The 114,425-nt window shown below is 71.3% G+C and carries 99 protein-coding genes and 4 tRNA genes (2 of these 103 cut by a window edge); 51 read left to right on the plus strand and 52 right to left on the minus strand.

Annotation, left to right across the window (positions count from 1 at the left end; genetic code table 11):
* Window positions 1–107, plus strand: partial view of a hypothetical protein gene (locus ACZ404_RS23345; protein ID WP_468442850.1) — the end only. 460 nt of this gene lie to the left of the window's left edge; only the last 107 of its 567 coding nucleotides appear in the window; its start codon lies off the left edge, out of view; it ends in the stop codon at window positions 105–107.
* Window positions 108–126: 19 nt separating this feature from the next.
* Here ACZ404_RS23345 and ACZ404_RS23350 read toward each other — a convergent pair whose 3' ends face one another.
* On the minus strand, window positions 127–324 hold the full coding sequence (locus tag ACZ404_RS23350; RefSeq protein ID WP_468442852.1) for a hypothetical protein: 198 nt from the start codon (window positions 322–324) through the stop codon (window positions 127–129).
* A 204-nt stretch (window positions 325–528) separates the two neighbouring features.
* On the opposite strand from ACZ404_RS23350, the gene ACZ404_RS23355 reads away from it, so the two are divergent.
* From ACZ404_RS23355 to ACZ404_RS23365, 3 genes are all read left to right on the plus strand, one after another.
* Window positions 529–1,032, plus strand: coding sequence for a MarR family winged helix-turn-helix transcriptional regulator (locus tag ACZ404_RS23355; RefSeq protein ID WP_468442854.1), 504 nt, complete (start codon window positions 529–531; stop codon window positions 1,030–1,032).
* Between the two features lie 87 nt (window positions 1,033–1,119).
* Window positions 1,120–3,576 carry an MFS transporter gene (locus ACZ404_RS23360; protein ID WP_468443199.1) on the plus strand — a complete coding sequence of 819 codons (2,457 nt, stop codon included), beginning with the start codon at window positions 1,120–1,122 and terminating at the stop codon, window positions 3,574–3,576.
* Between the two features lie 93 nt (window positions 3,577–3,669).
* Window positions 3,670–4,491 (plus strand): YceI family protein, encoded by an 822-nt coding sequence (locus ACZ404_RS23365; protein WP_468442856.1) that lies wholly within the window; start codon window positions 3,670–3,672, stop codon window positions 4,489–4,491.
* Between the two features lie 291 nt (window positions 4,492–4,782).
* Here the strand turns inward: ACZ404_RS23365 and ACZ404_RS23370 are convergent, their stop codons facing one another.
* Window positions 4,783–5,445, minus strand: coding sequence for a GAF and ANTAR domain-containing protein (locus ACZ404_RS23370; RefSeq protein ID WP_468442858.1), 663 nt, complete (start codon window positions 5,443–5,445; stop codon window positions 4,783–4,785).
* Window positions 5,446–5,680: 235 nt separating this feature from the next.
* Here ACZ404_RS23370 and ACZ404_RS23375 point away from each other — a divergent pair, with 235 nt between their 5' ends.
* Window positions 5,681–6,151 carry a PPOX class F420-dependent oxidoreductase gene (locus tag ACZ404_RS23375; protein ID WP_468442860.1) on the plus strand — a complete coding sequence of 157 codons (471 nt, stop codon included), beginning with the start codon at window positions 5,681–5,683 and terminating at the stop codon, window positions 6,149–6,151.
* Window positions 6,152–6,154: 3 nt separating this feature from the next.
* Here ACZ404_RS23375 and ACZ404_RS23380 read toward each other — a convergent pair whose 3' ends face one another.
* The 8 genes from ACZ404_RS23380 to ACZ404_RS23415 form a co-directional block, all read right to left on the minus strand.
* A complete protein-coding gene (locus ACZ404_RS23380; protein WP_468442863.1) occupies window positions 6,155–6,904 on the minus strand; it encodes a TetR/AcrR family transcriptional regulator in 750 nt (249 codons plus the stop codon).
* 165 nt (window positions 6,905–7,069) lie between these two features.
* Window positions 7,070–8,476: an MFS transporter gene (locus ACZ404_RS23385; protein WP_468442865.1), complete on the minus strand. Its 1,407-nt coding sequence runs from the start codon at window positions 8,474–8,476 to the stop codon at window positions 7,070–7,072.
* Between the two features lie 93 nt (window positions 8,477–8,569).
* Entirely contained in the window at window positions 8,570–10,777 is a 2,208-nt protein-coding gene (locus ACZ404_RS23390) for an ArnT family glycosyltransferase (RefSeq protein ID WP_468442867.1), read from the minus strand.
* The gene (locus ACZ404_RS23395) at window positions 10,774–12,300 is read right to left on the minus strand and encodes a bifunctional glycosyltransferase family 2/GtrA family protein (RefSeq protein ID WP_468442869.1); all 1,527 of its coding nucleotides are present in this window, start codon (window positions 12,298–12,300) and stop codon (window positions 10,774–10,776) included. Before ACZ404_RS23395 ends, ACZ404_RS23390 begins: the two co-directional genes overlap by 4 nt.
* Before the next feature lie 14 nt (window positions 12,301–12,314).
* Window positions 12,315–13,940 carry an ATP-binding protein gene (locus ACZ404_RS23400; protein ID WP_468442871.1) on the minus strand — a complete coding sequence of 542 codons (1,626 nt, stop codon included), beginning with the start codon at window positions 13,938–13,940 and terminating at the stop codon, window positions 12,315–12,317.
* A complete protein-coding gene (locus ACZ404_RS23405) occupies window positions 13,937–14,677 on the minus strand; it encodes a response regulator transcription factor (protein WP_468442873.1) in 741 nt (246 codons plus the stop codon). Before ACZ404_RS23405 ends, ACZ404_RS23400 begins: the two co-directional genes overlap by 4 nt.
* A gap of 120 nt (window positions 14,678–14,797) precedes the next feature.
* Window positions 14,798–15,670 (minus strand): DUF2797 domain-containing protein, encoded by an 873-nt coding sequence (locus ACZ404_RS23410; protein WP_468442875.1) that lies wholly within the window; start codon window positions 15,668–15,670, stop codon window positions 14,798–14,800.
* Window positions 15,671–15,722: 52 nt separating this feature from the next.
* Window positions 15,723–16,109 (minus strand): HGxxPAAW family protein, encoded by a 387-nt coding sequence (locus tag ACZ404_RS23415; RefSeq protein WP_468442877.1) that lies wholly within the window; start codon window positions 16,107–16,109, stop codon window positions 15,723–15,725.
* 80 nt (window positions 16,110–16,189) lie between these two features.
* Here ACZ404_RS23415 and ACZ404_RS23420 point away from each other — a divergent pair, with 80 nt between their 5' ends.
* Together ACZ404_RS23420 and ACZ404_RS23425 are read left to right on the plus strand one after the other, a co-directional pair.
* Window positions 16,190–16,681 carry a MarR family transcriptional regulator gene (locus ACZ404_RS23420; RefSeq protein ID WP_468442879.1) on the plus strand — a complete coding sequence of 164 codons (492 nt, stop codon included), beginning with the start codon at window positions 16,190–16,192 and terminating at the stop codon, window positions 16,679–16,681.
* 122 nt (window positions 16,682–16,803) lie between these two features.
* Window positions 16,804–17,340 carry a hypothetical protein gene (locus ACZ404_RS23425; protein WP_468442881.1) on the plus strand — a complete coding sequence of 179 codons (537 nt, stop codon included), beginning with the start codon at window positions 16,804–16,806 and terminating at the stop codon, window positions 17,338–17,340.
* A 51-nt stretch (window positions 17,341–17,391) separates the two neighbouring features.
* Here ACZ404_RS23425 and ACZ404_RS23430 read toward each other — a convergent pair whose 3' ends face one another.
* The 3 genes from ACZ404_RS23430 to ACZ404_RS23440 form a co-directional block, all read right to left on the minus strand.
* Entirely contained in the window at window positions 17,392–17,862 is a 471-nt protein-coding gene (locus ACZ404_RS23430) for a hypothetical protein (protein WP_468442883.1), read from the minus strand.
* 89 nt (window positions 17,863–17,951) lie between these two features.
* Window positions 17,952–18,024 (minus strand) — tRNA-Arg (locus ACZ404_RS23435).
* 186 nt (window positions 18,025–18,210) lie between these two features.
* Window positions 18,211–18,301: transfer RNA gene (locus ACZ404_RS23440), tRNA-Ser, on the minus strand.
* Window positions 18,302–18,515: 214 nt separating this feature from the next.
* On the opposite strand from ACZ404_RS23440, the gene ACZ404_RS23445 reads away from it, so the two are divergent.
* Both ACZ404_RS23445 and ACZ404_RS23450 read left to right on the plus strand, forming a co-directional pair.
* Window positions 18,516–19,019 carry an SSI family serine proteinase inhibitor gene (locus ACZ404_RS23445; RefSeq protein WP_468442885.1) on the plus strand — a complete coding sequence of 168 codons (504 nt, stop codon included), beginning with the start codon at window positions 18,516–18,518 and terminating at the stop codon, window positions 19,017–19,019.
* Between the two features lie 194 nt (window positions 19,020–19,213).
* Entirely contained in the window at window positions 19,214–23,806 is a 4,593-nt protein-coding gene (locus tag ACZ404_RS23450; RefSeq protein ID WP_468442887.1) for a PAS domain-containing protein, read from the plus strand.
* 57 nt (window positions 23,807–23,863) lie between these two features.
* Here the strand turns inward: ACZ404_RS23450 and ACZ404_RS23455 are convergent, their stop codons facing one another.
* The 6 genes from ACZ404_RS23455 to ACZ404_RS23480 form a co-directional block, all read right to left on the minus strand.
* Window positions 23,864–24,217: a VOC family protein gene (locus ACZ404_RS23455; protein ID WP_468442889.1), complete on the minus strand. Its 354-nt coding sequence runs from the start codon at window positions 24,215–24,217 to the stop codon at window positions 23,864–23,866.
* Window positions 24,218–24,331: 114 nt separating this feature from the next.
* Window positions 24,332–25,987, minus strand: coding sequence for a long-chain fatty acid--CoA ligase (locus tag ACZ404_RS23460; protein ID WP_468442892.1), 1,656 nt, complete (start codon window positions 25,985–25,987; stop codon window positions 24,332–24,334).
* 106 nt (window positions 25,988–26,093) lie between these two features.
* On the minus strand, window positions 26,094–26,651 hold the full coding sequence (locus ACZ404_RS23465; RefSeq protein WP_468442894.1) for a SigE family RNA polymerase sigma factor: 558 nt from the start codon (window positions 26,649–26,651) through the stop codon (window positions 26,094–26,096).
* A gap of 148 nt (window positions 26,652–26,799) precedes the next feature.
* Window positions 26,800–27,966, minus strand: coding sequence for a lipid-transfer protein (locus ACZ404_RS23470; RefSeq protein WP_468442896.1), 1,167 nt, complete (start codon window positions 27,964–27,966; stop codon window positions 26,800–26,802).
* Complete coding sequence (locus ACZ404_RS23475) at window positions 27,963–28,424, minus strand: MaoC family dehydratase (protein WP_468442898.1); 462 nt, start codon at window positions 28,422–28,424, stop codon at window positions 27,963–27,965. The genes ACZ404_RS23470 and ACZ404_RS23475 overlap by 4 nt, the downstream gene beginning before the upstream one ends.
* Window positions 28,417–29,376 carry a bifunctional MaoC family dehydratase N-terminal/OB-fold nucleic acid binding domain-containing protein gene (locus tag ACZ404_RS23480; protein ID WP_468442900.1) on the minus strand — a complete coding sequence of 320 codons (960 nt, stop codon included), beginning with the start codon at window positions 29,374–29,376 and terminating at the stop codon, window positions 28,417–28,419. Before ACZ404_RS23480 ends, ACZ404_RS23475 begins: the two co-directional genes overlap by 8 nt.
* A 400-nt stretch (window positions 29,377–29,776) precedes the next feature.
* On the opposite strand from ACZ404_RS23480, the gene ACZ404_RS23485 reads away from it, so the two are divergent.
* Window positions 29,777–30,655, plus strand: coding sequence for a bifunctional DNA primase/polymerase (locus ACZ404_RS23485; RefSeq protein ID WP_468442903.1), 879 nt, complete (start codon window positions 29,777–29,779; stop codon window positions 30,653–30,655).
* A 127-nt stretch (window positions 30,656–30,782) separates the two neighbouring features.
* Here ACZ404_RS23485 and ACZ404_RS23490 read toward each other — a convergent pair whose 3' ends face one another.
* The 4 genes from ACZ404_RS23490 to ACZ404_RS23505 form a co-directional block, all read right to left on the minus strand.
* Window positions 30,783–31,745: a CU044_5270 family protein gene (locus ACZ404_RS23490; protein ID WP_468442905.1), complete on the minus strand. Its 963-nt coding sequence runs from the start codon at window positions 31,743–31,745 to the stop codon at window positions 30,783–30,785.
* A gap of 2 nt (window positions 31,746–31,747) precedes the next feature.
* Window positions 31,748–32,353, minus strand: a complete 606-nt coding sequence (locus ACZ404_RS23495) for an RNA polymerase sigma factor (RefSeq protein ID WP_468442907.1) — start codon at window positions 32,351–32,353, stop codon at window positions 31,748–31,750.
* 153 nt (window positions 32,354–32,506) lie between these two features.
* Window positions 32,507–32,593, minus strand: a tRNA-Ser gene (locus tag ACZ404_RS23500).
* 120 nt (window positions 32,594–32,713) lie between these two features.
* Window positions 32,714–34,261, minus strand: a complete 1,548-nt coding sequence (locus tag ACZ404_RS23505) for a S1C family serine protease (RefSeq protein ID WP_468442909.1) — start codon at window positions 34,259–34,261, stop codon at window positions 32,714–32,716.
* 333 nt (window positions 34,262–34,594) lie between these two features.
* On the opposite strand from ACZ404_RS23505, the gene ACZ404_RS23510 reads away from it, so the two are divergent.
* From ACZ404_RS23510 to ACZ404_RS23520, 3 genes are all read left to right on the plus strand, one after another.
* On the plus strand, window positions 34,595–35,446 hold the full coding sequence (locus ACZ404_RS23510; RefSeq protein WP_468442911.1) for a glycerophosphodiester phosphodiesterase: 852 nt from the start codon (window positions 34,595–34,597) through the stop codon (window positions 35,444–35,446).
* A 204-nt stretch (window positions 35,447–35,650) separates the two neighbouring features.
* Window positions 35,651–36,289 carry an ATP-binding protein gene (locus tag ACZ404_RS23515; RefSeq protein WP_468442913.1) on the plus strand — a complete coding sequence of 213 codons (639 nt, stop codon included), beginning with the start codon at window positions 35,651–35,653 and terminating at the stop codon, window positions 36,287–36,289.
* A gap of 321 nt (window positions 36,290–36,610) precedes the next feature.
* The gene (locus tag ACZ404_RS23520; RefSeq protein ID WP_468442915.1) at window positions 36,611–37,576 is read left to right on the plus strand and encodes a DUF5926 family protein; all 966 of its coding nucleotides are present in this window, start codon (window positions 36,611–36,613) and stop codon (window positions 37,574–37,576) included.
* Window positions 37,577–37,820: 244 nt separating this feature from the next.
* Here ACZ404_RS23520 and ACZ404_RS23525 read toward each other — a convergent pair whose 3' ends face one another.
* Entirely contained in the window at window positions 37,821–38,429 is a 609-nt protein-coding gene (locus tag ACZ404_RS23525) for a hypothetical protein (RefSeq protein WP_468442917.1), read from the minus strand.
* A 55-nt stretch (window positions 38,430–38,484) separates the two neighbouring features.
* Window positions 38,485–39,150 (minus strand): bifunctional DNA primase/polymerase, encoded by a 666-nt coding sequence (locus tag ACZ404_RS23530; protein ID WP_468442919.1) that lies wholly within the window; start codon window positions 39,148–39,150, stop codon window positions 38,485–38,487.
* A 605-nt stretch (window positions 39,151–39,755) separates the two neighbouring features.
* Between ACZ404_RS23530 and ACZ404_RS23535 the strand changes: the two genes are divergently transcribed.
* Both ACZ404_RS23535 and ACZ404_RS23540 read left to right on the plus strand, forming a co-directional pair.
* Complete coding sequence (locus tag ACZ404_RS23535; RefSeq protein WP_468442921.1) at window positions 39,756–41,168, plus strand: PP2C family protein-serine/threonine phosphatase; 1,413 nt, start codon at window positions 39,756–39,758, stop codon at window positions 41,166–41,168.
* A gap of 148 nt (window positions 41,169–41,316) precedes the next feature.
* Complete coding sequence (locus ACZ404_RS23540) at window positions 41,317–42,822, plus strand: aminopeptidase P family protein (protein ID WP_468442923.1); 1,506 nt, start codon at window positions 41,317–41,319, stop codon at window positions 42,820–42,822.
* 66 nt (window positions 42,823–42,888) lie between these two features.
* Here ACZ404_RS23540 and ACZ404_RS23545 read toward each other — a convergent pair whose 3' ends face one another.
* Complete coding sequence (locus tag ACZ404_RS23545) at window positions 42,889–43,461, minus strand: GNAT family N-acetyltransferase (RefSeq protein WP_468442925.1); 573 nt, start codon at window positions 43,459–43,461, stop codon at window positions 42,889–42,891.
* Window positions 43,462–43,518: 57 nt separating this feature from the next.
* On the minus strand, window positions 43,519–43,965 hold the full coding sequence (locus ACZ404_RS23550; protein ID WP_468442927.1) for an ATP-binding protein: 447 nt from the start codon (window positions 43,963–43,965) through the stop codon (window positions 43,519–43,521).
* 299 nt (window positions 43,966–44,264) lie between these two features.
* Between ACZ404_RS23550 and ACZ404_RS23555 the strand changes: the two genes are divergently transcribed.
* From ACZ404_RS23555 to ACZ404_RS23595, 9 genes are all read left to right on the plus strand, one after another.
* Window positions 44,265–45,101: a hypothetical protein gene (locus tag ACZ404_RS23555; protein ID WP_468442929.1), complete on the plus strand. Its 837-nt coding sequence runs from the start codon at window positions 44,265–44,267 to the stop codon at window positions 45,099–45,101.
* A 130-nt stretch (window positions 45,102–45,231) separates the two neighbouring features.
* Complete coding sequence (locus ACZ404_RS23560) at window positions 45,232–45,984, plus strand: YcnI family copper-binding membrane protein (RefSeq protein ID WP_468442931.1); 753 nt, start codon at window positions 45,232–45,234, stop codon at window positions 45,982–45,984.
* A gap of 91 nt (window positions 45,985–46,075) precedes the next feature.
* Window positions 46,076–46,729, plus strand: a complete 654-nt coding sequence (locus tag ACZ404_RS23565) for an SCO family protein (RefSeq protein WP_468442933.1) — start codon at window positions 46,076–46,078, stop codon at window positions 46,727–46,729.
* Entirely contained in the window at window positions 46,726–47,181 is a 456-nt protein-coding gene (locus ACZ404_RS23570; RefSeq protein ID WP_468442935.1) for a copper chaperone PCu(A)C, read from the plus strand. The genes ACZ404_RS23565 and ACZ404_RS23570 overlap by 4 nt, the downstream gene beginning before the upstream one ends.
* A gap of 13 nt (window positions 47,182–47,194) precedes the next feature.
* Complete coding sequence (locus ACZ404_RS23575; protein ID WP_468442937.1) at window positions 47,195–49,174, plus strand: copper resistance CopC/CopD family protein; 1,980 nt, start codon at window positions 47,195–47,197, stop codon at window positions 49,172–49,174.
* An 8-nt stretch (window positions 49,175–49,182) separates the two neighbouring features.
* Window positions 49,183–50,466: an iron uptake transporter deferrochelatase/peroxidase subunit gene (gene efeB / locus ACZ404_RS23580; protein WP_468442939.1), complete on the plus strand. Its 1,284-nt coding sequence runs from the start codon at window positions 49,183–49,185 to the stop codon at window positions 50,464–50,466.
* A gap of 120 nt (window positions 50,467–50,586) precedes the next feature.
* Window positions 50,587–51,519: a prephenate dehydratase gene (pheA, locus tag ACZ404_RS23585; RefSeq protein ID WP_468442941.1), complete on the plus strand. Its 933-nt coding sequence runs from the start codon at window positions 50,587–50,589 to the stop codon at window positions 51,517–51,519.
* 515 nt (window positions 51,520–52,034) lie between these two features.
* A complete protein-coding gene (gene serS, locus ACZ404_RS23590) occupies window positions 52,035–53,312 on the plus strand; it encodes a serine--tRNA ligase (RefSeq protein WP_468442943.1) in 1,278 nt (425 codons plus the stop codon).
* Window positions 53,309–54,112, plus strand: coding sequence for an HAD family hydrolase (locus ACZ404_RS23595; protein WP_468442945.1), 804 nt, complete (start codon window positions 53,309–53,311; stop codon window positions 54,110–54,112). The genes serS and ACZ404_RS23595 overlap by 4 nt, the downstream gene beginning before the upstream one ends.
* Window positions 54,113–54,125: 13 nt before the next feature.
* Here the strand turns inward: ACZ404_RS23595 and ACZ404_RS23600 are convergent.
* From ACZ404_RS23600 to ACZ404_RS23625, 6 genes are all read right to left on the minus strand, one after another.
* Window positions 54,126–54,212 (minus strand) — tRNA-Ser (locus ACZ404_RS23600).
* A gap of 241 nt (window positions 54,213–54,453) precedes the next feature.
* The gene (locus ACZ404_RS23605) at window positions 54,454–54,813 is read right to left on the minus strand and encodes an SGM_3592 family protein (protein ID WP_468443200.1); all 360 of its coding nucleotides are present in this window, start codon (window positions 54,811–54,813) and stop codon (window positions 54,454–54,456) included.
* A gap of 91 nt (window positions 54,814–54,904) precedes the next feature.
* On the minus strand, window positions 54,905–55,624 hold the full coding sequence (locus ACZ404_RS23610; protein ID WP_468442947.1) for an ABC transporter permease subunit: 720 nt from the start codon (window positions 55,622–55,624) through the stop codon (window positions 54,905–54,907).
* A gap of 10 nt (window positions 55,625–55,634) precedes the next feature.
* Window positions 55,635–56,546, minus strand: a complete 912-nt coding sequence (locus ACZ404_RS23615) for an ABC transporter ATP-binding protein (RefSeq protein ID WP_468442949.1) — start codon at window positions 56,544–56,546, stop codon at window positions 55,635–55,637.
* Window positions 56,543–57,457 carry an ABC transporter permease subunit gene (locus ACZ404_RS23620; protein ID WP_468442951.1) on the minus strand — a complete coding sequence of 305 codons (915 nt, stop codon included), beginning with the start codon at window positions 57,455–57,457 and terminating at the stop codon, window positions 56,543–56,545. The genes ACZ404_RS23615 and ACZ404_RS23620 overlap by 4 nt, the downstream gene beginning before the upstream one ends.
* Window positions 57,447–58,412: an ABC transporter ATP-binding protein gene (locus ACZ404_RS23625; protein WP_468443202.1), complete on the minus strand. Its 966-nt coding sequence runs from the start codon at window positions 58,410–58,412 to the stop codon at window positions 57,447–57,449. Before ACZ404_RS23625 ends, ACZ404_RS23620 begins: the two co-directional genes overlap by 11 nt.
* A 237-nt stretch (window positions 58,413–58,649) precedes the next feature.
* Between ACZ404_RS23625 and ACZ404_RS23630 the strand changes: the two genes are divergently transcribed.
* From ACZ404_RS23630 to ACZ404_RS23645, 4 genes are all read left to right on the plus strand, one after another.
* On the plus strand, window positions 58,650–60,401 hold the full coding sequence (locus ACZ404_RS23630; RefSeq protein WP_468442953.1) for an SDR family oxidoreductase: 1,752 nt from the start codon (window positions 58,650–58,652) through the stop codon (window positions 60,399–60,401).
* 144 nt (window positions 60,402–60,545) lie between these two features.
* On the plus strand, window positions 60,546–61,094 hold the full coding sequence (locus ACZ404_RS23635; protein WP_468442955.1) for an RNA 2'-phosphotransferase: 549 nt from the start codon (window positions 60,546–60,548) through the stop codon (window positions 61,092–61,094).
* Window positions 61,095–61,197: 103 nt separating this feature from the next.
* Window positions 61,198–62,100 carry an LLM class flavin-dependent oxidoreductase gene (locus ACZ404_RS23640; RefSeq protein WP_468442957.1) on the plus strand — a complete coding sequence of 301 codons (903 nt, stop codon included), beginning with the start codon at window positions 61,198–61,200 and terminating at the stop codon, window positions 62,098–62,100.
* Between the two features lie 415 nt (window positions 62,101–62,515).
* Window positions 62,516–63,394, plus strand: coding sequence for a Cof-type HAD-IIB family hydrolase (locus ACZ404_RS23645; protein ID WP_468442959.1), 879 nt, complete (start codon window positions 62,516–62,518; stop codon window positions 63,392–63,394).
* Window positions 63,395–63,484: 90 nt separating this feature from the next.
* On the opposite strand, the gene cydD is transcribed toward ACZ404_RS23645, so the two are convergent.
* From cydD to hisC, 4 genes are all read right to left on the minus strand, one after another.
* A complete protein-coding gene (cydD, locus tag ACZ404_RS23650; protein ID WP_468442961.1) occupies window positions 63,485–66,985 on the minus strand; it encodes a thiol reductant ABC exporter subunit CydD in 3,501 nt (1,166 codons plus the stop codon).
* A 60-nt stretch (window positions 66,986–67,045) separates the two neighbouring features.
* Entirely contained in the window at window positions 67,046–68,059 is a 1,014-nt protein-coding gene (gene cydB / locus ACZ404_RS23655) for a cytochrome d ubiquinol oxidase subunit II (protein WP_468442963.1), read from the minus strand.
* 15 nt (window positions 68,060–68,074) lie between these two features.
* Complete coding sequence (locus ACZ404_RS23660) at window positions 68,075–69,583, minus strand: cytochrome ubiquinol oxidase subunit I (protein ID WP_468442965.1); 1,509 nt, start codon at window positions 69,581–69,583, stop codon at window positions 68,075–68,077.
* A 326-nt stretch (window positions 69,584–69,909) separates the two neighbouring features.
* Complete coding sequence (gene hisC, locus ACZ404_RS23665; protein ID WP_468442967.1) at window positions 69,910–70,989, minus strand: histidinol-phosphate transaminase; 1,080 nt, start codon at window positions 70,987–70,989, stop codon at window positions 69,910–69,912.
* 431 nt (window positions 70,990–71,420) lie between these two features.
* On the opposite strand from hisC, the gene ACZ404_RS23670 reads away from it, so the two are divergent.
* The 3 genes from ACZ404_RS23670 to ACZ404_RS23680 all read left to right on the plus strand — a co-directional run bounded on the left by ACZ404_RS23670 (window position 71,421) and on the right by ACZ404_RS23680 (window position 75,118).
* Window positions 71,421–72,533 carry a LacI family DNA-binding transcriptional regulator gene (locus ACZ404_RS23670; protein WP_468442969.1) on the plus strand — a complete coding sequence of 371 codons (1,113 nt, stop codon included), beginning with the start codon at window positions 71,421–71,423 and terminating at the stop codon, window positions 72,531–72,533.
* Between the two features lie 454 nt (window positions 72,534–72,987).
* Entirely contained in the window at window positions 72,988–74,064 is a 1,077-nt protein-coding gene (locus ACZ404_RS23675) for a metallophosphoesterase (protein WP_468442971.1), read from the plus strand.
* A gap of 181 nt (window positions 74,065–74,245) precedes the next feature.
* On the plus strand, window positions 74,246–75,118 hold the full coding sequence (locus ACZ404_RS23680) for a hypothetical protein (protein WP_468442973.1): 873 nt from the start codon (window positions 74,246–74,248) through the stop codon (window positions 75,116–75,118).
* 131 nt (window positions 75,119–75,249) lie between these two features.
* Here the strand turns inward: ACZ404_RS23680 and thiC are convergent, their stop codons facing one another.
* Window positions 75,250–77,052, minus strand: a complete 1,803-nt coding sequence (thiC, locus tag ACZ404_RS23685; protein WP_468442975.1) for a phosphomethylpyrimidine synthase ThiC — start codon at window positions 77,050–77,052, stop codon at window positions 75,250–75,252.
* 240 nt (window positions 77,053–77,292) lie between these two features.
* On the opposite strand from thiC, the gene ACZ404_RS23690 reads away from it, so the two are divergent.
* A complete protein-coding gene (locus tag ACZ404_RS23690; RefSeq protein WP_468442977.1) occupies window positions 77,293–78,774 on the plus strand; it encodes a YibE/F family protein in 1,482 nt (493 codons plus the stop codon).
* 149 nt (window positions 78,775–78,923) lie between these two features.
* Here ACZ404_RS23690 and ACZ404_RS23695 read toward each other — a convergent pair whose 3' ends face one another.
* From ACZ404_RS23695 to ACZ404_RS23710, 4 genes are all read right to left on the minus strand, one after another.
* Window positions 78,924–79,361, minus strand: coding sequence for an SsgA family sporulation/cell division regulator (locus ACZ404_RS23695; RefSeq protein ID WP_468442979.1), 438 nt, complete (start codon window positions 79,359–79,361; stop codon window positions 78,924–78,926).
* Window positions 79,362–79,460: 99 nt separating this feature from the next.
* Entirely contained in the window at window positions 79,461–80,318 is an 858-nt protein-coding gene (locus tag ACZ404_RS23700; protein WP_468442981.1) for an IclR family transcriptional regulator, read from the minus strand.
* Between the two features lie 202 nt (window positions 80,319–80,520).
* Window positions 80,521–80,733 (minus strand): DUF5326 family protein, encoded by a 213-nt coding sequence (locus ACZ404_RS23705; RefSeq protein WP_061922120.1) that lies wholly within the window; start codon window positions 80,731–80,733, stop codon window positions 80,521–80,523.
* A gap of 129 nt (window positions 80,734–80,862) precedes the next feature.
* Window positions 80,863–81,180 (minus strand): cupin domain-containing protein, encoded by a 318-nt coding sequence (locus ACZ404_RS23710; protein ID WP_468442983.1) that lies wholly within the window; start codon window positions 81,178–81,180, stop codon window positions 80,863–80,865.
* Between the two features lie 59 nt (window positions 81,181–81,239).
* Between ACZ404_RS23710 and ACZ404_RS23715 the strand changes: the two genes are divergently transcribed.
* From ACZ404_RS23715 to ACZ404_RS23740, 6 genes are all read left to right on the plus strand, one after another.
* The gene (locus ACZ404_RS23715; RefSeq protein ID WP_468442985.1) at window positions 81,240–81,617 is read left to right on the plus strand and encodes a phage holin family protein; all 378 of its coding nucleotides are present in this window, start codon (window positions 81,240–81,242) and stop codon (window positions 81,615–81,617) included.
* A gap of 2 nt (window positions 81,618–81,619) precedes the next feature.
* Window positions 81,620–82,159, plus strand: coding sequence for a low molecular weight protein-tyrosine-phosphatase (locus tag ACZ404_RS23720; protein WP_468442987.1), 540 nt, complete (start codon window positions 81,620–81,622; stop codon window positions 82,157–82,159).
* Window positions 82,156–83,304 (plus strand): cystathionine gamma-lyase, encoded by a 1,149-nt coding sequence (locus tag ACZ404_RS23725; RefSeq protein ID WP_468442989.1) that lies wholly within the window; start codon window positions 82,156–82,158, stop codon window positions 83,302–83,304. The genes ACZ404_RS23720 and ACZ404_RS23725 overlap by 4 nt, the downstream gene beginning before the upstream one ends.
* 216 nt (window positions 83,305–83,520) lie before the next feature.
* A complete protein-coding gene (locus ACZ404_RS23730; protein ID WP_468442991.1) occupies window positions 83,521–84,426 on the plus strand; it encodes a LysR family transcriptional regulator in 906 nt (301 codons plus the stop codon).
* An 87-nt stretch (window positions 84,427–84,513) separates the two neighbouring features.
* Complete coding sequence (locus ACZ404_RS23735; RefSeq protein ID WP_468442993.1) at window positions 84,514–84,996, plus strand: NUDIX domain-containing protein; 483 nt, start codon at window positions 84,514–84,516, stop codon at window positions 84,994–84,996.
* Window positions 84,997–85,149: 153 nt separating this feature from the next.
* Complete coding sequence (locus ACZ404_RS23740) at window positions 85,150–86,016, plus strand: GNAT family N-acetyltransferase (RefSeq protein ID WP_468442995.1); 867 nt, start codon at window positions 85,150–85,152, stop codon at window positions 86,014–86,016.
* Window positions 86,017–86,114: 98 nt separating this feature from the next.
* Here the strand turns inward: ACZ404_RS23740 and ACZ404_RS23745 are convergent, their stop codons facing one another.
* The gene (locus ACZ404_RS23745; RefSeq protein ID WP_468442997.1) at window positions 86,115–87,323 is read right to left on the minus strand and encodes an MFS transporter; all 1,209 of its coding nucleotides are present in this window, start codon (window positions 87,321–87,323) and stop codon (window positions 86,115–86,117) included.
* A gap of 149 nt (window positions 87,324–87,472) precedes the next feature.
* Between ACZ404_RS23745 and ACZ404_RS23750 the strand changes: the two genes are divergently transcribed.
* Window positions 87,473–87,931 carry a MarR family winged helix-turn-helix transcriptional regulator gene (locus tag ACZ404_RS23750; protein ID WP_468442999.1) on the plus strand — a complete coding sequence of 153 codons (459 nt, stop codon included), beginning with the start codon at window positions 87,473–87,475 and terminating at the stop codon, window positions 87,929–87,931.
* Window positions 87,932–87,941: 10 nt separating this feature from the next.
* On the plus strand, window positions 87,942–88,394 hold the full coding sequence (locus tag ACZ404_RS23755; RefSeq protein ID WP_468443001.1) for a GNAT family N-acetyltransferase: 453 nt from the start codon (window positions 87,942–87,944) through the stop codon (window positions 88,392–88,394).
* Window positions 88,395–88,458: 64 nt separating this feature from the next.
* Here ACZ404_RS23755 and ACZ404_RS23760 read toward each other — a convergent pair whose 3' ends face one another.
* Window positions 88,459–89,847 (minus strand): serine hydrolase domain-containing protein, encoded by a 1,389-nt coding sequence (locus tag ACZ404_RS23760; protein WP_468443003.1) that lies wholly within the window; start codon window positions 89,845–89,847, stop codon window positions 88,459–88,461.
* Between the two features lie 66 nt (window positions 89,848–89,913).
* Window positions 89,914–91,392 (minus strand): replicative DNA helicase, encoded by a 1,479-nt coding sequence (dnaB, locus tag ACZ404_RS23765; RefSeq protein WP_468443005.1) that lies wholly within the window; start codon window positions 91,390–91,392, stop codon window positions 89,914–89,916.
* Between the two features lie 458 nt (window positions 91,393–91,850).
* Between dnaB and ACZ404_RS23770 the strand changes: the two genes are divergently transcribed.
* The gene (locus ACZ404_RS23770) at window positions 91,851–93,188 is read left to right on the plus strand and encodes an MATE family efflux transporter (protein ID WP_468443007.1); all 1,338 of its coding nucleotides are present in this window, start codon (window positions 91,851–91,853) and stop codon (window positions 93,186–93,188) included.
* Between the two features lie 91 nt (window positions 93,189–93,279).
* On the opposite strand, the gene rplI is transcribed toward ACZ404_RS23770, so the two are convergent.
* From rplI to rpsF, 4 genes are all read right to left on the minus strand, one after another.
* Window positions 93,280–93,726: a 50S ribosomal protein L9 gene (gene rplI, locus ACZ404_RS23775; protein WP_189984877.1), complete on the minus strand. Its 447-nt coding sequence runs from the start codon at window positions 93,724–93,726 to the stop codon at window positions 93,280–93,282.
* Window positions 93,727–93,744: 18 nt separating this feature from the next.
* Entirely contained in the window at window positions 93,745–93,981 is a 237-nt protein-coding gene (rpsR, locus tag ACZ404_RS23780) for a 30S ribosomal protein S18 (protein WP_003949403.1), read from the minus strand.
* A gap of 42 nt (window positions 93,982–94,023) precedes the next feature.
* Window positions 94,024–94,599, minus strand: coding sequence for a single-stranded DNA-binding protein (locus ACZ404_RS23785; protein WP_468443009.1), 576 nt, complete (start codon window positions 94,597–94,599; stop codon window positions 94,024–94,026).
* Window positions 94,600–94,676: 77 nt separating this feature from the next.
* Window positions 94,677–94,967: a 30S ribosomal protein S6 gene (gene rpsF, locus ACZ404_RS23790; protein ID WP_004985983.1), complete on the minus strand. Its 291-nt coding sequence runs from the start codon at window positions 94,965–94,967 to the stop codon at window positions 94,677–94,679.
* Between the two features lie 285 nt (window positions 94,968–95,252).
* Here rpsF and ACZ404_RS23795 point away from each other — a divergent pair, with 285 nt between their 5' ends.
* The 3 genes from ACZ404_RS23795 to ACZ404_RS23805 all read left to right on the plus strand — a co-directional run bounded on the left by ACZ404_RS23795 (window position 95,253) and on the right by ACZ404_RS23805 (window position 97,981).
* On the plus strand, window positions 95,253–95,570 hold the full coding sequence (locus ACZ404_RS23795; protein ID WP_468443011.1) for a hypothetical protein: 318 nt from the start codon (window positions 95,253–95,255) through the stop codon (window positions 95,568–95,570).
* A 177-nt stretch (window positions 95,571–95,747) separates the two neighbouring features.
* Entirely contained in the window at window positions 95,748–96,866 is a 1,119-nt protein-coding gene (locus ACZ404_RS23800) for a lipid II:glycine glycyltransferase FemX (protein ID WP_468443013.1), read from the plus strand.
* Between the two features lie 83 nt (window positions 96,867–96,949).
* On the plus strand, window positions 96,950–97,981 hold the full coding sequence (locus ACZ404_RS23805) for an alanine racemase (RefSeq protein WP_468443015.1): 1,032 nt from the start codon (window positions 96,950–96,952) through the stop codon (window positions 97,979–97,981).
* A 103-nt stretch (window positions 97,982–98,084) separates the two neighbouring features.
* On the opposite strand, the gene ACZ404_RS23810 is transcribed toward ACZ404_RS23805, so the two are convergent.
* Entirely contained in the window at window positions 98,085–99,617 is a 1,533-nt protein-coding gene (locus ACZ404_RS23810; RefSeq protein ID WP_468443017.1) for a glycosyltransferase family 87 protein, read from the minus strand.
* 128 nt (window positions 99,618–99,745) lie between these two features.
* Complete coding sequence (locus ACZ404_RS23815) at window positions 99,746–102,400, minus strand: transglycosylase domain-containing protein (protein WP_468443019.1); 2,655 nt, start codon at window positions 102,398–102,400, stop codon at window positions 99,746–99,748.
* 363 nt (window positions 102,401–102,763) lie between these two features.
* On the opposite strand from ACZ404_RS23815, the gene ACZ404_RS23820 reads away from it, so the two are divergent.
* From ACZ404_RS23820 to ACZ404_RS23830, 3 genes are all read left to right on the plus strand, one after another.
* Window positions 102,764–103,447 (plus strand): PadR family transcriptional regulator, encoded by a 684-nt coding sequence (locus ACZ404_RS23820; RefSeq protein WP_468443020.1) that lies wholly within the window; start codon window positions 102,764–102,766, stop codon window positions 103,445–103,447.
* A 43-nt stretch (window positions 103,448–103,490) separates the two neighbouring features.
* Window positions 103,491–104,573, plus strand: coding sequence for an inositol-3-phosphate synthase (locus ACZ404_RS23825; RefSeq protein WP_366010320.1), 1,083 nt, complete (start codon window positions 103,491–103,493; stop codon window positions 104,571–104,573).
* Window positions 104,574–104,688: 115 nt separating this feature from the next.
* Window positions 104,689–105,999, plus strand: coding sequence for an MFS transporter (locus ACZ404_RS23830; protein ID WP_468443022.1), 1,311 nt, complete (start codon window positions 104,689–104,691; stop codon window positions 105,997–105,999).
* A gap of 71 nt (window positions 106,000–106,070) precedes the next feature.
* Here ACZ404_RS23830 and ACZ404_RS23835 read toward each other — a convergent pair whose 3' ends face one another.
* Entirely contained in the window at window positions 106,071–107,537 is a 1,467-nt protein-coding gene (locus ACZ404_RS23835) for a CCA tRNA nucleotidyltransferase (RefSeq protein ID WP_468443024.1), read from the minus strand.
* Between the two features lie 255 nt (window positions 107,538–107,792).
* On the opposite strand from ACZ404_RS23835, the gene ACZ404_RS23840 reads away from it, so the two are divergent.
* From ACZ404_RS23840 to sigM, 4 genes are all read left to right on the plus strand, one after another.
* Complete coding sequence (locus ACZ404_RS23840; RefSeq protein ID WP_468443026.1) at window positions 107,793–110,156, plus strand: DUF6049 family protein; 2,364 nt, start codon at window positions 107,793–107,795, stop codon at window positions 110,154–110,156.
* Between the two features lie 46 nt (window positions 110,157–110,202).
* On the plus strand, window positions 110,203–112,578 hold the full coding sequence (gene murJ, locus ACZ404_RS23845) for a murein biosynthesis integral membrane protein MurJ (RefSeq protein ID WP_468443028.1): 2,376 nt from the start codon (window positions 110,203–110,205) through the stop codon (window positions 112,576–112,578).
* A 118-nt stretch (window positions 112,579–112,696) separates the two neighbouring features.
* Window positions 112,697–114,394 (plus strand): protein kinase family protein, encoded by a 1,698-nt coding sequence (locus ACZ404_RS23850; RefSeq protein WP_468443029.1) that lies wholly within the window; start codon window positions 112,697–112,699, stop codon window positions 114,392–114,394.
* A gap of 22 nt (window positions 114,395–114,416) precedes the next feature.
* Window positions 114,417–114,425, plus strand: partial view of an RNA polymerase sigma factor SigM gene (gene sigM / locus ACZ404_RS23855; protein ID WP_468443031.1) — the start only. It continues 717 nt past the right edge of the window; the window shows 9 of its 726 coding nt (coding positions 1–9); it begins with the start codon at window positions 114,417–114,419; its stop codon lies beyond the right edge, outside the window.

A 114,425-nucleotide genomic window follows, 5' to 3' on the forward strand; every position in this document is an offset into this window, starting at 1 on the left:
GGCCCGGCGCCCACGAGGACCCCACCTGGACGGTGTGCGTCGACGCCTGGCGGGTGCCGGTCGGCATGCACATCGAGACGCGGGACGTCGCCGTCCGGTGGAAGTAGCCGTACGACCCGCGACGCCTTACTTGAGCGCCAGCCAGGCCACCGCCGCGACGACCGCCACGGCCACGACGATGCCGATGATCAGGCCGATGCGGGGGCCGCTGGAGGCCGCCGCCTGCTGCTGGCGTCCCTGGGGAGCCTCGTCGACGAACGCGCGGAACATCTGGGTGCTGCCTGCAGGGTCGTAGTTGCCCTGGGGGCCCTGGGTGTTAGCCATGGCCCGAGACACTAGCGAATCCGGTGGTGCGACCCAAGTGGGGGTCCACCGGGACAGACGTAGTGGCCACGACCACTCCGACCAGCGTATTTACGGTCGCAATACTTGCCTTTGCCAACTTTTTGCGCCGGGGACCGCCGATTTGTTTGCCTGCAGCAACCAACTCTTCTATGGTTGCCCGAAGCAACGAATACGGGAGGTGTGATGGCCGAGCAGGCGCAATACGAGGAGCTGGCACGCCAGCTCAGCGCCGTCGGAGCCGTGAAACGGGACATGGGGCGGATCCTGCCGTCCGACTGCCCGGCCGGCTCGGCCGCCGTCCTGACCCTGCTCGGCCGCGACGGCGACATGCGCATGAGCAAGCTCGCCGAGCTGCTCGCCGTGGACATGTCGGTCACCAGCCGCCATGTCGCCCACGTCGCCGCCCGCGGCTGGATCGAGCGGCACCCGGACCCCGCGGACAAGCGCTCGCGCATCCTGCGCCTGACGCCCGCGGGCCTGGCGGAGCTGGAGGAGCTGTCCCGGCGGACGACGCGACTGCTCGCCGAGCGGCTGAGCGACTGGTCCGACGACGAGGTCGGCCAGCTCATCCGGCTGATGACACGCCTGCGCGCCAGCTTCGGCGACTGCCGGTCCGTCCCGGCCCGGCACGCCTCCGCGGCCGCTCCCGTACTCGACACGACCACCCGTACACCCGCAAGCACGTAAGAGAAGGAAGCCACGCCCATGGCAACGACCACACCAGCCGGTGTGCGGGCTCACGCCAAGCACGGGGGAGGCCAGGGCCACGCCCCGATGACCCACCGGCAGATCATGGAGGCCCTGTCCGGGCTGCTGCTCGGCATGTTCGTGGCGATCCTGTCGTCCACGATCGTCTCCAACGCCCTGCCGCACATCATCAGCGACCTCGGCGGCGGCCAGTCCGCCTACACCTGGGTGGTCACCTCCGCCCTGCTGTCGATGACCGCGGCCACTCCCCTGTGGGGCAAGCTCGCCGACCTGTACAGCAAGAAGGCGCTCGTCCAGATAGCGCTGATCATCTACGTCGCCGCCTCGATGGCCGCCGGTCTGTCGCAGAACCCCGGCATGCTCATCACCTTCCGGGTGTTCCAGGGCATCGGCGTCGGCGGTCTGTCGGCCCTCGCCCAGATCGTCATGGCGGCGATGATCTCCCCGCGTGAGCGCGGCCGTTACTCCGGCTACCTGGGCGCCACCTTCGCCGTCGCCACCGTCGGCGGCCCGCTGCTCGGCGGTGTCATCACCGACACCTCCTGGCTGGGCTGGCGCTGGTGCTTCTACGTCGGTGTCCCCTTCGCCGTCATCGCGCTGATCGTGCTGCAGAAGACCCTGCACCTGCCCGTGGTCAAGCGGGAGGTCAAGGTCGACTGGGGCGGCGCGTTCCTGATCTCCGCCGCCGTCTCGCTGCTGCTGATCTGGGTCACCTTCGCCGGTGACAAGTACGACTGGCTGTCCTGGCAGACGTACGCGATGGTGGGCGGTTCGATCGTCCTCGGCGCGCTGTTCGTGCTCGTCGAGGCCAAGGCGAGCGAGCCGATCATCCCGCTGCGCCTGTTCCGCAACCGCACCATCACGCTCACCTCGCTCGCCTCGCTGTTCGTCGGTGTCGCGATGTTCACCGGCACGGTGTTCTTCAGCCAGTACTTCCAGCTCGCCCGGGACAAGTCCCCGACGATGTCGGGCATCATGACGATCCCGATGATCGGCGGCCTGTTCGTCTCCTCCACCGTCTCGGGGCAGTTCATCACCCGCACCGGCCGCTGGAAGGCGTGGCTGGTCAGCGGTGGCGTCCTGGTGACGGCCGGCCTGGTGCTGCTCGGCGGCATGCGGTACGACACCGAGTACTGGAAGCTGGCCGTCTTCATGGGCCTGCTGGGTCTCGGCATCGGCATGATGATGCAGAACCTGGTCCTGGCCACGCAGAACCAGGTGGCCCCCTCCGACCTCGGCTCGGCCAGCTCCACGGTGACCTTCTTCCGCTCGCTCGGCGGTGCGGTCGGCGTCTCGGCCCTCGGCGCGGTGATGTCGCACCGGATCACGCACTACGTCATGGACGGCGTCTGGGCCCTGAGCCCGAAGTACCAGAAGGCGCTGGCCGGTTCGAGCTCCACCGACACCATCCCGGACATGGGCAGGCTGCCGGCCCCGCTGCGCACGCTGCTGGAGAGCGCCTACGGCCACGGCATCGCCGACGTCTTCCTCATCGCCGGCGCTCTGGCCGCCGTCGCCTTCCTGATCACGCTGTTCATCAAGGAGGTCCCGCTGAAGACCAAGGGCGCGCTCGCCCAGGCCGCCGACGCCGAGGCCCCGGCCGCCGTCGCCACCACCGTCGAGGCGCAGGCCCCGGCCGCGGAGGCCGCCCCGGTCCCGGCCGCCGTCGCCACCGCCCCGGCCGGCACGGCCACCGGCACGGCCACCGTCACCGCCACCCGGCAGCTCACCGCCGTCGCCACGGCCGAGCCCGGCGCGGCCGGAGGCACCCCGGTGCACGGCTTCGTCCGCGGCGCCGAGAGCGCCCCGGTCCCGCAGGCCGCGATCACCCTGATCTCGCTCTCCGGCCGCCAGCTCGGCCGGGCGGTCGCCCAGTACGACGGCTCCTACGGGCTCAGCGCCCCGGGCACCGGCTCGTACGTGCTCATCGCCTCCGCCGACGGCTACCAGCCCCAGGCCTCCACCATCGTGGTGGGCGAGGAGCCGCTGGCGTACGACATCCTGCTCAGCGGCACCAGCGGGCTCACCGGTGTGGTCCGGGCGAGCGGCAGCGCACTGCCGGTCAAGGACGCGATGGTCATCGTCACCGACGTGCGCGGGGACCTGCTGGCCACCGCCGCCACCGGGGAGCAGGGCGAGTTCTCGTTCACCGACCTGGTGCCGGGCGCGGTGACCGTCGCGGTCAACGCGAGCGGGTTCCGGCCGCGCGCGCTGCCGGTCGAGGTCGCCGCCACCGGCATCACCCGGATCGAGGTCGACCTGGACGCCGGCGCCCGCCTCCAGGGTGTCGTACGGGCCCCGCACGGGCCGCTGGCCGACGCCCGGGTCACGCTGGTCGACCAGGCGGGCAACGTGATCGGCACCGCCACCACCGGGACGGACGGGGCGTACGCCTTCACCGACCTGGACAACGGCGATTACACCGTCATCGCCACGGGCTACCCGCCGGCGGCCACCGCGCTGACCGTCTCCGGCACCGGCGTGGACGGCCACGACATCGAACTCGCCCACCCCGGCGAGTAGTTCGGCCCCGGCCCGTGGTGCGCGCACCCGTGCGCGTGCCACGGGCCGGACTCTTGACGACCATTTCGCAAGGCTTTGCAGGGAGAAAACGGGATGGGACTGACCGCGAGGATCCGCACCCGGGACGGATGGGCCGTGTCGCACGCGGTCGTCACCGTGACCGACATGACGGGCACGCAGGTGCTGCGGGCCGAGGCGGACGCCGAAGGGGCCGTACGGGACGCCACCGAGCTGGCGCCGGGGGCGTACACGGTGATCGTGACCGCCGTCGGGTACGCGCCGGCCGCCTCCAGCGCGATCGTCACCGCGAGCGGGCGGGCCGAGGTGGGCACGGTGACGCTGGCCCGGCAGGGCGGCACCGAACTGCCGCCGCCCGGCCCGTGGACCATCGACCCGGTGCACTCCTCCGTCGCCGCCGTCGCCCAGCACCTGGGGATCTCCAGCGTGCACGGCCGGTTCACGGAGTTCGGCGGCACGATCGAGATCGCCCCGGACGACGTCACCAAGTCCCGTGTGGAGGCGGTGATCCGGGCCGCGTCCGTCGACACCGGCAACGGGATGCGCGACACGCACCTGCGGTCAGCGGACTTCCTGGACGTGGAGCGGTACCCGGAGATCGGCTACCGCTCCACCGGGCTCAGCCAGGCGGGTCCCGACCGCTGGACGGTCCACGGCGAGCTGTCGATGCACGGCGTCGTCCGCCCGGTCGAGCTGGACCTCGCCTACCTCGGCACCGGCGCCGACCCGTGGGGCGGCACCCGCGCCGCCTTCCGGGCGACCGCCGAACTGCGCCGCGAGGACTTCGCGATGAACTACAACCAGGTCCTGCAGGCGGGCATCGCCGCCATCGGCACGACCCTGAAGGTCGAGCTGGACATCCAGGCGGTCCAGGGCACCACCCCGCCGACCGCCTGACGACGGCGGGGCGCCGCGCGCCGACGCCGCATCCGTGCCGGGATGCGCGCCGCAATACCCGAACCCGCAGAACCCCGGACAGCCCGGGTCGCAGCCGGACCGGCCCGCCCGGAACCCGGGCCGGGGCCCGCGCCGCGGTCTCCGGACCGACGCGCGCCCGGAACTCGATCGGAGCCCGGGCCGGAGCGCCGACCGAAGCCCGGGCCGGCGACCGGACCCAAACCCGGACCGGCGACCGAACCCCAGCCCGGACCGCGGCCGTCGGTGCGGGCGGGGCCGGTCGGGTGGGCCTCAGTTCTCGGTCGCCCCCACGATCCGCCGGGCCAGGTCGCGCAGCTTGACGTTCTCCCGCTGGGAGGCGCGCACCAGGCTCTCGAAGGCCGCCCCCGCGTCGATGTCGAGGCGCTCCATGAGGATGCCGGTGGCCTGGCCGATCAGGTCCCGGGTGTGCATGGCCTCGGTGAGCTGTTCGCGGACGGTCACCGAGTTCAGGGCCAGACTGACGTGGGTGGTCAGCAGCCGGCCGAGCCGGGTGGCGGACTCGTCGAAGGCGTGCGGATCGCGGGAGTAGGCCGTCAGCACGGTGAGCCGGCGCTTGTCCGCGCGCAGCCGCAGCGACAGCACCGAGCGCAGCCCCAGGTCGGCCAGCTGGTCCTCCTGGCTCGCCGTGGCGTCGTCCGCCATGCGCACCACCGGGGAGGTCCACAGCTGCTCCCAGTGCGTCGGGCCCGGGGACTTGGCGTCGCGCACCAGGTCGTCGGTCCAGGCCAACGGGCGCAGGCTCTCGCCGCGTTCGAGTTCGGAGATGCCCGCGTGCTCGGCGCCGGGCAGCAGGTCCACGGCCAGCCGGACGGCGGTGCGGAGCGTGGCGTGCGGGGTGCTGCTCTCGTGCAGCTGACGCGCTGCCACCGTGATCGCCTCCGCCAGCTCGAGGCCGGCCGGAGAACGGGTCACATCGGAAAAGTCAGACGAAGCCACCACGAACCTCTCGAATGACACGGCCTCACGGCCATGCTCAGGAGAGCTCCGCAGCACATTCCCGACTGCGAGCACACGACACCTGCACTTTAGCTGCTCCATTGCGGTGAAGTGACGTCCGGCCGGACCGTGCCGGTCTCCCCCTCGACATCCCGAGCCTGAGCCCCACAGGGTCAGGCTGAGGGGGCAGAACTCGGCCTAGGCTGCGGGCATGGCACCGAACATCGCGACGAACACCCGTGTCTCCCTGGACGAACTGCTGAACTTCGTACGGCCCCGCCACCGCGCGATCCTGCTCACCCGGCGCGCCGACGGCGGCCCCCAGGGCTCCCCGCTGACCTGCGGGGTCGACGACTCCGGCCGGATCGTCGTCTCGACGTACCCGGAGCGCGCCAAGACCCGCAACGCCAAGCGGGACCCCCGCGTCAGCCTCCTCGTGCTGAGCGACGAGTGGGACGGGCCCTGGGTGCAGATCGACGGCACCGCCGAGGTCGTCGACGCCCCCGACTCGGTCGAGCCGCTCGTGGAGTACTACCGCAACATCGCCGGCGAGCACCCCGACTGGGACGAGTACCGGCAGGCGATGCTCCGTCAGGGCAAGTCGATCATCCGGTTGACGCCCGAGCGGTGGGGACCGGTGGCGACCGGCGGGTTCCCGGCCCGGCTGGTGGAGGGGCCGTAGCGGTCAGCCCCGCTCGACCATCGCCTCGATCCCGGCCACCAGGAGGTCCAGGGCGTAGTCGAACTCGCGGTTCATCATCTCGGCGACGGTGTCGCCGCCGCGGGCGTCCATGATCTCCTTGGACTCCTGGATGTAGTCCGCGGCCTGGGGATTGCGCTGGATCTCGCTCATGGCCTGTTCGTAGAAGGCGTCCGCGGTGAGGCCCGAGTCCGCGATCCGGGACAGGAACTGGCCCTCGAGGGTGCCGTAGCCGTAGACGTACTGGAACACGGCCGAGATGGCGCTGGTCACCCGGTACGCGGGCAGCCCGGCGCGGCGGATCACGCGCTGCAGGCTGCGGGAGAAGGCCAGCGCGTTCGGGCCGATGTTGAGATACCGGCCGGCCAGCGGCGACAGCCAGGGGTGGCGCACCAGCAGCGCCCGGTACTCGGTGGCCAGCGCCCGCAGCTGCGCCCGCCAGTCGGCCCCGTCCTCCTCGGCGTCCGGCAGCCGCAGCTCCCCGAACGCGGCGTCCAGGGCGAGTTCGAGCAGGTCGTCCTTGGTGTCGACGTACCAGTACAGGGACATCGCGGTGACGTTCAGCTCACCGGCCAGCCGCCGCATGGAGAACTTCACCAGCCCCTCGGCGTCCAGCAGCCGTACGCTCACCGCGGTGATGCGCTCCCGGTCCAGCCCCGAGGGCTGTCCGCTGCGCCCACCACGCCGGGCCCTGCCGTCCAGCCAGACACTGCCCCGCGCGGCTGCCTTGCCCATCGGCACACCTCTCTCGCACTCCGGTCCCTGATCACGATGCCAGAACCGCGGCCGTGCCGGGATGCGGGGCTGTGCGGGATGCGAGGCCCTACCGGCGCACGAGCGGGCCTGGTGGTCTGTGCTGCCGTGCGCCGGCCCGTGAACCGACCCTGCTGCCGGACGGCGTCAGGCGGTGACCCGTTCCGCGCGGCGCAGCAGCAACGCCGCCAGCAGGCCGCCCGCCAGCACGGCCGCGGCCCCCACCAGCTGGCCGGCGCCGAGCCCGGCCGACAGGGACCTGCCCGAGGCGACCGACGCGCTCAGCACGGCGCCCAGCACCGCCACGCCCAGCCCGTTGCCGAACTCGGCCAGCGTGCCGTTGATCCCGGCGCCCACCCCGGCCTTCTCCGGCGGGATCGAGCTCATGATGGCGTGGGCCATGGCCGGCGTGGCCACCGCCGTCCCCGCGCCGATCAGCAGCAGCCCGGCCAGCGTCCCGCCGTAGCCGCCGGAGTCCAGCCGGGCGATCGACACCAGCCCCAGCGACATCAGCAGCATGCCCAGCGCGATCGACACCGGCGTCCCCAGTCGCGCCGACCACTTCGCCGCGAGGCCCGAGAAGTTGAGCACCACGACGGCCAGGGCCAGCGGCGCGGTGCGCAGCCCGGCCTCCAGCGGCCCGTATCCGAGCACGAACTGCAGATGCTGGGTGAGCAGGAACAGCGAGCCGCCCATCCCGAAGGTGATCAGCACCGCTCCGGCGACCGCGCCCGTGAACCGGCGCTCGCGGAAGAAGTGCGGGTCGAGCATCGGCTCCTCGGCCCTGCTCTCCCAGTACGCGAAGAGCCCGAGCACCACCACCGCCACGGCCGCCGTGACCAGCACCCGCGGCGAGGTCCAGCCGTGCCGGGGGCCGGAGATGATCGCGTAGACCAGGGAGGTCATGCCGGCCGTGGACAGCAGCGCGCCGGGCAGGTCAGGCCGGTCGCCCCGCGGCTGCCTGGACTCCGGTACGAGGGCCACGACCGCGAACAGGGCCAGTACCGCGACCGGGATGTTGATCAGGAAGATCGCGCCCCACCAGAAGTGGCCCAGCACGAACCCCCCGATCAGCGGCCCCGTCGCGAAGCCGAGCGCGTTGACCGCGCTCCAGATGCCGATCGCCTTCGGCTGCTCCTCGGGGGCGAAGATCTGCATCGCCACGGCCAGTGTGGTGGTCATCAGCAGCGCTCCGCCGACGCCCATCCCGGCCCGTGCGGCGATCAACTGGCCGGTGGAGTCGGCGACTCCGGCGACCAGTGAGCCGATGCCGAACAGGGCGAGCCCGGTGATCAGCATCTTCTTGCGGCCGTACCGGTCGGCGGCGCTGCCCGCGGTGAGCAGCAGCCCCGACTGCACCAGGGAGTACGCGTTGATCATCCACTGGATGTCGGAGGTCGCCGCGTGCAGCTCGCGGGTGAGCGAGGGGATCGCCACGTTCAGCACGGTGTTGTCCAGCAGCACGGTGAGCTGGGCGAGACAGATGACACCGAGGATCAGCCAGCGCCGGGGATGGCCGGCGGGGGCGGCCTCGAGGCCGGGGGAAGCAGACATGCTGTACACCGTATAGCGAGGGCTATACGGTGTACAGCGAATATCCGGGGGGGGTGTACGGACCGGTGTCCGCGCCGGTGTCCGGAGCGGGCGTCAGCTGCTGCGCTGCGTCAGGTCGTAGAAGGTGGCCGAGCCGACCGTGACCTTCTTGAACGTGCTCTCCACCCAGGAGGTGATCCGGGACGAGGTGCCGCTGGTGCCGCCGCCGCCCATGCCGCCGCCGGCGATGAAGTAGTGGATCTTTCCTTCGGCCACGTACTTCTTGAACTGCGCGAGCGTCGGGGAGGGGTCGGTGCCGTTGAAGCCGCCGATCGCCATCACCGGGTCACCGGTGGCCAGCTGGTAGCTCGCGGCGTTCTGGGAGCCGATGGACGCGGCGACCCAGGTGTACTTCCCGGCGTCCTTCTCCAGCAGCGCCTTGGCCGCCGAGCTGACGTTCGCGCCGTTCAGCAGGCCGCCGACGCCACCGGCGCCGCCCATGCCACCGGCGCCCGCGCGGCCGGCGCCGGGGAACCCGTTGCCGTTCTGCCGGCCCTGCTGGCCCTGCTGCCCCTGCCGGCCCTGGGAGTTGCCGTTCTGGCCCGGCATGCCGCCACCGGGGAACCCGTTGCCGTTCTGCTGGTTCTGGCCCTGGCCCTGGTTCTGGCCCGGCATGCCGCCGCCCGGGAATCCGGTGCCGTTGCGCTGCCCCTGCTGCCCCGGCATGCCGCCGCCGGGACCACCGCCCCGGCCGCCCATCGTGCTCGCGCCCGCCGGACCCGCCGTGACGATCGAGCCGGTGTGGCCCTCCTGCACCGTGCTGAGCGTGTACGCGGTCGGTCCGGCCAGCGCGGCCACGAGACCCACCGCCGCGGCGCCGAGGGCCAGTTGACGGGAGATCCGGCCCGCGAAGACCAGGCCGAGCGCCGCGCCCAGGCCGCCGACCAGCACCAGCCACTTCAGCCACGGCAGATAGTCGGAGGTGCGGTTGAGCAGCACGTACCCCCAGGCCGCCGCCGCGACCACGGAGGCGGCGAGGGCGATCGACGCCCACGTCTCGCGCCGCTTCTCCCACAGCAGCCCGGCGCCCATGCCGATCACGGCGGCGGCGTAAGGGGCGAGAGCCACGGTGTAGTACTGGTGGAAGATGCCCGCCATGTAGCTGAAGACGGCCATGGTCGTCAGCAGGGAGCCGCCCCAGACCAGGAACGAGGCCCGGGTGACGGACGTCCTGCGCGCCTTGCGCGTGGCCACGAGACCGGCGGCGAGCAGGATCAGCGCGGCCGGCAGCAGCCAGGAGATCTGGCCGCCGACCTCGGAGTTGAACATCCGGTTCCAGCCGGTCTCGCCCCACATCCCGGTGCCGCCACCGCCACCGCCGCCACCACCGACGCTGCCGGTCTCGTCACCGCTCAGCCGGCCGAGGCCGTTGTAGCCGAAGGTCAGCTCCAGGAAGCTGTTGTTCTGCGAGCCGCCGACGTAGGGGCGGGACGAGGCCGGCCACAGCTCGACGATCGCGACCCACCAGCCACCGGAGACGACCAGGGCCAGCGTCGCCGCGGCGAGCTGCCCGAACCGCTTCTTCAGCGACACCGGCGCGCAGACCGCGTAGACGAACGCGAGGGCCGGCAGGATCAGGAACGCCTGCAGCGTCTTGGCCAGGAACGCGAAGCCGATCGCGGCACCGGCCCACACCAGCCACTTCGTCCGGCCGTCCTCCAGGGCCCGGACCACGAGGTAGCAGGCCACGGACATCAGCAGCGCCAGCATGGCGTCGGGGTTGTTGAACCGGAACATCAGCGCCGCGACGGGGGTGAGCGCGAGCACCGCACCCGCGATCAGACCGGCCGCGGGGCTGAACCGGCGGCGCACGGCGGCGTGGACGACGGCGACGGCCCCCACGCCCATCAGCACCTCGGGCACGAGAATCGCCCACGCGTTGAGGCCGAAGACGCGGACCGACAGCTCCATCGGCCACAGCGAGGCCGGCGGCTTGTCGACGGTGATGGCGTTGCCCGCGTCCAGCGAGCCGAAGAAGAACGCCTTCCAGGACGTGCTGCCCGCCTGCACGGCCGCCGAGTAGAAGGAGTTGGCGTAGCCGGAGGCGCTGAGGTCGTACAGGTAGAGGAGCAGGGTGGCGGCCAGCAGGCCGAGGAAGGCCGGGCGTACCCAGCGGGGGTCCTCGGGCCGCCCGCGCCACAGTCTGCGGCCGGCGGGCCGGCGGGGCTCGCCCGACTCGGGTGCCCGCGGGGGAGCGGTGGGCGGCGGCCCCCAGATGCTCGTGGCGTCCTGCTGCGTCGACCGGTCGTAGTGGGTGGTCATCGGGGCTCCCCCGGTTCGGTGTCGTGAGGGCGCACCGGCTGCAGGCGCATGGTGGCGTCCCTCCAGGTGCCGTCCGCGGCTTCACCGGCGCGGACCTGGGTGGTCTGGTACGGGTGCGGGTGCGTGCCCCCGTAGGAGCACTCGTACGACTGCTGCTCGTACGACTGCTCGTGGCGCTGTCGCTGGTGCGGGAGCGGTGCGTACGGGGCCGTCGTGCGGTACGTCGGCGAGGACGGGCTGTGTGAGGCGGCCACCGCCGTCGAGCGGTCGCGGGGCCAGGACTCGTCCCGGTCCGGGAACACCCACGCGCGAAAGAGCAGGAACCGCAGCACGGTCGCCGCGAGGTTGGCGGCGATGAGCACCGCCAGTTCGGTGGAGTGCGCCGGGTCGCCGGTGGCCGCGTTCAGGGCGGCCAGCGAGCCGCTGGTCAGGGCGAGCCCGATGCCGAAGACGACCAGCCCCTGCGCCTGGTGGCGTACGGCGCCGCCCCGGCCGCGCACCCCGAAGGTGAGCCGGCGGTTGGCGGCGGTGTTGGCGACCGCCGAGACGAGCAGGGCGAGCGCGTTGGCGATCTGGGAGCCGGAGAACTGCCGGAAGGCGCTGTAGAGCAGCAGGTAGAAGAGGGTGGACAGGCCGCCGACCACGCAGAACCCGACGAGCTGGCGGGCCAGCCCCTTGGGCACGTCCTGGATCTCGCGGTCGCGCGGGTCGTCACCGAAGGGTCGGGTGAGCCGGTCCAGCGGCAGCGAACCGGTGGCCAGGGCCCTGCCGATGCGCCAGACGCCCTTGAGGTCGTCGGTGGCCGTCTTCACGATGTGCACGGTCGAGTCGGGGTCGTCGACCCAGTCGACGGGCACCTCGTGGATGCGCAGCCCCGCCCGTTCGGCGAGCACCAGCATCTCGGTGTCGAAGAACCACCCGGTGTCCTCGACGAGGGGCAGCAGCACCTGTGCCACGTCCCGCCGGATGGCCTTGAAACCGCACTGGGCGTCCGAGAAGCGGGCCTGGAGCGAGCCGCGCAGGATCAGGTTGTAGGCCCGGCTGATGAACTCCCGCTTGGGGCCGCGCACGACCCGGGAGCTGCGGGCGAGCCGGGAGCCGATCGCCAGGTCCGAGTGGCCCGAGATCAGCGGCGCCACCAGCGGCAGCAGGGCGTTGAGGTCGGTGGACAGGTCGACGTCCATGTACGCGAGGATCGGCGCGTCGGAGGCGGACCACACGGTCCGCAGGGCGCGCCCGCGGCCCTTCTGCTCCAGGCGGAAGGTGGTGACCTCGGGGATCTCCGCCTCCAGCCGCGCCGCCACCAGCGGGGTGGTGTCCGTGGAGGCGTTGTCCGCGACGGTGATGCGGAACGCGTACGGGAAGGTGCGCGTGAGGTGCTCGTGCAGTCTGCGGACGCACGGCTGGAGGTCCTTCTCCTCGTTGTAGACGGGGATCACTACGTCCAGGACAGGCGTTCCGGCGGCTGCGGCCGGGAGGTGCTCCCGCGCCGGCAGGGTGCCGGGAGAAGAGTCGGTTCGCATGGAACCGACTTTGCTCAAGCGCCCTGTTGCACCGATGTGGTGGTGCTGTGCTGTGCCTGTGAGTGCGACTGCCAGTCGCTCGACGGGTCCGGCTGCGGCACGGCAGCGGTGAGGGCCGGCAGATGCACGGTGAACACCGTCCGCCCCGGCACGCTGTCCACGGTCACCGCACCACCGTGCGCGGCGGCGACGGCCTGCACGATGGCCAGGCCGAGCCCGGTGGACCCGGTGGCGCGGGAGCGCGCCGAGTCACCCCGGGCGAACCGCTCGAAGACGTGCGGGAGCAGCTCGGCCGGGATGCCCTGCCCGTTGTCCTCCACGTCGACGCACATCCACGGCCCGCGCCGCTGCACGCGCGCGGTGACGGTCGTGCCGGGCGGGGTGTGCTTGCGGGCGTTGCCGAGGAGGTTGACGAGGACCTGCTGCAGCCGGGCGGCGTCCGCGGACACGAGCGCGGGTTCGTCCGGCAGTTCGAGACGCCAGGTGTGGTCCATGCCGGCCGCGCGGGCGTCGCTGATGGTGTCCACGACCAGGGGGACGAGGTCGGTCTGCTCGAACTGCAGCGGCCGACCGGCGTCGAGCCGGGCGAGCAGCAGCAGGTCCTCCACGAGCAGGGTCATCCGTCCGGCCTCGGACTCGATCCGCCCGAGCGCGTGCCGGGTGTCGGGCCCGACCTGCTCGCGTCCGCGTCTGGTGAGCTCGGCGTAGCCACGGATGGAGGCGAGCGGGGTGCGCAGCTCATGACTGGCGTCGGCCACGAACTGCCGTACCCGCATCTCGCTCTGCTGCCGGGCGTGCAGGGCGCCGTGCACATGGTCGAGCATCCGGTTGAGCGCGGCACCGACCTGCCCGACCTCGGTGTGCGGGTCGCACTCCGACTCCGGCACCCGCTCGCTGAGGTTCACCTCGCCGGTGTGCAGGGGGAGTTCGGAGACCCGGGTGGCGGTGGCGGCGACCTTGCGCAGGGGGCGGGTGGCGAGGCCGACGAGCACGTACCCGGCGATGACGGCGGCCGCGAGACCGGCGGCGGTGACGCTGACCTCCGCGATGATCAGGGTGTTGATCGTGCTGTCGACGGGGGCGGTCGGGACGGCGACGTAGTAGGAGCCGTTGTCACCGCTCTTGTACTCGACCCGGTACCGGCCCGCGCCCGGGATGTCGACGGTGTACTGCCCTCCCTCGCTCCGCGGGACGGCGGCGAGGGCCGCGCGTTGCGCCTTGGCCAGCGGCTTCGGCTGCATCGAGAAGTCGCTGGTGGACTTCACGCCCCGCATGGCGCCGGTGACGACGCCGTTCTCCACCTTGGCCGCGATGGTGCCCGAGGGCTGCGGGCCGCCCTTGGTGACGAAGTCGCTGAGCGTCGGGGGGTGGGCCCTGGGCTTCTGCCCGCCCGGTGCCGTGCCGCCCACGGGCTGCCGGCCCGGCGGCCCGAAGGAGCCGGACGCGCGGGCGGCGATCTCGTCCAACTGGCCGTTCAGCTGCTGGTACAGATGCGACCGCAGGGCCAGTGTCGTCACGGTGCCGATCACCGCGCAGACCACCGCGATCAGCACCACCGACGCGACGACGAGCCGGGTCCGCAGGGTGCGCGGCTGCCCTGCTCGTCGCTTCTGCGGACGCGGCCGTCGTCGCCCGCTCATGACACAGCGGGCTTGATCAGGTAACCGGCCCCACGCCGGGTGTGGATCATCGGCTCCCGCCCGGCGTCGATCTTCCGCCGCAGGTACGAGATGTACAGCTCGACGACGTTGGCCTGCCCGCCGAAGTCGTACGACCAGACCCGGTCCAGGATCTGCGCCTTGCTGAGCACGCGCCGCGGATTGCGCATCAGGAACCGCAGCAACTCGAACTCGGTGGCGGTGAGGTGGATGGACTCCCCGGCCCGCGAGACCTCGTGGCTGTCCTCGTCCAGGGTGAGGTCACCGACGACGAGCACGGACTCCGACCGCCGGTCGGCGGCCCCGGACCGCCGGATGAGCCCGCGCAGCCGAGCGACGACCTCCTCCAGGCTGAACGGCTTGGTGACGTAGTCGTCGCCGCCGGCGGTGAGCCCGGCGATACGGTCCTCCACCGCGTCCTTCGCGGTCAGGAAGAGGACGGGCACATCGGGCAGCTCGCGGCGCAGCCGCCCGAGGACGGTGAGCCCGTCCATGTCGGGCAGCATCATGTCGAGCACGACGGCGTCGGGCCGGAACTCGCGGGCCGTCCGGACGGCCCCCTGTCCGTCACCCGCGCTCCTGATCTGCCAGCCCTCGTAACGAAGAGCCATGCTCAGCAGTTCGGTGATCGACAGCTCGTCGTCCACCACAAGCACTCGGACGGGGCTCCCGTCCGGCCTCAGCAGTTCGGTGCGCCCCTGGGGCGAGGTCGTGGTCATGGTGGACACCTTGTCGGGGTCCTCTGAGAAGAGGCTTTTCAGAATCTGTGATTTCCCTGAGAAACACACAGGCTCTTCTCAGGCAACACCTGGGAACGCCGGGCACCGCGCATCGGTGACTCAGAACAGCCCTTCCTGCTCCCTCCTCAACTCCCGTACGGGAACGGTGAACGAGCCGGCCGACGCCGGCAGCGGCATCAGCCCCCACCCGGTCATCAGCCGCGTGTCCAGCACCACGACGCCCCGCCCGGCGACCGCCAGATGCAGATCCGGCCCCGCGGCGGCGACCAGCTCCCCGCTCACCTCCCCACCCGCCACGAGCTCGACGACGTCCCCCACGACACCGGCCGCACCTTCGATCCCGAACTGCTCGGCGTGATCGACGGGTTGGCACGGTTCCCGCACCAACGACTCGGGCCACGCGTCCAGGACGACGGCCCGGGCATGCCACGCGCGGACCTCGGCGGCCCGTTCCCGCGCCGACCCCGGCAGCGCCGCCCGCACCGCCCGCTTCTCGGCGTACGGAATCCGGTCCGGCACCCGGAGGGCGGCCCGCAGCAGCTCCTCGGTGCGCCGGGCGGCCATCAGCGGGCCGGTGCCGAGCCAGCTGAAGCAGACGGCGCCCTGCTCCAGCAGCCGGGCCGAGCCGCGCTCGGCCGCCGTGATGCCGACCTTGACCATGCCGGGCCCGAACCAGGCCAGATAGACGCGGTACGGCCGGGGGTCGTCGGCGATCGTGTCGGCCGCCACGGAGTGCGCCCGGTCCAGCCGCGCGCACTCCTCGCACCGGGCCCCCGTACTCCGCCCCGGCACCACGGCCCGCACCGGACAGGCATGCCCCCGCGCCCCCAGGCACCTGCGGACCGAGTCCCCGGCGACTGCGAACGCGACCCGCTTCCCCCACGACAACGCACTACGCCGCCCCCCGTCCCAGACCAGCACAGGCCCCTGCGGGGTCCAGCGCAGTCCCGAGCATCTCCACGTCCGTGCCATCACTCGCGAGACTAGGCGGTGGCACTGACAGTGCCCGCCGACCTGCGCACCATCACTCGACGGAGGCGAGGGACCGGGAGTCGCCCCCGGCTTCGGCGGGCACGGCGGCGACGCCGGGAGCCACGCCCTTCCCGGTCTCCCTCCCGGCCCCCCGCCCCGCGAGCCGGCACGAGACGCACCCGGGATGTCCCGCCCGGGCACTCGCGTCCCGCAGGCGCATCCCCCACTGCTCCCGCGGCCGCACCCCCGGCGGCTTGCCCCAGCCGGCCAGGTGGAGGACCCAGGTCACCAGCACACTCACCCCCACGACCACCAGCCCGGCCACGACGCCCGGCAGGGAGCCGGCACACACCCCCCACCCCACCACCGCGCTCCCCGCGGTGGCGATGCCGGCGCCGGTCCAGCCGGCGATCGTGTGACCCTCGTCGTACAGACTCATGAAGCCACCCTCGGAACTAATCCCTCACGAACTAAGAATTCGACGACACCAACATCTCACGAACTAAGGAAAATCGAAAGATGGACGGCACGCCCCGCCCGCCCGCCACCCCGGCACAGGCACTGTCGGCGATGGACCACCTCATCGCCGCCCACCTGATCGGCCAGCAGGAACTGGCCCGGCGGCTGGGCCTGAACGTCACGGACCTCACCTGCTTCGGCTTCGTCCTGGAGGCGGGGGACGACCTGCTCACGGCGGGTGACCTGGCCGCGCGCGCCCACGTCACCACCGGCGCGGTGACCGGCATCCTCAACCGCCTCGAACGCGCGGGCTACGTCACCCGCCGCCCCGACCCCACCGACCGCCGCCGCGTCCGCGTGGCCGCCGTACCGGCCGCGGTGACCCGCGTCGAGGCGGTCTACGCCGGCCACTACCAACGCCTCACGGCCCTCTTCGCCGACTACTCCCCCGAGGAACTGGCCACGATCACCGACTGGTTCACCCGAGCCACGTCCCTGGCCCACGAATACCTGGAGAAACTCAACAGGAACGACGCGACCGAGGACTGCTGACTCCGCTGCCGCTGGACCGAAGATTCTTGGCGATGTCCTGACACGCGGTGGGTTGACCCGGCGTTCCGCACAGCGTTGGATCATCCATGCCCGTGCGGGTGTCCGGGCAGAGAGCTGGGAGCATGTCCAAGGACGCCAGACCCGGGCTGATCAGGGTCGTCTACTTCCAGCAGACGTGCGCGCTGATGATCGGCGTGGGCGTCCTGCTGTCCGAAGGGTCGCTGCTGGCTCTGCTGGCCCCGGCCTTCCGCCCGGAGTCCCTCCTGGTGGGAGTAGGTGCGGTCGCCGTCGTGTCCCTGGCGCTGCTCCTCATGCGCTCCCGCCTCCCGGCCCGCCTTCGCCGCACGTACGAGCATGCCGCGCGGATCGAGAGCGCCGGCGATCCGGGCGCGGGCCGGCACCGGGCACGACGACTGTCGCTACGCCACACAGCCGGATTCGTGGGCGCGACGGCCTGCTGCATGATGCTCATCGGTCTGATCTCGCACGAGGTGATGCCACCCCTCATGCTGGTCCCGGTGGCCGTGGCCCAATGGGCACAGTCCCGGGCCACCGCGCACTGGGAACGAGCAAACCGGACAGCCCTGTGGCAGAACCCACCCGGCCTCCTGGGCGTCCGGGGCCCGGTATTTCGTGCACCGGCGGATGCGGGGCCGTGAAGCGGAGCCGCTGCCGGCTGCCGTACGGCAACGGGGCAACGGGGCAACGGGTCAGAGTTCGAAGGTGGCCAGGTCCTGGCGCAGGACCACACGGGCTGCCCGGGTGGCGTCCCCGTGAGCCTGTCGGGCGGCGTGGTACTCGTCGGAGACGAGCGTGTGTCCGGCAGCGAGCGTCTCGCGGACCTCGCGCAGCGAGTGGTACGACGCGTCTATCGCCTCCGTCACCTCAGTGGCCGCCGTCAGCACGAGTCGTTCCCGTGCCTCGTCACACCCTGACGCCTGGAAGGCCAGCCTGATCCTGGCGGCCCTGCTCCGCGGATCCGCATGGTCCTCGTCGGCGGCCAGCCGCATGGCCTCGTGCGCCCGGCGAAGACTGACCAAGCAGTCCGCGTAGAGGGACCGACGGTCCTGCAGCCTGTTGTCCCTGACGGTCCGACGCCACCGCAGATGCTCACCGGCCAACGTCGCCCCGACCCCGAGCACCGCTCCCAGTACCGTCCCGATGAGAGTCACCCACTCCACGCGGTGGATCGTGCCACACGGAGGCGACTGCTGTTCCTCCCCGGTGAAATGCCAGAGGCCCCGGATCACTCCGGGGCCTCTGCTCTGTGCGCACTCGGCAGGATTCGAACCTGCAACCTTCTGATCCGTAGTCAGATGCTCTATCCGTTAAGCTACGAGTGCTTGTTTTCTTGTTTTTGTCTTCGCTTCCTTGGCCTTCCGGCCCGCTCGCGGCGACAGGAAGAACATTACATGACTGCCGCCGCCATGTGAAATCCGATTCGCACACCCCTTGTGACCTGCACAAACGCCGATCGAGGGGGAGAACGACGAAGCCCCGGTCCGGGGACCGGGGCTTCTCGTGAGGTGCGGAGGCGGAGGGATTTGAACCCTCGATGGGCTTTAAGGCCCAAACCGCATTAGCAGTGCGGCGCCATAGACCGGACTAGGCGACGCCTCCAGCACAGCCACTCGCGCGAGCGCGCGACTGGTGCGTTGCAGATGATGACACAGCCGAGCGCGGTGTCACCAATCGCCCCCCACGGTACTAGGCACCAGGCCCGCAGGGCAAAGGGCTTCGCCCGGCGGGGCGTGAGGGGTCGGGCCGTGGGCCGGTGGCGCAACGTCCGGGCGGTGGGCGCGTTGGGCAGGGCATGGTCCCTGTGCTGTCCGTCATGTCGCGGCGTGTCCGGGTGGCGGTTGCCGCCGGTGTGTCGCCGCTGGTCGTCGTGCCTGCCGTACCCGCCGTCGCCGTACCTGTCGTACCCGCCGTCGCTGTCGTACCCGCCGCCACCGAGGCAAGCGGTGATCACCTCACCGTGGTCGTGCGGCATGCCGGCGGTGGGCGGGGCGGGACGTACGAGGTGTTCTGTCATCCGGCGGGCGGGCGGCATCCGGATGTGGCCGGGGCCTGCCGGGTGCTGGACTCGCACACGCGGTGGGGGCGGGACGCCTTCGCCCCGGTGACTCCCGGGAGCACCTGCACCATGCTCCACGGCGGCCCCGCCACCGCCCGCGTCACCGGCACCTGGGCCGGGCGGCCGGTGGACGCCACGTTCGACCGGAGCAACGGATGCGAGATCGGACGGTGGGACCGGATGGTGCCGCTGCTGCCAAGGATGGGGGCGCCCGCACAGGCTTCTCCTGGCGCGGCCTCGGCGGAATCACCGGCCGCGTAAAGGTCCGGCGAAGGTCTCGCGGAGCAGAGGCGTACGGTCACATGTTCGTCGTCACTTCCTCGTGCGACCTCCCTCTCATCCGGCGTCGCGAGCGCAACCCGTGCCCTTAGACTCCCTCGCGTGACACGCCGCGGGCAGATTGGCAAGATGGCCCGAGCGGTCGGCAAGGTGCGGTAACAGGGAGGAAGCGTCTCGTGAGCAGCAGGCCATCCCGAGGCGCTGCTCGCCTCGCAGCCATACTCGACGCGCTGCCCGACGCGTTGGTGCTGGTCAACGCCAATGGCACCGTCGTCAACGCCAACACCATCGCCCTGGAGGCCTTCGAGGCGCCGGGCACCGCCCTCGTCGGGCGGGGGCTGCTCGATCTGCTGCCGGACTTCGACTCCCGGCTGATCCCCGGCTCCATGCGCCGGCCCGACCACATGGACCCGCGCGGGCGCACCAAGCCGACGCGGATGATTGCGCGCCGCACCGACGGCAGCGAGTTCCCGGTCGAGGTCACGAGCGCGAATCTCGAGAACGGCCAGCAGGCCTACGACGGTTACGGCTACACCGGCGACGAGCTGCTCATGCTGGTCGTACGGGACCTGTCGGGCACCGTGGACACCGAGGCGGAGCTGGCCCGCTCGCAGCGGCAGACCGAGATGATCCTGCGCGCGGCCTCCGAAGGCGTCGTGGGGACCGACACCGACGGGCGGATCGTGCTCGTCAACCCGGCCGCCGCGCAGATACTGGGCTACCGGGCCGGTGAGCTGGGCGGCAAGGAGCTGCACACGCTGGTGCTGCACTCGCGCGCCGACGGCTCCCCGTTCCCGTACGAGGAGTCACCGCTCGCCGACACCCTGCGCTCCGGGCGCAAGCACCGGGTGCGCGGGCAGGTGCTGTGGTCCAAGTCGGAGGAGAAGGTCTCCGTCGACCTCACCACCGCGCCCGTCCGCGACGGCGACCAGCTCGTCGGCGCGGTCATGACCTTCACCGACCGGCGGCCGTACGACACCCTCGCCGCGGAGAAGGAGGCGCTGGAGAAGGCGCACGCCGACGAGCTCGAGCGGCTCTCCGAGGAGCACGCCTCCGACCTGACCGCGCTGCGCCAGCAGCACGTCGCCGAGGTCGAGGAGCTGCGCGAGAAGCACGAGGAGGAGCTGGCGGCCGGCGAGGAGCGGTACGCCGCGCTCGGCGAGCGGGAGAAGGACCGGTACGAGGCCCTCGCCGGGCGGCACGAGCAGTTGCTCACCCTGCTCGGCCGGTCCCTGCGCGGTCCGCTGGACGAGCTGCGCCGCGAGCTGTCCGCCTTGGCCGCCGACGACGCCGGGCAGCTGTGGCCCGAGGCGAACCAGGTGCTCCACCACCTGTCCGCCGGTTACTCGCGGATCACCACCTTGATCGACAACGTGCTCGGCTACCAGCTCCTGGACACGGGCACCGAGCAGGTCAGCCGTACGAAGGTGATGCTGGACGCCGTCGTCGCCGCCGGTGTCGACGGCGCCGTCGAGCTGATCGGGCCGGGCCGGGTGCAGTTCGCCGTCCACGCGCCGCCCATCGAGGCCGAGGTCGACCCGCAGCGGCTCGCCACCGCCCTCGCGCACCTGGTCGCGGACGTGGCCGGCGTCGACGCCACCGGCAACGCGCCCGTCTCGGCGGGCGGGTACATGGACAACACCGTCGTGGTCGCGGCCGCGCAGCGCGGCGAGGTCGCGCGGATCGAGGTGCGCGGGCCGTACGCCGGGGGCGACCCGGTGCACGAGCCGATCGTGCGCGGGATCGTGCGCGCGCACGGCGGAGTGCTGCAGACGCACGAGGTGCCGGGCATGAGCGGCAGCGCGTACGTGCTCGAGGTACCGCTCGGCGGCGGGGCCGGAGCGGTCGCCGCGCAGGTCCAGGACAGCGCCGAGGACGCCGACGGCGCGGTGGCCGCGGTGCCTGCCCTCCCGGCCGAGCTGGGCGCCGGTGGCCGGCGGCGGGCCCGGCGGGCCTCCACGGACGCCTTCCTGGAGAGTGACGTCCCCGGCCCGGCCGAGCCCGGCGAGGGCGACAGTGACGGTGTCGGTGACGCGGAGGCGGCCGTGCCGACCGGGCGGCGCCGCAGGCGGGCGGCGGCTGCCGTCGAGGCGGGCACGCCGGCTTCGGCCGAGGAGGCTCCGGCGTCCGGCGGGACCGGGCGGCGGCGCGGCCGTCCCGCGGAGTTGAACCCGGCCGCCGGCACCGGTGGGGGTGCCGCCGAGGGCGCTGTGATGACCGCCGCCGAGCATGCCGCGGGGACCGCCGCCTCGGGCGCCGGCCTGGGTGGCACCGTGCCCCCTCAGGGCGTGCCCGCGCCCACGGGCCGCCGTGCCCGGCGGGACTCGGACGAACCGCAGGCCGCCCTGCCGGCCGCGCTGCCCGCGGCCGGTCCGGAGGCGGCTCAGCCCGTTCCGGCGGAGGGCTCGCAGCCGACCGGGCGGCGCCGGCGGGCGCTGGCCGCCGCCGCGGAGCGCGCCGCCGCGCAGGACGCGGGGGTTCGTACGGTCTTCGCGCTGCCCCCGGCGGAGGCCGACCGCTCGTCCGGCCCCGCCGAGGCGGCGCCGGGCGCGGAGGCTCACATTCCGGCTCAGGTACCGGCTCAGGTTCCCGGCCAGGCTCCGGTGCCCGGTGCCGTGGCTCCGGTGCCCGGTGCCGTGGCTCCCGTGCCCGGTGCCGTGGCTCCGGTCGAGGCCGCCGCGGGCGACGAGGGCCGGCATGACGCCGTACCGCTCGACGAGGCCGCGGACCACACCCCGCCCCAGCCGCACCCCACCGGCGCACCGACCGGCCGGCGCCGCCGGGTCGTGGCTCCGCCGGAGGAACAGCAGGTGGCGGACGCCGGCGTCCCGGCCCAGGTGCCCGCTCAGGTGCCCCCGGGGCAGTCCGTCGCCGTGCAGGTGCCCAACGGACAGCCCGTGCAGGTTCCAGCCGTGCAGCCCGTGCAGGTGCCGCCCGGCTTGCAGGTTCCGCAGGCGCAGGCTTCCCAGGTCGCCGCCGGTCAGCCGGTTCCCGGGCAGGGGATTCCGGCGCAGGGCACGGCGGCCGCGCCGGTCGCCCCCGCCGGAGAGCCCGGTGTCGCGGCTCAGCCCGGCACGGCAGTCCCGCAGCCCGGCGCCGCATCCGCCCAGGCCGTACCCGCTCCGGTCCCCGGCACCCCCGTGCCCGCCCAGGGCATCCCCGCCACCCCCGTCCAGGGAGCGCCCGCAGCGCCCGTCCCCGGGGCTCCTGCGCCCCAGGCCACCCCTCCGGCCGGCACCCCGGCGGCCCCTCAGCCCGCCCAGCCACTCCCGGCGGAGGCGACCCCCCACCAGGTACCGGCGCCCCGGACGGCGCAGGCCACCCCGGCCACCGGCACCCCCGTGGCCCCCGTCCCGCACCAGTGGCCCGGCACCGACACCCCCGGCACGGGCGTGCCCACCCCGGCCGAGGCCCCGGCCCAGGCACAGCCGCAAGCCCAGCCCGGCCCCGCCACCCCCGCCCCCGGCACCCCGCTGCCCCCGGAGCACACCGGTGCCCAGACGGCGCTGCCCGGGTCCCCCTTGCCCGCCGAGGCCCCGGGAGCCCCTGGAGCCCCGGTGGACCCGAATTCCACGCAGGGCCGCGCCATCAGCGTCCGTACGCTCGGCCAGGGTGTGCCGTTCTCCCGGCAGGCCGCGGTGGTGCAGCAGCCGACGGCGACCCCGCCGCCGCACATGCCCGGCGGTTCCGGCCGCCGGCGCAAGCTCGGCACGCCCCCCGACCCGGCCGCCCGCCAGGAGGCGCAGCCGGAGCAGGCGGCCCGGCCGCATCCGCCGGCCGAGCAGGCCCCCGTGCAGCCGTCACTCGGCGGACCGGCGCCGGTGCAGGCACCCGCGCAACTGCCCGGGCAGGCGGCCGTACCGCACCCCTCGCTCGCCGGACAGTCCCGGCTCGCCCCGGCCACGGAGGGTGCCGGACGGTCGTACGCCATAGGCGCCCCGGACGCGAACGCGGCCGAGGGGCCCGAGCCGCTGGACGGTCCGGGCGGGGCCGTCGAGGTCGCGGACACCCCGCGTCCGCAGCCGATGGACGACGAGCTGCCCCCGGAGCCGCTGGACAACCCGCGCCGGCTGCTGGTGTGGCCCGCGCCGGACGTGACGACCCAGCAGGCGCTGAGCGACCGCGGCTACCGGCCCGTCATCGTGCACTCCCGTGAGGAGGTCGACGCGCAGATCGCCGCGTTCCCGGCGGCGCTGTTCGTGGACCCGCTGACCGGGCCGATCACCCGCACCGCGCTGCAGTCGCTGCGTCAGGCGGCGGTCGCGGCCGAGGTGCCGGTGCTGGTCACGGCCGGGCTCGGGCAGGCGACGCGCGAGGCGGCGTACGGCGCCGATCCCGCCGTCCTGCTGAAGGCGCTGGCGCCGCGCGACAGCGAGCAGCACCCGCCGCGGGTGCTGCTGATCGAGGAGCACGCGGAGATCGCGCTGGCGCTGACGTCGACGCTGGAGCGACGCGGGATGCAGGTGGCACGGGCCGCGAACGACAACGACGCGGTGACACTGGCGGGGCAGTTCCGGCCGAACCTCGTGGTGATGGATCTGATGCAGGTGCACCGGCGGCAGGCCGGGTCCATCGGGATCATCGACTGGCTGCGGGCGAACAGCCTGCTCAACCGGACGCCGCTGGTCGTCTACACGGCCGCCGTCGACCAGGCCGACCTGCCGCGGCTGGCCTCGGGCGAGACGGTGCTGTTCCTCGCGGAACGGTCCACGAGCACCGACGTCCAGTCCCGGATCGTGGACCTGCTGGCCCGCATCGGCACCAACTGACCGGACTGTCCCGTCCGTCGGCGCAGCGGGCCGAGCAGGGCCGGCCGGACGCGGGTTCTACGGACGCCGTTGTCCGAGGACGCAGAACTCGTTGCCTTCGGGGTCCGCCAGGACGACCCACGACTGATCGCCCTGGCCGATGTCGACACGCTGTGCGCCGTGCGCCAGAAGGCGGGCCACCTCGGCGTCCTGGTCGTCGGGCCTGAAGTCGAGGTGCAGTCGGCTCTTGGCCTTCTTGCTCTCGTCGAGCCGGACGAAGTCCAGCCCCGGCAGGCGGTCCGGCTCCGGGCGGATCTCGAACTCCTCGTCGGAGGAGTGGACCACGACCCAGCCAAGAGCCTCGGCCCACCACTGCCCCAGCGCCACCGGATCTTCCGAGTGGACAATCACCTGTTCCCATTCCAAGGTCATTTGCTGAGCCTAGACGGGCCGGCCGACGGATGACAGGCGCTCAGGTCTCCCCGGCCGGGCCGGACCTGAGCGCCTTGTCCCTCGCGAAAGCCACCGCCACCGGCGGGTTCGGCACTACAGCCGGGTGACGTCCAGCTTGCCGTCCGCGTACTGCCTGCGCAGCACCTTCTTGTCGAACTTGCCCACGCTCGTCTTCGGCACCGCCTCGACCATCGTCCAGCGCTCGGGCAGCTGCCACCTGGCGATGTGGCCCTCGTCGGCGAGGAAGGCACGCAGGGTCTCGAAGTCGGCGGTCGAGCCCTCCTTCAGCACCACGGTCGCGAGGGGGCGCTCGCCCCACTTGTCGTCGGGTACGGCGACCACGGCGGCCTCGGCGACGTCCGGGTGGGACATCAACGCGTTCTCCAGCTCGACCGAGGAGATCCACTCGCCGCCGGACTTGATGACGTCCTTGGCGCGGTCGGTGAGGGTGAGGAAGCCGTCGGGGGAGATGGTGCCGACGTCGCCCGTCTTCAGCCAGCCGTCCTCGCTGAACTTGTCCGCGGGGCGCAGCGGTTCGGCGCCGGGGCCGTTGTAGTAGGCGCCCGCGATCCAGGGGCCGCGGACCTCCAGCTCGCCGGCCGACTCGCCGTCCCAGGGGAGGCGTTCGCCGCCGGGGCCGGTGAGGCGGGCCTCGACGCTCGTCGGGAAGCGGCCCTGGGTGAGGCGGTAGGCGAACTCCTCGTCGGTGCCGACGGCGTGCGCCGGGGGCCGGGCCACGGTGCCGAGCGGCGAGGTCTCCGTCATGCCCCAGGCGTGGCAGACGCGCATGCCGAGCCGGTCGAAGGCCTCCATGAGGGAGGGCGGGCAGGCGGAGCCGCCGATGGTGACCTGGGTGAGGGACTTCACGTCCCGGGGGCGGGCGGTCAGCTCGGCGAGCAGACCCTGCCAGATGGTGGGGACGGCGGCCGCGTGGGTCGGCCGCTCCCCCTCGATCATCTCGGCGAGCGGGGCGGGCTGCAGGAAGCGGTCGGGCATCAGCAGGTTGACGCCGGTCATGAAGGTGGCGTGCGGCAGGCCCCAGGCGTTGACGTGGAACTGGGGGACCACGACCAGCGAGGTGTCCTGGTCGGTCAGGCCCATCGACTGGGCCATGTTGACCTGCATGGAGTGCAGGTAGATCGAACGGTGGCTGTAGACCACGCCCTTGGGGTCGCCGGTGGTGCCGGAGGTGTAGCACATGGCGGCGGCCTGGCGTTCGTCCAGCTCGGGCCAGTCGTAGCCGGTCGGCCGGCCGGCGATCAGCTCCTCGTACTCGTGCACCTGGGCGGCGGCACCCTGGAGCGGGGTGCGGTCACCGGGTCCGGAGACGACGACGTGCTCGACCGTCGGGAGCCCCGGCAGCAGGGGCGCGAGCAGGGGGATCAGCGAGCCGTTGACGATGATCACGCGGTCGGCGGCGTGCTGCACGATCCAGGTGAGCTGCTCGGCGGGCAGCCGCAGGTTGAGCGTGTGCAGGACCGCGCCCATGGAGGGGATCGCGAAGTAGGCCTCGACGTGCTCGGCGTTGTTCCACATCAGGGTGGCGACCCGGTCGTCGCCGCGGATGCCGAGTTCGCTGTGCAGGGCGTGCGCGAGCTGGGCGGCCCGGGCGCCGATCTCGGCGTAGCTGCGCCGGTGCGGCTCGGCCTCGCCGGTCCAGGTGGTCACCTGCGACGATCCGTGGATCGTGGACCCGTGGGTCAGGATCCTGGAGATCAGCAGCGGTACGTCCTGCATGGTGCTCTGCACGGCGTCCTCCCGGGGCGACGTTGCCTGCGCGGTGGTAAGGGATGCGCTGATTCTGCGCACATACCGCGCGGTATGTCACTAGGGGAGGGAAAATCAGCGGGGTGGTCTAGCGCACCAGGCCCAGCTCCGGGTCCTCGCGCAGCTTGCCCAGGGCGCGGGAGACCGCCGACTTCACCGTGCCGACCGACACCCCGAGCACCTCGGCCGTCTGGGCCTCGCTGAGATCCTCGTAGTACCTGAGGACGACCATCGCCCGCTGTCGCGCGGGCAGCCGGGTGATCGCCCGCCACATGGCGTCGTGCAGCGCCTGTCGCTCCGCCGGGTCCCCGTGCTGCGGGACCGGCTCGGGCTCGGGCAGCTCGTCGCAGACGTACTCGTCGACTCTGCGCTTGCGCCACTGCGAGGTCCGCGTGTTCAGCAGCGCCCGGCGCACATAGCCGTCGAGCGCCCGGTGGTCCTCGATGCGCTCCCAGGCCACATAGGTCTTGGTCAGCGCGGTCTGCAGCAGGTCCTCGGCATCGCTGGGGTTCGCGGTCAGCGAGCGCGCGGTGCGCAGCAGGACCGGTCGGCGGGCCCGCACGTACGACGAGAACGACGGGTACGCCGGGGTCCGCGCAGGCGGTGCGGCGGCGTCCGAGGCGCTGGTGCAGACGGGTGTGGTCATGGCTCCACGCTAGGAGCGGGGCCCGCTCCGGCGGATCGGCCCCAGGTCCTGAAGGCGCGTCCGCCTCAGGTTGTACGGGTGGGGTCTGCTCCACCTCCTGTAGGTGGAGCGGGAGTCGGCGTCGCCTGCGGGTTCACCCCTGAGCGGCTCAGCCGTCCGCCGTCAGGACCAGCCCCGACGTGGGCACGCCGGTGCCGGCCGTGACCAGGGTGCGGGCGGCGCCGGGTATCTGGTTCACGGCCGTGCCGCGCAGTTGCCGTACGGCTTCCGCGATCCCGTTCATGCCGTGCAGGTACGCCTCCCCCAGCTGGCCCCCGTGCGTGTTCAGCGGCAGCCGCTCCCCGGCGACGAAGTCCGCGGCCTCGCCCCGCCCGCAGAAGCCGAGCTCCTCGAGCTGCATGAGCACGAACGGGGTGAAGTGGTCGTACAGGATGCCCACGTCGATGTCGGCCGGGCACAGTCCGGAGGTCCGCCACAGCCGGCGGGCCACCACGGCCGTCTCGGGCAGGCCGGTCAGGTCGTCCCGGTAGAAGCTCGTCATCTGCTCCTGCGCCCGGCCCGCGCCCTGTGCGGCGGCCGCGATCACGGCGGGCGGATGCGGCAGGTCCCGGGCCCGCTCCAGGGAGGTGACGACGATCGCCTGACCGCCGTCGGTCTCCTGGCAGCAGTCGAGCAGCCGCAGCGGCTCCACGATCCAGCGGGAGGCCGCGTGCTCGGCGAGAGTGAGGGGGCGGCCGTGGAAGTAGGCGGCGGGGTTGGTCGCCGCGTACTTCCGGCCGACCACGGCCACATGCCCGAACGCCTCCGGGGTCAGCCCGTACGCGTGCAGGTACCGCTGGGCCGCCATCGCCACCCAGGAGGCCGGGGTGAGCAGCCCGAACGGCAGCGCCCAGCCGAGCGCCACGCCCTCCGCCGACGGCTCGCGGTGCTGCACGCCCGCGCCGAACCTGCGACCCGAGCGCTCGTTGAAGGCGCGGTAGCAGACCACCACCTCGGCCACGCCCGTCGCGACCGCGAGCGCCGCCTGCTGGACGGTCGCGCAGGCCGCGCCGCCGCCGTAGTGGACCCGGGAGAAGAAGGACAGCTCGCCCATGCCGCAGGCCTGGGCCACGGTGATCTCGGGACTGGTGTCCATCGTGAAGGTCACCAGCCCGTCCACGTCCGCCGGCGCGAGCCCCGCGTCGTCCAGCGCCGCCCCGACCGCCTCCACGGCCAGCCGCAGCTCGCTGCGCCCGGAGTCCTTGGAGAACTCGGTGGCTCCGATGCCGACGACGGCGGCCCGTCCGCCGAGCGCGTCGGCCGGGCGCGGGCTCATGACGCACCCTCCCCGGCGGGGAGGGTGACGGTGACGGTGCCGGTCACGTGCGTGCCGATGCCGTTGGCGCCGACGACCCGTACCGTCGCCGTGTCCCCGTCGACCTCCTCGACGCGGCCCGTCAGCACCATCGTGTCCCCCGGGTAGTTGGGCGCCCCGAGCCGGATGGCGACCCGGCGCAGCACCGCCGCCGGGCCGAAGTGGTCGGTGATGTACCTGCCGACCAGGCCGTTCGTCGTGAGGATGTTCATGAACACGTCCGGGGAGCCCTTCTGCCGGGCCAGCTCCGGGTCGTGGTGCACGTCCTGGTAGTCACGGGAGGCGAGGGCCCCGGCCACGATGAGCGTGCGGGTGACCGGGATCTCGAGCGGCGGCAGTTCGGCGCCGACGCGCGCGTTGCCGTGTCCTCGCGGTGCGGCCGTACCGTCGGTGTCAGCGGTGCCGTCCGTGTCAGCCATCCGACCCCTCGCCTTCGACGGCCCGGAAGACGGGCAGCACCTGGGCGCCACCGCCACCCCCGGCACCCTCGGGGTCCTCATCGGCACAGGTCCGGAACTCGACCCGGACCGGCATCCCGATGCGCACCTTGTCGTACGGCACCCCGACCACGTTGCTCACCATCCGCACGCCCTCGGCGAGTTCGACCAGACCGACCGCGTAGGGAGGGTCGAAGGCCGGGAAGGGCGGGTGGTGCATCACCACGTACGAGTAGACGGTGCCGGCGCCGCTCGCCTCGACCGTGTCCCAGTCCAGGCAGCCACAGGCGTTGCAGCCCGGCAGCCAGGGGTGGCGCAGGGTGCCGCAGCCGGTGCAGCGCTGGATGAGGAGCCGGTGGGCGGCTACTCCCTCCCAGAAGCCGGCGTTGTCCCGGTTGACCACCGGGCGGGGGCGCCGTGCCGCCACGGCCGGCTTCCGGTGTGCGGGGGCGTACTTGAGGATGCGGAAGCGGTGCGTGCCCGCGAGCTCGCCGGCCACGCGCACGTCCGTGCGGGTCGTGACGAAGTATCCCGTGCCCAGCTTGGTCGTCTTGCGGTCGGAGACCGACTCGATGACGGTGTCGAAGGTGATCTCGTCGCCCGGGCGCAGGGGTCGCAGGTACTCCTGCTCGCAGTCGGTGGCCACCACGGCCGTACAGCCCGAGGAGGCGAGGAGACCGAGGAGTTCGTCGAAGGCGCCGGTACGCCCCGCGTGACCGGACAGGCCGCCCATCGTCCACGCCTGGAGCATCGTGGGCGGCGCCACGGCACCTGGCCCCCGGTACGCCGGACTGGTGTCGCCCATCGCCTCGCACCAGTGCCGGATCATCGGCAGGTTCACCGGGTCCTTGCCCGCTCCGGCGACGGCGGCGGGCAGCCCCTCGTACGCCTTGAGCCGCATCCCGACCTCGTCCACGCGTGCGCTCACCCCCATCGGAGTCGCCGTATTCTGACTGTCCGTCAGATACGGTCGGGTGTCAACGCCTCCGGACACGCCTGCGCGGCGGTACCGAAGCACCGCCGCGCGGACGCGTTACGACCCCGAAGCACACCCCCCGAGGACCCTCACCACGAGGGACCTCGGGCGAGGCTCACCACAGATCTCCCATGCCGTCTCCTCCAGAACCGAGCACTGGACCAAGGCGGTTGGCCGACCGCCCCGGCTGTCGTGAACGACGTCGTGCCTCCAGAGTTGCCCACGGAATCCCCGGCGAACCGTCCTGGATGCCGCGATTCGCACGCAAGCGTGACGACAAGGAGATAAACCCCCGTCGCGGCCCGCGCGAGAGCCGGACACCCTTCCCTTTTTCGAACGTAAGTACGAACATAGAGCCATGGCCACCACCGACCGGCAGGCCACGACGCTGGCCCTCGCCCACGCGCTGTCAGCCGCGGAACGCGGCCTGGCCGTCATTCCCCTGTCCCGGACGAAACTCCCGGCCCTGCGCTCCCCGCACCGCGCCGACGCCGGCCCCGACCCGGCCGGGCCGCCCTGCCACGGCACGTGCGGGCGCTTCGGCCACGGCGTGTACGACGCCTCCACCGACCCGGTCCGCATCCGCGAGCTGTTCGCCGCCGCCCCCTGGGCCACCGGCTACGGCATCGCCTGCGGCCTGCCCCCGCACCACCTCATCGGCGTCGACCTCGACACCAAGACCGGCACCGACTCCTCGGCCGCGCTGCGCGAACTGGCCCTGCGGCACCTGTTCACCATCCCCGAGACGGTCGTCGTCCTCACCCCGAGCGGCGGACGCCACCTGTGGCTGACCGGCCCGCCGGACGTGGTGGTGCCCAACTCGGCCGGCCGACTGGCCCCCGGCATCGACATCCGGGGCGCCGGCGGCTACCTCGTGGGCCCCGGCTCCCGCACCGACCACGGCGTCTACACCGCCGCGCCCGGCACCGCCCACCTCCCCCCGGCCATCTGCCCGCCGGCCCTGCTGCGCCTCCTCCTGCCTCCACCGCGCACCCCGCACGCGGCTCCGCCACCCGCCGGTGAGCACGGCCGCGGCCTGGTCCACTTCGTGCTCACCGCACACGAGGGCCAGCGCAACACCCGCCTCTTCTGGGCAGCGTGCCGCGCCTACGAGAACGGCATCGGCCCCGCCCTCCTCACCCCCCTCCTCGAGGCAGCCCGCAGCACCGGCCTACCGGACCAAGAGGCCCGAGCGACCATCGCGTCGGCGGCCCGGATGACGGGGCACGGGGTGTGAAGGGGCGCAGAGGCGGGCGGCCGACGGAGACTGCCGCGGAACGAGATCCGGGCACCGCACAGTGCCGGCCCGGACGCTCCCGCCCCCAGGCCCCTTCGTGGTGCGGGCCGCCGTGAAGCGTGGTCGGTCAGCCGGTCTCGCCCGCCTTGTCCACCACGGCCGTCGTGACGAGCGAGTTGCCGCCGATGACCTTGCCGCCCGAGACGATCCGCATGCCGACGAGCCGGTAGGTCTGCGGGTCGATCAGCCACTGGTCGTGCATCGATTCACCGGTCCTGGGGTTCTCCCCGCGGCTGTAGTCCAGGGCGATCACCCGGCGTCCGGCGGCGGTCCCGACCAGGTGGTCGGTGACCTTTCCGCCCGGCAGGAGTGCGAGGGCGCGGTAGAGAGAAGCCAAGCCCTTGGCCGGCATCACGCGGGCCGACATCAGGACGCTGATCTCGTCGTAGTCGTTGCGCGCCGGTGAGAATTCCTTGGAGTCGGCGATGGCGTCCTGCTCGCGCAGCGACTTCAGCGTCCCCTTGCCGTCGGCCGGCAGCGCGATGAGGACCCGGTACATCTCACGCGGCGAGCGGTCATCACCCGCGCCGCCGTTCTCCAGGTGCATCTTGGTGATGTCGAGCGGCTCGTCCGGCGTCCGGTAGGCGCTGGCGGAGCCGTCGTAGCGGATCCAGTTCTCCGTCTCGCCCAAAAGGCTGTGGGCCTTGTCCAAGGGCTCTTGCGCCGACTTGGTGTAGATCCACTGTTTCGCCGTCGGAACGGCGCCGTCCGGCTGTGTCCGGACCGCGTCGGCGGCCTGCCGCAGGAATTCGGCCGCGCTCACTCCCTTGAAGCGCACGCCCGGCGAGGCCGCGGGCTGCACCGTGCGTCCCGTGCCCTTGCCGCCCACCAACAGGGTGGCGGTGACGGCGACGGCGGTCACCGCGGCCACGACCGCGACGATCGCGAACTCCCGCCGTCGCCACAGCGCGCGGCGCGACTGCTTGGCCCGCGCGGCCTCGGTGAGCCGGGCCCGTCCCGGTGCGAGCCGGGCACGGTCGGGCACCGGCACGTGGGAGCGCAGCTCGCGCACTTCGGTCATCTCGTCCATGGCTACGCCACCTCTACCGCGTCGGTCACGAATGCAGGATCGGCACCCAGCGCCGTACGTACCTTGCGTCGCGCCCGGTTGAGCCGCGAACGAACCGTGCCGACCGGTACGTCCAGCGCCTCTGCGACCTCCTGGTAGGTGAGTTCGGCCCAGGCGACGAGCAGCAGGACGTGCCGGTCGGATGCCGACAGTCCTGCGAGGGCACCGGCCAGCGGGCCTTGCGCCGCGATCCGGCTGTCGGTGTCCTCGAGCCAGAACTCGCCCCCGGACGCGGCGAGCGGGTCGTGGCCGGTGCGGGCGAGCGCCCTGAGCGCCCGCACCTCGGCGCGGCGCTGCTTGCCGATGAGGTTTCCGGCGATGCCGTACAGCCAGGGACGCGCGTTGGCGCGCGTGCGGTCGTAGCGGGACCGGATCCGGAAAGCCACCAGGAAGGTGTCGGCGGTGATGTCGTCGGCGGCAGCGTCGCCCAGGCGGCGGGCCGCGTAGCGGTGGATGTCGGGAGCGTAACGGTCGTAGAGCAGGGCGAAGAGCTCCGACTGCTCCAACGACTGCGCGACTATCTCCGCGTCGTCCTCCGTCCGCGCCACAGACGGCGGTGGTCCGCTCACAGTGCTTCCCCTGACTCATCGGCGAGTGCGTGTCACCTGCTGTTCCCCGATGGACTGCGGAGAGTTCACGGTTTCGCGAAAGTCGTCGCACGCTCACGAGAACGGCCCCTGACCGAGGTACCGGGTCAGAGGCCGTTCTCACTGCTCATCGCGCGGAGGCGGTGGGATTTGAACCCACGGTGACATCGCTGCCACGACGGTTTTCAAGACCGTTCCCTTAGGCCGCTCGGGCACACCTCCCCGCTGCCGCCGCAGAGCGGTGGCAGCGGCGTACAGACTACCGGGACGGTGCGGGGGCGGGGGGCCTGCGGGGGTCTTGGGGGGGTGCCGGCTCCCTCACGGAGAGGGGCACCCCTGCCGTCAGCTGTCGCCCACTCGGGAGCCCAGGGTGACGGTGACCGTGTGTTCCTGGCCGCCGCGCTTGTACGTCAGGGTGACCTTGTCGCCGGGCTTGTGCGTCCAGATCTCGCCGATCAGGGTCGGGCCGCTGTCGATCACCGTGTCGTCCAGCTTGGTGATGACGTCGCCCGGCTTGAGGCCGGCCTTGTCGGCCGGGCCGCCCGACTCGACCGCGGCGGAGCCGGCCGCACCCGTGTCGGTGATCTTCGCCCCGGAGGTGGTGTCCTCCAGGGAGACCGACGCGCCGATCTTGGCGTACACCGGCTTGCCGGTCTTGATCAGCTGCTGGGCGACGTACTTCGCCTGGTTGATCGGGATCGCGAAGCCCAGGCCGATCGAGCCGGACTGGCCCGAGCCGAAGCCGCCGCTGCCCGTGGACTGGATCGCGGAGTTGATGCCGATCACCGCGCCGGAGGCGTCCAGCAGCGGGCCGCCCGAGTTGCCGGGGTTGATCGACGCGTCGGTCTGCAGCGCGCTCATGTACGACGCCTTGCTGCTGGAGCTGCCGTCGCTGGAGGCCACGGGGCGGTTCTTGGCACTGATGATGCCCGTGGTGACCGTGTTGGACAGGCCGAACGGCGCGCCGATGGCGATCGTCTCGTCGCCCACGGCCACCTTGTCGGAGTCGCCGAGGGCGAGCGGGTTGAGGTCCGACGGCGCGTTCTTCAGCTTGATGACCGCGACGTCGTAGCCCTGCGCGTGGCCCACGATCTCCGCGTCGTACTTCTTGCCGTTGGGGAAGGTGGCCGTGAGCTTGCCGCCGTCGACCGCGTCCGCCACCACGTGGTTGTTGGTGACGATGTGACCCTGCTTGTCGAAGACGAACCCGGTGCCCGTGCCGCCCTCGCCGCTGTTGCTCTCCGCCTCGATGGTGACGGTGCTGGGCAGCGCCCGGGCGGCCACGTTGGCGATCGTGCCGGGGGCGCGCTTGACCTGGGAGGCGCTGCTGTCGGAGGCGGAGACCGTGGTGGAGCCGCTGCTGTCGCTGTCCTTGGCCAGCGTGTAGCCGATGCCGCCGCCCAGGCCGCCCGCGACCAGCGCGGCCACCAGGACCGCGGCGACCAGCCCGCCGCGCCCGTTGCGGGGCTTGGGGGCGGGCTGCTGGTACGACGCTCCCCAGCCGCCGCCCGCGCCACCGGCGCCGCCGGCGCCGTACGAGGGCGTGCCCGGCGGCGGGGGCGGCCAGGAACCGTCGGAAGCCGGGCCGCCGCCGTACGGTGCCGACCCGCCGTACGGCTGGTGCGCGTCGGGGCCCGGGCCGCCGTGCGCCTGGTGGGCCTCCGGGCCGGGGCCGGCGGCGTGGGCCGCGTCGGCCGGGGCGGGGGCCCCTGCTGCGGGCGCCGTGCCCTGCTCCGGGGTGCCGGGGGCGTCGGGCACCGGCGGGAGCGGAGCCGTCGGCGCACTCCCGTCGGGCGCTGGGCCCTGCGGGGAAGCAGCGGGAGATGCCACCGGCACGGGAGGTGCGGACGGGGCCTGGGGTACCTCGTTGCCCTCGTTCTCGGTGCTCACAGCTCTTCTCCTCGATCCACGGCTGTTGTTCTGGGTCGCACTGGGTCACACTCGCTCATGCTCGTTCACGCTCGTCGCGGCGTGTACGTCGTCGCCCGTGAAACCGGGCCCCGCGCGATACAGCTGTGCATGCTTTCGTGTTCCTGTTGTATGCAGTCAGCTTTTCCCACGGGCCGTCAGAGCACCATAAGCGGTCGCTGTGGGTCCGGGACCACTCTTTATATAGGATCTTTCCGACAAACGTTATGTGAACGAGCAGCACGGGTGCCACCGTTCGCCGCGCGGGCGGACCGTGCCGCCCCGGGTGCCCGGCGGTGGTGGCACCATGACGCGGTGACCCACGCACCACAGCACCCCGTCGAGGCCGAGCACACCATCCAGGTCGTCGCCCACCGGGGGGCCTCCGAGGATGCGCCCGAGCACACCCTCGCCGCGTACCGGAAGGCGATCGAGGACGGGGCGGACGCCCTGGAGTGCGACGTCCGGCTGACCGCCGACGGCCACCTGGTCTGCGTGCACGACCGGCGGGTGAACCGTACCTCCAACGGCCGCGGAGCGGTCTCCGCCCTGGAGCTGGCCGACCTCGCCGCCCTGGACTTCGGGTCCTGGAAGACACGCGAGGCCTGGCGCGGGCGCGACGAGGAACCCGACTGGGAGCACCCGCCGGAGGACCCGGCGGCCACCTCCGTCCTCACCCTGGAGCGGCTGCTGGAGCTGGTCTCGGACGCCGGGCGGCGGGTGGAGCTGGCCATCGAGACCAAGCACCCCACGCGCTGGGCGGGGCAGGTCGAGGAGCGGCTGCTGCACCTGCTGAAGCGCTTCGGCCTGGACGCGCCGCGCTCGGCCGCCGAGTCCCAGGTGCGGATCATGAGCTTCTCGGCCCGCTCGCTGCACCGCGTGCACGCGGCCGCGCCGACGCTGCCGACGGTGTACCTGATGCAGTTCGTCTCGCCCCGGCTGCGCGACGGGCGGCTGCCGGCGGGCGTACGGATCGCGGGGCCCTCGCTCCGCATCGTGCGCAACCATCCGGCCTATGTGGAGCGGCTGAAAAGGGCCGGTCACCAGGTCCATGTCTGGACCGTGAACGAGCCCGAGGACGTCGCCCTCTGCGTCGGGCTGGGCGTCGACGCCATCATCACCAACCGCCCGCGCGCGGTGCTGCGGCAGCTCGGCCGCGGGGAGTGACACAAGGAAAAGGAGAGGCGGCGCACAGAGGAGTGACATAAAGAGCCGCGTAAGGACCGGCTCACACCTCTTGACCCGGGCGCCGCGCTCCAGCATTCTCCGTTCCGGCCACACCAACGAAATCCAGCCACACGATGACTGATCAGTGACAGGCCCGTCACAAGGAGTGCTCCGGCGCGTTCGCTCCGTAAGAGGGCGTTGCGAATGCGTCAGCGGAAGGGGATTGGCCGGTTTCCGGTACAGGCCAATGGGGCATCCACACCGTGGCGTGGGGCAAAGGAGGTCTCGGGGGTGGCGTTGGTGGTGGCACAGGAGGTGCCCACGTCGTCGAGCATGGCCGTACCCCATGGTCCTGCGGGCGTGGGGACGGCGCGGCACCGGATGCGGGCGCAACTGCGCAGCGGCGGGGTGTCGGAATCGGTCATCGACGACGCCGTACTGATCCTTTCCGAGCTCTTGAGCAACGCCTGCAAACACGGGCGGCCCCTCGGTGACGCTCCGGCCGGGGACGGCGATGTGCGGGCCGCGTGGCGGGTGGACCCGCGGGGGCGGCTGATCGTGGAGGTGACGGACGGCGGCGGCCCGACCCGCCCGGCTCCGGCCACTCCCTCGGTCACCGCGCACGGCGGTCGGGGGCTGAACATCATCACGGCACTCGCCGACGACTGGGGCGTCCGGGACGACGTCCAGGGCGAGGTGACGGTCTGGGTCGTGGTCCACGCGGACGTTCACGATCCCGATGCGGGGCGTCATCGCGGAGGTTTCGCTACGCGCGTCACGTCCGCCGCGGTCCCGGCCCTGGCCGAACTGGACTTCGCGGACGCACTGGACGAGCTGGGCTGAGGCGGCTTCCCTCCGGGACCGGGGCGCCCCTGCGAGCTGCGTCGCGCGGGCCGTGCCGGTCACCGGTGCGCGACAGGCATCGGACGGCGGCAGGGGCCACCGCCGGGCAATCGCCGGTGCACGGGCATCGGCAGGCAGCCTCAGCCTCGACCGACGCGGCGAGGAGGGCCGGCACGCCGCCCCTCCGGCATCCGCGCCCCCGCCCGACTCACCTCACCCGCCGCCCGCCACGTGTCCCTTCTCCACAGGTTCCCGCCGGTCATCGCGCGAGCGACTAGGCTCCCGCCCGTACGAGACGAGCCGTAACCGGGAGACCCCACGATGGCCAAGAAGCGACCCCAGACGAAGGCCAAGCGCCCGCAGCTCACGGACCAGGAGATCCCGGTGGTCGGCGCCCGCGAGCCCTGCCCCTGCGGCAGCGGCCGGCGTTACAAGGCGTGTCACGGCCGGGCCGCCGCGCACGCCGTGACCGAGCTGGTGCACCGCCCGTTCGAGGGGCTGCCCGGCGAGTGCGACTGGGTGGCGCTGCGCGAGCTGGTCCCGGCCGCCACGGTGGAGCTGGCGCTCCGCGGCGGCCTGCCCGAGGGCGTCCCGTCGGTCACGCTGGCGACGGTGCTGCCGATGGCCTGGCCGGCGCTGCGCCGGGACGACGGCTCGGTCCTGATCGGCCTGCAGAACGACACGTCCTCCGGTGACATCAGCCGGGACCTCGCCGACACGCTCCAGCGCGCGCTCGTCGCCGAACCCGGCACGCCGGTGCAGGGCCGCCGCGCCCCCGCCGACGGCCCGCGGCTGCAGGACCTGCTCGACCCGGAAGGCGCGTTCGAGCCAGTTGTGCACAGCGGCTTCGAATTCTGGGTGCCGGACGCGGAGAACGCCACGCCGGAGGTGGCCGCCTCCCTGGAGCGTGCCAACGCGGCCGCGATCCCGACCGCGAAGCTGTCCGGTGTGGACGCCGCGTACTGGTGCGAGACCCCGGAGAAGAACCACCTGCGCTGGGTCATGCCGCACGAGGAGGAGCAACTTCTGGACGCTCTCGCCCGGCTGCACGCGGCGGGCGGTGCCGGCCTCGGCGAGGGCACCCGGCTGGTGGGTTCCTTCCGTGCTCACGGGCTCACGGTGCCGGTCTGGGACCTGCCGCGCGGGGTCACGGCCGACGACGTGGAGAAGCCGGCCGCCGAGTTCGCCGAGCGGCTCGCCGCCGCCCTCGCGGTCACCGAACCGCTCACGCCCGAGGAGCGCCGGGCACGCGGCGGACTGACCAACCGGCAGGTCACGCTCAGCTGAGGACCGCTCGCGTGCGACTCGCGGCTGACTGACCGGTCAGCCGCGACGAACCCGCCCGAATCGGGTGACTCCGGTCACAACTCCCCGGCAGGGCAGGGAAATCGGTGTCCGAATAGCCGAGATCGAATTTGCGAACCGGCGATCTCTTGTTACGGTTCCAGTAGCCCGGTTGCTGGTGCATCCCCCGTCGCCAGCAACCGGGCCTTTCCATGCCCGCATGTGCTGTACAGGGCCGTGCGAGGCGTCAACTGCCCTTGGTCTGCGCGGAGTTGCTTCCGGAATGCAGCAGCAGCGGAGCGTCGCCCCCGTGCCGGGAGAACTCGGCGACGGCCGTGTAGGCGTCCATCGGGCCGCGGGTGCGCTCGCGGGGCGTCTCACAGGTGGCGGGCTCGTCGTCGGCGCCCGCGGGGCAGTGGATCTGAACGGTCCGGCCGCCCGGCCCCATCAGGGTCAGTACGGCGTCCACGGCCTCGCCGGTGGCGTTGCGGTAGTAGGTGCGCGCCCAGGTGTCGTCGCCCTGGGTCATCACACAGGTCTGCGCCTCGACGCCGTCCGGCGAGGACAGGTCGGGGCCGCACCGGGCGGCGGTGGCGAGGCCCAGGCCGAGCAGCAGCCCAGAGCGCGAGGGCGAGGCGGTGGGCGCCGCGGCGGACGGCTCCGGCCGTGCGGCCTCCCGCCCGTTCTTCTCCGTGAGCCCCGAGGACTCGCCCACCTGCCCCGCGGACGCCACGGCCCAGGGCAGCGCGACCGCGGCCGCCACGACACCGAACAGGGCGAGCAGCCGGAGCCTTCCGGGATCCGGAGCACCCCGGTGCGACGTCCGTGTGCGGTGACCCCCAGAGATGCGCAGCATGCAGCGGAAGATATCGGCCGGAAGCGGGCATCCGGCCCACCCGCGCCGGACACCCCTACAACTCGGGCGCGCTCACACCCGTACGAGTGAGGGCGTCGACCACCGCGTCGACGACGGCCTCCACGTCCGGCACCCAGGGGGCGGCCGAACCGGGCAGCGGGGCGCGCTCCCAGCGGACGGCGCCCTGGCCGGTCTCGGAGGGAGGCAGGGCGAGATAGCCGCCCTCGCCGTGGAAGCGGAGCGATCCGGGGACGAAGTCCTTGGCGTAGAGCAGTTCGCCGAGCTGCTCCATGGAGTACGGCTTGACGAGCACCGCCCAGCGGGACGGCGCGGCGATCACCGGGCCCAGGCGCATGCCCCACCGGTCGAGCAGGTCGAGGGCGCGGGCGGCGGCGGGCGCCGGCAGGCTGACGGCGCAGGGCGCGCTGCCGCCGGTGGCGAGGACGATGGGCGCGGCCGGGCGGTTGGTCCACCACCAGCGCACCATGCGCGCGTCGGTGGTGGCCGCGAGCAGGCCGGGGTCGAAGGGGTGGGCACCGGGCACCGTGCACTCCGGGTCGGGGCAGGCGCAGCCGGCCCGTCCCTGCGGGTCCGGGGCCACACCCGGGAGTACGGGCCACTGCCATTCCGTCGCGAAGGTCAGGGCCGCGCCGATCAGCTCAGGCCTCCGGCCGTTCCGCCTGGACAGGAGCCTGCGTCGCCTTCCGAGGATCTCGCGCATGAGCGCTCGTTCCTTTCCGTTGCACCGCTGGCAACACCGTGGACCACATCACACCATGTGTCGATCACTTCACTGTGCGTACCTAATGGCGCATCACACCCCTGCGCCGGCAGGGGGAACCCCAGGGGGTCGAGCAGTTGGCCGCGTCCTTGGTGCGTCTGTCTTGAGCACGGGTGCGGCGCGGGGGTGGCGAAGTATGGCGTTTTACGTCGCGCGTATTTCTCTTCGCCTCCGCCACGGGAGGATGGGGCTCGGCCGTCGGTGGTTATGACGCCCGGGTCCGTCGCCAGGTTCCGGGTGGCCCCCAACCACCCCTGGCCTTCACCGAGTACGTACCCATCACGACCGCTGTGACGCTCCGTGGAGCAAGGCCAGTCGACCGCAATGAACCGATACCCGAGGCAGTTTCAAGCCAACTTGGCAGTAAGGCAAGGGTTTCGGGAGAAACACACTTCAGGCCCATGGACACCAGGAATCCCCGCAGGACAATGCTGGACATCCCCTCACGAGTGCGTGTACATGTGGAGACACTGCTAGCGGCGCAGAATGACATGGGGGTTTGCGATGCTTTTGAGCAATACGCACCGGTCTGAAGGCCGGGCGCCATGAACGCCCCGCATCCCCCGAAAGTGGCTGGAATCGATCCAACGGTTCCCACTCCCGCCCACACTGTCGCGCCCGCATCCTCCGTCTCGGGCGCCGGGGCCTCCCCGGACCCCGCACCTCCTGTCACCGCCGCCCCCGTCCCCACCGGCCCCGCGCCCGGCACCCTGCTCCAGGACCGGCTGGCCGGCTGGGTCTCCGACCTGACGACGCTGCACGAACTCACCGAACGCCTCTCCCGCACCCGCACCCTCGAGTCCGCCCTCCAGGAGCTGCTGCGCGCCGGGTCCGCCCTCGTCGGCGCCCGCCGCGGCCTGGTCGCGCTGGAACCCGGCGACGGGCGCGGCCCCCGCACCACCCTCGGCCTCGGGCTCGGCCGCGCCGATCTCGGCCATCTGGAGACCGTGCCGCGCGGCTCGCTGCCCTACGACCCCGGCGCCGCCACCGAGATCGTCCATCCCGACCTGTTCGCCGAGGACGGCCTCGACCCGCGCCACCGCGAGGTCGCCGCCCGCCTCGGCTACGCCGCCAGCTACGCGCTCCCCCTGACGACCGAGTCCGCCGGCCGCCTCGGCACCGCCGTCTGGCTCTACGACGAGCCCGCCGAACCGGACGAGCGCCGCCGCCACCTCGCCGGCCTGTACGTCCGGCATGCCGCCGAGCACCTCGCCCTGCTGCTGGAGGTGGAGCGCACGCGTGCGTGGACGGCGACGCTCGCCGAGGAGCTGCTGCCCTCCCGGCTGCCCCGGGTGCCCGGCGTGCAGCTCGCCGCCCGGCACCGCACCGGCCCGCGCGGCGGCGGCGACTGGTACGACGCGCTGCCCCTGCCCGACGCCGCCCTGGGTCTGTCCGTCGGCTCGGTCACGGGCTCCGGGCCGAGCGCCGTGGCCGCCATGGGCCGGCTGCGCGCCTCCCTGCGCGCCTACGCCGTGATGGAGGGCGAGGACCCGGTCGCCGTACTGTCCGACCTGGAGCTGCTGCTGCGGCTGACCGAGCCCGCCCGCTCGGCCACCGCCCTGTTCGCCTACTGCGAGCCGGCGCTGCGCAAGGTCACCCTGGCCGGTGCCGGGCACAGCCCGCCCCTGCTGATCGGCGAGCGGCGCACCGAGTTCGCCGAGACCTCCGTCTCCGCGCCGCTCGGCATGCTCGCCTGCTGGGAGGCGCCGAGCGTGGAGGTCCAGGCCGAGGCGGGCGAGACGGTTCTGCTCTACACCGACGGGCTGCTGCACCGCACCGGCGACCCCATGGACCGCGCCTTCGCCCGGCTGCACGCGGCCGCCGCGAGCATCCCGCGCACGCTGCGCCACGATCCGGGGGCGGTCGCCGACCATGTGCTGCGCACCGTCCTGCCGGACGGCCTCGACCGGACGGAGAGCCCGGAGGACGTGGTCCTGCTGGCGGCCCGCTTCGACTGAGGACACCGGCCCGGGCGCCCCGGCCGCACCTGGCATGACCGGGCATAACAGCGCCGCGCGCCCCGGGCCGCCCCTGGTACGACCGTACGATGATGGAGGTCCCCGCTCGGCCACAAGCAGGAGCGTCGCGGGCCCGGGGGGAGATCACATGCGTACCGAGGAGGATCACGTGTCCGACGAGCTCAACCCGGCCGTGCCCGATTCCGCCACCGCGGAGGGCCCGGAGACCGACGCCGAGGAGACCGTCAAGCAGCGCAAGAACGGCCTGTACCCGGGCGTCTCCGACGAACTGGCGGAGAACATGAAGTCCGGGTGGGCCGACACCGAGCTGCGCGGCCTGGAGCCGATCGCCCAGGCCGCCGAGACCGCCCGCCGCCGGGCCGCGCTCTCCGCCCGCTTCCCCGGCGAGCGGCTCGTCATTCCGGCGGGCAACCTGAAGACCCGCTCCAACGACACGGAGTACCCCTTCCGCGCCTCGGTCGAGTACGCCTACCTCACCGGCAACCAGACCGAGGACGGCGTCCTGGTCCTGGAGCCCACGGCGGACGGCCACCAGGAGACGATCTACCTCCTGCCCCGCTCCGACCGGGAGAACGGCGAGTTCTGGCTCTCCGGCCACGGCGAGCTGTGGGTCGGCCGCCGCCACTCCCTCACCGAGTCCGAGGCGCTGTACGGCATCCCCGCCGCCGACGTGCGCGAGCTGGCGGACACGCTGCGCGAGGCCACCGGCCCGGTGCGCGTCGTGCGCGGCTACGACGCCGGCATCGAGGCCGCCCTGACCGACAAGGTCACCGGCGAGCGCGACGAGGAGCTGCGCGTCTTCCTCTCCGAGATGCGGCTGATCAAGGACGAGTTCGAGATCGGCGAGCTGCAGAAGGCCGTCGACTCCACCGTGCGCGGCTTCGAGGACGTGGTGAAGGTCCTCGACCGGGCCGAGGCGACGAGCGAGCGCTACATCGAGGGCACGTTCTTCCTCCGCGCGCGCGTGGAGGGCAACGACATCGGCTACGGCTCCATCTGCGCGGCCGGCCCGCACGCCTGCACGCTGCACTGGGTGCGCAACGACGGCCCGGTCCGCTCCGGCGAGCTGCTCCTGCTGGACGCGGGCGTGGAGACGCACACGCTGTACACCGCCGACGTCACGCGCACGCTGCCGATCAACGGCCGCTACAGCGAGCTGCAGAAGAAGATCTACGACGCCGTGTACGACGCCCAGGAGGCCGGCATCGCGGCGGTGAAGCCGGGCGCCAAGTACCGCGACTTCCACGACGCGGCCCAGCGCGTGCTCGCCGAGCGGCTCGTCGCCTGGGGTCTGCTCGAGGGCCCGGTCGAGCGGGTCCTGGAGCTGGGCCTGCAGCGCCGCTGGACGCTGCACGGCACCGGCCACATGCTCGGCCTGGACGTCCACGACTGCGCGGTCGCGCGGACCGAGACGTACGTGGACGGCACGCTGGAGCCGGGCATGGTCCTCACCGTCGAGCCGGGCCTGTACTTCCAGGCCGACGACCTGACGGTCCCGGAGGAGTACCGGGGCATCGGCGTCCGCATCGAGGACGACATCCTCGTCACCGAGGACGGCAACCGGAACCTCTCGGCCGGCCTCCCGCGCCGTTCCGACGAGGTCGAGGCGTGGATGGCGTCGCTGAAGGGCTGAGACACCCCGACGGCCGGGCACCGCGAGGTGCCCGGCCGCCGGCATGCCCGGGTCCCGGGAGCGGGGCTAGGGAACGGGCGCTTCGTCGTGCAGTACGCGCTGGAAGAGCCGGCAGTCCCGCCAGCTGCCGTTGATGTGCAGGTAGCGGGGTGCCAGGCCGATCGGTTCGAACCCGCACTTGGCCAGCACCCGCTGCGAACCGGTGTTCTCGACCAGCGTGGACGCCTCGATCCGGTGCAGCCCGACCGTGTCCCGGGCGATCCGGCACACCCGCTCCACCGCGGCGCTCGCCAGCCCCCTGTTCTGCTGGTCGGCGGCGACCCAGTACCCGAGCGAGGAACTGCAGAAGGGCCCGTGGGAGATCCCGGTCAGGTTGACCGCCCCGACGATCCGCCCCTCCGGAGCCTCGAGCACCCAGGGCACCACGGTCCCCGCGGCGCACTGCCGGAGCAGCCCGTCGATGCGCTCGGCCTGGCCCTCGGGGGTGAAGAAGGACTCCGGTCTGACCGGCTCCCACGGTGCGAGGTGTGCGCGGTTCTCCGTGTAGGCGGCGGCGAGGGCGACGGCGTCCGCCGCGGCGAGCGGACGCAGCACGATCCCGCCCGCCAGGTTCTCGTGAGCCGGCGCTTCGGCATCCATGCACGCACCATAACGGCCGGGTGCCGGAACCCCTCGGCCCTGCCCGACTCCTCGGGGCTACAGGGCGATCAGGTGGGCGTCCTTCCGCCACTTGAGGATCTTGTCGAAACTGACGACGGTTCCGCCCCGGCCCGGCTTCGCGCCGATGTGGACGTGATCGGCGAGTTCTCTGATCAGACCGAGCCCGCGGCCGTGCTCGGCGTCCGGGCGGGCGAGCCGTATGTCCGGGGGACGGGGGAAGCCGGGGCCCGAGTCGGTGACCTCGATGCGGCATCTCTCGCCGTCCAGATAGGCGGTCACGCGATACGCCTCACAGGCGCCGCCGTCGGTGGTGTCGCCACCGTGCTCCACGGCGTTCGCGCAGGCCTCGGTGAGGGCGACGGAGAGGTCGTAGGAGACGTCGGGGTCGACGCCCGCCGTCTCCATGGTGCCCACCAGCAACCGCCGGGCGAGCGGCACGCTCGCGGCGTCGCGGCGCAGATGGAGTGACCACCAGATGCTCATGCTCCAGCCTCCTGGCCGCGGCTCGACATACCGTTACGTATTGCCGCGCGTGCGCGGCCGTAAGCACACCGTTCACGTGACGCCGCCCATACAGTCGATGTGCGCCGGGAGAAATCGGTGTATGGAGGGCGACTTCCCGCACGGATTCCGGGCATCTTTCCCATTGCTCCGCACACGGAGCGTGATCTTCCGGTCGTGGCGGGCGGTTCTCCCGGTGGCGGCGGCCACTGTCTCACCGTGACGCGATTCCGCCACCTGCCGCGGGGCGCGGTGCGGACCAGTGGGATGATGAGGCCGCCATGACTGCCCCCCACGCGCGCACGGCGCGTCCCGGAGCCGGGCTCCGGATGCTGCGGGCCGCGGTGTTCGCCGCGGTCTGCGTCGTGCTGGCCGCCGCCGGGCACACCCTGGCCTCCTGCGCGCGCGTGCCCCTGTGGACGCTCGGCGCGGGATTCCTCGGCTCCCTGCTGATCGTGGCACCCCTCGCCGGACGGTCCCGCTCACTGCCGGGCATCGCCGCGCTGCTCGCGCTCGGCCAGAGCGTGCTGCACACGCTGTTCGGGCTGAGCCAGCACGGGGCGGCCACCGCGATGGGCGCCATGCCGGCGGGCTCGCCGGACGCCTCGCTGAGCAACGGCGCGCTCGTCGAGCGGGCCACCCGGCTCCTGTGCGGATCCAGCCCGTCGGCGCTCACCCCCGGGCACGCCTACCGCCTGCTGCTGGACGCCCACCTCATCGACTCCGCGGGCCGGCCCGCGGGCTCCATGCCGGCCATGGCGCACATGGGCGACGCCACCGGCTCCTCGGCGTCACTGCTGCCCTCCCTGCCGATGCTGCTCGGCCACGTCCTCGCTGCGGTCGCCGCGGGCTGGTTGCTGCGCCGCGGCGACCTGGCCGTCCTGCGGCTGATCGAGCTGTCGGCGCACGGCGTCGCCGAGGGGGCGCTCGTACGATCCCTGCGCGCGGCGCTCGCGCTGGCGCACGCCCTGTGCGCCGGGCTGCTGCCCGTCACCGAGCCGGGTCCGCGCGGCCCTCGTACCGCACAGGACGAGGCGCCCGCCCCGCACACCACCGCGCTCCAGCACACGGTGATCCGGCGCGGCCCGCCCGCCCCCGCCTTCCGTCTCGCCGCCTGACGCGACGCGACCACCACTCCACGCCGTCCGCGGGAGAGGGAGGCCGCCGTCGCGCGGCACGCGCGTGTGCACCCACCCGCGCGTATCTCTCCTCATCACCGGACCTCACTCAGAGTGGAGTGCTCCTGCCATGCAGGCTTCTCGTGTCGCCTCCCGTCTCGCCGCCGGCGCCGTCGCGGGCACGGCCGTGCTCGTCCTGTCCGCCCCCGCCTTCGCGCACGTCACCGTGCAGCCCGAGGGCAGCGCGGCCAAGGGCGGTTACGCGGTCGTGGACTTCAAGGTCCCCAACGAGCGCGACGACGCCTCGACCACCAAGCTCGAGGTGAACCTCCCCGCCGACCACCCGGTCGCCTCCGTCATGCCCCAGCCGGTTCCGGGCTGGAGCGTGCAGGTCACCAAGTCCAAGCTGGACAAGCCGCTGACGGTGCACGGCAAGAAGATCGACGAAGCCGTCACCAAGGTCACCTGGACCGCCGACGGCAAGGGCGTCCAGCCGGGCTACTTCCAGAAGTTCCCGCTCTCCCTCGGCGCCCTGCCCGAGGACACCGACCAGATGGTCTTCAAGGCGCTCCAGACGTACTCCGACAAGGAGGTCGTGCGCTGGATCGAGGTGTCGCAGGACGGCCGGGCCGAGCCGGAGAACCCGGCGCCGGTACTGGAGCTGTCCGCCGCCACCGACGACCATCACGGCACCTCGGCCGCCACGGACGCCTCCGACGCGACCGACGGCAAGAGCGACGCCAAGGGCGCGAGCACGGCCGCCGCCGACACGAGTGGCGGCAGTGACACCACCGCGCGCGTGCTCGGCGTGGTCGGCATCGCCGTCGGTGTCGCCGGCGTCGCCTACGGCGTCCTCGCCGGCCGTCGCCGCACCACCGTCTGAGCACCGCCGTTCCGCCCGCGCACGGGGGTCGTGCGACGCTGTCGTATGACCCCGGTGCGCGCCGGATATCTCACATCTGGGACATTTCTCTATGCGCAAGAAGACGTTCGCCGCGGCCGCGCTGCTCGCCGCCGCCACCCTCACCCTCTCCGCCTGCGGCAGCGGCGACGACAGCAAGTCGCCCGTCGCCGTGGTCTCCGAGGAGTCCGACTCGGGCAAGGCCGCGACCATCCTCGACCAGCCGTTCGAGAAGCCGGACCTGGTGCTCACCGACACGCACGGCAAGAAGTACGACCTGCGCGCGGAGACCAAGGGCCACCCGACGCTGATCTACTTCGGCTACACGCACTGCCCCGACATCTGCCCGACGACCATGAGCAACATCGCCGTGGCCAAGAAGGCGCTGCCCAGGGCAGAGCAGGACGACCTCCGGGTCGTCTTCGTCACGACCGACCCCGCCCGGGACACCCCCGCCGAGCTGGGCAAGTGGCTGAAGGGCATCGACCCGCAGTTCATCGGCCTGACCGGCGACTTCTCCACCATCCAGGCCGGCGCCCGCTCCCTCGGCATCTCCATCGAGCCGACGAAGAAGGACAAGAACGGCAAGGTCGTCTCCGTGCACGGCACCCAGGTCATCGCGTTCTCCCCGAAGACCGACGGCGGTTATGTCCTCTACGGCGAGGACGCCACGGTCGACGACTACACCAAGGACCTGCCCAAGCTCGTCGAGGGAGCCAAGCCGTGAGGCGTGCCCTCCTGCCGACGGCCGCGCTCACCGGCGCCCTCGCCCTCGCGGGGTGCGGCTCGGACTCCGGCTCGGCGAAGCCCGAGCTGTCCGTCAGCGGGGCCTACATGCCCCAGCCGGTCTCCGCCGACATGGCCGCCGGGTTCCTGACGATCAGCAACAAGGGCGGCGCCCGGGACTCGCTGACCTCGGTCACCAGCACGGTCGCCGGCCAGGTCACCATGCACAGCACCGTCGGCGGCGCCATGGAGGAGAAGGCCTCCTTCGCGATACCCGCGCACGGTCAACTCGTGTTCAAGAGCGGCGGCAACCATCTGATGTTCGAGAAGCTGAAGCGCAAGCCGCAGCAGGGTCAGAGGGTCACCGTGAAACTCACCTTCGCCAAGGCCGGGCCCGTCACCGTCGAGATGCCGGTGAAGTCCGCCACGTACAACCCGTCGACCGGCCACTGAGGGAGGGACCACCTTGACGCGGACCATCACCCCCCGCCTGCGCACCCTGGTGCTGCTGTTCCTAGCCGTCACCGGCGCGCTGCTCGCGGGTGCCGCTCCTGCCTCGGCGCATGCCGCGCTGACCGGCAGCGACCCCGCGCAAGGGGTGGTGGTCGACAAGGCACCCACCCAGGTGTCGCTCACCTTCTCCGAGAAGGTGGCGATGAACGACGACTCGCTGCAGGTTCTCGACCCCAAGGGCAAGAAGGTCGAGGTCGGCCCGCCGTCCAACGTGAGCGGTACGACGTACGCCGTGCGCCTCAAGAGCGGCCTGGCCAAGGGCACCTACACGGTCGCCTACCAGGTCGTCTCCGCGGACAGCCACCCCGTCTCCGGTGCCTACACCTTCTCCGTCGGGGCGCCCTCGCAGACCGTCGTCTCGGGCGTCGCCACGGCCGGCGGCGGAGTCGTCGGCGCGCTGTACGCCGCCGGGCGGTACGTGTCGTACGCCGGCTTCATCGTGCTGGCGGGCGGCGCCGCCTTCGTCCTCGCCTGCTGGCGGCGCGGCTCGGGCGTACGGGCCCTGCAGCGGCTCGTGGTCGGCGGCTGGCTCGCGCTCACCGCCGCCACCCTGTGGCTGCTGCTCCTGCGCGGCTCGTACACCGGCTCCGGGAAGCTCGGCGACGTCTTCGACCTGACCCTGCTCGGCCAGGTGCTGCAGACCAAGACCGGCGCGACCCTGGTCTCCCGGCTGCTGCTGCTCGCCGCCGCCGCGCTCTTCATCGCCGTCCTCTTCGGCGCCTACAACCGGCGCGAGGAGGGCGAGGAGAAGCGCGACCTGACCTTCGGACTCGCCATCGGCGGCGTGGTCGTGGCCGCCGGACTCGCGGCGAGCTGGGCCATGGCCGAGCACGCCTCCACCGGGCTCCAGCCCGGCATCGCCATGCCCGTCGACGTCGTCCACCTGCTGGCCGTCGCCGCCTGGCTGGGCGGCCTGACCGCCCTGCTCGTCGCGCTGTACCGGGCGCCCTCCGACACTCCCGTCGAGAGCGCGGCCGTCCAGCGCTTCTCCCGCGTGGCCTTCGGCTCCGTCCTCGCCCTGGTCGCCACCGGCACCTACCAGTCCTGGCGCCAGCTCGGCTCCTGGTCGGCGTTCACCGAGACCCGGTACGGCCTGCTGCTGCTGGTCAAGATCGCGCTGGTGGCGCTGCTCGTCGGCATCGCGTGGATCTCGCGGCGCTGGACGGGGCGGCTGGTGGACATCGCGGGGACCGACGAAAAGGGTGCGCGGAAGAAGGGGGAGGCGCCCGCGAAGGAGCACGTCTCCGCGTCCGCGGGCAAGGGCAGGGCCGCTGCCGTCGGCGAGGGCAAGGACAAGGGCGCCGGCGCCGGCAAGGGCACCGACACGGCGGCCGGTTCCGGTGACGGCAAGCGCGCCGCCCAGCTCGCCCGGCAGCGGGCCGCCGTCGACGCCGCACGCCGGAAGCGGCTGCGGGACGCCGACCCGAACCGCTTCGGCCTGCGCCGCTCGGTGCTCGCGGAGGCGGGCGTCGCGGTCGTGCTGCTCGCCGTCACCACCGCGCTCACCCAGACCGAGCCCGGCCGCACCGAGCAGGAGGCCAAGGCCGCCACCTCGTCGTCCTCGAGCTCCTCCGCGTCGTCCTCCTCGTCGGGCGCGGTGACCCTGGACATGCCGTTCGACACCGGCGGCACCGACGGCAAGGGCCTGGTCCGTCTCGACCTCGACCCCGCGCGCGTGGGCGGCAACGAGATGCACGTCTACGTGCAGCGGCCCAACGGCCGTGCCTTCGACGTCCCCGAGGTGAAGGTCGCCTTCACCCTGGAGGCCAAGAAGCTCGGGCCGCTCCCCGTGACCCCCGACCACATCACCACCGGCCACTGGGCGGCCGAAGGAGTGCAGATCCCCATGGCGGGCGACTGGAAGATCGCCGTGACCGTGCGCACCTCCGACATCGACCAGGTGACCGTGTCCAAGAACGCGCAGATCGGCTGAACCACACCATGCCCGACCAGTCCCTTCCCCAGGCCCGTCGGCCCGAGTCCGCGGTACCGGAACCCGCTGCCGACGGCGGCAGGGGCATCTCGCGTCGCGCCCTGATCGGCACCGCCGGGGCTACCGGCCTCGTGCTCGGCGCCGCCGGCGGAGCCGTGGGATACGCCGCCGCGCCGGCCGGGGCCACTCCGCTGACCTCGGTGGGCTCCGGCCGGGCGATGTTTCACGGGAAACATCAGCCCGGCATCACCGAGGGGCTGCAGGCCTGCGGCCATCTCGTCGCCTTCGACCTGACGGCGGGCGCGGGCCGCAAGGAGGCGGCTGCCCTGCTGCGCCGCTGGTCGACGACCGCCGAGCGGCTGATGGCGGGCGAGCCGGCACCGCACGACGACACCGACGTGGCCCGGGACGCGGGCCCGTCCTCACTGACGATCACCTTCGGCTTCGGCCACAGCTTCTTCGGCCGGACCGGGCTGGAGAAGCAGCGCCCCGGCGCCCTGGACCCGCTGCCCGACTTCTCCTCCGACCACCTGGACAAGGCGCGCAGCGACGGCGACCTGTGGGTGCAGATCGGCGCCGACGACGCCCTGGTCGCCTTCCACGCCCTGCGCGCGATCCAGAAGGATGCCGGTGCCGCCGCCCGCGTGCGCTGGCAGATGAACGGCTTCAACCGCAGCCCGGGCGCCACCGCCCACCCCATGACGGCCCGCAACCTCATGGGCCAGATCGACGGCACCCGCAACCCCAAGCCGGCCGACGCCGACTTCGACAAGCGGATCTTCGTGCCCGCCTCGGGCGAGCCCGCCTGGATGGCGGGCGGCTCCTACGCCGTCGTCCGCCGGATCCGCATGCTCCTCGACGACTGGGAGAAGCTGTCGCTGTCGGCCCAGGAGGCTGTCATCGGGCGCCGCAAGTCCAACGGGGCGCCGCTGTCCGGCGGCGACGAGACGACCCCGATGGACCTGGAGAAGACCGACGCCAAGGGCGCGTACGTCGTCCCGGTGAACGCGCACGCCCGGATCACCCGGCCCGACCAGAACGGCGGCGCGGCCCTGCTGCGGCGCCCCTTCTCCTACCACGACGGCTTCGACGCGGACGGCACACCCGACGCCGGACTGCTGTTCATCTGCTGGCAGGCGGACCCGCTGCGCGGCTTCGTACCGGTGCAGCGCAAGCTCGACCGCGGCGACGCGCTGTCGACGTTCATCCGGCACGAGGCGAGCGGCCTGTTCGCGGTGCCCGGCGGCGCGGCCGAGGGCGAGTACGTGGGGCAGCGGCTCCTGGAGGGGTGATCCGGACGCCTGGCGATCGGGCAAGGAGAAATTCACTCGTCCGGGCATTCAAACCACCCGGCCGAGTGGTGTTCATGAGACACGGAAGCCGCTTTCCCCTGCGGCCATTAGGGTGAGGACATGCCAGCGAGCTATGCGTATCTCGGTCCCGAGGGCACCTTCACGGAAGTCGCTCTGCGCACGCTTCCGGAGGCGGCCACCCGGGAGCTGATCCCGTACGTGTCGGTGCAGTCCGCGCTGGACGCGGTGCGGGCAGGCGAGGCCGAGGCCGCGTTCGTGCCGATCGAGAACTCCGTCGAGGGCGGCATCACCACCACCCTGGACGAGCTGGTCGCGGGCGAGCCGCTGATGATCTACCGCGAGGTGCTGCTGTCGATCACCTTCGCGCTGCTGGTCCGGCCGGGCACGAAGCTGTCCGACATCAAGACGGTCACCGCCCATCCGGCGGCCCAGCCGCAGGTGCGCAACTGGCTGAAGGCGAACCTGCCGGACGTCGCCTGGGAGTCGGCCGCCTCGAACGCGGACGGTGCCCGCCTCGTCCAGGAGGGCCGCTACGACGCCGCCTTCGCGGGCGAGTTCGCCGCCGCCCGGTACGGCCTGGAGGCCCTGGAGACCGAGATCCACGACGCGGAGAACGCGCAGACCCGGTTCGTGCTGGTCGGCCGCCCGGCCCGGCCCGCCGCGCCGACCGGTGCCGACAAGACCTCCGTGGTGCTGTGGCAGCGGGACGACCACCCGGGTGCCCTGCGGGATCTGCTCGGCGAGTTCGCCACCCGCGGGATCAACCTGATGCTGCTGCAGTCCCGGCCGACCGGCGCCGGCATCGGCAACTACTGCTTCTGCATCGACGCCGAGGGCCACATCTCCGACCGTCGGGTGGCCGAGGCGCTGATGGGGCTGAAGCGGATCTGCCTCCAGGTGCGTTTCCTGGGCTCCTACCCGCGCGCGGACATCCGGCAGGGCGAGGCGCGCCCCACCCTGCCGGGGACCTCCGACGGAGAGTTCGTGGCAGCGGCGGACTGGGTGGCGCGCTGCCAGGACGGCCGGTTCTAGTTATCCACAGGAGTTATCCACAGGTTCCCATCTCGACCTGGGGACAAGTCGACAACACCGGGCGACTCGGTCGACAAATCACCCTGTGGCTCCCAGACGGGGCCACCCTCGCATCAGTCACCCTTCGTCCACTCGTTTCCTTTGGTTCATCTTTTGGGGCGACCCTTTTCCACCCGAAGGTGGGTTTCGATGTGGTGTGGCCCGGTAATTCTTCGGTCCCGTCGACACTTCCGGAGTGATCAATTCCGAAGTCCACAGATCTTCCACACACCCTGTGGATAACTCCTCGGAGGTGTGGACTCCTGTGGACAACCGGGAACCCAAGTTCCGTCCCCCGCAAGGGAGTCCGGTCAACGTGGCGCCCGTCACCTGCTCCGTCCCAGGGAACGAGACAGATTTCCTTGACGGGACCCGGCACGATCCACAATTGCCTCATTACTGAACGTAAGCCGCGAATGAGGACTCTCGGAATAGCGAGTCGTGACGGGGGAGCCCGCACCGGTAGCCTTGGGCTCGTGATTGACCTTCGCCTGCTCCGTGAGGACCCCGACCGTGTGCGCGCGTCCCAGCGCGCCCGTGGAGAGGACGTCGCGCTCGTCGACTCCCTCCTGTCTGCCGACGAGCGGCGCAGGTCCTCCGGCGTCCGCTTCGACGAGCTGCGTGCCGAGCAGAAGCAGCTCGGCAAGCTGATCCCCAAGGCCACCGGTGACGAGAAGGCCGAACTGCTGGGGCGCGCCGAGCAGCTGAAGGCCGACGTCAAGGCCGCCGACGCGGACCGCGACGCGGCCGACGCCGAGACCCAGGAGCTGCTGCTCCGGCTCGGCAACCTCGTCCACCCCGACGTGCCCGTCGGCGGCGAGGAGGACTTCGTCACCCTCGAGACCCACGGCACGATCCGCGACTTCGGCGCGGAGGGCTTCGAGCCCAAGGACCACCTGGAGCTCGGCCAGATCCTCGGCGCGATCGACGTCGAGCGCGGCGCCAAGGTCTCCGGATCCCGCTTCTACTTCCTCACCGGCGTCGGCGCCCTGCTGGAGCTGGCCCTGGTCAACGCCGCGATCGCGCAGGCCACGGCGGCCGGCTTCACCCCGATGCTGACCCCGGCGCTGGTCCGCCCGCAGTCCATGGCCGGCACCGGCTTCCTCGGCCAGGCCGCGCAGGACGTCTACCACCTCGACAAGGACGACCTGTACCTGGTCGGCACGTCCGAGGTGCCGCTGGCGGCCTACCACATGGACGAGATCATCGACGCCGACCGCCTGCCGCTGCGCTACGCGGGCTTCTCGCCCTGCTTCCGCCGCGAGGCCGGCTCCCACGGCAAGGACACCAAAGGCATCTTCCGGGTGCACCAGTTCGACAAGGTCGAGATGTTCTCGTACGTCGCGCCCGAGGACTCCCAGGCGGAGCACCAGCGCCTGCTGGAGTGGGAGAAGCAGTGGCTGACCTCCCTGGAGCTGCCGTTCCGCGTCATCGACGTGGCCACCGGTGACCTCGGCGCCTCGGCCGCCCGCAAGTTCGACTGCGAGGCGTGGATCCCGACCCAGGGCAAGTACCGCGAGCTGACCTCGACCTCGGACTGCACCGAGTTCCAGTCCCGCCGGCTGTCCATCCGGGTCCGCGAGGACAAGAGGGTGCGCCCGCTGGCCACGCTCAACGGCACGCTGTGCGCCGTACCGCGCACGATCGTGGCGATCTTGGAGAACCACCAGCAGGCCGACGGATCCGTCCGTGTCCCCGAGGTGCTGCGCCCGTACCTGGGCGGCCGGGAGGTCCTGGAGCCGGTCGCCAAGTGACCGCGGCCTTCCCGTACCGGCTGATCGCGACCGACCTCGACGGGACGCTGCTGCGCTCCGACGAGTCGATCTCGCAGCGCACCCGTGACGCGCTCGCCGCGGCCACCGCGGCGGGCGCGGCGCACATCGTCGTCACCGGCCGCGCGGCCCCCTGGACCCGGCACATCCTCGACGACCTGGGCTACGACGGGCTCGCCGTCTGCGGCCAGGGCGCACAGGTGTACGACGCCGGGGCGCACCGCCTGCTCACCTCGGTCACCCTGGACCGGCAGCTCGCGGGCGTGGCCCTGGCGAAGATCGAGGCCGAGGTGGGCCCGCTGCACCTGGCGGCGAGCCAGGACGGTCTGGACGGCGAGGTGCTGGTGGGCCCCGGCTACGCGGTCACCGGCACCCTCCCCGCCACCCCTCTCACGGACGCGTCCGACCTCTGGGCGGCGCCGCTGAACAAGATCTACATCCAGCATCCGACCCTCGGCGACGACGAGCTCGCGGAGGCGGCCCGCCGCGCGGCCGGCGGCTTCGTCGGCGTGGCCCTGGCGGGGGCGGGCATCGTGGAACTGCTGCCCCTCGGCCTCTCCAAGGCCACGGGCCTCTCGCTGGCCGCCCGCCGCCTCGGCCTGAAGTCCGCCGACACGATCGCCTTCGGCGACATGCCCAACGACATCCCGATGTTCGCCTGGGCGGCCCGCGGCGTGGCGATGGCCAACGCGCACGAGGAGCTCAAGGCGGTCGCGGACGAAGTGACCTCCTCCCACGAGGAGGACGGCATCGCGGTGGTGCTGGAACGGTTGCTGGGCTGACGTTCCTGTGCGGCGGAGGATGCACGGATCGAACGTGCGCGGGCTTTCCAGCCCGACCTTGGCTCAGCAAGCCAGTGCCTTACCACTCGGCCAATCCTCCGGGTGGGCGGCCCACGCGAGAGCGACATCGCGTGCTCGAAGCGGCCGCCCCGGGCAGTTCCCCTGGCTCCACGGAGCGGTAACGGCTACTCCGGAGCCGGCCTCGGGCTGCCCTGTCGGGAGCCGGGCGTACTGCCGTGCATGGACATCGCCCGACTCCTCTCCCAGCTCGTGACACCGGGACACTCCCGGCGGATGGGGCACAACCACTCTGCCTCGCCGACGAGTTGGGCGCCATCGAATTAACCGTGCGCGGCACCGCCCCAGCGGTTGCGCCACCTGCGGCGCCGCGCCCTGCTGAAGAACCAGCCCGCCGGCGGCTCGTCGGAGCGCCACGGCTGCGGCTCGGGCTCCTCGGCGCGCCAGCGGGCGGCGAGCATCCGGGCCCGGGCGGACGGCTCGGAGGTCCCGGCGGCCCGTACGAACTCCTCGTCCAGCACGAGGCCGTCCCAGACGTCGCCCTCGGATCCCTTGGACTGCTCCGACTGCTCCGACTGCTCGGACTCCGCGGATCGCGCGGGCCGCCCGGACCCCTCGGCCTGGTCGGCGCCCTCGGATCGCCGGGTCCGCCCGGTCCGCTCGCCCACGCCGCTTCGCGGCATCTCGTCCGCCATCACCGGCCTCCTAGCCGTGCATCCGCTTTGCCCAGTCTGCCCCGACCCGCGTGAAGTCCCCGTCAAGGCCGCCCGCGGTCTACTCCTCGCCCGCCAGCGTCAGCGACCGCAGCTTCTGGCCCGCGAACCAGGTGGCCAGCACGGTGATCGCGACCAGCAGCACGGTGGCCGTCGTCAGCCCGACGTCGGAGGTCACCAGGTCCCCACCGGCCACCTTGTGGGCGACGGCGAGCGACCACTGCTGAATGCTCAGCGTGCGCGCCCCCGGCACCAGGGAGCCGAACAGCGCCTCCCAGACCAGGGCGTAGACCAGCCCGAAGACGACCGCGTGCCGGGACACCGTGCCCAGCAGCAGGAACAGCGCGGAGTAGGCGATGGAGGCGACCAGCGCCGCCACCGTGTAGGCGACGGCGATCTGCTGGCCGTTGCCGTTGAGGACGAGCCCCGCGATCATGGTCGGCACCGCGGAGAACACCATGGTCACCGCGATGGCGACGATCAGCTTCGTGAGGATGATCGTCGGCCGCTTCAGCGGCTTGGACAGCAGATAGACGACGGAGCCGTCGTCGATCTCCGGGCCGATGGCGCCGGTGCCCGCGATGACGCCGATGATCGGCACCATGGTGGCGAGCGCGAATCCGCCGAGGACGTCGGCGGCCGTCTGGTCGTCGGCTCCGGTCAGACCGCGCACGGCCACGGAGATGACGATCAGCAGCAGCGGCAGCGCGCCGAGGATGAGGGCCCGGCGGCGGCCGAGCAGGGCCCGGTAGGTGAGCCGGGCGACAGTGGGGTCGTACATCTTCGGCCTCCTACGCCGCGACCAGGTACGAGAACACGGACTCGAGGGACTCGTCGGACGGCGAGACCGTGAGCAGCCTGATGCCGTGGTCGCGGGCGACCCTCGGCAGCAGGGCGGTGAAGCGGCCGAAGTCCACGGCCTGGATGCGCAGCGCGCCCTCGGTGACGTCGACCTCGATGCCGGACGTCGACGGGTCGGCGATCAGCGCGGCCGCGAGGGCGCGGTCGTCGCTGGAGCGGACCAGGTAGCGGTGCGGACGGTCGGTCATCAGCCGGCGGATCCTGCGGAAGTCGCCGCTGGCCGCGTGCCGCCCGGCGACGACGACCTCGATGTGCCGGGCGAGCTGCTCGACCTCCTCGAGGATGTGCGAGGAGAACAGCACCGTGCGGCCCTCGTCGCCCATGCGGCGCAGCAGCTCCATCAACTGCATGCGCTGGCGCGGGTCCATGCCGTTGAACGGCTCGTCGAGCAGCAGCAGCGAGGGGTCGTGGACGAGCGCGCTGGCCATCTTCACGCGCTGCCGCATGCCCTTGGAGTAGGTGGAGATCTTCCGGTCCTGCGCGTACTCCATCTCCACCGTGGCGAGGGCCCGCTGGGCCGCCTTGGCGCCCAGGCCGTGCAACTCGGCGTTGGCGACGACGAATTCGCGCCCGGTGAGGAAGTCGTACATCGCCTCGCGCTCGGGGACGATGCCGATGTGCCGGTAGATCTCCTCGTTGCGCCACACCGGCTGCCCGTCGAGGGTGACGGAGCCGGTGGAGGGGGCGAGGAAGCCGCCCATCATGTTGATGAGGGTGGACTTCCCGGCGCCGTTCGGGCCGAGCAGGCCCGTGACACCGGGGCCGATGGTCATGGTGACGTCGTTGACGGCGACCACGTTGCCGAACCAGCGGGAGACGCGGTCGATGCTGAGGGTTGTCACAGCCCCACCTTCTTGTAGCGGCGGATCAGGAGGGCGTAGCACGCGGCGATCAGGCCCAGGGCCACCAGGACGTACACCGCGCCCACCCCGTGGGACGGGCCGACCTCGCCGGGGAAGGAGGAGCGGCCGCCGAAGAAGGCGGACTGCACCCCGTCGATCAGCGTGACGGGGGAGAACAGGCCGATCCACGGCACGGCGCTCGTGCTGTCCTGGTTGTAGGCGATGGCCTGGAGGGTGGAGACCGCTCCGTAGGAGATGGTCATCACGGCGATGACGGCGGCGATGCCGAAGCCGCGGCGCGGGGTGACGGCGGCGATGACCAGGCCGATGCCGGCGAACAGCAGCGAGAGCAGGGCGACGGAGACCAGTCCCTGGGCGAACTGCCCGCTCTGGTGGCCGACGCCCATCTTGGCGAGCAGTGAGCCGACGTACATCACCAGCAGCGGGGCGCCGGTGAGGATGAACAGCGCCGAGGCGAGCGCCGCGAACTTCGCCTGGACGTAGTCGGCGGTCTCGATGGGCCGCGAGAAGTACAGGGGTACGGTCTTGAAGCGCAGGTCGCGCGAGACGGCCTGGGGTGCCTGCGAGGCGACGTACAGGCTGATCACCGCCTGCATGACGATCGCGTAGCGGGTGTAGGCGTGTGCCAGCGGCAGGTCGTGCGCCTTGGTGGCGACCGCGACGGCGACCATGATGGCGGCGGGCACGCACATCACCGCGAACAGCAGCATCGGCAGCACCTTGGACTTCACCGAGCGGCCGAGGCCGTAGGCGCCGCGCAGGGACTGCGAGTACAGCGAGCGGCGGGCGTAGGCGCGGCCGAGGCGCGGGCCGTCGTAGCCGCGGTAGCCGATGTCGTGGATGCGGGTCTGGTCGCCGGCCGCAGTGGCCGGGGGATGCTCAACCGCCATGTCCGACGGCCTCCTTCCGCTGCTCGTCGCCGCCGGTGAACACCTCGGAGATGTGGTGCCGGCGCTGTTCCATGCGCACCAGGCCGAGACCGAGGTCGGCGACGACGTCCCGCACGAGGTCGTACGTCTCCTCGCCCGCCGCGGTCAGCAGCAGGATGTGGCCGGCGCCGGGCAGCCCCGCCCCCTCGGCGTGCGTGTCCACCCCGCGCGCGTGGAGCGCCTCGCGGAGTGCGGCGGTGCCGTCGAGGTGGTCGTCGGTGTCGGTGACCTCGATCGCGAGGGTGGTCGTGGTCTGCGTGAAGTCGGTGGTGGAGCTGGAGCGCAGCAGCTTGCCGCCGTCGACGACGACCACGTGGTCGCAGGTGCGCTCCAGCTCGCCCAGCAGGTGGGAGGTGACCAGGACGGAGATGCCGAAGTCGGTGTGGATGCGCCGGATGAGGCCGAGCATCTCGTCACGGCCGACCGGGTCGAGGCCGTTGGTCGGCTCGTCCAGGAAGACCAGCTGCGGGTCGTGCACCAGGGCCTGGGCGAGCTTGACGCGCTGCTTCATGCCGGTGGAGTAGCCGCCGATGGGGCGGTAGCGCTCCTCGTACAGGCCGACATGGCGCAGGGTGTCCGCGGTGCGCTCGCGGGCCGCGGTGGGCGGCAGGCCGGACATGCGGGCCATGTGGACGACGAACTCGGTGGCCGAGACGTCGGGCGGCAGGCAGTCGTGTTCCGGCATGTAGCCCACGCGCTCGCGGATGGCGGCGCCCTTGGTGGCCACGTCCAGGCCGAGCACCTCCGCGCGGCCCTCCGAGGCGGGGGACAGACCCAGCAGGATCTTGATCAGGGTGGACTTGCCGGCGCCATTGGCACCGACGAGTCCCGTCACACCGGGTCCGATGTCCACGGACAGCCGGTCGAGCGCGGTCACCCGGGGGAACCGCTTGCTCAGGCTCTCGGTCGCGATCACAGTCACGCCTTCGACGGTAGTAATCCGGACCACGCCGGTCGTCAGACCTCAGAGCCGTCTTCACGTCAGACTCGAGTAGTACGGAGCCTTAGGGGATCCCCCGCCCAGGGCTTGTCCGCGTGTTCCCGACCGGCCCTGTTGACGCTTCCTCTAACAACTGACAGATTCGCCGGGGTCGCGTGACGGACGCGTACCGCGGCCGGCGGGCCGGCGCGGCAGGACGGCGGAGGCGAAGCGATGCTGAAGGGTGCGCGGGAGCGCCGGGTGCGGACCGGCGGGATCGAGCTGTGCGTGGCCGAACTGGGCGATCCGCAGCGGCCGACGGTGCTGCTGGTGCACGGCTACCCGGACAGCAAGGAGGTGTGGTCCGAGGTCGCCGAACGCCTAGCGGGCCGCTTCCACGTGGTGGCCTACGACGTGCGCGGTCACGGAGGCTCGACGGCGCCGCGGCCACTGCGCGGCGGCTTCACCCTGGCCAAGCTGACGGACGACTTCCTGGCCGTGGCGGACGCGGTCAGCCCGGACCGGCCGGTGCACCTGGTCGGCCACGACTGGGGTTCGGTGCAGGCCTGGGAGTTCGTCACCGTGGCCCGCACCAAGGGGCGTGTCGCCTCCTTCACGTCGATGTCGGGACCGTCCCTTGACCACTTCGGGCACTGGATCGACGCGCGCGTGAAGCGCCCGACCCCCCGGCGGGTGGCCCAGTTGCTCGGGCAGGGCGCCAGGTCCTGGTACGTGTACCTGCTGCACACCCCGGCCCTGCCGGAACTGGCCTGGCGCGGGCCGCTCGGCACCCGCTGGCCGCACGTGCTGCGGCGCGTGGAGAAACTGCCCGCCGGCGACTACCCGACCCCGTCCCTCCCCTCCGACGCGGCGCACGGCGCCTGGCTGTACCGGGACAACGTGCGCGCCCGGCTGCGCCGGCCCCGTCCCGACGCGTACGCCCACGCGCCGGTGCAGCTCATCACTCCCCTGGACGACGCGTTCCTCTCCGAGCGCCTCTACGACGACCTCGAGCGGTGGGTGCCCCGGCTCACCCGCCGGACGCTCCCGGCCCGGCACTGGATCCCGCGTACCCGGCCCGACCGGGTGGCCGCCTGGATCGAGGAGTTCGTCACCGCCGTGGAAGGCGGCCGTACGGAGGTCGCGGCCGGTGGGCGCCACGCCGACCGGTTCGGCGGGCAGCTGGTGCTGGTCACCGGCGCGGGCAGCGGCATCGGGCGGGCCACGGCGCTGGCGTTCGCCGAGGCCGGCGCGCGCGTGGTGGCCGTCGACCGGGACGCCGGGGCCGCCGTCCGCACCGCCGAGCAGTCCCGGCTGAGCGGCGCACCCGAGGCCTGGGCGGAGACGGCGGACGTCTCCGACGAGCAGGCCATGGAGAAGCTCGCCGAGAAGGTGCACCGCGCCTACGGCGTGCCGGACGTGCTGGTCAACAACGCGGGCATCGGCATGGCGGGCTCCTTCCTCACCACGACGACCGACGACTGGCGCGCGGTCCTGGACGTCAACCTCTGGGGCGTGATCCACGGCTGCCGCCTCTTCGGCGCGCGCATGGCCGAGCGCGGCCAGGGCGGGCACATCGTCAACATCGCCTCGGCGGCCGCCTATCAGCCCTCCCGCGCACTGCCCGCCTACAGCACCTCCAAGGCCGCGGTCCTGATGCTCTCCGAGTGCCTGCGCGCCGAGCTGGCCGGACAGGACATCGGGGTCACGGCCGTGTGCCCCGGCTTCGTCAACACCGCCATCACGTCCACGGCCCGCTTCACCGGCGTCGACACGGCCGAGCAACGCCGCCGGCAGCAGCGCGCGGCCCGCCTGTACGGACTGCGCAACTACCCTCCGGAGAAGGTCGCCAGGGCCGTGCTGGACGCGGTGGCCGACAACCGGGCGGTGGTGCCGGTGACGCCGGAGGCGAAGGGGGCGCATCTGCTGTCCCGTTATCTGCCGGGGGTGCTGAGGCGGATGGCGCGGATCGAACCGAGGCTGTAGCGGGGTGGGATGCCGGTCGCGGACGGTCGGTGCCGGTTGTCCACAGCTTCGTCAATTCCCCTGTGGACAACCGGACTTGCTGTGGATCAAACCTCCCGGCAAAAAGAACCTGCGTGATGCGCGTCTCTCCCGCACCCTGGTGCCATGGACGAAAGACGCACCGTCAAGGTGTCGAAGTACCTCTCCAAACACCTTCGCCACCAGCCTGAACGCATCGGCCTCCGGCTCGACGCGGGCGGCTGGGTCGAGATCGACACGCTGATCGCCGCGGCCACCGCACACGGCTTCCGGTTCACGCGGGAGGAACTCGACCATGTGGTGGCCGCCAACGACAAGCAGCGCTTCGCGGTCGAGGGCACCCGGATCCGCGCCAGCCAGGGCCACAGCATCGAGGTCGACCTCGGCCTGCCCCCGGCCACCCCGCCGCCGCACCTCTACCACGGCACGGTCGCCCGCACCCTGGACGCGATCCGCGCCGAGGGCCTCAGGCCGATGAACCGGCACGACGTGCACCTGTCGGCGGACCGCGAGACGGCCACCCGGGTCGGTGCCCGCCGGGGCCGCCCCGTCGTGCTCACCGTGGACGCCGGCGCCATGCACCGCGACGGCCACGTTTTCCACGTCAGCGCCAACGGGGTCTGGCTCACCCGGGCCGTTCCGCCCCGCTACGTGCGGTTCACCGAGCCGCACTGAGGTCCGGCACTGGCGTCTCGCACCGGCGCCGGTGCGTTGCCCGGCCGGCACGTACGGTGACCGGTTTCGGCCATGCCCGGTGCGCCCCCTTACGCTCGGGGGCATGAGTCTGCGTCTGAGCACCGTGATCCTGCCCCACCGCCGCTGGCACGAGGGCGGCCGTTCGGCCTGGGTGCGGGCCGAGCAGCTCGGCTTCCACACCGCGTACACCTACGACCACCTGTCCTGGCGCAGCTTCCGCGACGGCCCCTGGTTCGGCGCCGTGCCGACACTGACCGCCGCCGCTGCCGCCACCGACCGCCTCCGCCTCGGCACGCTGGTGACCTCGCCGAACTTCCGGCATCCGGTCACCCTCGCCAAGGAACTGATCTCGCTGGACGACATCTCCGGCGGCCGCGTCACCCTCGGCATCGGCGCGGGCGGCACCGGCTTCGACGCGAGCGCCCTCGGCCAGGAACCGTGGACCCCGCGCGAGCGCGCCGACCGGTTCGCCGAGTTCGTGCCCCTGCTCGACCGGCTGCTCACCGAGGACGCGGTCACCTACGAGGGCCGGTTCTACTCGGCGCACGAGGCGCGCAACATCCCCGGCTGCGTCCAGCGCCCCCGGCTGCCCTTCGCGGTGGCAGCCACCGGCCCGCGCGGGCTGAAGCTCGCCGCGCGCCACGGTCAGGCGTGGGTGACCACCGGCGACCCGAAGCTGTACGAGAACGGCACCCCGGAGCAGTCGGTCCAGGCGCTGCGCGGGCAGCTGGAGAAGCTGTCCGAGGCCTGCGCGGCGGCCGGGCGGGACGTGGCGGAGCTGGACAAGGTCCTGCTCACCGGCTTCACCCCGGACCGCGGCCGGCCGCTGGCGTCTCTGGACGCCTTCGTGGACTTCGCCGGGCGCCACCGGGAGCTGGGGTTCACCGAGATCGTGATCCACTGGCCCATTCCGGACTCCGACTTCGCGGCGGACGAGAAGGTCTTCGAGCAGATCGCCATGGAGGGGCTCACCCAGCTCGCGTGAGCGTGCACGGGCGTCAGGGCGGTTCACTGCTCCGCGGGCGGCCGGGGCTGTCGCCTGTTCCGGGGGCGGCCGGGGGTTTCGCCGCTCCAGGGGCGGCCAAGGCTGTCGCAGCTCCACCGGTGGCCGGGGCTGTCGCCTGTTCCGAGGGCGGCCGGGGCTGTCGCCTGTTCCGGGGGCGGCCGGGGGTTTCGCCGCTCCACCAGCGGCCAAGGCTGACGCAGCTCCACCGGCGGCCAAAACTGTCGCTGCTCCACGGGCGGCCGGGACCGTCGCAGTTCCACCGGCGGCCACGGCTGGCGCTGCTCCACGGGCGGCCGGGGCTGTCGCCTGTTCCGCCGGTGACAGGTCGTCCATCGGCCATCGCGGTGTGTCCGTGGACTCATATGTGCGCACTCCCGCCCGGCCGTGCGGGCATATGCGCGAGAATGGCGCGGTGACCTCAGCGACCAGACAGCCCGGGACCCCGTCCGCCGCCCTCCGGCCGCGGCTGATCGCCACCGACCTCGACGGCACTCTGCTGCGCGACGACAAGTCGGTCTCGCCGCGAACGGTCGCCGCGCTGGCCGCCGCCGAGGAGGCGGGCATCGAGGTCTTCTTCGTCACCGGCCGCCCGGCCCGCTGGATGGACGTCGTCAGCGACCACGTCCACGGCCACGGCCTGGCGATCTGCGGCAACGGCGCCGCCGTGGTCGACCTGCACGGCGGCCCCGGCGCCCACCGCTTCGTCAAGGTGCGCGAGCTGGCCCGGGCGAACGCGCTGGACGCCGTCCGGCTGCTGCGGAACTCGGCGCCCGGCACCGTGTTCGCGGTCGAGCAGACCTACGGCTTCCACCAGGAGCCGGCCTATCCCAAGCTGCACATGGAGATACCGGACAACCTCCTGCCCGCCGAGGAGCTCCTCGCGCCCAGCGGTCCGGACACCGACCAGCCGGTGCTGAAGATCCTCGCCTACCACCCGGACCTCGACCCGGACGCCTTCCTCACCCTCGCCCGCCTCTCCATCGGCGACCGGGCCACCGTGACCCGCTCCAGCCCCAGCGCCCTGCTGGAGATCAGCGGGCCCGGCGTCTCCAAGGCCAGCACGCTCGCCCTGTGCTGTGCAGAACGCGGCATCTCCCACGAGGAGGTCGTCGCGTTCGGCGACATGCCCAACGACGTGGAGATGCTGACCTGGGCCGGCCGGTCCTACGCGATGGGCAACGCCCACCCGGACGCCGTCGCCGCCGCCTCCGGCCGTACGGTCGCCAACAACGAGGACGGGGTGGCGGTCGTGATCGAGCAGCTCCTCGCGTAGGGCCTGCGCTGCCGCCGGCCGAGCCCTTCGGCAGTCCCCCGCCGCCCGGCCACGCCCCAGGCCGCGAGGCCACCGTCACCCGTCGTCCCGTCATCGCACCGTTGCGAGCGACTCCGTCGCCGTCTCCCGGCGGATCATCGACCGCAGCGGCCCGTCCACGGCGGCCAGTTCCGCGTAGGGACCCCGCTGCACCACTTGGCCGGACTCGAGCACGACCACCTCGTCCACCGCCTCGAGTCCGGCCAGCCGGTGGGTGATCAGCAGGGTCGTACGGCCCTCGGTGGCGGCCAGCAGATCCGCGGTGAGCGCGTCCGCCGTCGGCAGGTCCAGGTGCTCGGCGGGCTCGTCCAGCACGAGCACCGGGAAGTCCGCGAGGAGCGCGCGGGCCAGGGCGAGCCGCTGGCGCTGCCCACCGGACAGGCGTGCCCCGTGCTCGCCCACGAGCGTGTCGAGGCCGTCCGGCAGCCCGTCGACCCAGTCCAGCAGCCGGGCCCGGGCCAGCGCGTCGCGCAGGTCGGCCTCGGTGGCGTCCTTCCGGGCGAGCAGCAGGTTCTCGCGCACGCTGCTGTCGAAGAGGTGCGCGTCCTGCGCGCACAGCCCGACGAGCCGCCGCACGTCGTCGCCGGTCAGCGCGTACGCGTCCACCCCGGCGAGCGTGTACGAGCCCGCCTCCGGGTCGAGGAACCGCAGCAGCACCTGGGCGAGGGTCGTCTTGCCGGAGCCGGACGGCCCGACCACGGCGATCCGGCGCCCCTCCTCGAGCGTGAGGTTGAGTCCGGCGAGCGCCTCCCGCCGCTGTCCCGGGTGCCGGGCGGTCAGGCCCCTGAGCACCACGGGGAACGGCGAGGCGGGCGCCTGCCGGGGTCGCTCCGGCTCCCCTACGGGCTCCGGGGCGTCCAGCACCTCGTACACGCGCTCGGCGCTCCGCCGCACCCGCTGGCGGTGGCGCACGGCGAGCGGCAGTCCCAGGACGGCTTCGAAGGCTGCCAGGGGAGTGAGGACCACCACGGCCATCGCCACGCCGTCCAGCCGGCCCGCGGCCACCGCCTGCGCGCCGAGCAGCGCCGCCGCGGTGACGGTCAGCCCGGAGACCAGCGCGGTGAGCCCGTCGCCCAGTGCGGTGACCGCGGCCGCGCGCGAGGCGATCCGGGTGAGCGTGCCGTCGGCCTCCCGGGCCGCGTCGGTACGGGCCGGCAGGGCGCCGGCGACGGTCAGCTCGGCGGTGCCGGTGAGCAGATCGGTCACCCGGGTCGCGAGCACTCCACGGGCGGGCGCCAGGCGTCGCTCGGTGCGCCGGGCCGCGGCCGCGGTGACCGCCGGAACGCCGGCACCGGCCAGCAGGAGGCCCGCCGCGAGCGCCGCCCCGGCCGTCGGCAGCAGCCAAGCGGTGAAGGCCACGGAGGCGGTGGAGACGGCGACCGCGACCCCGGCGGGCAGCAGCCAGCGCAGCCAGTAGTCCTGAAGGGCGTCCACGTCGGTGACCAGTCGGGTGAGCAGATCCCCGCGGCGCACCGTCCGCAGGCCCGCCGGGGCCAGCCGCTCCAGCCGCCGGTACACCGCGACCCGGGTGTCGGCCAGCATCCGCAGCACGGCGTCGTGCGACACCAGTCGCTCGGCGTACCGGAACACGGCCCGCCCGATACCGAAGGCCCGTGTCGCCGTCACGGCCACCATCAGGTACAGCACCGGCGGCTGCTGCGAGGCCCGCGAGATCAGCCAGCCGGACGTGGCCATCAGCCCGACGGCACTGCCGAGGGCGAGGCTGCCGAGCAGCAGTGCGAGCAGAAGGCGCCCGCGCCGGGGGCCGGCGAGATCCCGGACCCGTGCGAGTACGCTCCGACGCCCTGCGGGGGGCTGCTCCGTCGGGACATCTGCCGGTCGATCGGGTTCCATGGCCGGCGCGCGGTCCAGCGGAGCGAGTGCCTGGGGAGGCCTGCTGCCGCTCGGGTCTGCCGCCGGTTCCGCGTTCTCGAGCCGCACCACCCGGTCGGCGACCTCCAGCAGCGCCGGCCGGTGCACCACCAGCAGCACCGTCCGGCCCGCGGCGAGACGCCGCACCGCCGCCACGATCTCGGCCTCGGTCGCCCCGTCCAGCGCGGCCGTCGGTTCGTCCAGGAGCAGCACGGGCCGGTCGGCCAGGAAGGCGCGTGCCAGCGCCAGCCGCTGCCGCTGTCCGGCGGACAGCCCGGCCCCGTCCTCGCCGAGCACCGTGGCGGCTCCCCCGGGCAGCGCGTCCACGAACTCCAGCGCGCCCGCGTCCCCGAGCGCCCGGCGTACGGCGCCGTCGTCCGCGTCGGGCCGGGCCAGCCGGACGTTCTCCGCGATGGTCCCGGCGTACAGGTGCGGCCGCTGCGGCACCCACGCGATCCGCGACCGCCACTCCTCCAGGTCGGCGCCGGCGAGATCGACTCCCCCGACCCGCACCCGGCCCCCGGTGGGCCGTACGAAGCCCAGCAGCACGTTCAGCAGAGTCGACTTGCCCGCGCCGCTCGGCCCCACCAGCGCCACGGTCTCACCGGGCTCCACGGTCAACGACACGTCGGCGACGGCATCAGCGGACCGGCCCGGGTAGCGAACCGTCACCCCGTCGAAGGCCACCGCTCCCACGGGTACCGGCGTGGTCCCGGACGCCGGGAGCGGGGTCTCCAGCACGGTGAAGATCTCCTCCGCCGCGGCGAGCCCCTCCGCCGCCGCGTGGTACTGCGCGCCCACCTGGCGCAGCGGCAGGTACGCCTCGGGCGCCAGCACCAGGATGACCAGGCCGATGTACAGATCCATGTCGCCGTGGACCAGGCGCATGCCGATCGTCACGGCGACCAGCGCGACCGACAGCGTGGCCAGCAGCTCCAGAGCGAACGAGGAAATGAAGGCGATCCGCAGGGTCCGCATCGTGGCCTGGCGGTACTCGCCGGTGATCCGGCGGATGGACTCGGCCTGTGCCTTGGCCCGGCCGAACACCTTCAGCGTGGGCAGCCCGGCGACCACGTCCAGGAAGTGGCCGGACAGACGGGACAGCAGCCGCCACTGGCGGTCCATCCGGGACTGGGTGGCCCAGCCGATGAGCATCATGAAGACGGGGATGAGCGGCAGGGTGGCCACGATGATGGCCGCCGACACCCAGTCCTCGGTGACGATCCGCGCCAGGACGGCCGCCGGGACGACCACCGCGAGCCCCAACTGCGGCAGATAGCGCGAGAAGTAGTCGTCGAGGGCGTCGACACCGCGGGTGGCCAGGGTGACCAGCGAACCGGTCCGCTGACCGCTCAGCCATCCGGGGCCCAGGCGGGCGGCGCGCTCCAGCAGCCGCCTGCGCAGCTCCGACTTCACAGCCGCGCTCGCGCGATGGGCCGCCAGTTCGGTGAGCCAGGAGACGACGGAACGGCCCACGGCCACAGCCGCCAACAGAAGCAGGGGAGTGCGCAGGCCGGCGACCGGCTGCCCGTGCTGGAAGGCTCCGACCACGATGTCGGCGATGAGCATCGCCTGGCCGATGACCAGCCCGGCGCCGACGGCACCCAGAGCTACGACCGCCGCCAGGAAGAAGCGGGTGGCACGGGCGTAGCGCAGGAGGCGCGGATCGATGGGTTTCACGTGAAACATGCCCTTCGGTCCAGAGGGGTGTGTTTCACGTGAAACACACCCCGGACGGACTCAGTGAGCGGCGGCGGCGTCGGGTGCGATGTGCTGCGTGCCGATCCGCTTGCGGAACACCCAATAGGTCCAGCCCTGGTACACCAGCACCAGGGGCGTGGCGATGGCCGCCAGCCACGTCATGATCCTCAGGGTGTAGGGGCTCGACGAGGCGTTGGTGACCGTGAGGCTCCACTCCCCGTTGAGCGTGGACGGCATGACGTTCGGGAAGAGCGACAGGAAGAGCATCGCCACGGACGCCACGATGGTCACGCCGGACAGCGCGAACGCCCATCCCTCCCGCCCCGCCTGGTTGGCCACCAGGGCGGCGACGAGAGCGGCGACGGCCACGACGAGGGCCACCAGGCTCTTGCCGTCCCCGCTGTCGGCCTGGGTCCACAGCAGGAAGCCGAGTGCGAGGACCGCCGTGACGAGACCGACCCGCAGCGCCATCCTGCGTGCCCGCAGGCGGATGTCCCCGAGGGTCTTCAGCGCGGTGAACACCGCCCCGTGGAAGGTGAACAGCGTGAGCGTCACCAGGCCGCCGAGCAGCGCGTAGGGGTTGAGCAGGTCACCGACGGTGCCGACGTACTCGAAGTGCTGGTCGATCTTCACGCCCCGCACGATGTTCCCGAAGGCCACGCCCCACAGGAACGCCGGGATGAGCGAGGTCCAGAAGATGGCCGTCTCCCAGTTGCGCTGCCAGTTCTCCTCCGGGCGTTTGGCCCGGTACTCGAAGGCGACGCCCCGGACGATCAGGCAGACCAGGATGGTGAGCAGCGGCAGGTAGAAGCCGGAGAAGAGGGTGGCGTACCACTCCGGGAAGGCGGCGAAGGTCGCGCCGCCGGCGGTGAGGAGCCACACCTCGTTGCCGTCCCAGACGGGACCGATCGTGTTGATCAGCACCCGGCGCTCGGGCCGGTTCCGGGCCAGCAGCTTGGTGAGGATGCCGACCCCGAAGTCGAAGCCCTCGAGGAAGAAGTAGCCGGTCCACAGGACGGCGATGAGGACGAACCAGACGTCGTGAAGATGCATGACTGTTCCCTCGGCCTAGTACGAGAAGGCCATCGGCTTGTCGGCGTCACGGGTGTCGCCGCCGATCTTCGTGGGCGGGTTGAGGTCGTCCTCGGTCAGCTCGGGCGGCCCGGCCTTGACGTACTTGACCAGCAGCCGGACCTCGACCACGGCGAGGAGGGCGTACAGCGCGGTCAGGACGATCATCGAGGTGAGGACCTCGGCCTGCGAGACACCGGGGGAGACCGCGTCGCGGGTCCGCAGGACGCCGTAGACGACCCAGGGCTGGCGGCCCATCTCGGTGAAGATCCAGCCCCAGGAGTTGGCGATCAGCGGGAAGCCCAGGGTCCAGACCGCGATGCGCCAGTACCAGGTGGTGAGCTTCGGGCTGAGCGCCTTGTCCCTGAACAGGACCAGATGCGGCACCTCGTCGTCGGCGACCCTCAGATGCTGTGGCAGCAGGAACTTCTTGCGGGTCAGCCAGAGACCGGCGGCGCCGATGGCGGCCGAGGCCATGCCGAAGCCGATCATCCAGCGGAAGCCCCAGAAGGTGACCGGGATGTTCGGGCGGTAGTCGCCGGGCCCGAACTTCTGCTGCTCGGCCTTGTTCACGTCGTTGATGCCGGGCACGTAGGACGTGAAGTCGTCGTTGGCGAGGAAGGACAGCAGGCCCGGGATCTCGATGGCCACGCTGTTGTGGCCCTTCTCCACGTCGCCGTAGGCGAAGACCGAGAACGGTGCCGGCCTCTGCCCGTCCCACAGGGCCTCGGCGGCGGCCATCTTCATAGGCTGCTGCTTGAACATCACCTTGCCGAGCACGTCTCCGCTGACCGCGGTGAGCAGGCCGGCGATGACCACGGTGACCAGCCCCAGCCGCAGCGAGGTCTTCATCTCCCGGATGTGCTTCTTGCGGGCCAGGTGGTAGGCGGCAATGCCCACCATGAAGGCGCCGCCGGTCAGGAAGGCCGCGGAGAGCGTGTGGAAGGCCTGGCTGAGCGCGGTGTTCTGGGTCAGCACGGCGAGGAAGTCGGTCAGCTCGGCACGGCCCTTGGCCTTGTCGATCTTGTATCCGACGGGGTGCTGCATCCACGAGTTCGCCGCGAGGATGAAGTACGCCGACAGGATCGTGCCGAGCGACACCATCCAGATGCAGGCCAGGTGGATCTTCTTGGGCAGCTTGTCCCAGCCGAAGATCCACAGGCCGATGAACGTGGACTCGAAGAAGAACGCGATCAGGGCCTCGAAGGCGAGCGGGGCGCCGAAGATGTCACCGACGAAGCGCGAGTAGTCCGACCAGTTCATGCCGAACTGGAACTCCTGCACGATGCCGGTGACCACACCCATCGCGATGTTGATCAGGAAGAGCTTGCCCCAGAACTTCGTGGCCTTGAGGTACTTCTCCTTCTCCGTGCGCACCCAGGCGGTCTGCAGGCCCGCCGTGAGGGCGGCCAGGGAGATCGTCAGGGGGACGAACAGGAAGTGGTAGACGGTGGTGATGCCGAACTGCCAGCGCGCCAGTGTCTCCGGCGCCAAAGCCAAGTTCACCTCGTCAGCTCCTTACCTCGCCGCGGTAGCGGCACTTTGCCCCGTTTGTTGCGCACATATAGGAGCAACCGGGACGCGCTTGTGAACGCGTTCACATTCACAAGCCATTATGACGCACCGATTTTCAGCCCGGAAGGGCGGGGTGCCCCTCCTGCCTCGGCGTCAAGATCCAGGCAGCGACTTCCATATTTTGTTGAATTGCGCGCAGGGCGGGACACGACCCACAAACGGAAGCTCGCGAGGCGACGAGTGCCGCCTCGCGAGCCAGGAACCGCGGGCCCTGGAGCAGGGCCGGTGATCGACCAAGGGACGCCGGAGCCCAGGCGCTACAGCTCCTTGCGGAACCCTTCCGCCGCCTTCACGAAGATGTCGTTCGCCTCGGTCTCCCCGATCGTCACGCGCACCCCCTCGCCCGGGAACGGCCGGACCACCACGCCGTGCTGCTCACAGGCCGCCGCGAACGCCGCGGTGCGCTCCCCCAGCCGCAGCCACACGAAGTTGGCCTGGGTCTCGGGCACGGTCCAGCCCTGGGAGCGCAGCGCGTCGACGACACGGGTGCGCTCGCACACCAGGGAACCGACCCGGCCGAGCAGCTCGTCCTCGGCCCGCAGCGAAGCGATCGCCGCGTCCTGCGCGAGCTGGCTGACACCGAACGGCACGGCCGTCTTGCGCAGCGCCGCCGCCACCGGCTCATGGGCGATCGCGAAACCGACGCGCAGCCCCGCCAGGCCGTAGGCCTTGGAGAACGTGCGCAGGACGCAGACGTTGGGCCGGTTCCGGTACAGCTCGACGCCGTCGGGCACCGCGGAGTCGCGGATGAACTCCCGGTAGGCCTCGTCCAGGACCACCAGCACATCGCCGGGCACCCGGTCGAGGAACCGTTCCAGCTCCGCCCGCCGCACCACCGTGCCGGTCGGGTTGTTGGGGTTGCAGACGAAGATCAGCCGCGTCCGGTCGGTGATCGCGTCCGCCATCGCGTCCAGGTCGTGCACGTCGCCGGCCGTGAGCGGCACCTGCACCGACCGGGCGCCGCTGATCTGCGTGATGATCGGGTAGGCCTCGAAGGACCGCCAGGCGTAGATCACCTCGTCGCCGGGCCCGCTGGTGGCCTGGACCAGCTGCTGGGCGACACCCACCGAACCGGTGCCGGTGGCCAGGTGCGAGAGCGGGACGCCGAAGCGCTCCGACAGCTCGTTCATCAGCCCGGTGCAGGCCATGTCCGGGTAGCGGTTGAAGGCGCAGGCGGCCGCCGTCACGCTCTCCATCACGCCGGGCAGCGGCGGATACGGGTTCTCGTTGGAGGACAGCTTGTAGGCGACCGGCCCGCCGGCCGCGGCGGGCCTGCCCGGCTTGTAGGTGGGAATACCCTCCAGCTCGGCGCGCAGCTTGGGGCTCGTCTCGCTCACCGCAGTCCTCCTCGCGACCACCGGCGGACCGTCGACGCCGCCGGCTTCCAATACTCCTCACCTTATGAGGATTCGACGCCGCTGCGTACAGGTCGGGAGCGGCAAGAGGCGAACCCCATCCACGGGCCACCGGCATCGCGGGCATCGCCGTACGAAGGCGTACGTATCGGGGGGCGCGCCGCACATATATCTACGCGCCGGTGGCTCACGCCGTGGCGCGCATCCCTCGTGAAGGTGAGTTGAGACCTCTTCGAGACCTCGAGCACTTGGCAGGCCCATGCGCGTCGACACGTCACGTCTTGGTATTGGATCGTTCAACTGCCATGGTTTCTAAGGCAGTTGGCGCGATACGACCTTGCAGAAACGTGCCTGTCAACGCGTGCATATGCGTCCGCACTACCCCACCGCATGAGCCCTACTATCGGCTCGCCATGACAGCAGCAGGGAAGCACCAGGTGAGCCGCGCGGATACCTCACGTCGAGGCAGCCGGCCGGGACGGGCGGGCATCAGAGACGTGGCCGCCGCCGCCGGGGTCTCCATCACGACCGTCTCCGACGCCCTCAACGGCAAGGGCCGGCTCCCGGATGCCACCCGGCGCCATGTCCGCGAGGTCGCCGACCGGCTGGGGTACCGCCCCTCGGCCGCCGCCCGCACGCTCCGTACCGGCAAGTCGGGCCTGATCGGCCTGACCGTGACGACGTACGGGGATGAACCTTTCACCTTCACGGAGTTCGCGTACTTCGCCGAGATGGCCCGGGCCGCCACCTCCGCGGCGCTCGCCCGGGGCTACGCCCTGGTGATCCTGCCCGCGACCTCGCGGCACGACGTGTGGTCCAACGTGGCCCTCGACGGCACCGTCGTCATCGACCCCTCCGACCAGGATCCGGTGGTCAGCGAGCTCGTCCGCCAGGGGCTGCCGGTCGTCTCCGACGGCCGCCCGGCCGGCTCGCTGCCCGTCACCGCGTGGGTCGACAATGATCACGAGGCCGCCGTCCTCGACATCCTCGACCACCTCGCCGACGCCGGCGCCCGCCGGATCGGGCTGCTCACGGGCACCACGACGGACACGTACACCCATCTGTCGACCACCGCCTATCTGCGCTGGTGCGAGCGGGTCGGCCAGGACCCGGTGTACGAGGCGTACCCGGCACACGACCCGTGCGCGGGCGCCGTCGCCGCCGACCGGCTGCTCGCCCGGCCCGACCGCCCGGACGCGGTCTACGGCCTGTTCGACCCCAACGGCACCGACCTGCTCGCCGCCGCCCGCCGCTACGGCCTGCGCGTCCCGGACGATCTGCTGCTGGTGTGCTGCAGCGAGTCCACGGTGTACGCCAACACCGAGCCGCCCATCACCACGCTCTCCCTGAAGCCGCGCCGGATCGGCACGGCGGTGGTCCAGCTCCTCATCGACGCCATCGAGGGCGTCGAGTCCGAGCAGCCCGTCGAGCAGGTGATACCAACGGAGCTGATCGTACGCACGTCCTCCCAACGCCGCCCCCCACGCACAACGGTCAGCCCACCACGGGCACCGGAGAAGGGGTAGCGGGGGCCTCGGGGGCCGACCGCCGCCGGCCGGCCCGACCGGCCCCCACTGGGCCGCTCGCCGAGCCCGGTCGGTCGGCGCGTTCCTGGCCATGGGGCCGCCCAGCCGCGGCCGGTCGAACGGTGCCTGCCCGCCGAGCGGCGCGCACCCGGTGCGGCGGCCCGGCCGGGCGCGGCCCGGCGTTCCGCTCAGTACACCGATGGTGGGCGGCTTCGCAGCACTCGAACGGGTCGGCCGGCCGGGCTGTCGTACGACGACGAATGATCGGCGCCCGGCTCAACTGCGACCCAAACGGGGCGAAAGCCGCGACGAACCGGAGTCCCGTTCCGATTCACCACCCCTGGGTCATCACACGGCGCGACGCTCATTCCTATGATGGGCCCACGACACCGCGGGCCGCTGCGACCAGGCAGTCCGATGCGGTGCAGCTGCGGCGCGATGGTGGAGGGGTCTGATGACTCAGGGGGCCGGTCAGGGACCCGAGGCGGAGCGGACGGCGACGTTGCGTGACTTCCGGGTGCCCGCGTACGTCCACGAGACCGGTCCGTACGTCCACTCCCACCCCGGCGACACCGCCCCGCCCCTGGCCGAGGACTACCCCGACGGCTACACGCCCACCCAGCGCGACCTGCCCGTCATCAATCGCGGCGACACCGTCCAGGTCCCCGTGGAACCGGCCCCCACCACCCCGGCCCCCCAGCCGGCCGACGGCCCCGGCCCCCTGTATGTCGTCGGCGACGTTCACGGCTACCTCGACGAACTGGTGTCCGCCCTGCAGGAGAAGGGCCTGATCGACGCCTCCGGCCAGTGGTGCGCGGGCACCGCCCGGCTGTGGTTCCTCGGCGACTTCACCGACCGCGGCCCCGACGGCATCGGCGTCATCGACCTGGTGATGCGCCTGTCCGCCGAGGCCGCCGCGGCCGGCGGCTACTGCAAGGCCCTGATGGGCAACCACGAGCTGCTGCTGCTCGGCGCCAAACGGTTCGGCGACACGCCCGTCAACTCCGGCGCGGGCACCGCCACTTTCCAGGCGGCCTGGCTGCTCAACGGCGGCCAGAAGACCGACATGGACCGCCTGCAGGACCACCACCTGCAGTGGATGGCCCGCCTCGACGCCGTCGAGGAGGTCGACGGATACCTGCTCCTGCACTCGGACACCACCGCCTACCTCGACTACGGCGACTCGATCGAGGCGGTCAACGACACCGTCCGCGAGACCCTCACCCGCAACGACGCGGACGAGTGCTGGGACCTGTTCCGCAAGTTCACCAAGCGCTTCTCCTTCCGCGACGAGGGCGGCGCCGACGCCGTGCGCTCCCTCCTCGATACGTACGGCGGCACCCGCGTCGTTCACGGCCACAGTCCCATTCCCTACCTGCTCGGCGAGGTCGGCTCCGAGGACGGCGAGGAGGCCGGCGGCCCCGTCGTCGAGGGACCGCACGTCTACGCCGGCGGACTCGCCATCGCCATGGACGGCGGCGTGACCATGGCCGGAAAGCTACTGGTCCAGCAACTTCCGCTGAACGGCTGAGCGTTCACCGAACAGCCGCATCCCGACCGCTCGCCCGCAGGTCGGCAGGCAATTTCCGGCAACCCCCTGTCACCGTGTGCCGTGACGGCTCTACCATCGGCTTATCCGTAGCAGGCTCCCCTCCGTTTCTGCCCGACGGCTCGCCGGCGTGCGAGCCCCAAGCCCTACGGAGCATCGGGGGATGCACATGAACAGCGTTCCGCAGCACCTGCTGAACGAGGACCGCCAGGAATTCGAGCGGGTCCTCGATGAGGCGCTGCGCTCCGCACCTCACCGACCGGAACTGGCCGCTGTCGGACAGCGGCTCAACCCCGAACAACTGCGCACCATGGCACTCAACGCCACCGCGCTCATCACGGCGGCCGCGGCGTCCGAGTACCAGCACTACGTCAAGGTCCGCGAGGAACTGCGCCACCCGGCGCCGTCCAGCCCCTCGGCCGCCGGCGATTCCGGTTCGGCCGAGCCGGGAGCGGGCGGCTTGGGGCTCGCCACCACGCTCGGCGAAGCGGCCGAGACCACCGGAGCGGGCGCCGCCGCGGTGCTCGCGGTGCTCGCCCCCGTGCTCGCCGGGACCTCCGCGGCGATCTTCCTGCTCGTCGGCTACATCCTGAAGATGCTGGCCCCGGGCCAGGCCTTCGCCCAGACCATGCTCACCGCGGGGTGGGTGTTCGGCGCGGTGGCCGCCGCAGCGATCCTCGTCGCCGCGGTCGGACTGCTGCTCACCGCCCTGCGCAACAGCGCCTCGGCGGAGGCGGAAGCCCACGACGCGGCCGCCGAGGAGGTCGCCAGGGCCCGAGAGATCTGGCGGGACGCCCTGCTGCGGCGCGGCATCCTGCCGTTCCTGCGCGAGGCACTCGCCCAGCCCGAGACACCCGCCGCGCACCGCACCACACCGCCGACGCCGTCGTCGCCGACCGGCAGGATGCCGCGCCTGGGCTACGACCGCCCCGGCTTCAGCAGCCCCGACGACGGCAGCACCCCCGGCCGCACCGGCTTCACCAGCCCGGACTACAGCAGCCCCGACTTCGGCGGCCCCGAACACCAGCCGGAATGACCCGACGGCCCGCAAGACCGTCCTGGTGCCATGACCGGCTCCCTCCCCTCATGAGGCCGGCCAAGCTGGGTCCGCGCCCCGCGAGACGGCCGTGCGCCGGCTGCGGAACGCGGACCGCTCGCTCCCGGACCTCAGTCCGCGATCGGCAGGTACACCCGGTTGCCCGCCTCGGCGAACTCCTTGGACTTCTGGAGCATCCCCTCGGCGATCTCCTCGGGTGAGGCCCCTTCAGCCGCCGTACCACCGAACCGCTCGGTGATGCTCTGGCTGATCTTCATGCTGCAGAACTTCGGCCCGCACATGGAGCAGAAGTGGGCGGTCTTGGCGGGCTCCGCCGGCAGCGTCTCGTCGTGGAACTCCCGCGCCGTGGCCGGGTCCAGGGCGAGGTTGAACTGGTCCTCCCACCGGAACTCGAAGCGGGCGTCGGAGAGCGCGTCGTCCCACTCCTGCGCACCGGGGTGGCCCTTGGCGAGGTCGGCCGCGTGGGCGGCGATCTTGTAGGTGATGACGCCGGTCTTGACGTCGTCCCGGTTGGGCAGGCCCAGGTGCTCCTTGGGCGTGACGTAGCAGAGCATCGCCGTGCCCCACCAGGCGATCATCGCGGCGCCGATGCCGGAGGTGATGTGGTCGTACGCCGGCGCGATGTCCGTCGTCAGCGGGCCGAGCGTATAGAACGGAGCTTCATCGCAGATCTCCTGCTGCAGGTCGATGTTCTCCTTGATCTTGTGCATCGGGACGTGTCCCGGGCCCTCGATCATCGTCTGTACATGGAAACGCCTGGCGATCCGGTTGAGTTCCCCGAGCGTGCGCAACTCCGCGAACTGCGCCTCGTCGTTGGCGTCCGCGATCGAGCCCGGCCGCAGACCGTCTCCGAGCGAGTACGTGACGTCGTAGGCGGCGAGGATCTCGCACAGTTCCTCGAAGTTCTCGTACAGGAACGATTCCTTGTGGTGCGCCAGGCACCAGGCGGCCATGATCGAGCCGCCGCGCGAGACGATGCCGGTCTTGCGGTTGGCGGTCAGCGGCACGTACGGCAGGCGCACGCCCGCGTGGACGGTCATGTAGTCCACGCCCTGCTCGGCCTGCTCGATGACGGTGTCCTTGTAGATCTCCCAGGTCAGCTCCTCGGCCTTGCCGTCCACCTTCTCCAGCGCCTGGTAGAGCGGCACGGTGCCGATCGGGACGGGGGAGTTGCGCAGCACCCATTCCCGCGTGGTGTGGATGTTGCGTCCGGTGGACAGGTCCATGACCGTGTCGGCGCCCCAGCGGGTCGCCCAGGTCATCTTCTCGACCTCCTCCTCGATGGAGGAGGTGACTGCGGAGTTGCCGATGTTGGCGTTGACCTTCACCAGGAACCGCTTGCCGATGATCATCGGCTCGATCTCCGGGTGGTTGACGTTGGCCGGCAGCACCGCGCGGCCCGCCGCGATCTCCTCACGGACCACTTCGGGGGAGACGTTCTCCCGGATGGCCACGTACTCCATCTCCGGCGTGATCTCGCCACGGCGGGCATAGGCGAGCTGCGTCACCGCCTGGCCGTTCCGCCCCCGGCGCGGCTGACGCGGACGTCCCGGGAAGACCGCGTCCAGATTGCGCAGCCCACCCCGCGGCGAGGTGTGCTTGATTCCGTCGTCCTCGGGGCGGACGGGACGACCCGCGTACTCCTCGGTGTCCCCACGGGCGACGATCCAGTTCTCCCGCAGTGGCGACAGGCCCCTGCGGACATCGGTGTCGACGAGTGGATCGGTGTACGGGCCCGACGTGTCGTACAGCGTGACGGACTTCCCGTTGGTGAGGTGCACCTGACGGACCGGCACGCGCAGGTCGGGGCGCGAACCCTCGACGTACGCCTTGTGCCAGCCGATGGACTTCCCGGCCTCCTGGGACATCTCGCCCTGGACGGAGGCAGGCGTGCGTGCGTCCTTGTTGGTCATGAGACCTACTCCCTACGCCGGCATTACCCGGTAACAGGTTCGGCGGTCGACGCAGCGGTTTCCGTCGTTCGATGTTGTCCGTGAATGTCGTTCGTTTCACGTGAAACATCGCATCTACGGAGGTCAGCGCCCTCTCAGCCCGGTGCTCCGAGCTCCCGCGTGTGCAAAGGTGCCTCCACGCTAGCGTCAATTCGGGCGCGGTGAACAGAGGGCCCCTGTCCTTCTTGCGATGATCGGTCGGTGACCACGACGGAGCAGTACCCGTACCCGCCCCCGGATCCGCCCCGCCGGGGCGCCCCCGGACCGGGCGGCGATCACAGCCATGTCCCTGGGCCCGCCCAGGACTTCGGGCATGGCCATGCGCCCGGGCACAGCCAGGGCCATGGGCACGGCCACGGTCATGGGCACGGCCACGGCCATAGCCACGGCCATAGCCACGGTCACGGCCCCGCCGCGCCCGTCTCGAAGCATTTGCGCAAGGTCATCGCGGCGATCCTGATCCCGTTCACCGCTGCCGTCCTGGTCGGCCTGGTGGTGCTCTGGCCCGGCGGCGCACCGCCGCACAAGCGCACCGGCGTCGGCTTCGACCGGCAGACGCAGCAGGCCACGGTCACCCGGGTCGTCGAGGTCAGCTGCAAGTCGGTGAACGCGTCCGGAGCCTCCTCCGCCGGCGACACCTCCACCGCCGGCGGAGACCCGGCGCAAGGGCAGACGGGAGGCACCTGCAAGAAGGCCACGGTCCGGGTCGACACCGGCAAGGACAAGGGCCGTACGTTCACCGAGATCGTGCAGCCGGACCAGTCACGGCAGTTGCACCAGGGCGAGAAGGTCGTGGCCGCCTACGAGCCCTCGGCGCCCAGAGACCTGCAGTACTCCGTCACCGACGTGAACCGGAAGTTCCCGATGGCGCTGCTGGCCGGGGTCTTCGCGCTCGCCGTCGTGGTGGTGGGCCGACTGCGCGGTGTGATGGCACTGATCGCGCTGGCCGTGAGTTTCCTGGTCCTGACGCTGTTCATCCTGCCTGCGATCCTGCAGGGATCCAATCCGCTGCTGGTGGCCGTCGTCGGGTCGAGCGCGATCATGCTCATCGCGCTCTACATGTGCCATGGGCTGTCGGCCCGTACCTCGGTCGCGGTGCTCGGCACACTGGTGTCCCTGCTGCTGATCGGCGTCCTCGGCTCGGAGTTCATCGGCAGGGCCGCGCTCACCGGCAACACGGACGACAGCACCGGTCTGATCCACGGCCTGTATCCGTCGATCGACATGGGCGGTCTGCTGCTGGCCGGCGTCATCATCGGTTCGCTGGGTGTCCTGGACGATGTGACGGTGACGCAGACGTCCGCGGTCTGGGAACTGCACGAGGCCAACCCTGCGATGGGCTGGCGAGGACTGTACCGGGCGGGCATCCGGATCGGCCGCGACCACATCGCCTCCGTGGTCAACACCCTGGTCCTCGCCTACGCCGGTGCCGCACTGCCCCTGCTGCTGCTGTTCTCGATCGCCCAGAGCAGCGTGGGCACGGTCGCCAACAGCGAACTGGTGGCCGAGGAGATAGTGCGCACCCTGGTGGGGTCGATCGGTCTGGTCGCCTCCGTCCCCGTCACCACCGCGCTCGCCGCCCTGGTGGTCGCGGCCGACCGTCCCGGACCGGACGAGGCCGCCCGGTCCGGGTCACAGCCGGCGCCGGCGCGCGGCGGCAGGGGCCGCCGACGGAAGAAGTAGGACAGGAGCGGTGGGAGGGCGGGGCGACCGGGAGCCGGTCCCCAGCAGAAGCGTTCCTGCACACTCTCGCACGGCTCCACAGGGCTGTCCCGCGTCACGGGGCTGCACGGCGCGCATCGGCACGTCCGGTCCCCGCGGGCCCCGGGAGCTCAGCCCGCGCTCTGTTCCTCCGCCAGGATGCGGTCCAGGGCCTCTTCGAGGTGGGCGTCGAAGTCGGCCAGCGCGCCCTCCTGGCCCAACGGCACGAGCTTGTCCGTACGGTCGAGGAAGGCCACCAGCGGCGGCGTCGACGAGCGGAACAGGGCCTGGTCACAGCCGACCTGAAGCCGGATCAGCACTTCACCGAGCGCCTCGGAGTCGGCGGGGGCGATGTGCACGTCGCCCTCCCCGCAGGGCCGGCCGACACCGTCGATCAGCAGTTCGCGGCCGAACGCCCAGGTGACCGGGGCGTCACCGGGCAGATGGAAGGTGAGCCGCACGGCGTAGGGATCACAGGTCTCGTAGCGCAACTCCACCGGGATGCGGAAGGAGAGCTCCTCGGACACGAGAAAGCTCATCATGACTTCTGCCTGTACGGATTCGCGCATCGCCTACCCCGTCATATGACATCGACTGGCCGGGATCGATCCCTGGACCGTGGGTCAAATCTTGCTGAACGTACACAGCAGATCACAAGGAGTGAGTTTTCAGATACTGATAGAGAGCGTCAGCGCGCCGAGGTGGCGTCCGACCTCGGCCTGCAGCAGGCGGGCGGCGGGCAGCAGCCGGTCGGCCTGGTGGGCGGGGAGCGAGATGGCCATGGTGGCCGCCGAGGTGCCGACCGTGATCGGAATCGCCGCGCAGACCGTGCCGAGCGCGTACTCCTGGCGCTCCACCACCGGTTCCATCCGCGGCATCCTGGCCAGCCTGCGCAGCAGGGCGTGGTTGTCGCGCACGGTGTAGGGCGTGAGGGTCTGCACCGGATAGCGGGCCAGGTGGTCGCGGCGGGCGTCCTCGTCGAGTTGGGAGAGCAGGCACTGGCCGATCGCGTGCGCATGCCCGGTCTCGCGAAAGTCGGCCCACTCCTCGACCGCCGGGGTCTCGCGCGAGTCGGAGACGCACATGACCTCGATCTCACCGTCCCGGTACATCGCGTAGTACACCGGCACACCGATGGAATCGCGCCAGTGCGCGAGGGTGTCGGCCACCGTGCTGCGACGTTTCTGCTGCGCTCCGCTGCTGCTCAGCCGCTCGGCCGCCTCACCGAGGAAGAACAGGCCCTTGTCCCGCCGCAGATAGCCCTCGTGCACGAGCGTGCGCAGCAGGTGGTAGGTGGTGGGCAGGGCGAGGCCGGTCTCGCGGGCGAGTTGTTTGGCGGGAGCGCCGTACTCGTGGGCCGCGACCGTCTCCAGCAGGCGCATCGCGCGCTGCACGGATCCGATGAGGGTCGCGGACTGCTGGGCGGGAAGGGGGGTGGTGGGCGGCCGCTGCATGGGGGGTACACAGGACCGCGGAGGGGCGGGGGGTGCGTGGGGTTCTGCCGGTGCGGTGTCAACCGTGGCCAAGGGTCGCTCCCGAAGCGCGAGGGTGGGGCAGCCCGTGCGGAGGAAGAACACGGGTGGGGGTGTACGCCTCCCGCGGGGCCACGGCCCCGTGGGGTTCCGGACTCTAACCGTCCGCCACCGCGTGCAGTCGGCCCGCCGGAGAAACTTCCCTCCCCCGAGGGAACCGGTGAGGCGCGTTGCTGTCACCGGCTCCCCATGCTCCTCACCAGTCGCTGCGCGACGAGGAGTTCGACGTGAACTTGCGCACGATGTAGATCAGCCCACCGACCAGGGCGACGAAGACCAGGGCCTTGAAGAGCAGGCCGATCACGAAGCCGACGACGGTCGCTATCAGGCCGCCGAACACGACCAGGGCGATGACCGGCACCGCGACCCACTTCACCCACCACGGCAGTCCCGCGAAGATCTCTCGCATCGCCCTCGTCCTTTGCGTTCGCAGTTCTCGATGTCTGCACTCGATGCTAGGGCCGCGAGGGGGCCCGGCGGGGGTTCCGCATCCCTTGTCCTCCCCTGACCCGCCCCCTAGGGAACCCGAGGCCCGGACTCAGGCCTCAGGCGGAGAGAAGACGACCAGGACCCGCAGGTCCTCGCTGATGTGATGGAACTTGTGGGCGACGCCGGCCGGGACGTAGACCACGCTGCCCCGCGCCACCTGGGTGGTCTCCAGGCCGACCGTGATCGCCGCTCGGCCGCTGACGACGACGTACACCTCGTCCTGGTTGTGCGGCTTCTGCGGGTCGTGCTCGCCCGCGTTGAGGGCGTAGAGGCCGACCGACATGTTCCGCTCCCGCAGGAACTGAAGGTAGGCCCCCTCGTTGGCGGCGCGCTCCGCCTCCAGTTCGTCCAGCCGGAATGCCTTCATCGCTGTTGCCCGTCCTCACTCACTGCTCGCCGCCGATCGGGTCTGCCACGATCAGACACATGAAGAATTTCGTAGTCAAGACGATCGTGAACGCGGGCGCCCTGGCGGTCGCGGTGTGGCTGCTCGACAAGATCACTCTCACTGGTGCCGGCACGGCCAAGAAGGCCGGCACACTGATCGTGGTCGCGCTGATCTTCGGACTGGTGAACTTCCTGGTCAAGCCGATCCTGAAGGTTCTCACCTTTCCGCTGTTCATCCTGACCCTCGGGCTGATCACCCTGGTCGTCAACGCGCTCATGCTGCTGCTGACCTCCTGGGTGTGCGGCAAGCTCGACCTGAGCTTCCACGTGGAGGGCTTCTGGACGGCCGTGCTCGGCGGCCTGATCATTTCCGTCGTCTCCTGGGCGCTGAACATCGTCCTGCCCGACGAGGACTGAGCATGACCTACCGCGTCTGTTTCGTGTGCACCGGCAACATCTGCCGTTCCCCGATGGCCGAGTCCGTCTTCCGCGCGCGCGTGCAGGAGGCGGGGTTGGAGGACCGGGTGGAGATCGACAGCGCCGGGACCGGTGGCTGGCACGAGGGGGAGGCCGCCGACCCGCGCACCGTCTCGGTCCTCGAGGAACACGGCTACGGAAGTGCGCACGTCGCCCGCCGGTTCCAGCCCTCCTGGTTCGCCCGGCTCGATCTGGTGATCGCCCTGGACACCGGCCATCTGAAGGCCCTGCGCCGCCTCGCGCCCACCGAGGAGGACGCGCACAAGGTGCGCCTGCTGCGCTCCTTCGCCCGCCCGTCGCCCGGCCACCAGGCGTCCAGGAGTGCCTCGCCCGCCCCTGAATACGCGGGCGACGACCTCGACGTACCCGACCCGTACTACGGGGGCCGGGACGGCTTCGAGGAGTGCCTTGAGATGGTGGAGGAGGCGAGCACCGGCCTGCTCGCCGCGGTACGGGAACGACTGGAGGGACGGGCCGCATGAGCGACGCGAGGATCGACGCGGACCGCACCGGCGACGGCACGCGCGCGGTGCGGGCCGGACTGCCCGAGCCGGTCAAGCACGAACCGACCCTGCCCGGACCGGTGTTCGCCGCGCACTTCCACCTGCCCGGCGAGGTGACGGGACCGTACTCCTACGGCCGGGACGACAACCCCACCTGGACGCTGCTGGAGCGCGCCATCGGCGAGTTGGAGGCACCCGGGCGGGACGACGTGGAGACGCTGGTGTTCGCCTCCGGCATGGCGGCGATCTCCTCGGTGCTGTTCTCCCAGCTGCGGGCCGGGGACGCGGTCGTGCTGCCCTCCGACGGCTACCAGGCGCTACCGCTGGTCCGCGCCCAGTTGGAGGCGTACGGCATCGAGGTGCGCACCGCGCCCACCGGCGGCGACGCCCAGCTGGAGGTCCTCGACGGGGCGCGGCTGCTGTGGATCGAGTCACCGTCGAACCCGGGGCTCGACGTGTGCGACATCCGGCGGCTGGTGGCGGCGGCGCACGCGCAGGGCGCCCTGGTGGCCGTCGACAACACCCTGGCCACGCCGCTCGGGCAGCGTCCGCTGGAGCTGGGGGCCGACTTCGCCGTGGCCAGCGCAACCAAGCAGCTCACCGGGCACGGGGACGTCCTGCTGGGCTACGTCACCGGACGGGCCGGCGAGGCGATGACGGCCGTACGACGCTGGCGCAAGATCGTCGGCGCCATCGCGGGCCCCATGGAGGCCTGGCTCGCGCACCGCTCCATCGCCACGATCCAGCTGCGCGTCGACCGGCAGAACGCCACCGCCCTGGCCGTCGCCGAAGCCCTGCGCCGGCGGCCCGAGGTGTCCGGGCTGCGCTATCCGGGGCTGCCCGACGACCCCGCGCACAAGGTCGCCGCGCAGCAGATGCGCCGCTACGGCTGCGTGGTCTCCTTCACGCTGCCCACGCGCGCGCGTGCCGAGCGTTTCCTCGAGGCGCTGCGCCTGGTCGAGGACGCGACGAGCTTCGGCGGGGTGCGGTCCACGGCCGAGCGCCGGGGCCGCTGGGGCGGAGACGCGGTCGAGGAGGGCTTCATCCGCCTGTCCGTCGGTGCCGAGGACCCGGAGGACCTGGTGGCGGACCTTCTGCGCGCCCTCGACGCATCGGCCGGGTGAACCGGCCGGACACACCCGCTCAACAGCGCAGACGGTCCGAGCCTCCCCCCTCGTGGCTCGGACCGTCCTCGGTTCTGCGCGCGAAGAACCGCGCGAACAAGGCTAATTGACTCGCTGTCAGTGTCCAATCACGGTAGCGACAGAGACCTATCGACTTATTTATAGTTGGTCCCTGCCCGGGGGCCGGAGAAGGGCAGGGAAAGGGGAGGCCCTGCCATGGATCTGGCCTTGCTGCGCACCTTCGTCACCGTGCACCGGGCCGGTTCCTTCACCCGCGCCGCGGCCCTGCTGGGTCTCTCCCAGCCGGCCGTCACCTCCCAGATCCGCACCCTGGAGCGGCAGGTGGGCCGCCCCCTGTTCCTCCGGCAGGCCCGCGGGGTGACACCCACGACCGTGGGTGACGAACTCGCCCACAAGGCAGCCCCCCATCTCGACGCCCTGGTGGAGATAGCCGAGAGCGGGCTCGACGACGAATCCTCGTTACGGACGCTGCACCTCGCCGGGCCACCGGAGTTCACCGCCGAGCGCGCCCTTCCCGCCCTGACGGAACTGGCCGGCGACGACGGCCAGGGCTTCGCGCTGCGCACCTCCTTCGGCACCGCGGAGGAAGCGCTGGAGGGACTGGCCGCCGGGCACCACGATCTGGCGATCAGTACCGCCCGCCCGCGCGGTGCCCTGCTGACCGCCACCGCGCTGTGCGACGAGGAGCATGTGCTGGTCGCCTCCGCGCGCTGGGCCGAGCGGATCGGCCCCGGCGTACTGCGCCTGAAGGGCGCGCCCGCGCTGGAGAACCTGCCCGTCGTCGAGGTCCATGAGTCACTGCCCCTCGTCTCGCGCTACTGGGCCTCCGTCTTCGACTCACGCCCGGCCGCCTCGGGCACGGTCATCGTCCCTGATCTACGCGCGGTGCTCGCCTGCGCGGTCGCGGGGGCCGGGCTGGCGGTGCTGCCCCGCTATCTGTGCGCCTCCGCCCTCGACCGCGGCGAGGTCGTCCTGCTGCACGATCCCGCGGTGCCTCCGCTGCGCACGTACTTCCTGGTGGCGCGCACCGGCACGCTCGCCATGCCGCACATCGCGCGGGCGCACGAGTGGCTCCAGCGGGCGGCCGCGAGCTGGAGCTGAGGCGCTCTTCGCGTCGTTCACGCCGTGCGCTTGACCGGTGGCGCCGTGCGATGTTTCACGTGGAACCAGCCGGGCCACATTTCTCCCATGACCGTCCGACCCGTGGTCAAGCGCACCGCCCGTGCCGTTCTGCTGGACGGTGACGACCTGATCCTGATCAAGCGCACCAAGCCCGGTGTCGATCCCTACTGGGTCACTCCCGGTGGCGGAGTCGAACCCGGCGACCCGACCGTCGTCGACGCCCTGCACCGCGAGGTGTACGAAGAGCTCGGCGCCAAGATCACCGATGTAGTCCCCTGCTTCGTGGACACCGTGGAGCACATCGGTGAGGACGGCGGCGCGACCGGCGTGAAGGTACAGCACTTCTTCGTCTGCAGGCTGGAGTCCATGGACCCCTCGCTGCGCCACGGCCCCGAGGTGGACCAGCCCGCCGGAGAGTACGAGATCGTCCGCATCCCCTTCACACGGGTGGGCATCGCCTCCGTCCACCTCGTTCCGCTGTCGCTGCGGCACTACCTGGACGGCAACATCGAGGGCGTCCGCGCCATGCACGCCCCCGACCTCGGCTAGGCCGACGGCTGCAGGGGGCGGCCCGGCGGGTGTTTCACGTGAAACGCCCTGCCGGTCGCCGCGTGCGCCCAGGAGCACGCCATGGCCAAAAGCACTGTCGTATGCGCCGAAACAGGTGGACGCCGGGGGTGCCCGTCGGACAGCCTGACCTGCGTGCCGACTCCTTCTCTCGCTTCCCTGCCCATCCGCCGTCTGACGCTCCGCGACCTCACCGCCTGCGCCGACTTGTCCGAAGACCGGGGGTGGCCACGCGAGGAGCACAAGTGGGGCTTCCTCCTCACCGCCGGCAAGGGCTATGGCATCGACGACCCCGACGGCGGCCTCGTCGCCGCCTGCGTCGTCACGGAGTACGGCTCCTGGGAACGGGTGAGCCTCGGTGCCATCGGCATGGTCCTGGTGGCGGAGCGCCACGCCCGCCAGGGCGTCGGACGCCGCCTGATGCACCAGGTCGTTTCGGCCATGGGCACCACACCGCTGACCCTGTACGCCACTCCGCACGGGCGCCCGCTGTACGAAGAGCTGGGCTTCAAGGTCACGGGCCGGGCGGAGAGGCTGATGGGCCGCTTCGCCACCGGCGGCGAGGACCCCGGCGTGGTGACGCGTGCGGCCACCGCGGAGGACCTGCCCTCGATCCTCCGTCTCGACGAGGAGGTGTTCGGCGCCGACCGGACTCCCCTGATCACCCGCCTGCCCGCCTTCGCCGACCACCTGCGTGTGGCGGAGGAGGGCGACCGGATCACCGGCTACGCGGCCGCGTGGCCCAACATGGGCACCCATGTCGTCGGCCCACTGATCGCCCGGGACACGAACACGGCAAAAGCGCTCATCACCTCGCTCGCACACCATACGGACCGTCCGCTGCGCACCGACATCGACGTGCGTCATGAGGAGCTGCTGAGCTGGGCGAAGGCCCGGGGACTGGCCTCCGCGGCCTTCACCGACGTCATGACCTACGGCATCACGGAGCTTCCGGGGGACTGGACGCGTCGGTTCGCTCCGCTGACGGTGGCCGCCGGCTGAGACGGCGCACGGCGAAACGCCGGTCACCTCTTTGAGCGGTGACCGGCGCTGTTGCAGCTCGCAGCGGAGCCGGCCTCCTCGGCCGCCCGCCGCCGGGCTCAGTGGTGGACGGGGGTGCGCTGCCCGGTCGGCGTTCCGGAGGCCACCACGGCGTTCCGGGCGCCGTCGCGGCGCTCCAGGGCGGCCGAGAGGACGGCGAGGATCAGGGCGGCGGCGGCGAGGGCGGCGCCGACCCAGTTCGGTGCCGTGTAGCCCCATCCCGCCGCGATCACGATGCCGCCGAGCCAGGCCGAGAGCGCGTTGCCCAGGTTGAAAGCGCCGATGTTCACGGCCGACGCGAGCGTCGGTGCACCGTGGGCCTGGTCCAGGACGCGCTTCTGCAGCGGTGGGACGGTCGCGAAGCCCAGGGCGCCGATCAAAGTGATGGTGACGGCGGCCGCGATCTTGTCGTGCGCGGTGAGCGTGAACAGCGCGAGGACGAGGGCCAGGGCACCCAGCGAGACGTACAGCAGCGGCATCAGCGCGCGGTCGGCGAACCTGCCGCCGACGAGGTTGCCGCCGACCATGCCGAGACCGAACAGCACCAACAGCCAGGTGACCGACCCGTCGGCGAACCCGGCGATGCGGGTCATCATCGGGGCGATGTAGGTGATGGCCGCGAAGACACCGCCGAAGCCGAGAACCGTCATCGCCATGGCCAGCAGCACCTGGACGTTCTTGAAGGCGGCCAGTTCATGGCGCAGGTGCACGCCCTCGGGCCGCGCCAACTCGGGCACCAGCCGGGCGATGCCGGCCAGGCCGACGACACCGAGGGCGGCGACGATGCCGAAGGTGACACGCCAGCCGGCGCTCTGCCCGACGAGCGTGCCGAGCGGGACCCCGACGACGTTGGCGACCGTGAGACCGGTGAACATCAGGGCGATGGCCCCGGCCTTCTTGTGGGGAGCCACCAGTTCGGCCGCGACGACCGAGCCGATGCCGAAGAAGGCGCCGTGGGCGAGGGAGGCGACCACCCGTCCGATCAGCATGACCGCGAACGAGGGCGCCAGGGCCGAGAGCAGGTTGCCGGCGATGAACAGAGCCATCAGCAGCATCAGCATCCTCTTGCGCGAGACCTTGGTGCCGAGCACGGTCATCAGCGGGGCGCCGGTCACCACGCCGAGGGCGTATCCGGTCACGAGCAGGCCCGCGGTGGGAATGGACACCCCGAAGTCGCTCGCAACCTCGGGCAGCAAGCCCATGATCACGAATTCGGTCGTTCCGATCCCGAAGGCCCCGATCGCGAGGGCCAGAAGCGCGAGAGGCATGGAGGACACCTTTCAGATGATTGCATGAGCTCTTTTCGCTCAACAACAATAATTGCACACGCGGCATATAGGCAACCGATGGCTATTGCGGTCTTGCCCTATCCTGGGAGAGAGCCGCTCCGAGACGGAGAAGTCGGAGGAGAACGCCCATGACCGCGACGGACCCCGCGCTCACTGCCCTCGCCCAGGGCTGGTGCGCCCTCTCCCTGCTGCACGGGAGGATCGAGGCCCGCATCGAGCGCGCCCTGCAGGCCGGCCACGACCTGAGCGTGCGCGAGTACTCCCTGCTGGACGTACTCAGCAGGCAGCACGACGGCGAAGGCGGCCATCTGCAGATGAAGCAGGTCGCGGACGCGGTGGTGCTCAGCCAGAGCGCCACCACCCGACTGGTTACCCGCCTGGAGGACCGCGGCCTCCTGGAGCGCTACCTCTGCCCCACCGACCGTCGCGGCATCTACACCAACGTCACCGAGGCGGGCCTGAAGCTTCTGGAGGAGGCCAGGCCCACCAATGACGCCGCGCTGCGCGAGGCGCTCGACGAGGCCGCGAAGAATCCGGCCCTCGTGCCCCTGGTACGGGTCGTGGAGTCCCTGCACGTGCCCGCATAGGGTGCGGGCCATGGGAGATCTTGATATACGCCGAGCCACCGCGGACGACCTGCCGGCCATCGTCGACATGCTCGCCGACGATCCACTGGGCGCCCGGCGCGAGTCACCTGAGGACCTGACGCCCTATCGGGTAGCGCTTGAACGGCTGAACGCGGACGCGAACCAGCACCTCGTCGTGGCAGTGCGCGAAGGCCGGGTCGTCGGCACCCTCCAGTTGACGGTCATCCCGGGACTCTCCCGGAAAGGGGCGACCCGCTCCGTCATCGAAGCCGTTCGGATTCACGCCGACGAGCGGGGCAGCGGCCTGGGCACCCGGCTCATCGAGTGGGCGATCGAGGAATCCCGGCGCCAGGGGTGCCAGTTGGTTCAGCTGACCTCGGACAGCAGCCGCACGGACGCTCACCGCTTCTACGAGCGGCTCGGCTTCACCGCCTCCCACGTGGGCTTCAAGCTCCCGCTCTGACGAGAGCCGGGGTGGGTGTTTCACGTGAAACGCCCTCACGTGAGACACCCACCCCAAGGCACCGTTAGTCGGCGATGCCTCGCCAGCCCTTCGGGTCCACCCCGCCGGGCACGCCGGCACCTTCCTCGTACGGCTGCCGGGTGAACACGAACGAGCCGAGGTCGAGATGGCTCACGGAGCCGTCCGGACGGCGGACCGGCCGGAGCAACTCCCCCGCCCAGTACCCCTCCAGCCCCGTCCACGACCCGTCTCCGTTCGAGCGGAGGCGTGTCCGGCGGCCGCCACCGGTCAGCGGTCCCAGCGTGAGATGCCCGTCGGCCATGACCCGCAGGGCGAAGGGATGCGTGCCCCAGTACCACTGCCCGGCCAGTTCCATGACCTGCGGGTCGGCCTCGCGCAGCGGACGCCACGGCTCAGGGATGCGGGGTTCCGCCTCCGCCACGATGCGGACGAGGTCCGCACCGACCGCTCCCAGCAGCGGGCCACTGGTGCAGTTGGCCAGCACGACCGCCGCCACGTCGTCCTCCACGCTGAAGGTGAGGTTGGCGAGGAAGCCCGGAAGCGACCCCGAGTGCCCGGCCAGGAGCCTGCCGTCCCGGTGCTGGATCTGCAGGCCGAGGCCGTAGGCCGCCCCGTCCGCCACGTCCGCGGACTCTGCGGGCGCCGCGGGCGTCCGCATCTCGCGCAGCGACTCCACGCTCAGCACCCGGTCGTCTCCTCCGGCCAGAAAGACCGCGAACCGCGCCAGGTCGCGAGTGGTGGACCACAGCTGGCCGGCGGGAGCCATCCGGCCGAGGTCCTCCAGCGGTTCGGGCAGCAGCGCGTCGGCCCAGGGATGCACGGCCCACCCGCCCGCATGCGGCGCCTCGGGCTGTGTGGTGGTGCGGTCGAGTCCGAGCGGTTCGAGCACCTCGCTGCGCAGGACCTCCTCCCAGGGGGCGCCACGGAGCTCCTCCACCAGGGCACCGAGCAACGTGTACCCGGGATTGGAATAGTGGTGGCGCCGGCCGACGGGGTGCAGGAGAGGCTGCTCGCCGAGGACATCGCTCAGTTCGGGGCGCAGTGACCCGGGAGTCCGCTCCCACCAGGGAGCGGGCGACTCGGCCGCCAGGCCGGCGGTGTGGGCGAGCAGCTCGGCGATCGTCGCCTCCCCCACTCCGGTGCCCGGCAGATGTTTCTCCAGAGGATCCGTGAGATCCAGCACGCCCTCGTCGCGCAGCCGCAGCACCAGCACGGCGGTGAACGTCTTGGTGATCGATCCGATCCGGTACTGCACGTTCTCGTCCGGTGCGTGCCCGTCCACCGAGGAGCGTGAACCGTGCCAGAGGGTTTGGCCGCCCCGCACGACCGCGGCGACCAGCGACGGCGCCCGGCCCTCGGACTGCGCGACAGCGATGCGGTGCAGCAGGGCCCGCCGGGTTCCCGGGAGCAATTCTTCCTGAGATGTCGTCATGGGGTCAGTCCAGCCGCTGGGACTGCGTGCGTCGAGTTCATTTCGCCGACAGGGCGGCGGCCGGGCTCAGGTCTGGGCCATGTCCACGAAGCGGGAGTAGTGGCCCTGGAAGGCGACGGTGATCGTCGCCGTGGGGCCGTTACGGTGCTTGGCCACGATCAGGTCGGCCTCGCCGGCGCGCGGCGACTCCTTCTCATACGCGTCCTCGCGGTGCAGCAGGATCACCATGTCGGCGTCCTGCTCGATGGAGCCGGACTCACGCAGGTCGGAGACCATCGGCTTCTTGTCGGTGCGCTGCTCGGGGCCACGGTTGAGCTGGGACAGCGCGATGACCGGAATCTCCAGCTCCTTGGCGAGCAGCTTGAGGTTACGGGACATGTCCGAGACCTCCTGCTGACGGCTCTCGGCCCGCTTGGAACCGCCGGACTGCATCAGCTGCAGGTAGTCGATGACGATCAGCTTGATGTCGTTGCGCTGCTTCAGACGCCGGCACTTGGCACGGATCTCCATCATCGACAGGTTCGGGGAGTCGTCGATGTACAGCGGAGCGGCCGAGACGTCCGGCATGCGACGGGCCAGCCGGGTCCAGTCCTCGTCGGTCATCGTGCCGGAGCGCATGTGGTGCAGGGCGACGCGGGCCTCGGCCGACAGCAGACGCATCGCGATCTCGTTGCGGCCCATCTCCAGGGAGAAGATCACGCTGGGGAGGTTGTGCTTGATCGAGGCCGCTCGGGCGAAGTCCAGTGCGAGGGTCGACTTACCCATGGCCGGACGGGCCGCGATGACGATCATCTGGCCCGGGTGCAGGCCGTTCGTCAGCGAGTCGAAGTCGGTGAACCCGGTGGGCACGCCGGTCATCTCGCCACTGCGCGAGCCGATCGCCTCGATCTCGTCGAGCGCGCCCTCCATGATGTCGCCGAGCGGCAGATAGTCCTCGCTGGTGCGTTGCTCGGTGACGGCGTAGATCTCGGCCTGGGCCCGGTTGACGATGTCGTCGACGTCGCCGTCCGCCGCGTATCCCATCTGGGTGATGCGGGTGCCGGCCTCGACGAGCCGGCGCAGGACGGCCCGCTCGTGCACGATCTCCGCGTAGTACTCCGCGTTGGCCGCCGTCGGCACGGTCTGGACGAGGCTGTGCAGATAGGCGGCGCCACCGACCTTGTTGATCTCGCCGCGCTTGGTGAGCTCGGCGGCGATGGTGATGGGGTCGGCCGGCTCACCCTTGGCGTAGACGTCGAGGATCGCCTGGTAGATCGTCTCGTGCGCGGGCTTGTAGAAGTCGGGGCCCTTGAGGATCTCGACGACGTCGGCGATGGCGTCCTTGGACAGCAGCATGCCGCCCAGAACGGACTGTTCGGCGTCCAAATCCTGGGGCGGCACCCGCTCGAAGGAGGAGCCCCCGCCGTCCCAGCCGCCGCTCTCGCGACCCCGGTCGTGCTGTTCCTCACGGCCCCGGCCGCCGTCACTGCGGCGACGGGAGGCAGGCAGACGATCACTGGGTCCGGCCTCGGCCCACGGATCGTCCAAGGGCTCGGAAATGCTCACCGAGCCACCTCCTCCCGTCCGCGGAGCGGACCTCGCCGTGCCCTCTGTTGTACGGCACGGCACTGACACATGAGAGGCCCGACTCCGGTTCTGGCCCGTCGGATTTGTGACGGTTCCCGGGCCAGGGGAAGGAGCGGGCGCCGGACCACGGTAGGCCTGTCGGGGGCGTCAGCCAATCTGGTTATCCACAGGCCATGTGGACGACGGCCGCCAGGCTGTGGAGAACTCACCGAAACCTGTGCACGACCCGGTGGACAGCCCTGTGAACAAGCCCTCGATCCCTTGAGGGAAAGCGCGCTGACCTGCAACTTTGATGTCCACCGGCTGTGCAGAAGAAAAACTTTCACGGTCGGATCAAGATCACGCGCACCGGTGTGCACAAGCACACGCATCGAGGCGCCACGTAAGGACCAGTAGGTCATTGCATCTCTTACCTGTGGACGATTAGATTAGTGCTCATGACACAGGCCCGCGCGATCCCCCAGGCCACTCGCCGACGGCATGACCGAGAGATCGTCTCGCTGGCCGTGCCGGCCTTCGGTGCCCTCGTCGCCGAGCCACTGTTCGTCATGGCCGACAGTGCGATCGTCGGCCATCTCGGAACCGCGCAGCTCGCCGGACTGGGCGTGGCGTCGGCCCTCCTCACCACCGCCGTGAGCGTCTTCGTCTTCCTCGCCTACGCCACCACCGCGGCCGTCGCCCGTCGTGTCGGCGCCGGCGATCTCCAGGCGGCCATTCGTCAGGGCATGGACGGCATCTGGCTCGCCCTGCTCCTCGGTGCCGCGGTCGTCACCCTCGTCCTCTCCCTGGCCACAGGCATCGTGGACCTGTTCGGTGTCTCCGCCACCGCCGCCCCCTACGCCACGACGTACCTGCGCATCTCCACCCTAGGCATTCCGGCCATGCTGATCGTCCTCGCCGCCACCGGTGTGCTGCGCGGCCTGCAGGACACCAGGACCCCGCTGTACGTCGCCATCGCAGGCTTCATCGCCAACGCCGGGCTCAACGCGGGGCTTGTCTACGGCGCCGGGCTCGGCATCGCCGGCTCGGCCTGGGGCACGGTCATCGCGCAGTGGGCCATGGCGGCGGTCTATCTGACCGTGGTCGTACGCGGGGCCCGTCGACATCGCGCATCCCTTCGCCCGGACGCCGCCGGTATCCGGGCCTCGGCCCAGGCCGGCGTTCCTCTCCTGGTCCGCACACTGTCACTGCGGGCGATCCTCATGATCGCCACAGCGGTCGCGGCACATCTCGGGGATGCCGACATCGCAGCCCACCAGATCATCCTGTCCCTGTGGAGCCTGCTCGCCTTTGCCCTCGACGCGATCGCGATCGCCGGACAGGCCATCATCGGCCGCTGTCTCGGTGCCGGCGACGCCGAGGGCGCCCGGGGGGCCTGCCGCCGCATGGTCCAGTGGGGCATCGCGACCGGTGTCGTCCTGGGCCTGCTCGTCGTGGCAGCCCGCCCCCTGTTCCTCCCACTGTTCACCAGCGACTCCCTGGTCAAGGACACAGCACTGCCCGCGCTGCTGATGGTGGCTCTCTCCCAGCCCATCTGCGGGATCGTCTTCGTCCTGGACGGCGTCCTGATGGGAGCGGGCGACGGGCCCTATCTCGCCTGGGCCATGGTGATCACCTTGGCTGTGTTCACCCCGGTGGCGCTGCTCGTCCCCACGCTGGGCGGAGGCCTCACCGCACTCTGGGCGGCCATGACGCTGATGATGACGGTGCGCATGCTGACGCTGTGGGTGCGTACCCGCTCGGGCCGCTGGCTCGTAACGGGTGCGACCCGCTGACCGTTTCACGTGAAACACGACCTCTCCGGTCATGCGAAAGGGGCCGCACCCATGAGGGTGCGGCCCCTTTCAGAGCTGCTCGAGCCGAACGTCAGGCCGCGACGACCTCGATGTTGACCTTGGCGGCAACCTCGGGGTGCAGACGCACGGACGTCTCGTGGGCGCCCAGCGTCTTGATCGGAGCCGACAGCTCGATGCGGCGCTTGTCAACCTCGGGGCCACCGGAGGCCTTGATCGCGGAAGCGATGTCGGCCGGGGTGACGGAACCGAAGAGACGGCCGGCGTCGCCGGAGCGGACGGCCAGGCGGACCTTCACGCCCTCGAGCTGGGCCTTGACCTGGTTGGCCTGCTCGATGGTCTGGATCTCGTGGATCTTGCGAGCACGACGGATCTGCTCGACGTCCTTCTCGCCACCCTTGGTCCAGCGGATAGCGAACTTCCGCGGGATGAGGTAGTTGCGAGCGTAACCGTCCTTGACGTCGACGACGTCGCCCGCGGCACCGAGGCCGGAGACCTCGTGGGTGAGGATGATCTTCATGTGTCGGTCACCCTTCCCTTATCGCGCGGTGGACGTGTAGGGCAGCAGCGCCATCTCACGGCTGTTCTTGACGGCCGTGGCGACGTCACGCTGGTGCTGCGTGCAGTTGCCGGTCACGCGGCGGGCACGGATCTTGCCGCGGTCGGAAATGAACTTCCGCAGCATGTTCGTGTCCTTGTAGTCCACGTACGTGACCTTGTCCTTGCAGAAAGCGCAGACCTTCTTCTTCGGCTTGCGCACAGGCGGCTTCGCCATGGTGTTTCTCCTGTGTGATCAAGAAGGGGGGATGCGAGCCCTTTAGAAGGGGGGCTCGTCCGAGTAGCCGCCACCGCCGCCGGAGCCTCCGCCCCAGCCGCCACCGCCCTGGTTGCCACCGGCGGGAGCACCGGTCGCCCACGGGTCGTCGGCCGGAGCGCCGCCCTGCTGGCCACCACCGGGGCCGCCGCCCCAGCCGCCGCCCTGCTGGCCGCCACCGCCGTAACCGCCCTGGCCACCACGCGCGCCACCGCCGGCGGTCTTGGTGACCTTGGCCGTGGCGTTGCGCAGGCTGGCGCCGACTTCCTCGACGTCCAGCTCGTAGACCGTTCGCTTGACGCCCTCACGGTCCTCGTAGGACCGCTGCTTCAGCCGGCCCTGCACGATGACGCGCATGCCTCGCTGGAGCGACTCGGCGACGTTCTCCGCCGCCTGACGCCAGACCGAGCAGGTCAGGAACAGGCTCTCGCCGTCCTTCCACTCGTTCGTCTGGCGGTCGAAGGTGCGGGGAGTGGACGCGACGCGGAACTTCGCGACCGCCGCACCGGACGGGGTGAAGCGCAGCTCGGGGTCGTCGACAAGATTGCCGACGACCGTGATGACGGTCTCGCCTGCCATGGGGAACCTCTCGGCGGGTTTGCTCTGGCTGCTTGGTTGCTGCTACTCGAATCCCGGGATCAGCTGAGCGGGAGAGCTCAGTGGGTCTCGGGACGGAGGACCTTGGTCCGGAGGACCGACTCGTTCAGGTTCATCTGGCGGTCGAGCTCCTTGACGACCGCAGGCTCGGCCTGCAGGTCGATGACCGAGTAGATGCCCTCGGGCTTCTTCTTGATCTCGTACGAGAGACGACGACGGCCCCAGGTGTCGACCTTCTCCACCTTGCCGCCGCCATCACGGACGACGGACAGGAAGTTCTCGATCAGCGGGGAGACCGCACGCTCCTCGAGATCGGGGTCGAGGATGACCATCACCTCGTAGTGACGCATGTGGAACCCACCTCCTTTGGACTCAGCGGCCACGGTCGTTCCGTGGCAGGAGGGTTGTGATGCGTACGCAACGGTATCGGCCGCCACTGACAATCGGGGCTCCCGACGGGAACCCGTGAGGTGACGGCAGTGTTGCCTTGGGCAGGCCTGGGCAGACACCGGTGCAGACGGTACAGACTACCTGCACACCCGCGTGCGGTTGAAATCCGGCGGTGAAGGCCGCCAATCTGTACACATCGGGTGTGTAAGGCGCTACAGTGCGCCGCGATCCGCAGGAGGTGCCTCATGGCACAGCAGGCATTGCGACCCAACACCGCCGGATCCCTCTTCGCCACCGACGGCAAGCCCCATCCGCTCCAGGACACCCTGATGGCCGTGACGCTGGTCCTGGGCTTGCTGTCCTTCATCACCAGCTTCTTCCACGGCCTTCACCTGATCACGTCCTGGGCCGGCCTGATCGGGCTCTTCGTCGGCGCGTACGGGCAGTGGATCTCCGTGACCACGCGGGAACGCTTCGGACTGATCCTGGGTCTCGGTGCCTCCGGTATCGGCTTCCTGATCGGCATGGCACACGGCGGACTGTTCGGCGGGCTCATCGGCTGACCCTCCGGGCCTTCCCGGCCGCACCTGCCCCACACCGCGAAGGCGCCCCGGCGGTTCGCCGCCGGGGCGAAGGTGCCGTACGCCCAGTCGGGGCGCGCGCGAGGCGCAGTAGGCTTCGGCGCGAGAGCCGGAGCCCCTGTACCCATGGGGACACACCAGCCCGAGGAGCGCCCCGACATGAGCCTGACCCTGAGGACCATCAGCCGCGAGGAACATCTGGCCTACATCCAGAGCCTTCCGTCGGCGAGCCACATGCAGGTCCCGGCCTGGGCCGATGTGAAGGCGGAGTGGCGCTCGGAGAGCCTCGGCTGGTTCGACAGGAGCGGCCAGCTGGTCGGCGCCGGCCTGGTCCTCTACCGCCAGCTGCCCAAGATCAAGCGCTACCTCGCCTATCTGCCCGAGGGCCCGGTCATCAACTGGTTCGCGCCGAACCTGGACGACTGGATCCAGCCGATGCTGGCACACCTCAAGCAGCAGGGTGCCTTCTCCGTGAAGATGGGCCCGCCGGTGATCATCCGCCGCTGGCACTCGGAGACCATCAAGAAGGGCATCCAGAGCCCGGACGTGAAGCGCCTGCGCGACCTGGAGGCCGACTTCATCGAGCCGCGCGCCTTCGAGGTCGCCGACAAGCTGCGCCGCATGGGCTGGCAGCAGGGCGAGGACGGCGGGGCCGGCTTCGGCGACGTGCAGCCCCGCTACGTCTTCCAGGTGCCGCTGGCCAACCGGTCCCTGGAAGAGGTCCACAAGAACTTCAACCAGCTGTGGCGCCGCAACATCAAGAAGGCCGAGAAGGCCGGCGTCGAGGTCGTCCAGGGCGGCTACCAGGACCTTGAGGAATGGCAGCGCCTGTACGAGATCACGGCTGTGCGCGACCACTTCCGGCCCCGCCCGCTGTCGTACTTCCAGCGCATGTGGACGGCCCTCAACACCGAGGACCCCAACCGCATGCGGCTGTACTTCGCCCGCCACAACGGCGTGAACCTCTCCGCCGCGACGATGCTGATCGTCGGCGGGCACGTCTGGTACTCCTACGGCGCCTCCGACAACATCGGCCGCGAGGTCCGCCCCTCCAACGCCATGCAGTGGCGGATGCTGCGCGACGCGTACGCCCTCGGCGCCACCGTCTACGACCTGCGCGGCATCTCCGACTCGCTGGACGAGACGGACCACCTCTTCGGTCTGATCCAGTTCAAGGTCGGCACGGGTGGCCAGGCGGCCGAGTACCTGGGCGAATGGGACTTCCCGCTGAACAAGCTGCTCCACAAGGCGCTCGACATCTACATGTCGCGCCGCTGAGGCGCGGGCGTTTGATTCCATAGCCTTCACAGCACTCACCCCTCTGCTACACCGCAGCCACGAGAAAGGTTCCGGGTCCGGCCATGGCGCTCACGCTCTACGTCGACACCGCGCGCTGGCGGGCGCACCACAAGCACGTGCAGGAGCAGTTCCCGGGACTGGTCCCGGTCTGCAAGGGCAACGGCTACGGCTTCGGGCACGACCGGCTGGCGGAGGAGGCCACGCGGCTCGGTGCGGACCTGCTGGCCGTCGGCACGACCTACGAGGCCGCGCGCATCAAGGACTTCTTCGGCGGTGACCTGCTGGTGCTGACGCCGTACCGGCGAGGCGAGGAGCCCGTGCCGCTGCCGGACCGGGTGGTCCGCTCGGTGTCGTCGGTCGACGGGGTGTACGGCCTCGTGGGAGCCCGCGTCGTCATCGAGGTGATGTCCTCGATGAAGCGGCACGGCATCAGCGAGCATGAACTGCCGCAGCTGCACCAGGCCATCGAGAATGTCCGGCTGGAGGGCTTCGCCATCCACCTGCCGCTGGACCGCACCGACGGCTCGGACGCCGTCGAGGAGGTCATCGGTTGGATGGACCGGCTGCGCGCGGCCCGGCTGCCGCTGCACACCATGTTCGTCAGCCACCTCAAGGCCGAGGAACTCGCCCGGCTCCAGCAGCAGTTCCCGCAGACCCTGTTCCGTGCCCGCATCGGCACGCGGCTGTGGCTGGGGGACCACGATGCCACCGAGTACCGCGGCGCCGTTCTGGACGTCACGCGGGTGGCCAAGGGCGACCGGTTCGGTTACCGGCAGCAGAAGGCGGCCTCGGACGGCTTCCTGGTGGTCGTGGCGGGCGGTACGTCGCACGGGGTGGGCCTGGAGGCCCCGAAGGCCCTGCACGGCGTCATGCCGCGCGCCAAGGGCGTCGCACGCGCCGGCCTCGCCACGGTCAACCGGAACCTTTCGCCGTTCGTCTGGGGCGGCAAGCAGCGCTGGTTCGCCGAGCCGCCGCACATGCAGGTGTCGATCCTGTTCGTGCCCGCCGACGCGCCGGAGCCGAAGGTCGGTGACGAGCTGGTGGCCCATCTGCGGCACACGACCACGCAGTACGACCGTCTCGTGGACCGCTAGGACCTGCTGGACCGCATCAGAGCGAAGGCCGTGCACACGCCGTGCACGGCCTTGCTCATATCCGCCTCGTCTTCCTGATGCCTGCCGTAGCGGGAACGTTCGCTCAGAGCGAACGGTCCTCGTACGGCGACGCGTCCGGCCTTCCCCAGTCCACCTGCGGCGCGTCGAAGTGCGCCGCGTGCCGGGGCGGATGGGCGGCCGCGCCGAGCACGAACACGTCTTCGGCGCCGTCGAGCACCCCGCCCGAGGGGTCGTCGTCGCCGGACCTGCGCACCACGTCCCGCTCGGGCATCAGGATGTCCCGCACGATCACGGCGCACAGGTACAGCGTGCCCAGCAGGTGCACCGCGATCGCCCAGTGGTAGCCCTGCGTCGGCAGCCCCTTGTGCGCGTCACCGCTGGTCGTGTAGGCGAGGTACATCCAGATGCCCAGGAAGTACGTCACCTCGCACGCCTGCCAGATCAGGAAGTCCCGCCACTTGGGCCGGGCGAGGACCGCGAGCGGCACGAGCCACAGGACGTACTGGGGGGAGTAGACCTTGTTGGTGACGATGAAGGCCGCCACCATCAGGAAGGCGAGCTGCGCGAAGCGCGGCCGGCGCGGAGCGGTGAGCGTCAGCGCGGCGATGCCGAGGAAGCACAGCACCACCAGCACGGAGGCAGTGGTGTTCACGAAGTCGGTGGTGGGCGGGTTGCTGGAGTTCTGCGCCCAGATCAGCCAGAAGGAGCCGAAGTCGATGCCGCGCTCCTGGCTGAACGTGTAGAACTTCGACCAGCCCGGGAAGGCGAGGAGCATCACCGGCAGGTTCACCACGAGCCAGGCGACCACCGCGCCGCCCACGGCCTGGGCGTACTCGCGCCACTTGCCGGCTCGCCAGCACAGCACCAGCAGCGGGGCGAGCAGGAAGACCGGATAGAGCTTCGCGGCCGTGGCGAGCCCGAGGAGGATTCCGAAGGCGAGGGCACGGCCCCGCGACCACATCAGCATCGCGGCGGCCGTCAGGGCCACCGCGAGCAGGTCCCAGTTGATGGTGGCGGTCAGCGCGAAAGCGGGCGCCAGGGCGACCAGCAGGCCGTCCCAGGGACGCCGGCGGTGGGTACGGGTCACGCAGACGGCGATGACGGCCGCGCACGCCATCAGCATCCCGGCGTTGACGAACCAGTACCACTGCTCCTGGTGCTGCATGCTGCCGCTGCCCGGCGTGAGCCACGCGGCGACCTCCATGAACACGCCGGTCAGCACCGGGTATTCGAGGTAGTCCATGTCGCCGGGGAGCTTGTCGAAGTACGGCACCAGTCCGTCGGCGAAACCGCGCCCCTGGTAGAGGTGCGGGATGTCCGAGTAGCAGGCATGCGTGTACTGCGAGCTCGCCCCGAAGAACCAGGCACTGTCGTAGCACGGTGCCTTCTGGACGAGGCCGAGGGCGAACATGCCGATGGCCACGATCGTGACCACCCGCAGAGGGGTCCACCAGGACGTCCCCAGCAGGGCGCGGCGCCCCATGGGACCGCCGATCAGCTCACTCCCGGCCGCGGCGACCTCGTCCTCCTTGGTCGGCCGCACCGGTTCTGCCGGGGCGGACCGCACGGGCTCGGGCTCGTGCACGCCCGCGGGCGTCATTTCTGCACTGGGCATGGGGCCATCCTGCCGTACCTGTCTGGGAATACGCCGAGGGCCGCCGCACCTCGTGGGTGCGGCGGCCCATGTTTCACGTGAAACACCCGTGCCGGGCCATATGGCCGCCTACCGGTCAGACCACCGGGCTAGCCGGTCTGGCCTGCGAAGAGGCCGCCGTTGCCGTTGCCTCTCGAGTTGCCGGTTCCGGTCGTGTCCGTGGCCGTCGGTGTGCCGGTCGGGCCTCCGTCCGTCCCACCGGTGTCCGTACCCCCGGTGGGGCCGCAGTTGCCCCAGCCGAACTGGCAGGTATCGCTCGGCGACGGTGACGGAGAGGGGGTGGTTACGCTCGGTGACGGGCTGGGCGAGTTGCTCGGCGTCTCGCTCGGGGTGATGGTGACCGACGGGGTCGGCGAGGGCGCGCCCGGCTCGTCCTGGACTTCGCCGATCTTGGTGGCGTCCGGGAAGCCGAGGTCGTTCTTGCCCTGCAGCGCGGCCTTCATGTACTCGGTCCACACCGAGGTCGGGATGTCACCACCGTGGATGGAGTCCACACCGGCCGTGCCGTTCATGGAGAGCAGCTTGTGGTCCTTGGGGTTCTCCCGGAACATCGCCACCGACGTCGACAGCTGCCGGGTGTAACCGACGAACCAGGCCGACTTGTTCTTGTCGGTGGTACCGGTCTTGCCCGCCGCCACACGGCCCAGCGCCTTGGCGTTCTGACCCGTACCGTTCTGGATGACGTTCTCCAGGACGTCGGTGACGTTGTTGGCCACGTCCGGGTCGATCGCCTGCTTGGCCTTGGGCTTGTCGAAGCCGGGCTGGTCCACACCGTCCTTCTTGACGGAGACCACGGAGTACGGGTCCGTCTGCATGCCGGACGCGGCGAAGGTCGCGTAGGCGTCGGCCATGCGGATCGCACTGGGCGTTGACGTACCGATGGCGAACGACGGGTTGAGGTCCTGCGACATGCTCAGGGGGAGGATGCCGGCCGCCTGGGCGGTGTCGCGGACCTTCGTCATGCCCACATCGACGCCGAGCTGCACGAACGGGGTGTTGATGGACTGCTCCATCGCCTTGCGCAGGGTGATGTAGCCCCATTTGTGGGGACTCTCGTTCTTCTGGAAGAAGAAGGAGTTGTCCTTGTTCAGGTAGAACGACCCGTCCGGCTTTCTCACCTTGAGATGGTCGTTGCCGTTGTACTTGCTCAGGGGTGAGACCCCCACGCCGTCGGACTTGTAGGTGCCGTACTTCATGGCCGCGGCGAGCACGAACGGCTTCCACGTAGAACCGACGGGGACACCGGAGGTGTCGGCGTTGTTGGTGAAGTGGCCGTTCTCGTAGCCGTCACCGCCGTAGAGGGCCACGATGGCGCCGTTGTTGGGCTCCACCGACGCCGCGCCGAACTGGACGTATTTGTCCCTGGGCTCGGTCTTGGGGTGCAGGCGGGCCTTCTGGATCTTCTTCACGGCCGCGCTGAGTTCGTCGACCTTGTCCTTCTCGAAGGTCGTGTAGACCTGGAAGCCGCCCTTGTCGAACTCCTGCTCCGAGATGTGGGAGTGGTTCAGGACGTACTTCTTCGCCGTGTCGACCAGGTAGCTGATCTGGCCGGTCATGCCCTTGGTCGCCTTGCGGCCCTGGGGCTCCGGGTACTTGCTGATGGCCTTCTGGTACTCGGCGTCGGTGATGCGCTTGTCCTTGTGCATCTCGCCGAGGATCCAGGCCCAGCGTTCCTGGGACCGCTTGCGGTTGGCCTCGGGGGTGGCGCTCTTGTCGAGGTCGGTGTTGCCGGCGGGGTCGTAGTACGTGGGACCCTTCAGCAGCGCCGCCAGGAAGGCACACTGGCTCGGCTGGAGCTTGACCGCGTCGACGCCGAAGTAGGTGTGTGCGGCGGCCTGGATGCCGTAGGCGCCGCGGCCGTAGTAGGAGGTGTTCAGGTAGCCCTGCAGGATCTGCGGCTTGGTGAACTTCGCCCCCACCTTGATGGAGATGAACATCTCCTTGAACTTGCGGGTCAGCGTCTGGTCCTGGCTGAGGTACGTGTTCTTCACGAACTGCTGGGTGATCGTCGAACCACCCTGGGTCTGACCGCCGCGCGCCATGTTGGCCAGGGCTCGTGCGATGCCCATCGGGTCGACGCCGGAGTCCTCGTAGAAGCTCTTGTTCTCCGCCGAGATCACGGCCCACTGCATGGCGTCGGGGATCTTGTCGATCGTGACGTTCTGGCGGTTCACGCCGGTGCCCGTGGCCACCATCTGGCTGCCGTTGGCCCAGTAGTAGACGTTGTTCTGAGACTTGGCGGCGAGGTTCTCACTGGGGACCTGCACCATCGCGAAGCCGATGCCGACCATCGCGACGAGGCCGCCGAGGAACGTGATGCACAGCCCGGAGACGAGCTTCCAGGAAGGCACCCACCGGTGCCAGCCGTACTTGTCGTACCGGGGATAGTCGATCAGCCGCTTCTTCTGGGGCCCCGCCGCACGGCCCCGGCCCCGCCCCGGGCCACTCGGTCCGCCCGGACCGCCGCGCCGCCCGCCCGGCCCCACGTTGTCGGCGGCGCGGCGCCGGCCGCCGCCTCTCTGCGCCGCTCGGCGGGCGTCGGCGCGGCCGCCGTAGGTTCGTCCCTCACCCCCCGAGCCGTTGGAGTCCGACCCATAGGAAGGGGACCCATAGGAGTCGGCTGAGGACCCGGTGGCGCCTCGCGGTGCCGCACGGCGGCCGGAGGACGAGCCGGACTGACCGCGTCGGGCCGCGGCACGTCCGCCTCCCTGCGGCTGCGGCGGTTTGCGACGGTGCTCGCTCATCGAACGATTACTCCTCGGGCAGGCGCACCCTTGCGCGCCTGGAACGGCGGCTGGTTTCCGGTCCCCCCGAAGTACGGATGTGGTCGGTCCTGCATTCACCCGTACTGCACCGAGGACCACGACGCTCCCCAGTCGTCACTTGGTTCCCGGTGGTGTGCATGCCGCACAGACTACGCACCACCAAAACCCGCCGAGCCCCGAAGTTCACCCCAAAACAGGCAACTCGCCTCCTACGAATCGGTGATGTGATCCCGTTCACCGTCCTCCCCCTTGTCGCACGCGGAAGGCCGTTCTATCGTCGTGATGTATCGAGTCGATACATCAGAGCGAGATAAAGACGCAGTGGTCCGAGAGGAGGCGATCATGAGCCGGCGTTCCGGCATCCTGGAGTTCGCCGTCCTCGGTCTGCTGCGCGAGTCCCCGATGCACGGCTATGAGCTGCGCAAACGACTCAACACGTCCCTGGGTGTGTTCCGTGCGTTCAGCTACGGGACCCTGTACCCCTGCCTCAAGACGCTGGTCGCCAACGGCTGGTTGATCGAGGAACCGGGCAGCACTCATGAGGACGCCCTCGCCGCTCCCCTCGCCGGGCGCCGCGCGAAAATCGTCTACCGGTTGACGGCCGAAGGTAAGGAACACTTCGAGGAGCTGCTCTCGCAGACCGGTCCCGACGCATACGAGGACGAGCACTTCGCCGCACGCTTCGCCTTCTTCGGGCAGACGTCGCGTGATGTGCGCATGCGCGTGCTGGAGGGACGGCGCAGCCGCCTGGAGGAGCGCCTGGAGAAGATGCGCTCCTCCCTGGTACGCACGCGGGAGCGCCTCGACGACTACACGCTCGAGCTCCAGCGCCACGGGATGGAGTCCGTGGAGCGCGAAGTGCGCTGGCTGAACGAGCTCATCGAGAGCGAGCGGGCCGGGCGGGACCTGCGAGGTTCCGCGTCCGGGGGGTCCGCTCAGCAGGACACCACACATGGATCGACGGGCGGCCTGCCCCGTCCCGGAGACACCTCCGGGACGGATACGCCCGGCGACACCGCCACGTGAGACCCAGTCAGGGCCTCACTCGTACACACAGGGAGCAACCGGAATGGGTTCGGTTCGCGTAGCCATCGTCGGCGTGGGCAACTGCGCCGCCTCGCTGGTGCAGGGAGTCGAGTACTACAAGGACGCCGACCCGGCGTCCAAGGTCCCCGGCCTGATGCACGTGCAGTTCGGTGACTACCACGTACGTGACGTCGAGTTCGTCGCCGCGTTCGACGTCGACGCCAAGAAGGTCGGCCTCGACCTCGCGGACGCGATCGGCGCCTCCGAGAACAACACCATCAAGATCTGCGACGTCCCCTCCACCGGTGTCACCGTCCAGCGCGGCCACACCCTCGACGGCCTCGGCAAGTACTACCGCCAGACCATCGAGGAGTCGGACGCCGAGCCGGTCGACGTCGTCCAGATCCTGAAGGACAAGCAGGTCGACGTCCTGGTCTGCTACCTGCCCGTGGGTTCCGAGGACGCGGCGAAGTTCTACGCCCAGTGCGCCATCGACGCCAAGGTCGCCTTCGTCAACGCCCTCCCGGTCTTCATCGCCGGCACCAAGGAGTGGGCCGACAAGTTCACCGAGGCCGGTGTGCCGATCGTCGGTGACGACATCAAGTCGCAGGTCGGCGCCACCATCACGCACCGCGTCATGGCGAAGCTGTTCGAGGACCGCGGTGTCATCCTGGACCGCACGATGCAGCTGAACGTCGGCGGCAACATGGACTTCAAGAACATGCTCGAGCGCGAGCGCCTGGAGTCCAAGAAGATCTCCAAGACGCAGGCCGTCACCTCCCAGATCCCCGACCGGGACCTCGGCGAGAAGAACGTCCACATCGGCCCGTCCGACTACGTGGCCTGGCTGGACGACCGCAAGTGGGCCTACGTCCGCCTCGAGGGCCGCGCCTTCGGTGACGTCCCGCTGAACCTGGAGTACAAGCTCGAGGTCTGGGACTCCCCGAACTCCGCGGGTGTCATCATCGACGCCCTGCGCGCCGCGAAGATCGCCAAGGACCGGGGCATCGGTGGCCCGATCCTGTCCGCGTCCTCGTACTTCATGAAGTCCCCGCCGGTCCAGTACTTCGACGACGAGGCCCGCGAGAACGTCGAGAAGTTCATCCGCGGCGAGGTCGAGCGCTAGCCCGACCCGGCACGGGCCGCCACAGTCGCCGCTCGCACGAGAACGCTCCTGCCAGGGCCTGAGGGTCCCCGGGTTCCCGACCCGGGGACCCTCTGCATATGTGAGGCTGGGGCCCATGCCCGTCGTCCGTGACCTGCGCGTCCTGCTGCGCCTGCGGGACTTCCGACGCCTGCTGTCCGTGCGTCTCCTCTCTCAGGGCGCCGACGGCGTCTACCAGGTCGCGCTCGCCGCCTACGTCGTCTTCTCCCCGGAGAAACAGACCTCGGCCGCGGCCATCGCCTCCGCGATGGCGGTCCTGCTGCTCCCTTACTCCCTGGTCGGCCCCTTCGCCGGTGTCCTGCTGGACCGCTGGCGGCGGCGCCAGGTCTTCGTGTACGGCAATCTGCTGCGCGCGCTGCTGGCGGCCGCCACCGCCGTTCTGATGGCCGGCCAAGTGCCGGACTGGCTGTTCTACGTCTCGGCGCTGTGCGTCACGGCCGTCAACCGCTTCGTGCTCGCCGGACTGTCCGCCGCGCTTCCGCGCGTGGTCGACACCCAGCGTCTGGTGCTGGCCAACTCCCTCTCCCCGACCGCCGGAACACTCGCGGCCACCGCCGGCGGCGGCCTCGCCTTTGCTGTGCGCCTGGTGGCGTCGGACTCCGATGCCGCGGTGGTACTGCTCGGCGCCTTCCTGTATCTGTGCGCGGCGCTGGCCTCGCTGAGCATGGCCCCCGCGCTGCTCGGCCCCGACCGAGAGCCGACGCAGCCCCGGCTGCGGAGCGCGCTCGCGGAGACCGCACGTGATCTGTTCGCGGCCGTCCGACATCTGGCGGCGCCCCGACGCCGGCAAGCAGCATGGGCTCTCACCGCGATGACTCTGATGCGCTTCTGCTACGGCGCGCTCCTGGTGCTGCTGCTCATGCTGTGCCGATACACCCTCTCCGCGACCCCCGAGGCCGGGCTCCGACTGCTCGGCCTCGCGCTGGCGGTGTCCAGCGCGGGTTTCTTCGCGGCAGCCGTCGTGACACCGTCGGCAGCAGGACGGCTCGGACCGGGTCGCTGGATCATGGTGTGTTCCGGCACGGCCGCGGTGCTGGAGCCCGCCCTCGGCCTGCCGTTCACCACCGGCCCCCTTCTCGTGGCCGCGTTCGTCCTGGGGCTGGTCACCCAGGGAGCCAAGATCGCCACGGACACGATCATCCAGGCGTCCGTCGAGGACGGCTTCCGCGGCCGGATCTTCTCCGTGTACGACGTCCTCTTCAACGTGGCTTTCGTCGGAGCCGCCGGAGTGGCCGCGCTGATGCTCCCACCGGACGGTCGCTCGGTGGTGCTGGTGCTTCTCGTCGCCCTGCTCTATGCCGGGGTCGCCGTCGCCATGGCACGTTGCGAAGGGCGCCGAGACGGCGAGGGGCGCGATGTTTCACGTGAAACATCGCGCCCCTCGTGAGAACGCCTGGCCCCTCGACAGGCCCGGCCATGTTTCACGTGAAACATGGCCGTTCCGGCCCAGCCCCGGTCTCAGTCCTGCTCGGACCACCATTCCTTCAGCGCCGCCACCGCCGCGTCGTGCTCCATCGGCCCGTTCTCCAGGCGCAGCTCCAGCATGTGCTTGTACGCCTTGCCCACGACAGGGCCCGGTCCGACCCCCAGGATGCCCATGATCTGGTTGCCGTCCAGATCCGGGCGGATGGCGTCCAGCTCCTCCTGCTCCTGCAGCTGGGCGATGCGCTCCTCCAGGCCGTCGTAGGCCCGCGACAACGCGGCCGCCTTCCGCTTGTTCCGCGTAGTGCAGTCGGAGCGGGTCAGCTTGTGCAGCCGGTCCAGCAGCGGGCCCGCGTCACGGACGTAGCGGCGCACCGCCGAGTCCGTCCACTCGCCGGTGCCGTATCCGTGGAAGCGCAGGTGGAGTTCGACCAGCCGCGAGACGTCCTTCACCAGTTCGTTGGAGTACTTCAGGGCCGTCATGCGCTTCTTGGTCATCTTCGCGCCGACCATCTCGTGGTGGTGGAACGAGACCCGGCCGTCCTTCTCGAAGCGGCGCGTGCGCGGCTTGCCGATGTCGTGCAGCAGCGCGGCCAGGCGGAGCGTGAGGTCGGGGCCCTCCTGCTCCAGCGCGATCGCCTGCTCCAGCACGATCAACGTGTGCTCGTAGACATCCTTGTGCCGGTGGTGCTCGTCGCTCTCCAGCCGCAGAGCGGGCAGCTCGGGCAGGACGTGGCCGGCCAGCCCGGTGTCGACGAGAAGGGTCAGGCCCTTGCGCGGGTGATCGGAGAGGACCAGCTTGTTCAGCTCGTCACGGACCCGCTCCGCCGAGACGATCTCGATCCGGTCGGCCATCTCCGTCATCGCGGTGACGACCTCGGGCGCGACCTCGAAGTCCAGCTGGGCGGCGAAGCGCGCGGCGCGCATCATCCGCAGCGGATCGTCCGAGAACGAGTCCTCGGGCGTTCCCGGGGTGCGCAGCACCCGGGCCGCGAGGTCCTGGAGGCCGCCATGAGGGTCGACGAACTCCTTCGCCGGCAGTGCCACGGCCATCGCGTTGACCGTGAAGTCGCGGCGCACCAGGTCCTCCTCGATGGAGTCGCCGTACGACACCTCCGGCTTGCGGGAGGTGCGGTCGTACGCCTCCGACCGGTAGGTCGTGATCTCGATCTGGAACTGCCCGTCGGTGTCCCCGACACGGGCGCTCTTGTGCGCCCCGACGGTGCCGAAGGCGATCCCGACCTCCCAGACGGCGTCCGCCCAGGGCCGGACGATCTTCAGGACGTCCTCGGGGCGCGCGTCGGTGGTGAAGTCCAGGTCGTTGCCGAGCCGGCCGAGCAGCGCGTCGCGGACCGAGCCGCCGACCAGGACGAGGGAGAACCCCGCCTCCTGGAAGCGGCGGGCGAGGTCGTCGGCGACGGGGGCCACCCGCAGCAGCTCGCTCACCGCGCGCTGCTGCGCCTGACTCAGGGCAGAAGGAGTGTCATCGTTGGCGTTCGGCACAACAGAAGAGGGTACGTGGCTCCGACGGCCGGAGGCGCCTCGATAAACGGGCAGCGGAGCCTCCCGCCATACCTGCGCAAGCACTGCTCTTGCGACGTAGGCCCGTGCTTCCCTCGATACTGGATATAGAGGACACGTCGCCGCTGTTCCCTGATCTTGTGGAGCAGACCGCGGCACTTCCCCTCAGCGCGCATCGTTACCATGCGTGGACGCACATTCCGACGACCACTGACACGACGAGGGACGGGCGAGCGCGTGGCCGAGGCGGCTGACTTCCAGGGGACCAGTGCCTCACCTGCCCGCCGGTGGCTGCGGCGCACCGGAGCACTGCTCGCCGGTGTGCCCCTGCTGGCCGGGCTGCTCCAGCTGCCCGCAGCCGAGCCCGCACAGGCCGCCTCCTCCGACACGGTGTCCGTGGCCCTGGACTCGCTCAGCCCCAGCGCCCCCACGGACGGGGACACGCTGACGGTGTCGGGCACGGTGACCAACAACAGCAAGCAGACCGTCACCGCCGCACACGTGGGCCTGCGCGTGGGCCCCCTGCTGAACACGCGCTCGGCGATCGACGCCATCGCCCGGCACCCCGACGAGCTCCCGGCCGGTCTCGGCTCCGAGATCGGCGGCAAGTACACGGAGAAGTTCCCCAAGCTGGCCCCGGGCGTCGCCGAGCACTTCAGCATCTCGGTCCCGGTGGACAAGCTCAACCTCGACCAGGACGGCGTCTACCAGTTCGGCGTCTCCCTGTCCGGCCGGACCGGCGCCCAGTCCTGGGACCAGGTCCTCGGCATCCAGCAGACCTTCCTGCCGTGGCAGCCGTCCGACGCCGACATGAAGACCAGGACGACGATCCTGTGGCCGTTGATCTCCACGGCCCACATGACGGCCCGGACCGGCGCCGGCGAGCTCCAGACGCCCGTGTTCCTCAACGACGACCTGGCCAAGGAGATCGCCCCGGGCGGCCGGCTCGCGCAGATGCTGGACCTGGGCAAGGACCTCGACGTCACCTGGGTGATCGACCCGGACCTGCTGGCCTCGGTGGACGCAATGGCGGGCGGCTACCGGCTGCCGGGCGACAACGGCACCACCACGGCCGGACCGCACCAGGCGGTCGCCAAGCAGTGGCTGGCCAAACTGCAGAAGGCCGTCGCGGGCAAGGAGGTCGTCGCGCTGCCCTACGCCGACCCGGATCTCGCCTCCCTCGCCCACAAGGGCACCAGCGTCACCGGCTCCCTCAGCCACCTCAAGGACGCCACCGACGTCGCCGCCATCACGGTGAAGACAGTGCTCCACGTCACACCGAGCACCGACTTCGCCTGGCCCGTGGACGGCGCCGTGGATCCGTCGATCATCAAGGTCGCCACCTCCGCCGGGGCCGACCGGGTGATCGCCCGCAGCGACAGCCTCCAGGAGACCGCCGGGCTGTCCTACACCCCGTCCGCCGCCCGCCCGGTCGGCGGCGGTACGACGGCGGTGGTCGCCGACGCACGGCTGTCCACGGCCTTCGAGGGCAATCTGACCAAGGCGGACTCCGCCACGCTCGCCGTGCAGCAGTTCCTGGCCCAGAGCCTGGAGGTGAACGCGCAGACGGACCACGAGCGCAGCATCGTGGTGGCCCCGCAGCGCATGCCGTCGGCGAGCCAGGCAGAGGCGATGGCGACGGCCGTGAAGGCCCTCCAGGACGGGACCTGGTCCGAGGCGCAGGGCCTCACCGCGGCGGCCAAGGCCAAGCCCGACCCGAGCGCCGCCACGCGCATCCCGTCGACGTCCGCCTACCCCTCGTCGCTGCGCAGGCAGGAACTGCCGAGGACGGCCTTCGAGCAGATCGCGCGCACCCAGGACAAGCTCGACAACTTCAAGGTGGTCCTCAGCGACCAGTCGCGCGTGGTCACTCCGTTCGGGCGGGCCATAAACCGTGAGATGTCCACCTCGTGGCGAGGCCGCAGCGCGCGGGGGGACAGCTTCCGGGGCGACGTGGAGACCTGGCTGGACGATCTCGCCGACCAGGTGAAGCTGATCGACAAGTCCGAGACCAAGCTCTCCGGACGCAGCGCCACCATCCCGGTGACGGTCCAGAACAACCTCGTCCAGCCCGTGAGCCACCTGGTCCTGCGGCTCACCTCGACCATGCCGACCCGTCTGAAGATCGGCGGCAATGCCTACGACGAGCAGCGCGTCGACGTCTCCGGCGGGCACAGCCAGTCCGTGAAGTTCACCACGTCGGCCAACGCCAACGGCCGGGTGACGGTGTTCGCCCAGCTGTACACCGAGGACGGCCAGGCGTACGGCGACCCCGTCAGCTTCGACGTGAAGGTCACCGAGGTCACCCCCACCGTCATGCTGGTCATCGGCGGCGGCGTGCTCCTGCTCGTCCTCGCCGGCTTCCGGATGTACACCCAGCGCAAGCGAGCGGCCGCCCGCCAGGCCGAGGACGGCACCGACACCGCGGGGGAGAACCCGGACGACGATCCGGGGAACCCCGACGCCCCCGGCGACCGTCTCCCCGACGAGTCCGGCGACGCCGGCGGGGCAGACGACCCGGAGCAGCCGAGTGACCCTGGACCGGACACCGCACCGGAAAACACCGACCCGTCCGGGACGGGTGAGAGAGTGGACCGTTGAGCGATGTCGTGGCCGGTGTGGCCCGGGACGATGAGGTGGGGTAACCATGAACGCGCCGTACGACGGTGACCGCGGCCAGGGCGCGGCCGGCTCGGGCTACCCCGAGACCTCGCCCGAGCCCGGCCAGGTGCCGCCGCAGCACGCGGCGGACATGTACCTCCAGGACGCCTACGACCAGGACCCCTACCGGGCACAGGACCTGTCCGCCCAGGACCCGGTCGCCGAGGCGCTCTACGACCGCGCCGCGCACCCCCCGCCCCCGCCGGGCACGTACGGGCAGCAGCAGCCGCTGTACGCCCCGCCCGCCCAGTCGCCGTACGCCCCCGATCCGCGCGTGTGGGCACAGACCCCGGCGCCGGAGCCGGAGGGCGGTGCGACGCAGCACCTGCCGTACGGCGACCACCCGCGTACGACGCAGTTCGTGGGCGTGGACGACCTGGTCACGCACTCCGGTGAGGAGTACCACGAGCCGGACGCCTTCGCGCATCTCTTCCGGGACCAGCAGCAGGGCGGCGGGGCCTCGCCGGTCGAGCCCCCGGCCGTTCCGGGCCCGGCGGCCGCGCCCGGCGCTGCACAGGGCCCCGCGGGTCCGTACGCGGCGCCGCACGCCCAGAGCCCGCAGCAGGGCCACCCGTACGCCGAGTCCGCCTCCCCGTCCGGGCCCCCGGCCTCCGGCAACACCCCCGTGCCTCCCGTGCCTGCGCCCGCCGCGGCTCCCGGTCCCGCCGGACCGGCCGTCGCCGCCGAGGCGACCGTGCCCGCGGCCCCCGCGGCTCCGGCCGCGAAGAAGGGCGGACGCGCCTCGGGGCTGCTGAAGTCCAGCGCCGTCATGGCAGCGGGCACGATGGTCTCCCGGCTCACCGGCTTCGTCCGCTCCGCGCTGATCGTCTCGGCGCTGGGGCTGGGCTTCCTCGGTGACTCCTTCCAGGTCGCCTACCAGCTGCCGACGATGATCTACATCCTCACCGTCGGCGGCGGCCTGAACTCCGTGTTCGTGCCGCAGCTGGTGCGGGCCATGAAGGAGGACGAGGACGGCGGCGAGGCGTTCGCCAACCGGCTGCTGACCCTCGTGATGGTGGCCCTGGCCGCGCTGACCGGTCTCGCGATGTTCGCGGCGCCGCTGCTGGTCCGCATGCTGTCGAACCCGGTCGCCAGCAACCCGGCGGCCAACGACGTGGCCGTCACCTTCACCCGCTACTTCCTGCCCTCGATCTTCTTCATGGGCATCCACGTGGTGATGGGTCAGATCCTCAACGCGCGCGGGAAGTTCGGCGCGATGATGTGGACCCCGGTACTGAACAACGTCGTCATCATCGTGACGCTCGGCATGTTCATCTGGGTCTACGGCACCGCCGCCCACTCGCACCTGACCGTCACCAGCATCCCGCCGCAGGGGCAGCGTCTGCTCGGCGTCGGTGTGCTGCTCGGTCTGGTCGTGCAGGCCCTGGCGATGATCCCGTACCTGCGGGAGACCGGGTTCCGGATCCGGCTGCGCTTCGACTGGAAGGGCCACGGCCTGGGCAAGGCCGCGATGCTCGCCAAGTGGACGGTGCTGTTCGTGCTCGCCAACCAGGCCGGCGCGATGATCGTCACCCAGCTGTCCACGGCGGCCGGCAAGGACTCCGGCACCGCGGGCACCGGCTTCGCCGCCTACGCCAACGCCCAGCTGATCTGGGGGCTGCCGCAGGCCATCATCACGGTGTCCCTGATGGCCGCGCTGCTGCCGCGGATCTCGCGGTCGGCCGCCGAGGGCGACGGCGGTGCCGTCCGCGACGACATCTCCCAGGGCCTGAGGACGACCGCGGTGGCCATCGTGCCCATCGCCTTCGGCTTCGTCTCGCTCGGCATCCCGATGTGCACGCTGATCTTCGGCTCCTCGGGCACCAGCGAGGCCACCAACATGGGCTACATGCTGATGGCCTTCGGCCTCGGCCTGATCCCGTACTCGGTGCAGTACGTCGTCCTGCGCGCCTTCTACGCGTACGAAGACACCCGGACCCCCTTCTACAACACCGTCATCGTGGCGGCGGTCAACGCGGGCGCCTCCGGCCTCTGCTACCTCGTGCTGCCCTCCCGCTGGGCGGTCGCCGGCATGGCCGCCTCCTACGGGCTGGCCTACGCGATCGGGGTGGGTGTCGCCTGGCGGCGGCTGCGCAAGCGGCTCGGCGGCGACCTGGACGGTGCCCGGGTGCTCAGGACCTACGCCCGGCTCGGCATCGCGTCGGTGCCCGCGGCCCTGCTCAGTGGTGCGGCCTGCTACGGCATCGGGCACACTCTCGGCCAGGGCGTCGTGGGTTCCTTCGCCGCGCTGATCGCCGGTGGCGTGGTCCTGCTCGGTGTCTTCTTCGTGGCCGCCCGCCGGATGCGGATCGAGGAGCTCAACTCGCTCGTGGGTATGGTGCGCGGGCGTCTGGGGCGCTGAGGCGGGGGTAGGCGCACAACCATCGTCCGCCGCTGCGTGTCGTGCATAGCGGCGGACTGTGGGCACAATTGGTTTCGGCGTCGGACAGCGTGCAACGGATGGGGAGGCAGGGACGACGGTGGCGGAACGGAGCACGGCTGCCGTCGACGTGGCAGACAACAGCGGTGATCAGCCGCTGACCGCCAAGGCGGACCAGTCCACGGCCGACGGGGTGGCCCAGAACCCGGAGCGGGACACGGACAGCGACGAGGCGCAGGGGAGCGGCGGGACGGAGGGTTCCGGAACGAAGGCCTCGCCGCCCGAGTTGCACAGCGGCCACAAGCTCGCCAGACGCTACCGTCTCGAGGAGTGCGTCACCCGTCTGGACGGATTCAGCAGTTGGCGTGCGGTCGACGAGAAACTCCGCCGTGCCGTCGGCGTGCACATCCTGCCGGCGGACCATGCGCGGGCCCGTTCCGTCCTGGCCGCCGCCCGTTCCTCCGCGCTGCTCGGCGATCCGCGCTTCGTCCAGGTCCTCGACGCCGTCGAGGAGAACGACCTCGTCTACGTGGTGCACGAGTGGCTGCCCGACGCCACCGAGCTGACGGCCCTGCTGGCGGTCGGCCCGCTGGAGCCGCACGACGCCTACCAGATGGTCAGTCAGATCGCCTCCGCCATGGCCGCGGCGCACCGCGAGGGCCTCTCCCACCTCCGGCTGAACCCGAACGCCGTGCTGCGCACCTCCACCGGACAGTGGCGCATCCGCGGCCTCGCCGTGAACGCGGCGCTGCGCGGCATCAGCTCCGACACCCCGCAGCGCACCGACACCGAGTCGATCGGCGCCCTGCTGTACGCGGCGCTGACGCAGCGCTGGCCGTACGAGAGCGACGCCTACGGGCTGTCCGGGCTGCCCAAGGACGTCGGTCTGATCGCGCCGGACCAGGTGCGGGCCGGGGTCCACCGTGGCCTGTCCGAACTGGCCATGCGCGCACTCGTCAACGACGGGGCCACCGCCTCCCGTCACGAGGCCGCGTGCACCACGCCGGAGGAGCTGGTGAAGGCGATCGGTGAGATGCCGCGCATCCGCCCGCCCGAGCCGGCGTTCACCGCACCGCCCGAGTACCAGCGCACGACCTACCAGCAGGGCACATACGGCCGCCCGGCGCCGCACCCCGGCGTCACCCAGCCCCTCACCACCCCGCCGCCCCCGCTGCAGAGCCGCACCGGCAAGGCCCTGAAGTGGGCGGTCTCGGCCCTCCTCATCGCGGCCCTCGGCCTGGGCAGCTGGCAGCTCGCGGACGCGCTGATGGGTGAGAATGACAAGTCCAACGACACCAACAACACCCAGACACAGGACGGCGGCGACAAGAGCCCGAAGAAGCCGACGGCCGGCAAGCCGATCGGCATCAAGGGCGCGCGTGACTTCGACCCGTTCGGCCCCGACCACTCCGAGAAGCCCGGCGACATAGGAAAGGCCTACGACAACAGCACGGCCACCTACTGGCAGACGGACTTCTACCTGAGTCCGAAGTTCGGCAACCTGAAGTCGGGTGTCGGTCTCATCCTCGACCTCGGCAAGGTGCAGCAGGTCGGCAAGGTGACCGTCACGTTCGTGGGGGAAACGTCGGTCGAGCTGCGTGCCGCCGGCGCGGACGCAGGGTCGGAGCCGACGTCCTTCGACGCCTACAGCAAGGTCGCCAACGGCTCGGGCACCACCGTGGAACTCGAGCCCAAATCCCTCAAGACTCAGTACCTCCTGGTCTGGTTGACGCAGCTGCCCCCGGACAACGGGGGCCACTGGCGGGGCAGAGTGGCAGACATCAAGGTGACCAGCTGAGGTCTCCACTCGGGAGGGGCAGATGGCGGAG

The organism is Streptomyces sp. NPDC030798 (genome assembly GCF_055572275.1).

Bases quoted from the DNA above. Each gene is read 5' to 3' on its own strand.
- ACZ404_RS23620 (WP_468442951.1), bottom strand. From the start codon at position 57,457: ATGGCGGTTGAGCATCCCCCGGCCACTGCGGCCGGCGACCAGACCCGC.
- ACZ404_RS23385 (WP_468442865.1), bottom strand. From the start codon at position 8,476: ATGTCTGCTTCCCCCGGCCTCGAGGCCGCCCCCGCCGGCCATCCCCGG.
- ACZ404_RS23720 (WP_468442987.1), top strand. From the start codon at position 81,620: ATGACCTACCGCGTCTGTTTCGTGTGCACCGGCAACATCTGCCGTTCC.
- ACZ404_RS23830 (WP_468443022.1), top strand. From the start codon at position 104,689: ATGCCCGTCGTCCGTGACCTGCGCGTCCTGCTGCGCCTGCGGGACTTC.
- ACZ404_RS23515 (WP_468442913.1), top strand. From the start codon at position 35,651: ATGCGTCAGCGGAAGGGGATTGGCCGGTTTCCGGTACAGGCCAATGGG.
- ACZ404_RS23390 (WP_468442867.1), bottom strand. From the start codon at position 10,777: ATGACCACCCACTACGACCGGTCGACGCAGCAGGACGCCACGAGCATC.
- ACZ404_RS23360 (WP_468443199.1), top strand. From the start codon at position 1,120: ATGACCCACCGGCAGATCATGGAGGCCCTGTCCGGGCTGCTGCTCGGC.
- ACZ404_RS23380 (WP_468442863.1), bottom strand. From the start codon at position 6,904: ATGGGCAAGGCAGCCGCGCGGGGCAGTGTCTGGCTGGACGGCAGGGCC.
- ACZ404_RS23670 (WP_468442969.1), top strand. From the start codon at position 71,421: ATGACAGCAGCAGGGAAGCACCAGGTGAGCCGCGCGGATACCTCACGT.
- ACZ404_RS23825 (WP_366010320.1), top strand. From the start codon at position 103,491: ATGGGTTCGGTTCGCGTAGCCATCGTCGGCGTGGGCAACTGCGCCGCC.
- ACZ404_RS23810 (WP_468443017.1), bottom strand. From the start codon at position 99,617: ATGCCCAGTGCAGAAATGACGCCCGCGGGCGTGCACGAGCCCGAGCCC.
- ACZ404_RS23680 (WP_468442973.1), top strand. From the start codon at position 74,246: ATGCACATGAACAGCGTTCCGCAGCACCTGCTGAACGAGGACCGCCAG.
- ACZ404_RS23565 (WP_468442933.1), top strand. From the start codon at position 46,076: ATGCGCAAGAAGACGTTCGCCGCGGCCGCGCTGCTCGCCGCCGCCACC.
- ACZ404_RS23705 (WP_061922120.1), bottom strand. From the start codon at position 80,733: ATGCGAGAGATCTTCGCGGGACTGCCGTGGTGGGTGAAGTGGGTCGCG.
- ACZ404_RS23420 (WP_468442879.1), top strand. From the start codon at position 16,190: ATGGACGGCACGCCCCGCCCGCCCGCCACCCCGGCACAGGCACTGTCG.
- ACZ404_RS23555 (WP_468442929.1), top strand. From the start codon at position 44,265: ATGACTGCCCCCCACGCGCGCACGGCGCGTCCCGGAGCCGGGCTCCGG.
- ACZ404_RS23550 (WP_468442927.1), bottom strand. From the start codon at position 43,965: ATGAGCATCTGGTGGTCACTCCATCTGCGCCGCGACGCCGCGAGCGTG.
- ACZ404_RS23795 (WP_468443011.1), top strand. From the start codon at position 95,253: ATGGCACAGCAGGCATTGCGACCCAACACCGCCGGATCCCTCTTCGCC.
- pheA (WP_468442941.1), top strand. From the start codon at position 50,587: ATGCCAGCGAGCTATGCGTATCTCGGTCCCGAGGGCACCTTCACGGAA.
- ACZ404_RS23525 (WP_468442917.1), bottom strand. From the start codon at position 38,429: ATGCTGCGCATCTCTGGGGGTCACCGCACACGGACGTCGCACCGGGGT.
- ACZ404_RS23710 (WP_468442983.1), bottom strand. From the start codon at position 81,180: ATGAAGGCATTCCGGCTGGACGAACTGGAGGCGGAGCGCGCCGCCAAC.
- ACZ404_RS23395 (WP_468442869.1), bottom strand. From the start codon at position 12,300: ATGCGAACCGACTCTTCTCCCGGCACCCTGCCGGCGCGGGAGCACCTC.
- ACZ404_RS23485 (WP_468442903.1), top strand. From the start codon at position 29,777: ATGGCCACCACCGACCGGCAGGCCACGACGCTGGCCCTCGCCCACGCG.
- ACZ404_RS23520 (WP_468442915.1), top strand. From the start codon at position 36,611: ATGGCCAAGAAGCGACCCCAGACGAAGGCCAAGCGCCCGCAGCTCACG.
- ACZ404_RS23475 (WP_468442898.1), bottom strand. From the start codon at position 28,424: ATGGCTGACACGGACGGCACCGCTGACACCGACGGTACGGCCGCACCG.
- ACZ404_RS23375 (WP_468442860.1), top strand. From the start codon at position 5,681: ATGGCACCGAACATCGCGACGAACACCCGTGTCTCCCTGGACGAACTG.
- ACZ404_RS23805 (WP_468443015.1), top strand. From the start codon at position 96,950: ATGGCGCTCACGCTCTACGTCGACACCGCGCGCTGGCGGGCGCACCAC.
- ACZ404_RS23455 (WP_468442889.1), bottom strand. From the start codon at position 24,217: ATGACCTTGGAATGGGAACAGGTGATTGTCCACTCGGAAGATCCGGTG.
- ACZ404_RS23760 (WP_468443003.1), bottom strand. From the start codon at position 89,847: ATGACGACATCTCAGGAAGAATTGCTCCCGGGAACCCGGCGGGCCCTG.
- ACZ404_RS23725 (WP_468442989.1), top strand. From the start codon at position 82,156: ATGAGCGACGCGAGGATCGACGCGGACCGCACCGGCGACGGCACGCGC.
- murJ (WP_468443028.1), top strand. From the start codon at position 110,203: ATGAACGCGCCGTACGACGGTGACCGCGGCCAGGGCGCGGCCGGCTCG.
- ACZ404_RS23415 (WP_468442877.1), bottom strand. From the start codon at position 16,109: ATGAGTCTGTACGACGAGGGTCACACGATCGCCGGCTGGACCGGCGCC.
- ACZ404_RS23815 (WP_468443019.1), bottom strand. From the start codon at position 102,400: ATGAGCGAGCACCGTCGCAAACCGCCGCAGCCGCAGGGAGGCGGACGT.
- efeB (WP_468442939.1), top strand. From the start codon at position 49,183: ATGCCCGACCAGTCCCTTCCCCAGGCCCGTCGGCCCGAGTCCGCGGTA.
- ACZ404_RS23530 (WP_468442919.1), bottom strand. From the start codon at position 39,150: ATGCGCGAGATCCTCGGAAGGCGACGCAGGCTCCTGTCCAGGCGGAAC.
- ACZ404_RS23800 (WP_468443013.1), top strand. From the start codon at position 95,748: ATGAGCCTGACCCTGAGGACCATCAGCCGCGAGGAACATCTGGCCTAC.
- ACZ404_RS23470 (WP_468442896.1), bottom strand. From the start codon at position 27,966: ATGAGCCCGCGCCCGGCCGACGCGCTCGGCGGACGGGCCGCCGTCGTC.
- ACZ404_RS23640 (WP_468442957.1), top strand. From the start codon at position 61,198: ATGAGTCTGCGTCTGAGCACCGTGATCCTGCCCCACCGCCGCTGGCAC.
- ACZ404_RS23715 (WP_468442985.1), top strand. From the start codon at position 81,240: ATGAAGAATTTCGTAGTCAAGACGATCGTGAACGCGGGCGCCCTGGCG.
- ACZ404_RS23785 (WP_468443009.1), bottom strand. From the start codon at position 94,599: ATGGCAGGCGAGACCGTCATCACGGTCGTCGGCAATCTTGTCGACGAC.
- ACZ404_RS23770 (WP_468443007.1), top strand. From the start codon at position 91,851: ATGACACAGGCCCGCGCGATCCCCCAGGCCACTCGCCGACGGCATGAC.
- ACZ404_RS23610 (WP_468442947.1), bottom strand. From the start codon at position 55,624: ATGTACGACCCCACTGTCGCCCGGCTCACCTACCGGGCCCTGCTCGGC.
- ACZ404_RS23750 (WP_468442999.1), top strand. From the start codon at position 87,473: ATGACCGCGACGGACCCCGCGCTCACTGCCCTCGCCCAGGGCTGGTGC.
- ACZ404_RS23405 (WP_468442873.1), bottom strand. From the start codon at position 14,677: ATGACCACGACCTCGCCCCAGGGGCGCACCGAACTGCTGAGGCCGGAC.
- cydB (WP_468442963.1), bottom strand. From the start codon at position 68,059: ATGCATCTTCACGACGTCTGGTTCGTCCTCATCGCCGTCCTGTGGACC.
- ACZ404_RS23410 (WP_468442875.1), bottom strand. From the start codon at position 15,670: ATGGCACGGACGTGGAGATGCTCGGGACTGCGCTGGACCCCGCAGGGG.
- ACZ404_RS23735 (WP_468442993.1), top strand. From the start codon at position 84,514: ATGACCGTCCGACCCGTGGTCAAGCGCACCGCCCGTGCCGTTCTGCTG.
- ACZ404_RS23535 (WP_468442921.1), top strand. From the start codon at position 39,756: ATGAACGCCCCGCATCCCCCGAAAGTGGCTGGAATCGATCCAACGGTT.
- ACZ404_RS23425 (WP_468442881.1), top strand. From the start codon at position 16,804: ATGTCCAAGGACGCCAGACCCGGGCTGATCAGGGTCGTCTACTTCCAG.
- ACZ404_RS23745 (WP_468442997.1), bottom strand. From the start codon at position 87,323: ATGCCTCTCGCGCTTCTGGCCCTCGCGATCGGGGCCTTCGGGATCGGA.
- ACZ404_RS23350 (WP_468442852.1), bottom strand. From the start codon at position 324: ATGGCTAACACCCAGGGCCCCCAGGGCAACTACGACCCTGCAGGCAGC.
- ACZ404_RS23400 (WP_468442871.1), bottom strand. From the start codon at position 13,940: ATGAGCGGGCGACGACGGCCGCGTCCGCAGAAGCGACGAGCAGGGCAG.
- ACZ404_RS23630 (WP_468442953.1), top strand. From the start codon at position 58,650: ATGCTGAAGGGTGCGCGGGAGCGCCGGGTGCGGACCGGCGGGATCGAG.
- ACZ404_RS23355 (WP_468442854.1), top strand. From the start codon at position 529: ATGGCCGAGCAGGCGCAATACGAGGAGCTGGCACGCCAGCTCAGCGCC.
- rpsF (WP_004985983.1), bottom strand. From the start codon at position 94,967: ATGCGTCACTACGAGGTGATGGTCATCCTCGACCCCGATCTCGAGGAG.
- ACZ404_RS23445 (WP_468442885.1), top strand. From the start codon at position 18,516: ATGTCGCGGCGTGTCCGGGTGGCGGTTGCCGCCGGTGTGTCGCCGCTG.
- ACZ404_RS23730 (WP_468442991.1), top strand. From the start codon at position 83,521: ATGGATCTGGCCTTGCTGCGCACCTTCGTCACCGTGCACCGGGCCGGT.
- ACZ404_RS23365 (WP_468442856.1), top strand. From the start codon at position 3,670: ATGGGACTGACCGCGAGGATCCGCACCCGGGACGGATGGGCCGTGTCG.
- rplI (WP_189984877.1), bottom strand. From the start codon at position 93,726: ATGAAGATCATCCTCACCCACGAGGTCTCCGGCCTCGGTGCCGCGGGC.
- ACZ404_RS23675 (WP_468442971.1), top strand. From the start codon at position 72,988: ATGACTCAGGGGGCCGGTCAGGGACCCGAGGCGGAGCGGACGGCGACG.
- thiC (WP_468442975.1), bottom strand. From the start codon at position 77,052: ATGACCAACAAGGACGCACGCACGCCTGCCTCCGTCCAGGGCGAGATG.
- ACZ404_RS23755 (WP_468443001.1), top strand. From the start codon at position 87,942: ATGGGAGATCTTGATATACGCCGAGCCACCGCGGACGACCTGCCGGCC.
- rpsR (WP_003949403.1), bottom strand. From the start codon at position 93,981: ATGGCGAAGCCGCCTGTGCGCAAGCCGAAGAAGAAGGTCTGCGCTTTC.
- ACZ404_RS23635 (WP_468442955.1), top strand. From the start codon at position 60,546: ATGGACGAAAGACGCACCGTCAAGGTGTCGAAGTACCTCTCCAAACAC.
- ACZ404_RS23480 (WP_468442900.1), bottom strand. From the start codon at position 29,376: ATGGGGGTGAGCGCACGCGTGGACGAGGTCGGGATGCGGCTCAAGGCG.
- ACZ404_RS23560 (WP_468442931.1), top strand. From the start codon at position 45,232: ATGCAGGCTTCTCGTGTCGCCTCCCGTCTCGCCGCCGGCGCCGTCGCG.
- ACZ404_RS23540 (WP_468442923.1), top strand. From the start codon at position 41,317: ATGCGTACCGAGGAGGATCACGTGTCCGACGAGCTCAACCCGGCCGTG.
- ACZ404_RS23490 (WP_468442905.1), bottom strand. From the start codon at position 31,745: ATGGACGAGATGACCGAAGTGCGCGAGCTGCGCTCCCACGTGCCGGTG.
- ACZ404_RS23645 (WP_468442959.1), top strand. From the start codon at position 62,516: ATGCGCGAGAATGGCGCGGTGACCTCAGCGACCAGACAGCCCGGGACC.
- ACZ404_RS23695 (WP_468442979.1), bottom strand. From the start codon at position 79,361: ATGCGCGAATCCGTACAGGCAGAAGTCATGATGAGCTTTCTCGTGTCC.
- ACZ404_RS23820 (WP_468443020.1), top strand. From the start codon at position 102,764: ATGAGCCGGCGTTCCGGCATCCTGGAGTTCGCCGTCCTCGGTCTGCTG.
- ACZ404_RS23545 (WP_468442925.1), bottom strand. From the start codon at position 43,461: ATGGATGCCGAAGCGCCGGCTCACGAGAACCTGGCGGGCGGGATCGTG.
- ACZ404_RS23605 (WP_468443200.1), bottom strand. From the start codon at position 54,813: ATGCCGCGAAGCGGCGTGGGCGAGCGGACCGGGCGGACCCGGCGATCC.
- ACZ404_RS23465 (WP_468442894.1), bottom strand. From the start codon at position 26,651: ATGACCACACCCGTCTGCACCAGCGCCTCGGACGCCGCCGCACCGCCT.